Annotated in this window: 104 protein-coding genes, 2 tRNA genes and 3 pseudogenes (1 of these 109 running past the window's edge); 44 read left to right on the forward strand and 65 right to left on the reverse strand. The window is 55.5% G+C overall.

Going from position 1 to position 115343, the window contains the following annotated elements:
- The 5 genes from QN378_RS08925 to rluD all read right to left on the reverse strand — a co-directional run bounded on the left by QN378_RS08925 (nucleotide 1) and on the right by rluD (nucleotide 4990).
- A tRNA-Pro gene (locus tag QN378_RS08925) sits at nucleotides 1–77 on the reverse strand.
- A 22-nt stretch (nucleotides 78–99) separates the two neighbouring features.
- Nucleotides 100–175 (reverse strand) — tRNA-Asn (locus QN378_RS08930).
- 288 nt (nucleotides 176–463) lie between these two features.
- Entirely contained in the window at nucleotides 464–3028 is a 2565-nt protein-coding gene (gene clpB / locus QN378_RS08935; RefSeq protein ID WP_322205419.1) for an ATP-dependent chaperone ClpB, read from the reverse strand.
- Nucleotides 3029–3281: 253 nt separating this feature from the next.
- Nucleotides 3282–4019 carry a peptidoglycan editing factor PgeF gene (gene pgeF / locus QN378_RS08940; protein WP_322206940.1) on the reverse strand — a complete coding sequence of 246 codons (738 nt, stop codon included), beginning with the start codon at nucleotides 4017–4019 and terminating at the stop codon, nucleotides 3282–3284.
- Nucleotides 4020–4027: 8 nt separating this feature from the next.
- Nucleotides 4028–4990 carry a 23S rRNA pseudouridine(1911/1915/1917) synthase RluD gene (gene rluD / locus QN378_RS08945; RefSeq protein ID WP_322205420.1) on the reverse strand — a complete coding sequence of 321 codons (963 nt, stop codon included), beginning with the start codon at nucleotides 4988–4990 and terminating at the stop codon, nucleotides 4028–4030.
- Nucleotides 4991–5140: 150 nt separating this feature from the next.
- On the opposite strand from rluD, the gene QN378_RS08950 reads away from it, so the two are divergent.
- The 4 genes from QN378_RS08950 (at nucleotide 5141) to QN378_RS08965 (ending at nucleotide 9442) form a co-directional block, all read left to right on the forward strand.
- On the forward strand, nucleotides 5141–6157 hold the full coding sequence (locus QN378_RS08950; RefSeq protein ID WP_322205421.1) for an outer membrane protein assembly factor BamD: 1017 nt from the start codon (nucleotides 5141–5143) through the stop codon (nucleotides 6155–6157).
- A 117-nt stretch (nucleotides 6158–6274) separates the two neighbouring features.
- Complete coding sequence (locus QN378_RS08955; RefSeq protein WP_322205422.1) at nucleotides 6275–6514, forward strand: PP0621 family protein; 240 nt, start codon at nucleotides 6275–6277, stop codon at nucleotides 6512–6514.
- Nucleotides 6504–8096 (forward strand): sensor histidine kinase, encoded by a 1593-nt coding sequence (locus QN378_RS08960; RefSeq protein ID WP_322205423.1) that lies wholly within the window; start codon nucleotides 6504–6506, stop codon nucleotides 8094–8096. Before QN378_RS08955 ends, QN378_RS08960 begins: the two co-directional genes overlap by 11 nt.
- A 2-nt stretch (nucleotides 8097–8098) precedes the next feature.
- On the forward strand, nucleotides 8099–9442 hold the full coding sequence (locus QN378_RS08965) for a sigma-54 dependent transcriptional regulator (RefSeq protein WP_322205424.1): 1344 nt from the start codon (nucleotides 8099–8101) through the stop codon (nucleotides 9440–9442).
- A 131-nt stretch (nucleotides 9443–9573) separates the two neighbouring features.
- Here QN378_RS08965 and thiO read toward each other — a convergent pair whose 3' ends face one another.
- The 11 genes from thiO to pilV (QN378_RS09020) form a co-directional block, all read right to left on the reverse strand.
- Entirely contained in the window at nucleotides 9574–10674 is a 1101-nt protein-coding gene (thiO, locus tag QN378_RS08970; protein WP_322205425.1) for a glycine oxidase ThiO, read from the reverse strand.
- Nucleotides 10675–10696: 22 nt separating this feature from the next.
- On the reverse strand, nucleotides 10697–11122 hold the full coding sequence (locus tag QN378_RS08975; protein ID WP_322205426.1) for a type IV pilin protein: 426 nt from the start codon (nucleotides 11120–11122) through the stop codon (nucleotides 10697–10699).
- A 10-nt stretch (nucleotides 11123–11132) separates the two neighbouring features.
- A complete protein-coding gene (locus tag QN378_RS08980) occupies nucleotides 11133–14204 on the reverse strand; it encodes a pilus assembly protein (RefSeq protein WP_322205427.1) in 3072 nt (1023 codons plus the stop codon).
- Complete coding sequence (locus tag QN378_RS08985; RefSeq protein WP_407074070.1) at nucleotides 14191–14682, reverse strand: pilus assembly PilX family protein; 492 nt, start codon at nucleotides 14680–14682, stop codon at nucleotides 14191–14193. Before QN378_RS08985 ends, QN378_RS08980 begins: the two co-directional genes overlap by 14 nt.
- 16 nt (nucleotides 14683–14698) lie before the next feature.
- The gene (locus tag QN378_RS08990; RefSeq protein WP_322205429.1) at nucleotides 14699–15409 is read right to left on the reverse strand and encodes a PilW family protein; all 711 of its coding nucleotides are present in this window, start codon (nucleotides 15407–15409) and stop codon (nucleotides 14699–14701) included.
- Nucleotides 15406–15888: a type IV pilus modification protein PilV gene (pilV, locus tag QN378_RS08995; RefSeq protein WP_322205430.1), complete on the reverse strand. Its 483-nt coding sequence runs from the start codon at nucleotides 15886–15888 to the stop codon at nucleotides 15406–15408. Before pilV (QN378_RS08995) ends, QN378_RS08990 begins: the two co-directional genes overlap by 4 nt.
- A complete protein-coding gene (locus tag QN378_RS09000) occupies nucleotides 15888–16364 on the reverse strand; it encodes a GspH/FimT family pseudopilin (protein ID WP_322205431.1) in 477 nt (158 codons plus the stop codon). Before QN378_RS09000 ends, pilV (QN378_RS08995) begins: the two co-directional genes overlap by 1 nt.
- A 368-nt stretch (nucleotides 16365–16732) precedes the next feature.
- Nucleotides 16733–17161 (reverse strand): type IV pilin protein, encoded by a 429-nt coding sequence (locus QN378_RS09005; RefSeq protein WP_323546681.1) that lies wholly within the window; start codon nucleotides 17159–17161, stop codon nucleotides 16733–16735.
- Nucleotides 17158–17679 (reverse strand): pilus assembly PilX family protein, encoded by a 522-nt coding sequence (locus QN378_RS09010; protein ID WP_323546679.1) that lies wholly within the window; start codon nucleotides 17677–17679, stop codon nucleotides 17158–17160. Before QN378_RS09010 ends, QN378_RS09005 begins: the two co-directional genes overlap by 4 nt.
- Entirely contained in the window at nucleotides 17680–18360 is a 681-nt protein-coding gene (locus QN378_RS09015; RefSeq protein ID WP_323546677.1) for a pilus assembly protein PilW, read from the reverse strand.
- On the reverse strand, nucleotides 18357–18818 hold the full coding sequence (gene pilV, locus QN378_RS09020; RefSeq protein WP_323546675.1) for a type IV pilus modification protein PilV: 462 nt from the start codon (nucleotides 18816–18818) through the stop codon (nucleotides 18357–18359). Before pilV (QN378_RS09020) ends, QN378_RS09015 begins: the two co-directional genes overlap by 4 nt.
- A 206-nt stretch (nucleotides 18819–19024) precedes the next feature.
- On the opposite strand from pilV (QN378_RS09020), the gene QN378_RS09025 reads away from it, so the two are divergent.
- Nucleotides 19025–19519, forward strand: a complete 495-nt coding sequence (locus QN378_RS09025; RefSeq protein ID WP_323546673.1) for a GspH/FimT family pseudopilin — start codon at nucleotides 19025–19027, stop codon at nucleotides 19517–19519.
- A gap of 6 nt (nucleotides 19520–19525) precedes the next feature.
- Here QN378_RS09025 and ispH read toward each other — a convergent pair whose 3' ends face one another.
- From ispH to murJ, 6 genes are all read right to left on the reverse strand, one after another.
- Entirely contained in the window at nucleotides 19526–20473 is a 948-nt protein-coding gene (gene ispH, locus QN378_RS09030) for a 4-hydroxy-3-methylbut-2-enyl diphosphate reductase (protein ID WP_322205436.1), read from the reverse strand.
- A 57-nt stretch (nucleotides 20474–20530) separates the two neighbouring features.
- The gene (locus QN378_RS09035) at nucleotides 20531–20998 is read right to left on the reverse strand and encodes a peptidylprolyl isomerase (protein WP_322205437.1); all 468 of its coding nucleotides are present in this window, start codon (nucleotides 20996–20998) and stop codon (nucleotides 20531–20533) included.
- The gene (lspA, locus tag QN378_RS09040; protein WP_322205438.1) at nucleotides 20991–21491 is read right to left on the reverse strand and encodes a signal peptidase II; all 501 of its coding nucleotides are present in this window, start codon (nucleotides 21489–21491) and stop codon (nucleotides 20991–20993) included. Before lspA ends, QN378_RS09035 begins: the two co-directional genes overlap by 8 nt.
- Nucleotides 21484–24315: an isoleucine--tRNA ligase gene (gene ileS / locus QN378_RS09045; RefSeq protein WP_323546671.1), complete on the reverse strand. Its 2832-nt coding sequence runs from the start codon at nucleotides 24313–24315 to the stop codon at nucleotides 21484–21486. Before ileS ends, lspA begins: the two co-directional genes overlap by 8 nt.
- Before the next feature lie 35 nt (nucleotides 24316–24350).
- Nucleotides 24351–25277, reverse strand: coding sequence for a bifunctional riboflavin kinase/FAD synthetase (gene ribF / locus QN378_RS09050; protein WP_323546669.1), 927 nt, complete (start codon nucleotides 25275–25277; stop codon nucleotides 24351–24353).
- Between the two features lie 120 nt (nucleotides 25278–25397).
- On the reverse strand, nucleotides 25398–26936 hold the full coding sequence (murJ, locus tag QN378_RS09055; protein WP_323546667.1) for a murein biosynthesis integral membrane protein MurJ: 1539 nt from the start codon (nucleotides 26934–26936) through the stop codon (nucleotides 25398–25400).
- A gap of 249 nt (nucleotides 26937–27185) precedes the next feature.
- Between murJ and rpsT the strand changes: the two genes are divergently transcribed.
- Nucleotides 27186–27464, forward strand: a complete 279-nt coding sequence (gene rpsT, locus QN378_RS09060) for a 30S ribosomal protein S20 (protein ID WP_322166129.1) — start codon at nucleotides 27186–27188, stop codon at nucleotides 27462–27464.
- A gap of 73 nt (nucleotides 27465–27537) precedes the next feature.
- Here rpsT and QN378_RS09065 read toward each other — a convergent pair whose 3' ends face one another.
- From QN378_RS09065 to rplU, 5 genes are all read right to left on the reverse strand, one after another.
- Complete coding sequence (locus QN378_RS09065) at nucleotides 27538–28011, reverse strand: CreA family protein (protein WP_322205442.1); 474 nt, start codon at nucleotides 28009–28011, stop codon at nucleotides 27538–27540.
- A gap of 28 nt (nucleotides 28012–28039) precedes the next feature.
- Nucleotides 28040–29158, reverse strand: coding sequence for a glutamate 5-kinase (gene proB / locus QN378_RS09070; RefSeq protein WP_322206942.1), 1119 nt, complete (start codon nucleotides 29156–29158; stop codon nucleotides 28040–28042).
- 88 nt (nucleotides 29159–29246) lie between these two features.
- On the reverse strand, nucleotides 29247–30470 hold the full coding sequence (cgtA, locus tag QN378_RS09075) for an Obg family GTPase CgtA (RefSeq protein WP_322205443.1): 1224 nt from the start codon (nucleotides 30468–30470) through the stop codon (nucleotides 29247–29249).
- Between the two features lie 211 nt (nucleotides 30471–30681).
- Nucleotides 30682–30966, reverse strand: a complete 285-nt coding sequence (rpmA, locus tag QN378_RS09080) for a 50S ribosomal protein L27 (protein ID WP_297836646.1) — start codon at nucleotides 30964–30966, stop codon at nucleotides 30682–30684.
- Between the two features lie 34 nt (nucleotides 30967–31000).
- Nucleotides 31001–31312, reverse strand: coding sequence for a 50S ribosomal protein L21 (gene rplU, locus QN378_RS09085; RefSeq protein WP_322166132.1), 312 nt, complete (start codon nucleotides 31310–31312; stop codon nucleotides 31001–31003).
- 238 nt (nucleotides 31313–31550) lie between these two features.
- On the opposite strand from rplU, the gene QN378_RS09090 reads away from it, so the two are divergent.
- Nucleotides 31551–32519, forward strand: coding sequence for a polyprenyl synthetase family protein (locus tag QN378_RS09090; protein ID WP_322205444.1), 969 nt, complete (start codon nucleotides 31551–31553; stop codon nucleotides 32517–32519).
- Nucleotides 32520–32625: 106 nt separating this feature from the next.
- Nucleotides 32626–32847 (forward strand): annotated as a pseudogene (locus QN378_RS09095) (hypothetical protein); the annotation flags it as partial.
- A 108-nt stretch (nucleotides 32848–32955) separates the two neighbouring features.
- On the opposite strand, the gene QN378_RS09100 reads toward QN378_RS09095, so the two are convergent.
- Both QN378_RS09100 and QN378_RS09105 read right to left on the reverse strand, forming a co-directional pair.
- Nucleotides 32956–33573: an FKBP-type peptidyl-prolyl cis-trans isomerase gene (locus tag QN378_RS09100; protein WP_322205445.1), complete on the reverse strand. Its 618-nt coding sequence runs from the start codon at nucleotides 33571–33573 to the stop codon at nucleotides 32956–32958.
- 91 nt (nucleotides 33574–33664) lie between these two features.
- The gene (locus QN378_RS09105; protein ID WP_322205446.1) at nucleotides 33665–33970 is read right to left on the reverse strand and encodes a DUF6482 family protein; all 306 of its coding nucleotides are present in this window, start codon (nucleotides 33968–33970) and stop codon (nucleotides 33665–33667) included.
- A 234-nt stretch (nucleotides 33971–34204) separates the two neighbouring features.
- Here QN378_RS09105 and QN378_RS09110 point away from each other — a divergent pair, with 234 nt between their 5' ends.
- On the forward strand, nucleotides 34205–36079 hold the full coding sequence (locus tag QN378_RS09110; protein ID WP_323546665.1) for a hypothetical protein: 1875 nt from the start codon (nucleotides 34205–34207) through the stop codon (nucleotides 36077–36079).
- A gap of 17 nt (nucleotides 36080–36096) precedes the next feature.
- Here QN378_RS09110 and QN378_RS09115 read toward each other — a convergent pair whose 3' ends face one another.
- Both QN378_RS09115 and QN378_RS09120 read right to left on the reverse strand, forming a co-directional pair.
- Nucleotides 36097–36426 carry a hypothetical protein gene (locus QN378_RS09115; RefSeq protein ID WP_322205448.1) on the reverse strand — a complete coding sequence of 110 codons (330 nt, stop codon included), beginning with the start codon at nucleotides 36424–36426 and terminating at the stop codon, nucleotides 36097–36099.
- A 167-nt stretch (nucleotides 36427–36593) separates the two neighbouring features.
- The gene (locus QN378_RS09120; protein WP_323546664.1) at nucleotides 36594–39044 is read right to left on the reverse strand and encodes a Lon protease family protein; all 2451 of its coding nucleotides are present in this window, start codon (nucleotides 39042–39044) and stop codon (nucleotides 36594–36596) included.
- Between the two features lie 280 nt (nucleotides 39045–39324).
- On the opposite strand from QN378_RS09120, the gene QN378_RS09125 reads away from it, so the two are divergent.
- From QN378_RS09125 to QN378_RS09135, 3 genes are all read left to right on the forward strand, one after another.
- The gene (locus tag QN378_RS09125) at nucleotides 39325–39813 is read left to right on the forward strand and encodes a DUF3015 domain-containing protein (RefSeq protein ID WP_322205450.1); all 489 of its coding nucleotides are present in this window, start codon (nucleotides 39325–39327) and stop codon (nucleotides 39811–39813) included.
- Between the two features lie 87 nt (nucleotides 39814–39900).
- On the forward strand, nucleotides 39901–41766 hold the full coding sequence (locus QN378_RS09130) for a DUF4105 domain-containing protein (protein ID WP_323546663.1): 1866 nt from the start codon (nucleotides 39901–39903) through the stop codon (nucleotides 41764–41766).
- A 107-nt stretch (nucleotides 41767–41873) separates the two neighbouring features.
- Entirely contained in the window at nucleotides 41874–42371 is a 498-nt protein-coding gene (locus QN378_RS09135; RefSeq protein WP_323546662.1) for a GreA/GreB family elongation factor, read from the forward strand.
- A 54-nt stretch (nucleotides 42372–42425) separates the two neighbouring features.
- Here the strand turns inward: QN378_RS09135 and ettA are convergent, their stop codons facing one another.
- Nucleotides 42426–44090, reverse strand: a complete 1665-nt coding sequence (gene ettA, locus QN378_RS09140) for an energy-dependent translational throttle protein EttA (protein ID WP_322205453.1) — start codon at nucleotides 44088–44090, stop codon at nucleotides 42426–42428.
- Nucleotides 44091–44502: 412 nt separating this feature from the next.
- Here ettA and QN378_RS09145 point away from each other — a divergent pair, with 412 nt between their 5' ends.
- Both QN378_RS09145 and glyA read left to right on the forward strand, forming a co-directional pair.
- On the forward strand, nucleotides 44503–48339 hold the full coding sequence (locus QN378_RS09145; protein WP_322206943.1) for an EAL and GGDEF domain-containing protein: 3837 nt from the start codon (nucleotides 44503–44505) through the stop codon (nucleotides 48337–48339).
- Between the two features lie 159 nt (nucleotides 48340–48498).
- Nucleotides 48499–49752 carry a serine hydroxymethyltransferase gene (gene glyA, locus QN378_RS09150; protein WP_322205454.1) on the forward strand — a complete coding sequence of 418 codons (1254 nt, stop codon included), beginning with the start codon at nucleotides 48499–48501 and terminating at the stop codon, nucleotides 49750–49752.
- A 232-nt stretch (nucleotides 49753–49984) separates the two neighbouring features.
- Here glyA and yjiA read toward each other — a convergent pair whose 3' ends face one another.
- The 3 genes from yjiA to QN378_RS09165 all read right to left on the reverse strand — a co-directional run bounded on the left by yjiA (nucleotide 49985) and on the right by QN378_RS09165 (nucleotide 53332).
- A complete protein-coding gene (gene yjiA, locus QN378_RS09155; RefSeq protein WP_322205455.1) occupies nucleotides 49985–50962 on the reverse strand; it encodes a GTPase in 978 nt (325 codons plus the stop codon).
- 74 nt (nucleotides 50963–51036) lie between these two features.
- Nucleotides 51037–51234, reverse strand: a complete 198-nt coding sequence (locus tag QN378_RS09160) for a YbdD/YjiX family protein (RefSeq protein WP_322205456.1) — start codon at nucleotides 51232–51234, stop codon at nucleotides 51037–51039.
- The gene (locus QN378_RS09165; protein ID WP_322205457.1) at nucleotides 51227–53332 is read right to left on the reverse strand and encodes a carbon starvation CstA family protein; all 2106 of its coding nucleotides are present in this window, start codon (nucleotides 53330–53332) and stop codon (nucleotides 51227–51229) included. Before QN378_RS09165 ends, QN378_RS09160 begins: the two co-directional genes overlap by 8 nt.
- Nucleotides 53333–53538: 206 nt before the next feature.
- On the opposite strand from QN378_RS09165, the gene QN378_RS09170 reads away from it, so the two are divergent.
- Nucleotides 53539–53907 carry a PilZ domain-containing protein gene (locus tag QN378_RS09170; protein ID WP_322205458.1) on the forward strand — a complete coding sequence of 123 codons (369 nt, stop codon included), beginning with the start codon at nucleotides 53539–53541 and terminating at the stop codon, nucleotides 53905–53907.
- Between the two features lie 76 nt (nucleotides 53908–53983).
- Here QN378_RS09170 and radA read toward each other — a convergent pair whose 3' ends face one another.
- Entirely contained in the window at nucleotides 53984–55351 is a 1368-nt protein-coding gene (gene radA, locus QN378_RS09175; RefSeq protein WP_322205459.1) for a DNA repair protein RadA, read from the reverse strand.
- Nucleotides 55352–55544: 193 nt separating this feature from the next.
- Here radA and mscL point away from each other — a divergent pair, with 193 nt between their 5' ends.
- A complete protein-coding gene (mscL, locus tag QN378_RS09180) occupies nucleotides 55545–55994 on the forward strand; it encodes a large-conductance mechanosensitive channel protein MscL (protein ID WP_323546659.1) in 450 nt (149 codons plus the stop codon).
- Nucleotides 55995–56055: 61 nt separating this feature from the next.
- Here mscL and QN378_RS09185 read toward each other — a convergent pair whose 3' ends face one another.
- Nucleotides 56056–56832, reverse strand: a complete 777-nt coding sequence (locus tag QN378_RS09185; RefSeq protein ID WP_322205461.1) for a ferredoxin--NADP reductase — start codon at nucleotides 56830–56832, stop codon at nucleotides 56056–56058.
- Between the two features lie 199 nt (nucleotides 56833–57031).
- Between QN378_RS09185 and QN378_RS09190 the strand changes: the two genes are divergently transcribed.
- A complete protein-coding gene (locus tag QN378_RS09190) occupies nucleotides 57032–57427 on the forward strand; it encodes a helix-turn-helix transcriptional regulator (protein ID WP_323546657.1) in 396 nt (131 codons plus the stop codon).
- 124 nt (nucleotides 57428–57551) lie between these two features.
- The gene (locus QN378_RS09195; RefSeq protein ID WP_322205463.1) at nucleotides 57552–58676 is read left to right on the forward strand and encodes a methyltransferase; all 1125 of its coding nucleotides are present in this window, start codon (nucleotides 57552–57554) and stop codon (nucleotides 58674–58676) included.
- An 85-nt stretch (nucleotides 58677–58761) separates the two neighbouring features.
- Here QN378_RS09195 and QN378_RS09200 read toward each other — a convergent pair whose 3' ends face one another.
- The 3 genes from QN378_RS09200 to QN378_RS09210 are packed head-to-tail and all read right to left on the reverse strand — an operon-like array spanning nucleotide 58762 to nucleotide 61395.
- Nucleotides 58762–58929 carry a DUF2474 domain-containing protein gene (locus tag QN378_RS09200; RefSeq protein ID WP_323546655.1) on the reverse strand — a complete coding sequence of 56 codons (168 nt, stop codon included), beginning with the start codon at nucleotides 58927–58929 and terminating at the stop codon, nucleotides 58762–58764.
- A gap of 12 nt (nucleotides 58930–58941) precedes the next feature.
- Nucleotides 58942–59949 carry a cytochrome d ubiquinol oxidase subunit II gene (cydB, locus tag QN378_RS09205; RefSeq protein WP_322205465.1) on the reverse strand — a complete coding sequence of 336 codons (1008 nt, stop codon included), beginning with the start codon at nucleotides 59947–59949 and terminating at the stop codon, nucleotides 58942–58944.
- Between the two features lie 3 nt (nucleotides 59950–59952).
- A complete protein-coding gene (locus QN378_RS09210; RefSeq protein WP_322205466.1) occupies nucleotides 59953–61395 on the reverse strand; it encodes a cytochrome ubiquinol oxidase subunit I in 1443 nt (480 codons plus the stop codon).
- Between the two features lie 331 nt (nucleotides 61396–61726).
- Between QN378_RS09210 and QN378_RS09215 the strand changes: the two genes are divergently transcribed.
- The gene (locus QN378_RS09215; protein WP_323546730.1) at nucleotides 61727–62974 is read left to right on the forward strand and encodes an MFS transporter; all 1248 of its coding nucleotides are present in this window, start codon (nucleotides 61727–61729) and stop codon (nucleotides 62972–62974) included.
- A 37-nt stretch (nucleotides 62975–63011) separates the two neighbouring features.
- On the opposite strand, the gene QN378_RS09220 is transcribed toward QN378_RS09215, so the two are convergent.
- From QN378_RS09220 to QN378_RS09245, 6 genes are all read right to left on the reverse strand, one after another.
- On the reverse strand, nucleotides 63012–63941 hold the full coding sequence (locus tag QN378_RS09220; RefSeq protein ID WP_323546728.1) for an alpha/beta hydrolase: 930 nt from the start codon (nucleotides 63939–63941) through the stop codon (nucleotides 63012–63014).
- 62 nt (nucleotides 63942–64003) lie between these two features.
- Nucleotides 64004–64945 carry a choline ABC transporter substrate-binding protein gene (locus QN378_RS09225; RefSeq protein ID WP_322205468.1) on the reverse strand — a complete coding sequence of 314 codons (942 nt, stop codon included), beginning with the start codon at nucleotides 64943–64945 and terminating at the stop codon, nucleotides 64004–64006.
- A 237-nt stretch (nucleotides 64946–65182) separates the two neighbouring features.
- Nucleotides 65183–67387, reverse strand: a complete 2205-nt coding sequence (locus QN378_RS09230; RefSeq protein ID WP_322205469.1) for a xanthine dehydrogenase family protein molybdopterin-binding subunit — start codon at nucleotides 67385–67387, stop codon at nucleotides 65183–65185.
- Nucleotides 67387–68373: a xanthine dehydrogenase family protein subunit M gene (locus tag QN378_RS09235; protein WP_322205470.1), complete on the reverse strand. Its 987-nt coding sequence runs from the start codon at nucleotides 68371–68373 to the stop codon at nucleotides 67387–67389. Before QN378_RS09235 ends, QN378_RS09230 begins: the two co-directional genes overlap by 1 nt.
- Complete coding sequence (locus QN378_RS09240) at nucleotides 68370–68903, reverse strand: (2Fe-2S)-binding protein (RefSeq protein ID WP_322205471.1); 534 nt, start codon at nucleotides 68901–68903, stop codon at nucleotides 68370–68372. Before QN378_RS09240 ends, QN378_RS09235 begins: the two co-directional genes overlap by 4 nt.
- Before the next feature lie 160 nt (nucleotides 68904–69063).
- Nucleotides 69064–69612, reverse strand: coding sequence for a DJ-1 family glyoxalase III (locus QN378_RS09245; protein ID WP_323546652.1), 549 nt, complete (start codon nucleotides 69610–69612; stop codon nucleotides 69064–69066).
- A gap of 256 nt (nucleotides 69613–69868) precedes the next feature.
- Here QN378_RS09245 and QN378_RS09250 point away from each other — a divergent pair, with 256 nt between their 5' ends.
- The 4 genes and pseudogenes from QN378_RS09250 to QN378_RS09265 all read left to right on the forward strand — a co-directional run bounded on the left by QN378_RS09250 (nucleotide 69869) and on the right by QN378_RS09265 (nucleotide 73628).
- Nucleotides 69869–71164 carry an NCS2 family permease gene (locus QN378_RS09250; protein ID WP_322205473.1) on the forward strand — a complete coding sequence of 432 codons (1296 nt, stop codon included), beginning with the start codon at nucleotides 69869–69871 and terminating at the stop codon, nucleotides 71162–71164.
- On the forward strand, nucleotides 71161–72249 hold the full coding sequence (gene trmA / locus QN378_RS09255) for a tRNA (uridine(54)-C5)-methyltransferase TrmA (protein WP_322205474.1): 1089 nt from the start codon (nucleotides 71161–71163) through the stop codon (nucleotides 72247–72249). The genes QN378_RS09250 and trmA overlap by 4 nt, the downstream gene beginning before the upstream one ends.
- A 41-nt stretch (nucleotides 72250–72290) precedes the next feature.
- A pseudogene (locus QN378_RS09260) lies at nucleotides 72291–72640 on the forward strand (neutral zinc metallopeptidase); the annotation flags it as partial.
- Nucleotides 72641–72644: 4 nt separating this feature from the next.
- Nucleotides 72645–73628 carry an alpha/beta hydrolase gene (locus QN378_RS09265; RefSeq protein ID WP_322205475.1) on the forward strand — a complete coding sequence of 328 codons (984 nt, stop codon included), beginning with the start codon at nucleotides 72645–72647 and terminating at the stop codon, nucleotides 73626–73628.
- 132 nt (nucleotides 73629–73760) lie between these two features.
- Here the strand turns inward: QN378_RS09265 and QN378_RS09270 are convergent, their stop codons facing one another.
- From QN378_RS09270 to QN378_RS09280, 3 genes are all read right to left on the reverse strand, one after another.
- Entirely contained in the window at nucleotides 73761–74354 is a 594-nt protein-coding gene (locus QN378_RS09270) for an HAD family hydrolase (protein ID WP_322205476.1), read from the reverse strand.
- A complete protein-coding gene (tesB, locus tag QN378_RS09275; protein ID WP_323546649.1) occupies nucleotides 74351–75220 on the reverse strand; it encodes an acyl-CoA thioesterase II in 870 nt (289 codons plus the stop codon). Before tesB ends, QN378_RS09270 begins: the two co-directional genes overlap by 4 nt.
- A 148-nt stretch (nucleotides 75221–75368) precedes the next feature.
- Nucleotides 75369–75938, reverse strand: a complete 570-nt coding sequence (locus tag QN378_RS09280) for a GNAT family N-acetyltransferase (protein WP_322205479.1) — start codon at nucleotides 75936–75938, stop codon at nucleotides 75369–75371.
- Between the two features lie 354 nt (nucleotides 75939–76292).
- Between QN378_RS09280 and QN378_RS09285 the strand changes: the two genes are divergently transcribed.
- Nucleotides 76293–77531 (forward strand): TIGR03862 family flavoprotein, encoded by a 1239-nt coding sequence (locus QN378_RS09285; protein ID WP_322205480.1) that lies wholly within the window; start codon nucleotides 76293–76295, stop codon nucleotides 77529–77531.
- 33 nt (nucleotides 77532–77564) lie between these two features.
- Here QN378_RS09285 and QN378_RS09290 read toward each other — a convergent pair whose 3' ends face one another.
- From QN378_RS09290 to QN378_RS09310, 5 genes are all read right to left on the reverse strand, one after another.
- Nucleotides 77565–78899 (reverse strand): DEAD/DEAH box helicase, encoded by a 1335-nt coding sequence (locus QN378_RS09290; RefSeq protein ID WP_322205481.1) that lies wholly within the window; start codon nucleotides 78897–78899, stop codon nucleotides 77565–77567.
- A 39-nt stretch (nucleotides 78900–78938) separates the two neighbouring features.
- Nucleotides 78939–79883, reverse strand: coding sequence for a drug/metabolite exporter YedA (yedA, locus tag QN378_RS09295; protein ID WP_323546646.1), 945 nt, complete (start codon nucleotides 79881–79883; stop codon nucleotides 78939–78941).
- A 199-nt stretch (nucleotides 79884–80082) separates the two neighbouring features.
- Nucleotides 80083–80694, reverse strand: coding sequence for a 3'-5' exonuclease (locus QN378_RS09300; protein ID WP_322205483.1), 612 nt, complete (start codon nucleotides 80692–80694; stop codon nucleotides 80083–80085).
- A 52-nt stretch (nucleotides 80695–80746) separates the two neighbouring features.
- The gene (locus QN378_RS09305; RefSeq protein ID WP_322205484.1) at nucleotides 80747–81226 is read right to left on the reverse strand and encodes an NYN domain-containing protein; all 480 of its coding nucleotides are present in this window, start codon (nucleotides 81224–81226) and stop codon (nucleotides 80747–80749) included.
- A 167-nt stretch (nucleotides 81227–81393) separates the two neighbouring features.
- Nucleotides 81394–82224, reverse strand: a complete 831-nt coding sequence (locus QN378_RS09310) for a DUF2076 domain-containing protein (RefSeq protein WP_322205485.1) — start codon at nucleotides 82222–82224, stop codon at nucleotides 81394–81396.
- 196 nt (nucleotides 82225–82420) lie between these two features.
- Here QN378_RS09310 and QN378_RS09315 point away from each other — a divergent pair, with 196 nt between their 5' ends.
- Together QN378_RS09315 and QN378_RS09320 are read left to right on the forward strand one after the other, a co-directional pair.
- The gene (locus QN378_RS09315) at nucleotides 82421–83092 is read left to right on the forward strand and encodes a YciC family protein (RefSeq protein WP_323546727.1); all 672 of its coding nucleotides are present in this window, start codon (nucleotides 82421–82423) and stop codon (nucleotides 83090–83092) included.
- Nucleotides 83093–83196: 104 nt separating this feature from the next.
- Complete coding sequence (locus QN378_RS09320) at nucleotides 83197–84267, forward strand: endonuclease/exonuclease/phosphatase family protein (RefSeq protein WP_416350614.1); 1071 nt, start codon at nucleotides 83197–83199, stop codon at nucleotides 84265–84267.
- A gap of 28 nt (nucleotides 84268–84295) precedes the next feature.
- Here the strand turns inward: QN378_RS09320 and hrpB are convergent, their stop codons facing one another.
- The gene (gene hrpB / locus QN378_RS09325; protein ID WP_323546641.1) at nucleotides 84296–86836 is read right to left on the reverse strand and encodes an ATP-dependent helicase HrpB; all 2541 of its coding nucleotides are present in this window, start codon (nucleotides 86834–86836) and stop codon (nucleotides 84296–84298) included.
- Nucleotides 86837–87364: 528 nt separating this feature from the next.
- On the opposite strand from hrpB, the gene QN378_RS09330 reads away from it, so the two are divergent.
- The 3 genes from QN378_RS09330 (at nucleotide 87365) to QN378_RS09340 (ending at nucleotide 89549) form a co-directional block, all read left to right on the forward strand.
- Nucleotides 87365–88042, forward strand: coding sequence for a hypothetical protein (locus QN378_RS09330; protein ID WP_323546639.1), 678 nt, complete (start codon nucleotides 87365–87367; stop codon nucleotides 88040–88042).
- A gap of 176 nt (nucleotides 88043–88218) precedes the next feature.
- Nucleotides 88219–88638 carry a polyribonucleotide nucleotidyltransferase gene (locus QN378_RS09335; RefSeq protein WP_322205489.1) on the forward strand — a complete coding sequence of 140 codons (420 nt, stop codon included), beginning with the start codon at nucleotides 88219–88221 and terminating at the stop codon, nucleotides 88636–88638.
- A 14-nt stretch (nucleotides 88639–88652) separates the two neighbouring features.
- A complete protein-coding gene (locus tag QN378_RS09340; protein ID WP_322205491.1) occupies nucleotides 88653–89549 on the forward strand; it encodes a cation diffusion facilitator family transporter in 897 nt (298 codons plus the stop codon).
- 23 nt (nucleotides 89550–89572) lie between these two features.
- Here QN378_RS09340 and QN378_RS09345 read toward each other — a convergent pair whose 3' ends face one another.
- Nucleotides 89573–90316, reverse strand: coding sequence for a DUF6515 family protein (locus tag QN378_RS09345; protein WP_322205492.1), 744 nt, complete (start codon nucleotides 90314–90316; stop codon nucleotides 89573–89575).
- Here QN378_RS09345 and QN378_RS09350 point away from each other — a divergent pair.
- From QN378_RS09350 to QN378_RS09360, 3 genes are all read left to right on the forward strand, one after another.
- Nucleotides 90281–90775, forward strand: coding sequence for a hypothetical protein (locus QN378_RS09350; protein ID WP_323546635.1), 495 nt, complete (start codon nucleotides 90281–90283; stop codon nucleotides 90773–90775). The genes QN378_RS09345 and QN378_RS09350 overlap by 36 nt on opposite strands.
- Nucleotides 90776–91227: 452 nt before the next feature.
- Nucleotides 91228–91707, forward strand: a complete 480-nt coding sequence (locus tag QN378_RS09355) for an Lrp/AsnC family transcriptional regulator (protein ID WP_322205494.1) — start codon at nucleotides 91228–91230, stop codon at nucleotides 91705–91707.
- Nucleotides 91708–91779: 72 nt separating this feature from the next.
- Nucleotides 91780–91980 (forward strand): DUF2788 domain-containing protein, encoded by a 201-nt coding sequence (locus QN378_RS09360; protein ID WP_322206946.1) that lies wholly within the window; start codon nucleotides 91780–91782, stop codon nucleotides 91978–91980.
- Nucleotides 91981–92027: 47 nt separating this feature from the next.
- Here QN378_RS09360 and QN378_RS09365 read toward each other — a convergent pair whose 3' ends face one another.
- The 4 genes and pseudogenes from QN378_RS09365 to QN378_RS09380 form a co-directional block, all read right to left on the reverse strand.
- Complete coding sequence (locus QN378_RS09365; protein ID WP_322205495.1) at nucleotides 92028–92657, reverse strand: pseudouridine synthase; 630 nt, start codon at nucleotides 92655–92657, stop codon at nucleotides 92028–92030.
- A 74-nt stretch (nucleotides 92658–92731) separates the two neighbouring features.
- Nucleotides 92732–94204, reverse strand: coding sequence for an AMP nucleosidase (gene amn / locus QN378_RS09370; protein ID WP_322205496.1), 1473 nt, complete (start codon nucleotides 94202–94204; stop codon nucleotides 92732–92734).
- Between the two features lie 142 nt (nucleotides 94205–94346).
- Nucleotides 94347–95996, reverse strand: a complete 1650-nt coding sequence (locus QN378_RS09375; RefSeq protein WP_323546632.1) for an acyl-CoA dehydrogenase family protein — start codon at nucleotides 95994–95996, stop codon at nucleotides 94347–94349.
- 227 nt (nucleotides 95997–96223) lie between these two features.
- Nucleotides 96224–98152: pseudogene (locus QN378_RS09380) on the reverse strand (7TM diverse intracellular signaling domain-containing protein); the annotation flags it as partial.
- A 399-nt stretch (nucleotides 98153–98551) separates the two neighbouring features.
- Between QN378_RS09380 and QN378_RS09385 the strand changes: the two are divergent.
- Both QN378_RS09385 and thiE read left to right on the forward strand, forming a co-directional pair.
- On the forward strand, nucleotides 98552–99349 hold the full coding sequence (locus tag QN378_RS09385; RefSeq protein ID WP_322205498.1) for a hydroxymethylpyrimidine/phosphomethylpyrimidine kinase: 798 nt from the start codon (nucleotides 98552–98554) through the stop codon (nucleotides 99347–99349).
- Nucleotides 99350–99386: 37 nt separating this feature from the next.
- Nucleotides 99387–100013: a thiamine phosphate synthase gene (thiE, locus tag QN378_RS09390; protein ID WP_322205499.1), complete on the forward strand. Its 627-nt coding sequence runs from the start codon at nucleotides 99387–99389 to the stop codon at nucleotides 100011–100013.
- Between the two features lie 4 nt (nucleotides 100014–100017).
- Here the strand turns inward: thiE and QN378_RS09395 are convergent, their stop codons facing one another.
- Together QN378_RS09395 and QN378_RS09400 are read right to left on the reverse strand one after the other, a co-directional pair.
- Nucleotides 100018–100545, reverse strand: a complete 528-nt coding sequence (locus QN378_RS09395; protein WP_322205500.1) for a methylated-DNA--[protein]-cysteine S-methyltransferase — start codon at nucleotides 100543–100545, stop codon at nucleotides 100018–100020.
- On the reverse strand, nucleotides 100542–102038 hold the full coding sequence (locus tag QN378_RS09400; RefSeq protein ID WP_323570703.1) for a DNA-3-methyladenine glycosylase 2 family protein: 1497 nt from the start codon (nucleotides 102036–102038) through the stop codon (nucleotides 100542–100544). The genes QN378_RS09395 and QN378_RS09400 overlap by 4 nt, the downstream gene beginning before the upstream one ends.
- A 129-nt stretch (nucleotides 102039–102167) precedes the next feature.
- Between QN378_RS09400 and hemL the strand changes: the two genes are divergently transcribed.
- Both hemL and QN378_RS09410 read left to right on the forward strand, forming a co-directional pair.
- On the forward strand, nucleotides 102168–103451 hold the full coding sequence (hemL, locus tag QN378_RS09405; RefSeq protein WP_322205502.1) for a glutamate-1-semialdehyde 2,1-aminomutase: 1284 nt from the start codon (nucleotides 102168–102170) through the stop codon (nucleotides 103449–103451).
- 251 nt (nucleotides 103452–103702) lie between these two features.
- Nucleotides 103703–104251 carry a tetratricopeptide repeat protein gene (locus QN378_RS09410; protein WP_322205503.1) on the forward strand — a complete coding sequence of 183 codons (549 nt, stop codon included), beginning with the start codon at nucleotides 103703–103705 and terminating at the stop codon, nucleotides 104249–104251.
- 40 nt (nucleotides 104252–104291) lie between these two features.
- Here QN378_RS09410 and QN378_RS09415 read toward each other — a convergent pair whose 3' ends face one another.
- Nucleotides 104292–104618, reverse strand: coding sequence for a DUF1820 family protein (locus QN378_RS09415; protein ID WP_065833723.1), 327 nt, complete (start codon nucleotides 104616–104618; stop codon nucleotides 104292–104294).
- Nucleotides 104619–104748: 130 nt separating this feature from the next.
- On the opposite strand from QN378_RS09415, the gene miaB reads away from it, so the two are divergent.
- The 5 genes from miaB (at nucleotide 104749) to lnt (ending at nucleotide 110165) form a co-directional block, all read left to right on the forward strand.
- On the forward strand, nucleotides 104749–106077 hold the full coding sequence (gene miaB, locus QN378_RS09420) for a tRNA (N6-isopentenyl adenosine(37)-C2)-methylthiotransferase MiaB (RefSeq protein ID WP_322205505.1): 1329 nt from the start codon (nucleotides 104749–104751) through the stop codon (nucleotides 106075–106077).
- A gap of 195 nt (nucleotides 106078–106272) precedes the next feature.
- The gene (locus QN378_RS09425; RefSeq protein WP_322205506.1) at nucleotides 106273–107292 is read left to right on the forward strand and encodes a PhoH family protein; all 1020 of its coding nucleotides are present in this window, start codon (nucleotides 106273–106275) and stop codon (nucleotides 107290–107292) included.
- Nucleotides 107285–107785, forward strand: coding sequence for an rRNA maturation RNase YbeY (gene ybeY, locus QN378_RS09430; RefSeq protein WP_322205507.1), 501 nt, complete (start codon nucleotides 107285–107287; stop codon nucleotides 107783–107785). The genes QN378_RS09425 and ybeY overlap by 8 nt, the downstream gene beginning before the upstream one ends.
- A 5-nt stretch (nucleotides 107786–107790) precedes the next feature.
- Complete coding sequence (locus QN378_RS09435; protein ID WP_322205508.1) at nucleotides 107791–108633, forward strand: HlyC/CorC family transporter; 843 nt, start codon at nucleotides 107791–107793, stop codon at nucleotides 108631–108633.
- A 17-nt stretch (nucleotides 108634–108650) separates the two neighbouring features.
- A complete protein-coding gene (gene lnt, locus QN378_RS09440; RefSeq protein ID WP_322205509.1) occupies nucleotides 108651–110165 on the forward strand; it encodes an apolipoprotein N-acyltransferase in 1515 nt (504 codons plus the stop codon).
- Between the two features lie 61 nt (nucleotides 110166–110226).
- Here the strand turns inward: lnt and QN378_RS09445 are convergent, their stop codons facing one another.
- Nucleotides 110227–110994 (reverse strand): YdcF family protein, encoded by a 768-nt coding sequence (locus QN378_RS09445; RefSeq protein WP_322205510.1) that lies wholly within the window; start codon nucleotides 110992–110994, stop codon nucleotides 110227–110229.
- A 108-nt stretch (nucleotides 110995–111102) separates the two neighbouring features.
- Nucleotides 111103–111471, reverse strand: coding sequence for a hypothetical protein (locus QN378_RS09450; protein WP_323546629.1), 369 nt, complete (start codon nucleotides 111469–111471; stop codon nucleotides 111103–111105).
- 250 nt (nucleotides 111472–111721) lie between these two features.
- On the opposite strand from QN378_RS09450, the gene leuS reads away from it, so the two are divergent.
- From leuS to holA, 3 genes are all read left to right on the forward strand, one after another.
- The gene (leuS, locus tag QN378_RS09455; protein ID WP_322205512.1) at nucleotides 111722–114328 is read left to right on the forward strand and encodes a leucine--tRNA ligase; all 2607 of its coding nucleotides are present in this window, start codon (nucleotides 111722–111724) and stop codon (nucleotides 114326–114328) included.
- A gap of 90 nt (nucleotides 114329–114418) precedes the next feature.
- Nucleotides 114419–115024, forward strand: coding sequence for an LPS assembly lipoprotein LptE (gene lptE / locus QN378_RS09460; RefSeq protein ID WP_322205513.1), 606 nt, complete (start codon nucleotides 114419–114421; stop codon nucleotides 115022–115024).
- Between the two features lie 42 nt (nucleotides 115025–115066).
- On the forward strand, nucleotides 115067–115343 hold the 5' portion of the coding sequence (gene holA / locus QN378_RS09465) for a DNA polymerase III subunit delta (RefSeq protein WP_322205514.1). It continues 761 nt past the right edge of the window; only the first 277 of its 1038 coding nucleotides appear in the window; its start codon is at nucleotides 115067–115069; the stop codon falls past the right edge of the window.

Genomic DNA, 115343 nt, shown 5'->3' on the forward strand with positions numbered 1-115343 from the left:
TGGTCGGGGTAAGGGGATTCGAACTCCTGACATCCTGCTCCCAAAGCAGGCGCGCTACCGGACTGCGCTATACCCCGATGTGGCTACATCTAGAATAAGTGGCTCCACGACCTGGACTCGAACCAGGGACCCAATGATTAACAGTCATTTGCTCTACCAACTGAGCTATCGCGGAACTATCGATTTCAGACGCAACTTTACAACTACATCGCTGAATTAACTACTTATTTCAGCCTCTTCGACTATTTCGCATCGCTGCGTTAGCATCTCTGAGGCGCGCTATTCTACAATTTTAAAAAAGACTGTCAACCCTTAAAACTGCATTTAAGACAATGATTTGCGTTTTTTTCTACTCTCCTATGAGAACGCTCAAAATAGAGGTTTCTCACCGTAAGCTGCTATGCCCATAAAAAAAGACCCTCACCGAGAGGGCCTTAGTTTATAGAGCAAAGCCGTGATCCGATCAGCCAAAAACGATCTCGTTGTTGACCACCGTGCCCGTCACACTAGCGCCTGGCAGGAAGCGTCCAGAAAGGATCAACTGCGCCAGCGGGTTTTCAATCCAGCGCTGTATCGCACGTTTGAGAGGCCGTGCGCCATACACTGGGTCGTAGCCCACCGCGATCAATTTATCTAAAGCTTCGTCGCTTAACTCCAGCTTTAGTTCGCGTTCAGAGAGGCGCCCACGCAGGCGTCCCAACTGAATATTGGCAATACCGGCGATCTGATCACGCGCCAACGGCTCAAACACCACGACTTCATCGATACGGTTAACAAACTCCGGACGGAAGTGCGAACTGACCGCATCCATCACGGCAGCATGTTGAGCCTCGCGGTCACCGACCAAGTCCTGAATCTGTGCCGAGCCCAAGTTCGAGGTCATCACGATTACGGTGTTGCGAAAATCCACTGTCCGCCCATGACTGTCAGTCAAGCGACCGTCCTCAAGCACCTGCAGCAGCACGTTGAAAACATCAGGATGGGCCTTCTCGACCTCGTCCAGCAGAACCACTGAGTAAGGCTTGCGGCGGACAGCTTCAGTCAGGTAGCCGCCTTCCTCATAACCTACGTATCCCGGAGGCGCGCCGATCAGCCGAGCGACGGAGTGTTTCTCCATGAATTCAGACATGTCGATGCGAATCATGGCTTCTTCAGTGTCGAACAAAAATTCTGCCAGCGCCTTGCACAGCTCGGTTTTACCAACGCCGGTCGGGCCGAGGAACATGAATGAGCCGCTCGGGCGGTCCGGGTCGGAGAGACCGGCACGGGATCGACGTACAGCATTTGAAACCGCGATGACCGCTTCGTCTTGGCCGATGACGCGCTGATGCAGCAAACTTTCCATCTTCAACAGCTTGTCGCGCTCGCCCTCAAGCATTTTCGACACTGGAATACCGGTCCACTTGGACACAACCTCGGCAATTTCTTCTTCGGTAACCTTGCTGCGCAACAACTGATTTTCGCTTTTTCCGTGCTGATCGACCATTTGCAGGCTGCGTTCCAAATCCGGAATGACCCCGTACTGCAACTCAGCCATACGATTCAAATCACCCCGACGGCGGGCAGCTTCCAACTCTTGGCGCGACTGCTCGATTTTCTGCTGGATCTGCGCCGAACCTTGGACCTCAGCTTTTTCAGCCGTCCAGATCTCTTCTAGATCAGCGTACTCACGCTCGAGCCGGTTGATTTCTTCCTGAAGCTTTTCAAGACGCTTGATCGCCGCCTCATCGTCTTCTTTTCGTAGCGCCTGGGATTCAACCTTCAGTTGAATCAGACGCCGCTCCAGACGATCGAGCACTTCCGGCTTGGAGTCGATCTCCATACGAATGCGGCTGGCCGCTTCGTCGATCAGGTCGATGGCTTTGTCTGGCAACTGACGATCGGTGATGTAGCGGTGGCTCAGCTTGGCCGCTGCGATGATCGCACCGTCGGTAATCGCCACTTTGTGGTGAACCTCGTAGCGCTCCTTCAAGCCCCGCAAAATTGCAATGGTGTCTTCTTCGCTCGGTTCTTCTACCAATACTTTCTGGAAGCGCCGCTCAAGGGCTGCGTCCTTCTCAATGTATTGACGGTACTCATTGAGCGTGGTCGCGCCGACGCAGTGAAGTTCGCCACGCGCCAGTGCAGGCTTGAGCATATTGCCCGCATCCATTGCACCTTCGCCTTTGCCAGCACCGACCATGGTATGCAGTTCATCAATAAACAAGATGATCTGGCCCTCTTGCTTCGAAAGCTCATTGAGTAACGCCTTCAAACGCTCTTCGAACTCACCACGAAACTTGGCACCCGCAATCAAGGCGCCCATATCTAACGACAGCACACGCTTACCCTTGAGGCCGTCGGGCACTTCGCCATTTATGATGCGTTGAGCCAAACCTTCGACAATTGCGGTTTTACCCACGCCTGGCTCACCGATCAGCACTGGGTTGTTCTTGGTGCGACGCTGCAGCACCTGAATGGTCCGACGAATCTCGTCGTCGCGTCCGATCACCGGATCAAGCTTGCCTTCTTCAGCGCGCTTGGTCAGGTCGACCGTGTATTTGTCCAAGGCCTGACGGGACTCTTCGACGTTGGAGTCATTCACCGCCTCGCCGCCACGCAGATTGGTGATGGCGTTCTCAAGGGCTTTTTTGCTTACCCCTTGGGCAAGCAACAGTTTGCCGAGCTTACTGTTGTCTTCCATCGCAGCCAGTAAAACCAACTCACTGGAAATGAACTGGTCACTTTTCTGCTGTGCCAGGCGATCCGCTTGGTTGAGCAGCCGTGCCAAATCCTGCGACATGTTGACGTCGCCGGTAGGATTCTGAATTTTTGGCAGATGGTCGAGCTCTTTGCTCAATTCTTTGCGGAAGCTGTTGACGTCAAAGCCAACCTGCATCAGCAGCGGCTTGAGTGTGCCGCCTTGCTGTTCAAGTAGGGCCTGCATTAAATGTGCAGGCTCAATGGCAGGGTGATCGAGGCCTACCGCCAACGATTGGGCATCAGATAACGCTAGCTGCAATTTACTGGTTAATCGGTCAATACGCATAATTCACCTTCCTTAGAGCAGGCCGGAGCGATGGACACACCTATAAAGAAAACCTGCGAGATAGCCCATAAGATGTGGTCGATTTTGCAGTATTCAAGCGCAATTTGATTGACGCAGATCAGCTACTAAGGGGTCTGAGCGTAGCAGCTCAGGCACGACCCTGTGGAGCCAACTGGTTGGCGAAAGGTCGTATGCGCTTTTAGCCGTTCAGATAGCTCGCCAGCACGTTAGTCCACAGAGGATAGCGTCGGTATTACAAGGAGTGGGGGCTATCAATCCAGACCAGAGATGCAAACCGCCCGGTACGAGCGCTGCGGCGGTAGGAATAAAAACGCGGGTCATTGACAGTGCAGAATCCACCTCCATAAACCGCAGTCACTCCGCACGCGGCCAAACGCAGGCGCGCCAGAGCGTAGATATCGGCCAAAAAGCGACCGTCGTTCAAGCTGGGTACAAACGCCTCAACGGCTTCAGGATGCGTGCCAACGAACGCATCACGCACTTCGGGCCCGACTTCAAAAGCCTGAGTCCCGATTGCAGGCCCCAGCCAAACCATGATTTGGCTGACGGGCACCGCCATTTGAACAACTGTCGCTTCCAAAATGCCAGCCGCCAACCCCCGCCATCCTCCGTGTGCCGCAGCCACACGGGTTCCCGCACGGTCGCAGAACAGCACCGGCAAACAATCGGCTGTCATTATGGTGCAGGCAACACCGGGGGCGTTGGTCCAACTAGCGTCAGCGGCGACCACACGGAGCGGGTTTGCTTGAACGACGTGAACCCCATGTACTTGGCTCAGCCAAGCAGGCTGAATGCCCAAGTGCGAGGTCAGACGTATCCGATTAGCAGCCACTGCCTCCAGGTCGTCATCAACATGATCACCGAGATTAAAGCTATCGAACGGCGCCAGACTGACGCCGCCCGCACGGGTGGTGACACAGGATTTGATATTCCCTGGCGCAGGCCAGTCAGGTATCAACCACTGCGCCAAGAATTCGCTCACCCGATGAACGCCTCGCGATCTTGCTTCAAGAGCGTCAATAACCAGACAAAGTCGTCTGGAAGGGGCGATTCCCATTTCATGCGCTTACCGGTGATCGGATGATCCAGCTCCAGGAAACGCGCGTGGAGCGCCTGACGCGGAAAATGCTTCAGCGACTCGACCATAGTCACACTGGCCGCCGGTGGAATACGGAACCGACCACCGTAGGCCGGATCTCCGACCAACGGGAAGTTGACGTGTGCCATGTGAACGCGAATCTGGTGAGTGCGACCGGTTTCCAGCTTGACTCGCACATGAGTGTGGGAGCGGAAGCGCTCAAGTACACGGTAATGACTTACCGCCTGCTTCCCGCCTTCCATCACCGCCATACGCTGACGCTGCTGACCGTGACGACCAATCGGTGCGTCAATCTTGCCGCCGGCGGTCACGACACCAATAACGATGCATTCGTAAATCCGGCTGACCGTGCGGCTTTGCAGCTGAGTAACAAGCTGGGTCTGCGCCTGAATGGTTTTGGCCACCACCATCAAACCAGTGGTGTCTTTGTCCAGACGATGAACAATACCGGCTCGCGGCACATTGACTATGTCTGGAAAGTGATGCAACAGAGCATTAAGCAGCGTGCCATCGGCATGACCGGCCGCTGGGTGAACCACCAAACCTGAAGGTTTATTGATCACCATTATTTGATCGTCCTCGTAGACGATATCGAGCTCAATATCCTGCGCCACCCATTCACCTTGGGCTTCCTGCTCTGCGGTCAGGTGCAGAACAGCGCCGCCATGCACGATGTCACGTGGCCGTATAACGGCCCCGTCCACAGTCAGGCAGCCGTCTTTTATCCAGGCGGAAAGGCGCGAGCGCGAGTGCTCAGCGAATAATTGTGCGGCGACTTGATCGAGGCGTTGACCACCCATTTCGGACGGTACCTCTGCGCTAAGTTCTATATTCTCGGACATGGCCAGACTAGGAGGCGGCGTAGCCTTTGGTTTCGGCTGCGCGCTTGTGGTTAAATACGGCGTCTTTTGCCCCGGGGGTTCCGCGGGGCGCCCATCATAACAGGACGGCCACGCCCAAGACAGCGGGCCGTCATAGGGACGCTAGCCGCCATGCAAGTGAAACACCTGCTGCTGATCGCCATCCTCGCACTCACCGCCGCGTGTTCATCGAAAGAAGTAATCGACGAAAACTTGAGCGAAGTCGAGCTGTACCAGCTGGCGCAGGCCGACCTGGACAATAGTAGTTACTCGAGCGCGACCAACAAGCTGAAGGCTTTGGAGTCGCGGTATCCGTTTGGACGCTATGCCGATCAGGCACAGCTCGAGCTGATTTACGCCAACTATAAAAACGGTGAGCCCGAGGCTGCGAAGTCTGCTGCTGAACGCTTTATCCGTTTACACCCGCAACACCCCAACGTCGATTACGCCTATTACCTTAAAGGTCTGACTTCATTCGACCAGGACGTCGGCCTGCTGGCTCGCTTCCTGCCGCTGGATATGACCAAGCGTGACCCCGGCGCCGCTCGTGATTCCTATAACGAGTTTGCGCAGTTGACCGCTCGTTACCCCAACAGCCGTTATTCGCCTGACGCCAAGCAACGCATGATTTATCTGCGCAACTTGCTGGCGGCCTACGAAATCCACGTAGCCGATTATTACTTGACCCGTCAGGCTTACGTTGCAGCCGCCAACCGTGGGCGCTATGTGGTAGAAAACTTCCAGGAAACACCGGCCGTTGGCGACGGCCTTGCAGTGATGGTCGAGTCTTATCAGCGCATGCACCTGGATGCACTGGCGGCCACCAGTTTGGAAGTCCTTAAGCTGAACTACCCCAATCATCCCAGCCTGGTTGATGGTCAGTTCGTGCCGCAGGTCTCAGACGCGGACAACCGCTCGTGGCTGTCCAAAGCGACTTTGGGCTTGATCGAGAACCGTCCACCTCTGCCGCCAGGTGAAACCCGCGCCAACCAGGACGTGATCAAACAATACCAAGACGCTAAAGACGCGATTCCGAAAGACCTGCTTCCTGACAATCAGGATCAGGTAGACGAAGAACAGCATCAGGCGCAAGGCAACACCAATGATCGCTCGTGGTTCAGCTACATGACCTTCGGTGTATTCGACTGATTCCGCCGTAGTGAGAAAAGAGGCCTGCGGGCCTCTTTTTTTATTCGCGATTTCTGTGCTGTGCGCCCGTCATGTCCTTGGCTACACTGCGAATCTTTATTCAGAAAGCTGGTAGCCATGGTTCGCTTACTGTTGTGGGTCATTTTAATTGCGGTGGCGGTGTACTACTTCAAGCGCCTGGGAAAACACTCAGCGGCACGCAAGAGTCCTGCGCCTCCCGAGGGTGTCGCAGCTCCAATGGTTCGCTGCGATCACTGTGGCGTTCATTTGCCGCGTGACCGTGCACTTAGCCAGCAGAACCAATGGTATTGCAGCCAGGCCCATCTTGAACAAGGCCAAGGCTCCCGTGACCGCTGAAGTACTTTCACTTAACGGCATTCAAGGCCAGCGAATCCTGCGGCTTTATCATCTGTATCGCGTGGCCATCGGCATCACGTTAATCCTGCTGATCTCCAGCAACCTCGACACTGACCTGCTCGAACTGGCCAACGCGGACCTGTTCAGAAGCGGTTGTTGGGTTTACTTGATCGTCAACATCATGGCCGGTGTGCTACTGAACAGGCCAGAACACGCGGCTCAGGTCTTCAGCCTGGCGATGGCCGATATCGTAATGCTGTCCGCACTGTTCTATGCAGGCGGTGGCCCACCCAGCGGGATAGGCAACCTGCTGATAGCCTCGGTGGCTATCAGCAATGTGTTACTGCGAGGACGCATCGGCTTGCTGATTGCTGCGGCAGCTGCCATCGGAATTATTTACCTGACGTTCTACCTCAGTTTCAATCGCCCATCGGCTTACAATCATTACCTTCAGGCTGGCTCGCTCGGTGCGTTGAGCTTTGCCGCCGCGTTGTTAGTACAAGCACTCACTCGACGCCTGCATCTGAGTGAAACATTGGCCAATGCACGTGCTGCGGATGTCGACAATCTGGAAGCCCTTAATGCGTTGATTCTGCAACGCATGCGTACCGGCATCTTGGTACTCGATGCTCGGCGCAAGGTATTGCTGGCCAATCAAGGGGCCCTGACATTAATTGGCCATGAGCCATTGACTGGCGAAACCATTGACGAGTACTCACCCCAACTGGTGGATCGTCTACGGCAATGGTTAATCAATCCGATGTTACGCCCGCGTAGCGTCGAGACATCCGTTGCGGGCCCGCTGCTGCAACCGAGCTTTATCGCGCTAAATCACGGGGAGCACCGGCAAACGTTAGTGTTTCTCGAGGATTTGTCATTAATTTCTCAGCAGGCTCAACAACTCAAATTGGCGGCATTGGGGCGCCTGACAGCCGGTATTGCTCACGAAATCCGTAATCCGCTGGGTGCCATCAGCCACGCAGCTCAGTTGCTAAAAGAGTCTAACGAACTGACAACTCCAGATCGTCGTCTGAGCCAGATCATTCACGACCAGACGCGGCGGATGGACCAGGTCATTGAAAATGTCCTGCAGCTATCTCGTCGCCGCCAAGCAGATCCGCAGTTACTTGACCTCAAAGGTTGGCTTGAAGATTTTGTCGACGAGGTCCGTGGCTCAATCCTTACCAATCAACTGTTGCACGTCGACATTGGCACCGGAACGTTAAGCACGCGGATGGACCCCGAACAATTGACACAAGTGGCGATCAACCTGCTGCAGAATGCCTTGCGTTACAGCGCCCAGATCCACGACTTGACGCAGGTTTGGTTTCATCTGTTTCAAGATCCGCTCAGCGACTTATCGGTACTTGAAATACTCGACGACGGTCCTGGTGTTGCCTACGAACAGCTACCAAAGATTTTCGAACCGTTCTTCACCACAGAAAACAAAGGCACCGGTTTGGGCCTATATATTTCCCGTGAGTTGTGCGAAAGCAATCAGGCGCATCTGGATTACAGACCCCGGGAAGGCGGTGGCAGCTGTTTTCGAATAACCTTTGCCCATCCGCTGAAGTTGAGCTGACCATGAGCCCACAGCAAAAAATCCTGATCGTCGACGATGAACCGGACATCCGCGAACTGCTGGAGATCACGCTGGGGCGAATGAAGCTCGACACCCGCAGTGCCCGCAACGTCAAGGAGGCCCGGGATTGGTTACAGCGCGAACCTTTCGATTTATGCCTGACCGATATGCGCTTGCCTGATGGTAATGGCCTGGAACTGGTCCAACACATTCAACAGCGTTATCCCCAAGTGCCGGTGGCCATGATCACCGCCTACGGCAGTCTCGATACCGCGATCAATGCGCTGAAAGCCGGAGCTTTCGACTTCCTGACCAAGCCGGTAGACCTCACTCGCCTTCGCGAGTTAGTCGCTAGCGCGTTGCGCATGCACACCCCCAGCGGCATCGAAAATACATTTGATAGCCGCCTGCTGGGCGATTCGCCGCCGATGCGGGAATTACGCAAGCAGGTCAGTAAGCTGGCTCGCAGCCAGGCTCCGATTTACATAAGTGGCGAATCGGGCAGTGGCAAAGAATTGGTAGCACGTCTGATTCACGAGCAAGGTCCGCGCATCGACCATCCGTTTGTGCCGGTCAATTGCGGGGCAATTCCCTCAGAGCTGATGGAAAGCGAGTTTTTCGGTCACCGCAAAGGCAGTTTTACCGGCGCGACCGAAGACAAGCCCGGGCTATTCCAGGCTGCTAACGGTGGAACACTGTTCCTTGACGAAGTGGCTGACTTACCCTTGGCGATGCAGGTTAAATTGCTCCGGGTAATCCAGGAAAAAGCCGTTCGTAGCATAGGTGGTCAGCAAGAACTGGTCGTCGATGTGCGCATACTGTGCGCCACCCACAAAGATTTGAATGTTGAGGTTACCGCCGGACGCTTCCGTCAGGATTTGTACTACAGGCTAAACGTCATTGAACTGCGTGTCCCTTCGTTGCGCGAACGCCGAGAAGACATCGTGCAGTTGGCTGACAGCATACTCCGGCGATTGGCAGAGAACTCAGGCCAGCCTCCTGCCACGCTCAACGCCCCGGCAATAGAGACCCTGAAAAGTTATCGTTTCCCGGGCAACGTGCGCGAACTGGAGAACATGCTGGAGCGCGCTTACACCTTGTGCGAAAACGACCAGATAGGAGCCAATGACCTGCGCCTGATCGACACCCCCGCCGTCGGCGGCCCGGGCGAACATCACTTGGCCGACATCGACAATCTGGAAGACTACCTGGAAAGCATCGAGCGAACGCTGATCCTCCAAGCCCTCGAAGAAACCCGCTGGAACCGCACCGCTGCCGCCCAACGCCTAAACCTGACATTCCGCTCGCTAAGGTATCGGTTGAAGAAGTTGGGATTGGATGATTGATTCGCGCCCAAGCCGGCAGGTACGTGAAAGCGTACTGCTGCAAAAGCAGACCTGTTCGCGAGGCTGAAGGCATGCCCCCCTTAGCCAACACGTTGGTTTAACGGGTCGAGGCCGCCAATCTCAATCGTGTTTCAGCCTAGCCGTCCTTCAGGCGCATAAGGTGCTGCATTGATCATTGGCTCCTGCCCCATCAGCAAATCAGTGAGCAATCGGCAAGACGCCGGGGCGAGCACCAGACCATTTCGGTAATGCCCGCAGTTCAACCATAAACCATCAAAACCGGGCACCGGACCAATAAACGGGACGCCTTCGGGCGACGCTGGCCGTAGCCCTGCCCAATGCCCTACGACTTCGGCGTCGGTCAGGGCCGGTATCAGCTCTTCGGCCGACACCTTCAGGCTTTCGAGTGCAGTGCTGGTCGGAGTCTTGTCGAAACCTTCATGCTCCAGCGTGCTACCAACCAGAATGTGGCCATCACGTCTGGGAATCGCGTACCGGCCTTTGGCGAGAATCATGCTCGGGAGAAAGTCCGCCGCACATTTGTACAAAATCATTTGCCCCTTGACCGGCTCGACTGGCAATTCAAGGCCCAGGGTTTTCAATAACTCACCGCTCCACGCGCCTGCCGCTAATACCACTCGGTCGCCGAGTATGTCGCCAGAGGCCGTGCTAACGCCCAGAACAGTGCCGCCATCACGGATAAACCCGCTGACTTCACAGTGCTCGTGAAGGGTGACATTGGGCAGCGACAACAAAGCCGCTTTCAGCGACTTAACCAAACGCGGGTTACGTACATTGGCAACGTCAGCCATGTATATCGCACGGGAATAGCCACTGCCCATGACCGGAACCGCTTCATACACGGTGGAAATATCTACTGCACGTAAAGGACGATTAGCGGCCGCTGCCCACTCCAACGCTTCTTTTTCATCTTCAAGATCAAGCCAATAAAGACCGGTCGTATGGACTTCAGGATCAACGCCCGTGATTTCGAACAACCGGTCAGCCAACTGTGGGTAATAATCCTGCGACCAATGCGCCAAGGCCGTCACCGCCGGGCTGTAGCGCCACGGATAAAGCGGCGAAACAATTCCGCCACCCGCCCAAGACGATTCCTGTCCGACGTCGGAGCGGTCCAGCAGGACCACACTTTCAACCTCAGTGGCCAGATTGAACGCGGTCAACAGACCGATCACTCCGCCGCCGACAATAACTACCTGTTGCTTGAACATAGTGAACTCAATGCAAAAAAAGTTAGCGGCCCCAACAGATTTGGGAGGTGGCTCCACCCGTTACGGCGGTATTACTACGCAAGCCGGTGTTGTCGATCACAAAATTGCCGCATTTATCGCCCGCCATCATAGTGCCTGCGATGGGGGTCGCCGTCAGCGTGAATGCAGCGGCGGTTCGAACTGTCGCGGCAAGGGTGTAATAGCCATTTCCGGCCGGGAGGGTCAAAGCGACGGCAGGTGGACCAACCACGTCGGAATACTGCCCATTTCGCGTATAAAATCGCTCCATGCTCTGCGCCGTTGCGGATACCAGTGCTGCAATTTCAGAGCGATGCGTTCGCTTCACATACTCGGTGTAACTGGGATAAGCAACCGCCGCCAGAATACCAATGATCGCTACTACGATCATTAATTCAATTAAGGTGAAGCCCTTGATTCTTTTATGCATGAACAACTTCCTACTGTATCTGGCGCCACATGATTCGGCGATTGATAACACCACCAGGCTCTAAATAGGCAGCTGCCGGGCCTCCCACACCTTGTATTATGACTCGCTGATTAGTGGCAGAGGTGGAAACAATTGAGGTAATAACGGGTATGCCAGTCACGAAATGAAGTCCAGCGGCGACGGCAGTATTACCCAATATTGGAAACGTCAGCATTTTTCCGCTGGTGGCATCCAATTCGATTACGTTTCCCGCGCCTGCACTGGCACAGGGGTCAGTGGTATCCAGGATCGCAGTAGTAAAATATACCCTGCCGAATCGCAATAGCGCTGCGTATATAACCCGTTCTCCGGCGTTGACACCACCCACCGTCAGCGGCATGTAGAAACCTTTCTGGGAAGTGTAGTCGACATTATTTTGGCTCGTCGAAATCAAAGACCCGTTAATGCCAGTTATCGACTGCGCCTGCAGTTGGCTTTCAGTGAAGTTTCCATTGATATCATCATCCAGTACCGCGTAAAACGCCTGACGCGACTTAGTGCTCTTGTCGGCCGTTTCGTTAAGCTTACCGCTGCCGAAATAGATTAGCTTGCGACCGTTGGTGTAGCTACCGATAATCGGCTGAGCAGTAATTGCCTGGGTCGCACCACCAGAGGCCGTAAACAGCGGTTTACCGGAAAACGCCACCTTCCAATTGGCTGGCACCGGATCACTCAAATCAAACTTCCACATTTGTCCTTTGAGGTCTCCCCCATAAGCATATTGAACGACGCTTTGGGCATTGACTCTCAACTTGACCGACGACAAGCCATTCGATCCACTTATATCGGTCACAATCTCTTTAATCAACGAACCGTCGCGAATATCAACAACGTATAACGACGCAACGCCCGTGTAACTGCCATACCCATTAGAGATAAATGCCGCCCATCGCCCATCCGATAGCCGCGCAATTTCCGGTTTTGCATACGCATACCCCAAATCATTGAACACATTGGCCGTAGTTGATACGTCTGGCGCCCGAATCTCCCATAAGGCATTGATGACATTACCTGCTGAGGCGTCGAACAACTGAAGAGCATAAAAGGCTTTGCCACCCGCCCCGGCGCCGCCCACCGCCACGGTTTTCCATGAAGCATCAAACTTCGCATCAACGACGGATATTTGTCCATCGACTAAAAATTTATGTGTCACTCCGTTGATATACGCAGGATCGGCTACATAGTGCAGGTTGGGCAGTACACTCGAAGGCATATAGGCATATAACCGAGTCCCTTTTCCGGCATCAATAACGTTAACCAGGCCATCATTCGCATTGACTACCAAGCTGGCATTCATAGAAGCCTTAGTAGTCAGATACGCTGTATAGCTGGTATCGCCCGCAGAATCCGAAGCGGTGTGGGCCGCCGGGGATGCGTAAGCTAATGGTGAGTTGATCACATCGCCTAACAATACAGAGCGGACTTTGAAGCCGGTCTTGCTAACGCCTTTGCTCCACTCAATGAGATCGTTGCCGGACAAACCCGATGGCAGATTTAAGTTCAGGGTCGCCTGCTGATTGGTTGAGAAGTTAGCGTAAACCAGTGAAACCACCGCATTGGACAACGTATTCCAAGACTGATAAGTCGGTGTTATCCCGGGAACGATGGTCGTATCGGTGACCCAAGTGGGGGTGGTCGTATTGAGCGAACCATCGGTATTAAAGGCGAACGCTTTGACAGTGCCGCGCCAATCCGTGGGATCGTAAAAGGTTTGAAAGTACTTCGTCGTAGAGGACAATGAAGCAGAACTCGTTGAGCCGCCGCCACCCGAGCCCGCCTTAGAGGTGATGTCATTCAAGGCAGCCGAGAGTGCAATGTTCAACCCGGCGCTATTGTTTGCTTGATAATATTGGCCATGTCCGTACCTGGCCGCATCCGAAAGCATCTGGTTCGTCGTAGTAAAACCTACGGTATACGTCAATAAATTCTGTTTCGGGAAATCTGTTGAATCCCAGCTCTTGCCAGCCAAGTCATTCCCGCCAGTTTGCATATCGATGTCATATGCAAATTTCGCCAAGTCATCCAGGTATAAAGTGTCTCCCTCGCCATCGCCATTAAGGTTCGCCCCATCGTTATTTATCCCGTCCCAATTTGGCAAATTTGCGCCGCCCAGTGGGTCATCCGCCGGAAAGGTTCGGTCATAGGTGGGCAAGCCATCGGTAATCACCACACCATAGTTCTTTTGGCAACGGTACTGGATTGGACTAGTGAAGGTAGTGGATGGGATATTTTGAAACGATGTCATACCTCGAAAATAGCGGGTAATTTCATAGTAAGTTTCCGCCAACGGCGTGTTTGCGATCGCTGCTAAACCGTTGATCGACGAGAGCAGATTGTTATAGTTGGTATCCGCCTGAGCCTGAGTCGTGGTGCCAGTGACCGAAAGATCACTGACTGCCCGAGTGATAGTGCCGCCGGGACCATAGTCTTGGTAAGTTGGAGGATTGAAGGAGGCAAGACCTATCCGCAGATTTCGATTACTGGCGACCAAAGCCGATGAGACATTGCGCGCGACATTAACTCTATAATCGTTGGGAATGGAGCCGTCGGTATAATCTTTCGTTGAGGTCGTTGACTGCGCCAGCAAGTAAGAGAGATAGGTAGCGGCATAGCGCGTCTGCCTATTTCCTACCGGATCCGGCAACTTCAAACACGTAATATTTCCGGTTGAGTTTGTTTTACTAAATCCGTAATAACCAGTGCCACATCGCCCATAACCTAAACTACTGAGTTGATAGTTGTCATTGGTCATATCCAAGGCGTTCAAGCCATTGCAGCTGCTGTCCGAGTTGCAGGCATAGACGGATGGACGCCCAGTAGCGGTGGGGTCGTACCCTGTCGCCCAAATGATACTGTTCATGCTGCCGGAGTCATCCACCAACAGCATGACATTGGGCGTTACTGAACCAGCGCTCAACAATGGAGAGTCAGCCGGCGTAAAAGCGTAAACCGGGGCGGCAAGATACAGTCCTAAAAACACACCTAAACCCAAGTTCAAGGTTCGCGTAAGGCTGGCGGCAGACTGCTTTTTATTTTTTGGCATAAATGCTCTCCAGCACGGTGCGTGAATTCCCCTGAATACCCACTCCCGTTATTCGATACAGGATCGTAGAGCCACTACTCATGTTGATGGGGTCCATGGTTGTACCGATCATCTGTACTCCATAAAATCCATTACCAACGGCGACCCATACAACTCCAGAAACGCCACCCAAGCCACTCGATGTGAGAGTGGTAGAGTCCGAAGGAGGACTGCATTTGACGCTGGTGAGGGCGACGTCACAGACCGGAATGCTATAGGCACTCGCCGAAACGGCGTTTTCACCGATCCGAAGCGCTGTTTCCGCTAACTGGAAAGATTGATTACGTAGCGTCACGCTACCCGCCATTTTCTCCTGCAAGGTTGCATTTTGCATGGATGAAATACCCAGCAACGTCAACAGCAGGAGAAATACCAAGCTCACCAAAAGCGCCATGCCACGTTGCGATCTGCCGGCGCGTGTAACTTGAGGTCTATTCATTTTCATACCAATTCCACTACAGCAGCCTATTACGCAACGCTGCCACCACATTAAAAGTCTGATCTTTAACATTGTTGCTTGGGTCGGTCAGCGTAAGTGTCAAACGGATACTGCGAATATCAGCACTGGTCGGCGTAGCCGAATAGCTGCTAACGGCAGTGGCCGATAGGATGCCCGCCATACCGAAGGTAATATTGAATGCTTTTACATTGTTCACGAGCACCGCCGCCGCCGCGCCAGACCCCAAATACAGCTGATTATTCTTAAAGGTGTAAACGACGTTTCGGATGGGGAACGCTACTTGCCCTGAAACGGGAGCCTTAACTCCGTCGTAGGCGGTGGCGGAAGTTACACAGTCAGAAACTATCGTCCAGGTAGGCGCGCCACCGTTGCTGCCAACGTCAGCGGTATTCATCGTCAGGATACTGGCCCCTGAAGCGTCGGTCGTGAAGCTAATTGGTGTATAAAAATTAGGAGTGAAATTGGACGAAGAACTCGCGTCTTTTACTGTCGCAAGACAGCCGAACATACCAACCATGCGTATCTCTTGCACCATCTTACTCAGGGCATATCGAGCATCTTCCTGCATCGTAGCCGATGCATTTTGAGACACGTAGGTACCTCTGGCCGCGATGAATACCTGAATGATGCCCGCGACGACAACCAAGCCGAGCACTAACGCAATCATCATTTCGATTAGACCGAATCCCTTTGCTTGCTTGCTCATGGAATCCCCAAATCAATGGCTACGCGACTAGTGAGGATGAACGATTGCGTTGAAGTGGCGGTACTGGCCGTGTTGTCCGCATTAGCACTGCTGGTAGCACGGGTGTCTAGCCAGGTGATCGCTATAGTCACCTCTCTGCCCACCACCGTAATAGATCGTTTTGAGCCCGCTCCCGCGAAGGCGGCGACATTCGCGGAAAAATCTGCAAGATCCTGATCGTGAGCAACGCTGATATTTGCCGTCGGAGCCGCACCCGAAACGGCGAGGCTATAGTCAACGTCCGGATTTGCCCGAATCCGGTCCATCATGTCGTACGCAACGAAGCTGGCTTGACTGGAGAGGGTAGAACTATCGGTGTATTTCAATGCATTGAGTTGAATGGCCGCTGCACCCAGCAGGCCTATAGCCAGAACAAGTACCGATATCAGCACTTCTACAAGAGTCGTCCCGGCCTGAGCGTGGTTCTTTCGGTCAGCCATCAACAAAGTCCGCCGACAACGATCCGGCCGTTCAAGCATGCCCTCACCGTTTGGGTGATAGTGCCCTGCGTGTAGGTCATATCGAGCTGAGTACTCGGCGCAGCAAGCCCGCCTAGATTATTGAAATCAATGGCAACAACGCCACTGTTTGAGCCACCGAGGACGACGACCGCCCCACTGCTCATAGCTGACACAAGTCGCAAGGGGATATTGGGCGCTGACGCGAGTACAACCTGCAGCTGACCACTCCAAGTGCCACCTACGGCACTGGGCATTACCCTGGTATTGACGCCACGATTGATTGCCTCTAAACGCGCATAGTTTAGCGCTCGCTGCAAGTCGCTGACCTCGGTATCGGCTCTTGAACGCTGTATCGAACTCTGGAAGTTAGGAACTGCGATAGCCGCTGCAATCCCCAGGACTGCCACGGTAATTAACAATTCAACCAGGCTAAACCCTTTGGGGTGTCGGTGCATTATGGGGCTCCTTGACGACCTGACTATAAGGCAGTAATACGCCGCAAAAATCTACCGTTAGATGTACGGTTATTTAACAAGGATGAGTGCCCAGGCGATGCTCGATTGCTAGCGTTCAAACACACAATCTGCGTCAATCGAATAGTGTTTAGTCTTAGTGTGTGTATCCACTTAGTGATTTGAGACCGCGTAATTGGAGCGGCGGACATCTTGCTCGGTCATTGCTTGCGTGCGGACGCCATGTCAGCTCGAGCTTTACACTGATGGATGAGGCTGAACGCCGGGCCTGTAAGGTTAACAACATGATCTCGAATGTCCCCCGGCCAAGCAAAGCCCCTATGTTGAGCGTGGTTTACGCTGTGAAAATATTATCCCCAGCAATCATGGCTTGCCTCTGCCTCTTTGATATTCCGGCGCCGCCCAACGTTATCCACCACATACACACCACACCTGTCTCCATCCATCATCCCCGCCGCAATCGGCGTTGCAGTCAACCTAAAGGCTTGTGCATCACGTTCAGCTATCACCCTGTAAAGCCTATTCCCCGGGGTGATTTCTAGCTCCACCGAAGGCGGTCCAATAATGTCTGCGTACTGCCCATTACGTGAGTAAAACCTCTCCAATTGCTGCGTCGTGTCGCTGAGTAAGCCGACGATATCAGAGCGGTGGGCGCGCTTCAGGGAGTCGGTGTAGCTGGGATAACCGAGGGCGGCGAGTATGCCAATAATGGTCACGACGATTAGCAATTCAATCACCGTAAAGCCCTTTTCACGCATGGCGACAGCGCTCGGGCTCATTGTATTTGCCGCCACATGATGCGGCGATCCAATGCGTAAACGCTCTCTAGTACTGTTCTGGACCTGCCTTGAATACCCACGCCAGTTACTCGATATAACGTCCATATTTTTGGCTCCGTCCCTTCTATTGGCGATGGCACATTTATCGGCTCGGTTGTTTCAGCAAAGTTTTGAACGGCGTAGAAACCTCCTTTAGTCGCTATCCATGTCACGCCGGAGGTTGGGTTCGCGCCCGGCATAGTGACGTCAAACGCCTCTTGCGGAGGCGCGCAGGAGACGATGGCTATGCAGCGGGCCAGCGAGTATCCCGGCTGTTGCACCGCAGATTCGCCGATTCGCAAGGCAGCTTCTGCCGCCTGAAATGACTGATTACGCAGCTTTACGCTACCGGCCATTTTTTCCTGGAGGGTGGCGTTTTTCAGAGATGAAAGGCCGATGAGAGTCATCAGCAGCAGAAACACCAAGCTGATCAATAGGACAGTGCCGCGCTGGCGGTACATGCTCATTAGAGGCTTCATCTACCCCAGCCTGTTGCGCAATGCGGCAACGACCGTGAAGGTTTGGTCTTTAACCCGTTTAGCTGGGTCGCTCAGCGTGAGGTTTAGGCGAACGCTTCGAATCAGCTCAGGATTGACGGGATTGGCGCTGTAGTGTGAAACCGACCTGTCTTCCACAGTATTGGCCACGCCAAACAACACCGAGAACGCGTTGACGTTTTTGATCAACCCGCTGATCTCACTGTTGCGCCGGTTGTAGGTATAGGTAACTTCCCGGATCGGGAATTTCATTTGTCCGAGACCCGGATCATGGTCTCCGGCGTAAGCTGTGGCGGATGACTCACAGTCGGATATAACGACCCAATCGGATTTACCGCCGGTAGTGCCAACATCAGCAGTGATCAGGGTCAACGTTTGCTTAGCGTTGTCCCAACGAATTGGCGTTTGCCTAGCCGCGCTAAAGCCTTTGCCAACATCATCTATGGTTTTCAGGCAACCAAACATGCCGACCATGCGGATTTCCTGAAGCATTTTACTCAGTAGAAATCGTGCATCTTCTTGCATGAACGCCGCGGCGGTTTGGCTGACGTAAGTGTTTTTGGTGCCTATGAACAGCTGAGTCAAACCTAGGGTGATGACCAACCCCAAGGTCATCGCCAGCATAATTTCGACTAGGCCGAAGCCGCTGGATACTAACTTCATGGACGCCCCTGCGAATCAACCGCCACGCGGCTGCTCAAACTGAACGTCTGCATGTCACCGAGAGCATTGGCGGCTCTGGAATCGTTCCAAGTGATGGTGATGTCAATGTTCCGCCCGACGACGGTAATGCTAGCGTCGGCGTCGCTGCCCGCGAGCAGGTTGATGCTATTAGCAAAGTCATAGAGATCCTGGTCACGAGGCATAGCAAGGTTGCCAAAGACGGGAGCAGCCGCCAGTGAAGTCAGGGTGTAGTCGGCATACGGGTTGGCACGCATGCGCTCAATTATGTCGTGCGCGACGAAACTGACGTGACTGTGCAGCATCGCACTATCGGTGTACTTCAACGCATTGAGCTGCGCTGCTGCTGCCCCGAGCAAGCCGATAGCTACAATCAGCAGAGAAACCAGCACTTCGATCAACGTCATTCCGGTTTGAAAATGTCTGTTTCCCTCACGCATAAGCAGGCTCCGTCCAAAAACATTTCGTCCGACCATTGAAGTCGATGAAACGGGAAGTGGGGAGCGGATCTGCGGCCTGATTTGTAACTCTTTAGGTGCTGGCCATTGCGAAATAAAGACTGACAATTCACGCCAGCACAGGGGCTAGGAACCAGCGTGAATGAGGTGTTTGCTAGCTGACCTGACCGCAGGCAAGGACGCAAAGCATGAAGCAAGCAGGTGTTGGGCTTATCCAGTTAATGGCCGGAGTGGCATTGATTGCCGTTGCCGCGCAACTGGCGGTTCCGGGGTTTGGGCAATTGGTTGAGTCTCAGCGGCGAACGGAGGTCGCTAACCAGCTAGCCAGCGCGCTTCGATCTGCGCGCACCGAGGCGATCTTGCGCAACACGCCGGTTTTGGTTCATGCGATAGACGACAACTGGAGCCTTGGATGGCGAATTATGCTCGAGCACAAAGCCGCAGGAGGAGAGTATGGCGAGGTATTGCAGGAGCACATCAGCAGCGGAAAAACACCGATTACTGGCAACTTTCGAGGAAAACCTTACGTGCGGTTCAACGGCTTGGGTTCCGCTTTGACCAGCAACGGAACACTGCTGGTCTGCGAAATCCAAAAGCCCATCAGCCATTACCAGATAGTGGTTGCGGCCAGCGGAAGGGTTCGGTTAGAGAGCAACAAAGCCCGTCAGCAAACCTGTCGCTAACCAACCTCACAATAACGACTTGACTCGCAACTCTTTGGGCATCGAAAAGGTGATGTTCTCTGCACGTCCTGCCAACTCGTCAGCGCCGGTCGCGCCCCAGGCTTGCAGTTGCTCAATCACGCCGCGCACCAGCACTTCGGGTGCCGAGGCACCTGCGGTAATACCGATGCGCTCTACCCCATCGAACCAGCTGCGTTGCATGTCTTCGGCACCGTCGATCAAGTAGGCCGGTGTCGACAAGCGTTCTGCCAACTCGCGCAAACGGTTGGAGTTTGAACTGTTTGGGCTGCCGACAACTAACACCACGTCGCACTCGCTCGCCAATTGTTTGACTGCATCCTGGCGATTTTGCGTGGCGTAACAGATGTCGTCTTTACGCGGGCCGCCGATGCTCGGGAAGCGTTTGCGCAAGGCATCAATCACCCGGCCAGTGTCGTCCATAGACAACGTCGTTTGGGTGACAAACGCGAGACTCTCAGGATTATTCACTTGAAGATTGGCGACATCGTCTTCGTCTTCCACCAGATAAATTGCGCCACCATTGGTGCCATCGTACTGGCCCATGGTGCCTTCAACTTCTGGATGGCCTTCGTGACCGATAAGAATACACTCTCGGCCGTCACGGCTATACCGCGCAACCTCAATATGGACCTTGGTTACCAGCGGGCATGTGGCGTCGAATACTTTCAAGCCCCGACCGGAGGCTTCGGTGCGTACAGCTTGAGACACCCCATGGGCACTGAAAATGACAATGACGTCGTCAGGCACCTGATTGAGCTCTTCGACGAAAATCGCGCCACGGGCACGGAGGTCTTCGACGACAAATTTGTTGTGAACCACTTCGTGGCGCACGTAGATCGGCGGGCCAAAGACTTCCAGGGCACGATTGACGATCTCAATCGCCCGGTCTACTCCAGCACAGAAGCCACGGGGGTTAGCGAGTTTGATTTGCATAAGGGGCCTCGTTTCTACGCGCTGGAAAGATAGGGCATCTGATCGAACTTGATTCACTCAGAGCGCCTTGACCTCAAAAATTTCCACTTCGAAGGTCAGTGTCTTGCCGGCCAGCGGGTGGTTAAAGTCGATGGTCACTTGAGCATCATCAAAAGCTTGAACGATACCCGGAAGCTCAGTGTTGGCGGCATCGTTGAAAATGACCAATAAGCCATCAGACAGCTCCATGCCCTGAAACTGCGAACGCGCAATAATTTGCACATTTTGCGGGTTCGGCTGCCCGAAAGCATTTTCTGGCAGCACTTCAACGGTGCGTTTGTCACCGGCTTTGAAGCCAAATATCGCCAGTTCAAAGCCCGGCAGTAAACTGCCGTCACCGACCTTGAACGTCGCCGGTGCTTTATCAAACGTGCTGTCTACGGTATCGCCGTTTTCCAGGCGCAGGGCGAAATGCAGGGTAACTTCCGTGTTCTGGCCGATACGTTGCTCGTTCGGCGAGCCTTGAGCCAAAGACTGTTCAGTCATGAACGGGTTCTCCAGATTTTTTACTTTTGAACATGTCCAGCGCCAACATGACAGCACCGACGGTAATCGCGCTATCTGCAAGGTTGAACGCAGGGAAATACCAGCGGTTCTGCCAATGCACCAAAATAAAATCGATGACATGACCTAACACAATACGATCATAAAGATTACCCAAGGCGCCACCCAAAACCAGCGCCAACGCCACTGCCAACCAGGTTTCACCTTGGCCAAGTCGTTTTAGCCAAACTACTAGCACAGCACTGACGACCACTGCGATCATTGCGAACAACCAACGCTGCCAGCCGGAACCGTCAGCGAGAAAACTGAACGCAGCTCCGGTGTTGTAGGCCAGGGTCCAACTGAAATAGTCAGGAATGACAATAATTTGCTGATAAAGGGTTAATCCGTGCGCGAAGTAGAACTTGCTGACTTGGTCAATGACCAACACCAGCACGCTCAACCAGAGCCAGCTCAAGCGGCCTGAGTTAGGCATAGTGACGCACCTCGCCATTACCGCTGATGTTGTCGACACAGCGACCACAGATTTTCGGGTGCTCAGGATCAATCCCGACGTCCTCGCGATGGTGCCAGCAACGAGCGCACTTCGGATGCCCGGACTTGACCACTTTCAGTTTCAGCCCGGCGACTTCGGTAACCACCGCATCGGCTGGTGCATCGATGAACGGCGCAACGGCAGCGGTGGACGTAATAAGCACGAAACGCAGCTCATTGCTCAGCTTCGACAGGTCGGCGACCAGCGAATCTTCAGCGTACAAGGTCACTTCCGCTTGCAGGTTGCCGCCAATGGCTTTGGCTGCGCGCAGGTTTTCCATCTCTTTGTTGACTGCCACTTTCACTGCCATGATCCGCTCCCAGTAAGCGCGATCGAGCTCAAAGCTTTCCGGCAATTCGCTCAAGCCTTCGTACCACGTGTTGAGCATCACCGATTCGTTGCGCTCGCCCGGCAGGTACTGCCACAGTTCGTCGGCGGTGAAGGCCAGGATTGGAGCGATCCAACGCACCAGCGCTTCTGAAATGTGGAACAGCGCGGTCTGACATGAGCGACGCGCGGTGCTGTCGGCGGCGGTGGTGTACTGACGGTCCTTGATGATATCGAGGTAAAAACCACCCAGTTCCTGCACGCAAAAATTGTGCACCTTGGAATATACGTTCCAGAAGCGGTATTCGCCGTAATGCTCTTGCAGCTCCCGTTGCAGCAGCAACGCACGATCCACCGCCCAACGGTCCAGCGCCAACATTTCTTCGGCAGGCAGAATGTCGGTGGCCGGGTTGAAACCGGTCAAATTTGAAAGAAGAAAGCGCGCTGTATTGCGAATCCGCCGATAGGCGTCTGCGCTGCGTTGGAGAATCTGGTCGGAGACCGCCATTTCGCCTGAGTAATCGGTAGCCGATACCCAAAGACGCATGATATCGGCGCCCAGAGAATCGTTGACCTTCTGCGGTGCGACGACGTTATTCAGCGACTTTGACATCTTGCGGCCGTTCTCGTCGACAACAAACCCATGGGTCAGCAGTTCGCGATACGGGGCGTGATTGTCGAGCATGCAACCCGTTAGCAACGAGGAGTGGAACCAGCCACGGTGCTGGTCTGAACCTTCCAAATACAGATCAGCACGCGGGCCGCTCTCGTGGCCCATCGGGTGAGAGCCACGCAGGACGTGCCAGTGCGTGGTGCCCGAGTCGAACCAGACGTCCAGCGTGTCGGAAATTTTGTCGTACTTGGGCGCCTCATCACCCAGCAACTCAGAGGCGTCCATCTTGAACCAGGCCTCAATGCCTTCCTGTTCAACACGTAGCGCCACTTCTTCCATCAACTCGACGGTGCGCGGGTGCAGCTCGCCACTTTCCTTGTGCAGGAAGAACGGAATCGGCACGCCCCAGTTGCGCTGACGGGAAATACACCAGTCTGGACGGTTGACGATCATCGAATGCAAACGCGCCTGACCCCAGGCCGGAACGAAGGCGGTGTCTTCGATGGCTTTGATTGCGCGTTTGCGCAAGGTGTCGCCCGTGGTCGGCTGTTTGTCCATACCCACAAACCACTGCGCTGTGGCGCGGTAGATCAGCGGGGTTTTGTGGCGCCAGCAGTGCATGTAGCTGTGGGTGATGACTGCGGTGTCCAACAGGGCGCCGACTTCAGCCAACTTGTCGATGATGTTCTGGTTGGCCTTGAAGATGAACTGGCCACCGAAGAATTCCAGCGAATCGACATACACTCCGTTGCTTTGCACTGGGCTGAGGATGTCGTCGTTGGTCAGGCCGTAACTTTTACTGATGACAAAGTCATCGACGCCATAGGCCGGTGAGCAGTGAACCACACCGGTACCAGCGCTCAATTCGACGTAGTCAGCCAGGTACACCGGCGACAGGCGGTCATAGAACGGATGGCGGAAATTAATCAGTTCCAGCTGTGCGCCGGTGGTGGTAGCGACCACCGAACCTTGCAGGTTGTAACGGGCAAGGCAGGCCTCGACCAGCTCTTCAGCCAGCACCAGGTATTTGTCACCCACATCAACCAACGCGTAGGTGAACTCTGGATGGACGTTCAGCGCCTGGTTGGCCGGAATGGTCCACGGGGTAGTGGTCCAGATCACGATGGAGGTCGGCTTGGCCAGCGTTGGCAGACCGAACGCAGCGGCAAGCTTGGCTTCATCAGCGATGGGGAACGCGACGTCGATAGTGGAAGACTTTTTGTCCTGATATTCGACTTCTGCTTCAGCCAGGGCCGAACCGCAGTCGAAGCACCAGTTCACAGGCTTGAGGCCCTTGAACACAAAACCGCCCTTGACCATTTCAGCCAAGGCGCGGATTTCTCCGGCTTCATTGGCGAAATCCATGGTGCGGTAAGGGTTGTTCCAGTCGCCCAAGACACCCAAACGGATGAATTCCGCTTTCTGGCCTTCAATCTGCTCGGCAGCGTAGGCACGGCTCAGTTCACGAGTCTTGTCCGCAGGCAGGTTCTTGCCGTAGGTGACTTCGATTTTGTGCTCAATCGGCAGACCGTGGCAGTCCCAGCCTGGAACATAAGGTGCGTCGAAACCCGAAAGAGTTTTCGAACGGATGATCATGTCCTTGAGAATCTTGTTAACCGCGTGACCGATGTGAATATTGCCGTTGGCGTAAGGAGGCCCGTCGTGCAGCACGAACTTTGGACGGTCTTTGCCAATCTCACGCAGCTTCTGGTACAGGCCAATACTGTCCCAGCGCTGCAGAATTTGCGGCTCGCGCTGTGGCAGGCCGGCCTTCATTGGGAAGGCGGTGTCCGGAAGGTTTAGCGTGGCTTTATAGTCGGTCATTTAAGGCTCTTAATTAGCGATTAGCGCTACTAATGTTACTTGCGCCAATGGGCACGGGCGGTGGCGACATCCGCATTGATCGCCGTCTTGAGCGCCTCCAGAGAGGCAAACCGCTGCTCATCACGCAGCTTTTGGTGGAAAGCCACCGTCAAACGCCGGTCATAAAGATCGCCGGTAAAGTCCAGAATGTGTATTTCCAGGTGAGCATTGCCGTCACCCGCAACGGTCGGACGGACGCCAATATTGGCGACTCCCGGCCAAGTCTTTCCGTCGATCTCCGTACTGACCAAATACACCCCGGTAAACGGCACGCGACGACGCTTGAGTTGTACGTTGGCGGTGGGCGTACCCAACTGCCGAGCCAGTTTCTGGCCATGCAAAACGCGTCCGGTAATCCGAAACGGTCGGCCTAGCAAACGCTCAGCCAACGCAAAATCTGCGGTGGCTAATGCGTCACGAACCTTGGTACTGCTAACCCGAACCCCATCAATTTCGACCGTTTGTGCCGCTTCCACAGTAAAACCCTGGGTCGCGCCTGCTTGCTGCAGAAAGTCGAAATCACCCAGCCGGTCGCAACCGAAACGAAAATCGTCACCCACTTCCAGATGCTTCACGCCAAGGCCGTCAACCAGAATGGTGTTGACGAATTCGGCGGCACTGAGCTTTCTCAAGCGTTGATTGAAGGCGAGGCATAGCACCAGGTCAACACCCTCCTGCGCCAGTAATTCAAGCTTGTCACGCAGCCGAGCCAAACGCGCCGGTGCTGTATCGGGGGCGAAGAACTCACGTGGCTGTGGTTCAAAAATTACTACGCAGCTGGGCAGGCCCAACTCGATGGCGCGCTCACGCAATCGCGCCAGGATAGCCTGGTGGCCACGGTGAACACCGTCAAAGTTGCCAATAGTGGCGACACAGCCCCGATGCTGGGGGCGCAGATTTTGGAGGCCTCGAACCAGCTGCATAACACGCTTCTTGCTCATAAAGTGGCCGATTATAACCACACCCGGCCCGCTACAACAGGCAACAGTCCCAGGCAAACCGCATGCAGTTGCCTTAGGACGCGAAAAACCAACGAATCTTGCTTACATAATTACCTTGCGAGCAAAGTCCTTCAGACGAAAGCCCAACAGCAGCAGCACACCGAAATACGTCACCACGCCCGCCCCCACCAACGCGCCGAGTCGAAGCAGCCGCTCCAGCATGCCGCCCTGGTCCCACGCAGGCATGAAATGCATCAGACTCAGCAACACACCGGACATGACCAACACCGCGACGATCAATTTAGATAAAAATGCCGTCCATCCGGGTTGTGGCTGAAACAAACCCTGCCTACGTAGTTGGAAAAAAAGCAGCCCTGCGTTGATGCAAGCACCAACGCTGATCGCCAACGCCAGACCCGCATGTTGCAGTGGACCAATGAAGGCCAAGTTGAGCAATTGGGTAACAATAAGCGTGAAAATGGCGATTTTCACCGGGGTGCGAATATTTTGTTGTGCATAAAACCCGGGCGCCAGCACCTTGATCACGATGATGCCCAGCAATCCTACCGAGTATGCGACCAACGCGCGCTGGGTCATTACCGCGTCGAACGCATCAAACCTACCGTACTGAAACAGCGAAACCGTTAGCGGCTCAGCCAGCAATCCCAACGCCAAAGTGCATGGCAGTACGAGCACGAAGCACAGGCGCAGCCCCCAATCGAGAATATGCGAATACTCCTGGCGGTCTTTGCTGGCATAGGTTTTCGACAAGACCGGCAGCAGAATCGTACCCAACGCTACTCCGAGCACCCCGGAAGGCAGCTCCATCAAGCGGTCGGCGTAATACATCCAAGAGACCGAACCCACGGCCAGAAAAGAAGCGAAGATCGTGTTAATGATCAACGAAATCTGACTGACTGAAACCCCGAGAATCGCTGGCAACATCTGCTTCATGACTCGCCAAACGCCGCTGTCCCGCAGATTAAGGCGCGGCAAGACCAACATGCCGATCTTCTTCAGGTGCGGCAGTTGATACAGCAATTGCAATAGTCCACCCGCCAATACTGACCAGCCGAGCACCATGACCGGCGGGTGGAAATACGGCGTCAGGAACACCGCAAACACGATCATGCTGAGGTTAAGCAACGTCGGCACAAACGCCGGGACCGAGAAACGGTTCCACGTATTAAGGATCGCTCCGGCCAGCGAAGACAAGGAAATGAGCAATATATAAGGAAAGGTCACCCGGAGAAGGTCAGTGGTTAACGCAAATTTTTCCGGTGTATCTGCAAAACCGGGGGCTGTTATCCAAATGACCCACGGTGCGGCTACGATTCCCACTAACGTGACCAGCGCCAACACTAACGTGAGCAAACCGCTGACATAGGCAATGAGGGTGCGCGCTGCCTCCTCGCCCTTTTGATTTTTATATTCAGCCAGAATCGGCACGAACGCCTGCGAGAACGCGCCCTCGGCAAATATCCGACGCAGCAGATTGGGCAGTTTAAACGCGATAAAAAACGCGTCTGTTGCCATACCTGCGCCAAAAGTGCGCGCGATTATGGTGTCCCTCACAAAACCCAAAACGCGGGAAATCATTGTAATAGAGCTGACGGCAGCTAGTGATCTGAGTAGGTTCATTGAAAGAGTTTTGCGCCTTGGCCAAAGGACACGCCATCGGGCCGTCCATTTATGCGATACTCCGCGCCGCAGCAGCACAGAGCCAAAGCCCGCGAGTTTACAGGTCGCACGCCGGAAATAAATAACCCGGCGTTGCATTAGCACCACTCAGCGGAACGCATCATCTGCCCTTGACAAGACATCAACTCGTCGGCATGATTCGCGGCCTATTTTGTTTGCTAATTTCCAAGTCTTTCGAGGAGCTCGACGGTGGCCAACACACCTTCCGCCAAAAAACGTGCAAAACAGGCTGAGAAGCGTCGCAGCCACAACGCCAGCCTGCGTTCCATGGTTCGTACTTACATCAAGAATGTAATTAAGGCCATTGACGCAAAAGACGCTGAAAAAGCGCAAGCTGCTTATGTTCTGGCTGTGCCAATCATCGACCGTATGGCCGATAAAGGCATCATCCACAAGAACAAAGCTGCTCGCCATAAGAGCCGCCTGAATGGTCACGTCAAGGCTTTGAACCTTGCCGTTGCCGCTTAAGCGATAAGCTTTTTAAAAAACCGACCTCCGGGTCGGTTTTTTATTGCCTGCGATTTGACCAGAATACTCCGCCTTACTGCGCCGGCGGAGCGGGCACCCAAGGCAGGATCGGAATCGCGGTCACAGCGTTCTGCGGGCTACCCTCGATGACACGGTCGCTGTAGACCAGATACACAAGCGTGTTGCGCTTCTTGTCGAGAAAACGAACAACTTGCATGGTTTTGAACACCAGGGATGTGCGCTGTTTAAAGACCTCATCTCCGTCCTTCAACTGCTCCGTAAACTTGATCGGACCCACCTGGCGACAGGCGATGGACGCCTCGGCGCGATCTTCAGCCAAACCTAGACCGCCTTTCACTCCGCCCGTTTTCGCTCGGGAAAGATAGCAAGTCACGCCTTCGACCTTGGGATCATCGAACGCCTCGATCACGATCCGGTCGTTCGGGCCGACAAACTTGAATACTGTCGACACTGAACCAATCTCCTCCGCCGAAGCCAGCAGCGGAACAGCCAACAGAACACCCAGTAACCCACATACGATTCGCATAGCATCTTCCTTAATGAGGCGTCGCCACTTAGACCAGAATCAAATTATCGCGATGTATCAGCTCAGGCTCGGCCATATAGCCCAACACGTGAACGATGGCATCAGAGGACTGGCCAATTATTTTTTGTGCTTCAAGTGCACTGTAGTTGCTCAAGCCGCGAGCGACCTCACGACCATCCGGCGCAACACACACCACCATTTCGCCACGTCGAAAGCTGCCCTGAACCAGCTTGACCCCCACTGGCAACAAGCTTCGGTGACCTTCCGCCAGCGCCACCACGGCACCCGCATCGAGTACCAGCGTGCCACGGGTCTGCAAATGCCCGGCAAGCCACTGCTTACGCGCCGCGAGCATTTCGCGCTCTGGGGACAACAAAGTGCCCAGTTGCTCACCTTCTTTAAGCCGCGCCAGCACACGATCAAGCAGCCCACCGACGATCACGGTGTGCGCACCGGAGCGCGCTGCCAGCCGAGCTGCGCGCAATTTGGTCTGCATGCCGCCGCGACCCAGCGCACCACTGGTACCGCCTGCAACAGCGTCTAGCGCCGGATCATCGGCACGCGCCTCGTGAATCAACTTGGCATTGGGGTTATTGCGAGGGTCCGCATCGAACATACCGTCGCGATCAGTGAGAATCACCAGCAGATCAGCTTCGACCAAATTGGCGACCAGCGCTGCAAGCGTGTCGTTGTCGCCGAAACGGATCTCGTCAGTGACCACGGTGTCGTTTTCGTTGATCACCGGAACTACGCCCAGGTCGACCAGCGTGCGCAAGGTGCTACGAGCGTTCAAGTAGCGCTTGCGGTCGGAAAGATCGTCGTGGGTCAGCAGGATCTGCGCGGTATGGCGGCCATGCTCGGCAAAGCTGGACTCCCAAGCCTGTACCAGCCCCATCTGACCGATGGCGGCCGCAGCCTGCAGCTCATGCATGGCACTGGGTCGAACGGTCCAACCCAAACGACTCATGCCAGCGGCGACAGCGCCGGAGGAGACTAGAATCAATTCGACGCCCGCTTCCTGCAGCGCCACCATCTGCTTGACCCAGACCGCCATTGCCGCCCGATCCAGCCCTTTGCCGTCAGCCGTCAGCAGCGCACTGCCGATTTTCACGACCCAGCGCTGGGCACCTGTCACTTTGCTGCGCATCATCTTCCAACCTTAGCCAGAGAATTTTGATTAATTCGAGATACAAAAACGCCGCTAATAATAGCGGCGTTCAGTTTACTGCACCCGATCAGTCACGGACGTAAATGATTTCCGGACCGTCTTCATCGTCATCATCGTCATCGCCCCACACATCTTCGTCGGCGTCATGCACGCTCTTCACGCCAGTGCGGCGCAAGGTGCGCGCATCATCCAGCGCTTGCAACTGAGCGCGCGCCTCGTCTTCGATGTTCTGATCCAGCTCGGCCAGTTCACGGGCGAAGACAGGGTCTTCAACGATACGCAGGTTACGCTCTTCGAGGTAACGCATGATGTCACGGCTAAGCTGCTCGGTGCCCTGCTTGGAGATAGCCGAGATCACATAGACCGGGCCAGTCCACTCCAAACGGTCAACGATTTCCTTGACCCGCTCTTCATGCTCTTCTTCGAGGATCTGATCGCACTTGTTCAGCACCAACCAGCGATCACGATCAGCCAGTGACGGGCTGAACTTGACCAACTCGTTTACGATAACTTCGGCAGCATCAGGCGCACTGGTTTCATCCAGCGGCGCCATATCAACAAGGTGCAACAATAAACGCGTGCGAGCCAAGTGCTTGAGGAAACGGATGCCGAGGCCTGCACCGTCGGAAGCGCCTTCGATCAAGCCAGGAATGTCGGCAACAACGAAGCTTTTCCAGCGGTCGACACTGACGACACCCAGGTTCGGGATCAAGGTCGTGAACGGATAGTCCGCCACTTTCGGCTTGGCGGCTGAAACCGAGCGAATAAATGTACTTTTGCCGGCATTCGGCAAGCCCAGCAAACCGACGTCCGCCAGCACTTTCAATTCAAGCTTGAGGTCGCGCTGATCACCGAACTTGCCTGGGGAGGTTTGGCGTGGCGCACGGTTGGTACTGGATTTAAAACGGGTGTTACCCAGACCATGCCAGCCGCCGCTCGCCACCAGCAAACGCTGGCCAGCCTTGGTCAAGTCGCCGATGATCTCCTGGGTCGCGGCATCAATCACGGTGGTACCTACCGGTACGCGCAACACCATCTCTTCGCCTTTCTTCCCAGTGCAGTCTGCGCTGCCGCCGTTCGAACCACGCTCAGCATCGAAGTGACGGGTGTAGCGATAGTCGACCAGCGTGTTGAGGTTTTCGTCGGCGATCATGTAGATCGAGCCGCCGTCACCGCCATCACCGCCGTTAGGACCACCGTTTTCAATAAATTTTTCGCGACGGAAACTCATGCAACCGTTGCCGCCATCGCCCGCCTTTACTCGAATCGAAACTTCATCAACAAACTTCATTTAAAGCACGCCTCTCGCCACAGGGACGAGCTGAATAGTACAAAAATATAAGACTCTTGCCAAAAATGAGCGTTGCGATACCGATCAGAAACCAGCGACCCCAGAGGTCCGCATCACAACAGCCCGCACAAACAGTTTTGCAAGAGACTCACCTACGCCTAAAAACAAAAAAGCCCCGTCGCGAGACAGGGCTTTTCCAGCAACTACGTAATTATGCAGCGACGACTACTGCAGCTGCAGTCTTCGGAACGATGCTTACGTAACGACGACCGAAGGCGCCTTTAACCTGGAACTTGATCACGCCTTCCACTTTCGCGAACAGGGTGTGATCTTTACCCATACCAACGCCGTAGCCAGCGTGGAATTGGGTACCGCGCTGACGCACGATGATGTTGCCCGGAATGATTGCCTGGCCGCCATACATCTTGACGCCAAGGCGTTTGGCCTCTGAGTCACGACCGTTACGGGTACTACCACCAGCTTTTTTGTGTGCCATGAGTTCAATACTCCAAATAGAGGATTAGGCTGAATTAAGCCTGAATACCGGTGATTTTGATCTCGGTGTACCACTGGCGGTGGCCCATACGCTTCATGTGGTGCTTACGACGACGGAACTTGATGATGCGGATCTTATCGTGGCGACCTTGGGAGATCACTTCAGCAACGACGGTTGCGCCGACAACGACAGGAGCACCGATGTTGACTTCTTCGCCGTCACCAATCAACAGAACACGATCAAAAGTCACGGATTCGCCGGTAGCGATTTCGAGCTTCTCGATCTTCAGGTATTCGCCCGGGGCGACTTTGTACTGCTTGCCGCCGGTAACAATTACTGCGTACATGGTATTTCTCCGTTAATCCTGCTCACCCAGCTCTTTATAAGTAGAGTATTGGCTGGCATGGCTGCGTTGGGCTGGAGGGCCCGTTGCAATTGCGTAAGGCAGGTGCTGCCCAGGAAAGTTAGGGTGCGCGATTGTACGCAAGGCACAAACGTGATGCAAGTACCTAAACGTCATACCTTGACAGGTCCCGGCCCTGCACCTAGCATGCCGCGCAACCCTTCTGGAGCACCTGTCGCTGATGCAACCCCAAGCTTTCTACCGCGCGGTGGCGGACGACTTTAGTGCCGTTGACGTCATCATCAAGAAGCAACTGGCTTCGCGCGTGCCGCTGGTGTCCAAAATCGGAGACTACATTACCTCAGCCGGCGGTAAGCGTCTGCGTCCTTTATTAGTTTTGCTGTGTGGCAAGGCACTGGGTCGTGAGGGCGACGATTTGCGTCTGCTGGCGGCGACCATCGAGTTCCTGCACACCGCGACTTTATTGCACGACGATGTTGTGGATATGTCAGGCATGCGCCGTGGCCGCTCCACCGCTAACGCCCTTTGGGGCAACGCTCCTAGCGTTTTAGTCGGCGACTTCCTATATTCACGCTCGTTCGAAATGATGGTCGAACTGGGCTCCATGCCCGTAATGAAGATTCTGTCCAAGGCTACCCGAGTGATTGCCGAGGGCGAAGTGCTGCAGTTGTCGAAGATTCGTGACGCCAGCACTACTGAAGAAATCTACATGGAAGTTATTCGCGGCAAGACAGCCATGTTGTTCGAAGCCTCGACCCACAGCGCTGCGGCGCTGTGTGGCGCGCCGCTTGAGCAAAGCGAAGCCCTGCGCACTTTTGGAGATCATCTGGGTGTAGCTTTCCAACTGGTCGACGATTTGTTGGATTATCTCGGAGACGCCGAAACCCTAGGTAAAAACGTCGGTGACGACTTGGCCGAGGGCAAGCCTACCTTACCGCTGATCTACACCATGCGCGAGGGTACGCCGGAACAGGCTGCGTTAGTACGTCAAGCTATTCAGAAAGGCGGTCTCGAAGACCTCGAAAGCATCCGCGAAGCCGTCGAAAGCGCAGGTGCTTTGGACTACACCGCGCAGTTGGCGCGTGACTACGTAGCCCGCGCCATTGCATGCCTTGACGTATTGCCGCCGAGCGAATACCGCAACGCCTTGGTCGAACTGAGTGAATTTGCGGTCGCCCGAACTCACTGATCTCACCGATGATGTTTGCAGCTAGCGCTCCGGACAAAATCACCAATAGTCTCTTGCTATTATTCAAATAAGAATTATTCTCATCAATCCACCAAGGAGATGAGACATGACTTATTTGATTGATGCGTGGCTTGACCGCCCACGTCCTTATCTGCGAATTCTTCATCGAGAAACCGGGGCCGTGTGTGCGGTACTGAGAGAAGACGCGCTGGACGAGTTATGGGATCAAGGGGATTTGGATATCACTGACCTTAGTTCCAATGCACCCGGCGTGCTTAAGGAAACGGTGCGTAACTTATTTCTTTTCTGCTATGCCCGTGCATTGCGACCTGCGGGAGAATGCGCTGAGCATGGGGCTTTAAAACAGCATGCTCAGCCCGGATTGCTGAACGAACCTGCAAGATCCCTTCAGCAATCATCAGCGCGAATGCGCTACTTACAAAACGTCCAGCAGCTCCACGTCAAATACTAGGACTGTGTGCGGAGCAATGCTGCCAGCACCTTGAGCGCCGTAAGCCAATTCGCTCGGAACATGTAGACGCCATTTACTGCCGGCTTTCATCAGTTGCAACGCTTCAGTCCAGCCAGCAATGACGCCGCCAACCGGAAACTCAGCTGGCTCGCCACGATCATACGAGCTGTCGAAGACGGTACCGTCGATCAGCGTGCCATGGTAGTGAGTACGAACCTGATCATCAATAGACGGCTGAGTGCCCTCTCCTGCGGTCAGCACTTCGAATTGCAGGCCAGATGGCAATGTGGTTACGCCGTCGCGCTTACCATTCTCCGCCAGGTATGCCAAACCAGCGCCGGCAGCCTGTTCAGCCTTGGCCGCTGCCTGGGCTTGCATGATTTCGCGAATAACTTTAAAGCTGGCGGCCATTTGTGCTTGGTCAACACGGCTATCCTTGCCATGAAATGCGTCATTCAAGCCAGCCAGAATCGCGTCCAGGTCGATGCCCGGCGGCGGATTATCACGTAACTGATCGCCTAACTGACGGCCAATACCGTAGCTGACGCGGGTTTCGTCGGTGGACAGATTAACTTCGGACATAACGCTGCTCCGCTAAGGAGCGCCAAAAGACGCCCCGAACTAAAAGGCCGAGCAGCCTAGCACAATCGCAACTAACTCCCGCCCTCCAGTGCTACCACACAGAGCGGTAGGAAATCGGCACTCGCAGCACTTGCTCGTCGACATTGCGTAGACCACACATCTCATCGTGGACCACCGAATGCACCAGATTGAACGGAACTGCAGGCATCGCACGCAACACCTCTCGCGCATGCTCAACCGAGCGCAAGCTCATGGTTTTGCCGCTCATGTCATAGAGGGGATGCGCCATCCCTTGCATACGGGCTTCCAATAAGTAAATTCCACCTTCCATCGAGATTAAATTCAACTCATCAACGCGCCCGGCGTGAGCGTAAGCGTTCAATTCCTGAAGATTCATGGGTAGTCCTGTCGCAACAATACAAGTTCTGAGAGCTGAGTTTCGTACAGCACAGGGAAATCACAACCCTGAGGCAGGCCGTCGGTCTGTTCATCGAGATATCGATAGGCACGCGTATGCCGTCAGCCCCCCTTGCATAAGCCTTTGATCAATCTATGGACTGAAAATATCGCCTCGTATTTTGCCGCGTGCCTTACACTTCTCAGTTGCGACCACCCGACAGGAACACCGTGAATGGCATTAAGACTTCCGCTTACCGGCTTCGCGCTGACCTGTTCTTTGCTGCTAAGTGGCTGTTTCGACAAGACCCATGAACAACAGCTTGCTGCGCTTAAGGTAAAAACTGAACAGTTCGAGGCAAAAGTCGAGGCTATTCAAGACCTGCGGCTGAAAGAAGCCGTTACTACTCTGGGCAGTTCGCTACTTATGCTTGAGCGAATTTCCCTAGAAATGCAGGCGAAGCCGGTTGAAACGGAATACGGCGAGGACGGCTTGGCGCTGCTTAAGGATTACCCTAGCGGCCAAGCAGTAACGGATACTTATATAAACGGCCTGTTCATACAACGCAGAACACCTGACTCCGACTTTTTGACTGCTCTAGAACCGATATTCCCGTTCTCGTTTAGTGGCGCCGATGAATTCCCTTTTCCACACAATGTGGACTGGCACTCGGTCACACTGGACAACCAAACGGTTATTCCTTTCTCCAAAGACCGTGAAGAAGACGCTGCCAATATCCAGTTAGCACCGGCGGCTGATAGCGAAACCCCGACAGCCAACTTGGAGTTAATCTACCCTTACCAGGATGGCGCTTTACCACCGACCAAGAAGAACAAGCCGATTCCTATTACCCTGAACGGCGAACTCCAGGTAGTGACGCCGCGTAAAGTGAGTCGCTTCGAGCTTACAAAAAAAGATGTTGGCGCAAAGCGAACTGACGACAACATCACAGTCACGCTACTAAGCCAAGGCAAGAGTTTCGCAGAAGTCGAAATCCAAAATAGCGCCGACCTTCCAGATGAGCTAGTCGACGAAGAGCTCAATCCACTCGTCGTTCAAGCGCAAGACAAAACCGGGCGGTTCCTCACGCGCGCGGGCGGTATTGCGCAAGACGCCAGCCAAATCGCGTTCTACGAGAAGAAACTCGACGCGCTTATGCGCCAGAAACAATTCAGCCCCGAGCTTCAAACTGAACTGAATGCCGACATGCACGCCTTCCATCTCCAGCATAAGACTCACTATGCAAAGGTGTATTTCAATGGAACAGTTGATAAGGTCGACGTCAGCGTTTTGGATTATTCGCACACCAAGATAAGCAAGACTCAGTTGAGCGTTCCGGTGCGTCAGTTCGATGAATATACCTTTGGCCTGGAAGTTCAGCCATTGCTGTTGCCCGTGGTGGTGCACGACGTCCAGGCGGAAAACTTCCTTAAAACCTACGACATGAACGAGGGGCAACTAAGGAAATCTATCGTTATACGTCAGGACGTAGAAAATCTGGAAGATGCGAGAATCGAGTTCAGCCATCCCCCGACATTCAATAACGAGTTTAATGGTTCACCGTTGAGCACAGACGACAGTTTGATCTCGTTCTACGCAGAGGGTACTGACGACAAGCTTGGAAGCAAAATTGACTTGCCACTCAATTCCTACGAGTTCGACGTGACGCAGGGCGATATCAGCTACGATTTAACCCAATTCCCCCAATTGCCAGCCTATGCGAAAGGCACCATGCCGCTGTTGCTGGCAAACATTGAAAAAATCTTTATGGATGTCGCCGCTTTGCCTAAGGGCTTGTCGTTGAAGAGCAACGCACTGGTGATTGATCAGACGTTATTCCCCAATGACGCTTGGCGTTTCTACGCAAAAGACAATACCGGCAAATACCTCAAGGAAATTCTTGAAGTGAGCCACCAAGCTTCGCAATACAGCGAAAACGTTTTCGACGTGCACTACTTTTATGGTCAACCGACGAGCCTGGAGGCCTACCAGCGCACCAACCTGAAGCAAGTCAATTACGATTTCAAGATAAGACTGGACAAGCCGAGTACCGCCAACCTTGAACAGCTGAATCAAAATCCGTCGATCACCCCTGATGACGAACAGTAGACCTTAACGCTACCAACCTAAAACGGTGATGAGCGCTGACAGCGCGAGCTGTCGCCGTTGATACGGCGCAACTCGCCTTGCAGATGCAGTTGCCAAATGGCAACGTCTTTAGCAACCTCATACCCATGTAGCGCAAGGCTTTCAGCGATGGCCAGCATTACAGATTCTGCGGCCAATGGGCCATGAAACGGACCTTGAGCCTTCAGTGCTGAGGGTTGCTCGCCAGACATACCGGCGGCAAACAGTAACGTCCACATGCCGTTGTCTCCCGAGAGAGGGCGAATCACACATTCGATACGAGTGGTCAAGCCTAGGCATTGGCGGGTAAGACAGAGGCTGCGCGACATGGCGAGCTCCTCGTTGGCTACAGTATTCACGCTTCAGTCAGCAGAGGCGCGCGTCAATCCTTTTGACAACTGTGTGTTTCTCCAGAATAGAAGAAAAGCCAGATTCTAAAAGTCTGTAGAACAACGGGGCGCCGAATGGTCATTCCTTCCCATCAGCGCCCTTCCGGTCATTTCTTCTTGGCCAGCACTTTCAGCTCTGGCAGCAACTGAACCGGTTCCTTTTCCAGCTCCTCTTTGAAGTCTTCATCGCTGAGCATTTCGGCGATGTCGCGCAAACGCTCCACAACGCGAGCATTGACGCTGCCCACAGGAAACTGGCCCTTTTCGTTAGGTGCGCCCGCAGGCTCACCGACCAACAAGCTCAATGCTTCGTCAGCCTGGCGCACGGCATAAATATGGAATTGTCCGTTGCGCACAGCCTGGAGCACCCGCTCATCAAGCATCAGGGTAGTGACGTTAGCTTGAGGAATAATCGCGCCTTGTTCGCCCGTAAGCCCTCGCGCTTCGCAGAGTCGGAAAAAACCTTCGATTTTCTCGTTGACCCCTCCAACCGCTTGAACTTCACCGAATTGGTTGATCGAACCGGTGATAGCGAAACACTGCTTGAGCGGTGTTTTCGACAACGCCGAGATCAGGGTGCAGGCTTCGCCTAGCGACGCACTGTCACCGTCCACATATCCGTAAGACTGTTCCAGCGCGATGCTTGCGGAGATCGCCAGCGGAAATTCCTGTGCGTAACGGCTGCCCAAGTAACCGGTGAGGATCATGACGCCCTTGGAGTGAATCGGCTGCCCAAGATTTACTTCCCGCTCAATATCAACGATGCCGCTGCCACCGGGGTAGACCGTTGCTGAAATCCGCGCCGGCACTCCAAAAGCCGAATCGCCGACTTCCAGAACCGTTAGCCCATTGCACTTACCCACGGCAGCGCCATCGGTATCGATGAGGATGATTCCGGCTAGCATGTCATCGAGAATTCGTGCCGATACTCGACCGGTGCGAGTGGCTTTCGCCTTGAGGGCCCGCTCGATATGCCCAGCATCGGTTTTGTCATCATTAGCCAGTTGGCGAATGAAATCCGCCTCGCTGACCAACTGAAACAAGTCGCCGATACGCGCAGACAAGCGCCCTTGATGCTCGGCCAGTCGAGCGCTGTATGTAGCCAAACGCGCCACGGCATCAGCGGTTAACGGGGCCATGCCCTCTTCAGAAGTTCGAGTTTTGAGCAACTGGGCGAATTGCTCCAGGCTTTCGTCGACCATCGGGATGTCTTCATCAAAATCCACCAATACCCGGAACATTTCCTGAAAGTCCGGATCCAGGTCTTGCAGCGTGTAATACAGCGAACGCGCTCCGATAATAATGACCTTGACCTGCAGCGGAATAACTTGCGGGGTCAGCGTCACGGTCGCCAAGCGACCCAGCTCACCCAGAGGCGACTCCATTTTCAATTTTCGCGACTGCAGGGCGCGCTTCAGAGCGTCCCACACAAACGGTTCGCTGAGCATTTTTTCCGCTTCAAGCACTAAAAATCCGCCGTTTGCGCGGTGCAATGCACCCGGACGCAGTTGACGGTAAGTAGTGTAGAGCGCGCCTTGATCAGTGCTGTATTCAATACGGCCGAATAAATTGTCGTAGGTAGGGTGCGGCTCGAACACGATTGGCGCACCGGCGTTCATCGGGTGCCCCACTACCAAGCTCGGACAGTACTGCTCCTCGAGCAGTTTGCGCGCCTCGGCATCGGGTTTGCTATCGTCGACCAATTGCTCGACCACGGTCTTTAGCAAGTACACCTGCATGCCCTGCAAGTAGGCGCAGACGCTGGCGTTTTCAGCGTACTTCTGCGAAAGAGGCGCCAATAGAGGCTGCAAAGCCAGGGTGATGGTTTCTTCGTTCAGTTGGCGCATCAAGTTACTGGACTCACGCTTCCATTGCGGCAAGCTGGCCAACTCTTCGTTGAGACGCTCTTCAAGACTGGAAATATCGTCGTGAAAGCGATCGCGGTCAATTTCCGGCAGTTGCGAAAACTCCGCTTCGTCCAGCGCCTTTCCATCGCTCATCGGCGTGAATGCAATGTTGGTGCTGTCACGGTAAAGGGCAATGTCCTTTTCCAGGGCCAGGCGTTCGATCACGTCCAGCGCTTTGTCGTAACGCTGATTGAACGCCCGGTCGATTGCGCTTTTTTTCTGCTGATACGAAGGATGTTCAAACACCGCCGGAAAGGTTGCCAGCAGGTTATCGATCAAACCGTTGATGTCGGCGATGAAGGCGCCAGCGCTGCCAGACGGCAATTCCAGTGCTCGCGGCTCGCGAGGTTCGTCGAAGTTATTGACGTATACCCAATCCGGCGGGGTTTGCATGCGCTTGCCCTCGGCCTTGAGGTAGCGCTTTACGAAGGAGAATCGCCCCGTGCCGGGTTCGCCCATAACAAATACGTTATAACCGGGACGCGGCATGGCTACGCCAAACTGCAGAGCTTCTACTGCACGCTCCTGGCCGAGCACACCGCGAAAAGGTTCCAGATCATTGGTCGTCGTGAAGCTGAACTGTTCGGCAGAAAAAGGACGTGTCAACGCTTCAGGCGCAAGACGCAGGCTAGCAGCAACAGTATCGGGCATCGGACATCCTTACATCAGGCAGGGCAGATGGGGGGCATTCTGGCGCTCCGCGCACCCAGCTGGCAAGGCGCGCCGAATCTGAATATTTTCCGACGTGTCGCGGCTTCGGCAGCGTGTCGTACTAGCCACTTGATAGATAACAATTTGTAATAAATCACGGAACCCTCGGAGAGTGCCTAAACTCCAAATTGCGCAGCTGGATAATAAAACTGGCTAGCCCTGGTGCGGTTATATGCCAGGAAACCCGACCCTTGGTTTAAACATAAAAGAGAATAAAGCTATGAAACGGATTCTTCTCGGTACTCTTTTCACCGTGGTATCTCTCAACGCCATGGCCCAAGCCCCAGGCGGCCCGGACTGCGGTTGGGGCAACATGCTGTTTGAAGGCCAGCGCGGTACGCCTGCGCATTTTCTGGCGTCAACAACCAACGGTACCTCAGGCAATGCTACGTTTGGTATGACGTCTGGAACTAACGGGTGCGCAACTAACGCAGCATTAACCTACGGCGGCAGATCCTGGATCTCTATGAACGGGATGATGGACGAGCTTTCCAAGGACATGGCCATGGGTCAAGGCGAGGCACTGACCACCTACGCGGTTGTAATGGGCGTTGCACCGCAAGACCGTGCGCATTTCGCCGCAGTCACCCACGCGCATTTCCAACAAATTTTCAGTAAGGCCGACGTAACAGCGGACGACGTGCACACCAACACTCTTGCGGTGTTGAAAAACGATCCGGTTCTGGCTAAATACGCGACCCAGGCTTAATGTTCGTTTGCCTGCCCCTTGGTTTAAGGGGCAGGCCGTCGATACAGCGCAATATGCGTAATTTTTAATCCGGACTAGTTGCCGTCTATGTTCAAACGCACTGTGTTGATGGCGCTCTTTGTCTGCGCCCCGCTGTATGCCGCTCCCCGTGTCGACAACAATCGCTTGCAGCAATTAGCGAACGCCCCTCTTTGGATTTCCTTGGGTCATTACGTCACCGCGAAACTGGGCGGGTGGCGCAGCTATGTAGACGATCCTAAATTCTTTCTTGCTGCCCAAGGTGCCCACGACCCCGTAGCCGAGTTAAGCGCGACCCTTGAAGCGATTTACAAACCCGTTGGCGACGATGCGGCTGCGCAAAACGCTCATGCGCAATGCGTTTACCCGGCGCGCACGCATTATCTTCGCGATCAATTGCACCTGACCGACTTACCCGCAGTGGACTGCAAAAATTTCAAGGAGTGGTACAACGACGTGGCCCCGGACAGCACCGTGTTAATTTTTCCGGCGGCGTACCTGAACAGTCCCTCCTCCATGTTCGGACATACGTTGCTGCGGATAGATCAGCCCGATGTACAGAAAGACCATACAGCCCTACTGAGTCATGCAATCAACTTCGGGGCCTACATCGAAGGGATGGACAACAGTATTCTTTACGCGTGGAAAGGCTTGATGGGTGGTTATCCCGGCTTGTTCGCGCTTGTGCCATATCAAGAAAAACTCTCTGAATACCGAAGCTTGGAAAACCGCGATTTATGGGAATACCGGCTCAACCTGACGCCTGAAGAAACTGGGCGAATGGTGGAGCATCTCTGGGAACTCAGGCAGATACGCTTCGGTTATTTTTTCTTCGACGAAAACTGCTCCTACCGCTTGCTGGAACTGCTCCAGGTCGCACGTCCGAGCCTTGAGCTGACCAAACTGTTCCCGCTAACCGCTATTCCGACTGACACCGTGCGTGCGGTAAAACAGGCCGGTCTGGTCGAAAAAATCGACTATCGCCCTTCCCGTGAGCGTGAGCTGCTTAACCGTGCAGCCCCACTGGATAGCGAGGACCAACAATGGGTGTTGAACATCAGTGCCGACCAGAAACAGCTGCACAATAGTGATTACCTGCTTGTGCCCAAAGAGCGCCGGGCGTTGATTCAGGACGCGGCCTACCGCCTTGAACGTTACCGCGCCAATGGACAGGAACGTGACACCGAACGCTCACAACGCAGTTTCGACCTGCTGCGGGCAATCAGCCAGAACCCGCCACCACCACTGGACATTGCCCGCCCTGGACTGCCGGAAGAAGGCCACGAATCCCGCACCTGGCAAGTGGGTGCGGGGAGCCGTGACGACAAAGCCTATGCCGAATATGGTCTGCGCATGGCGTACCACGACCTCAACGACAACGCGTATGGTTTTCCGCTGGGGGCGCAGATCGAGATTCTGCAACTCAAGTTGCGCCAATACGAAGGAAACCATTGGCACGTGCAACAGTTCGACGTCGCCACCATCCGCTCCCTTACGCCGCGCACCGAATTGCTCAAGCCCTGGTCTTGGCAAGTCACGGGGGGGCTCGAACGGGTACTGGGCAAGCATGATTCAGAAAGATTGGTCAGCCACGTCAATGGGGGCGCGGGCGGCACTTGGCAAATAGGCAACGACCTGCTCGGTTTTACGCTGGGAACAATACGGGTTGAACACAACACCGACTTTTCAGCGCTGGTGTCCCCGGCAGCCGGTTTTGACACTGGCCTGCTCTGGCGCAACCCACTGGGCACCCTGAGCCTCGAAGCCAAAAGTGATTACTTCACCAACGGCGAAGTGCGCCGCAACCTGAGCCTGAACCAGCAATGGGAGCTGTCACGCAACCTCGGCTTGCGCCTCACCGCCCAACGAGAATTCAGTCAACTGGCGTCACCGGTTAACGAAGTGATGCTGGAAGTGAAGTGGTATCACTATTGATTTTCTGAGACAACTTGTTGGCGAGGCGTCGGGCCTGACAACCGGCATCAAACCTTTCGCCAACAAGTTGGCTCATACAGAGGTCCAACAAAAAAGGAGAAATCGCCATGAGCCGCGCTTTCGTCAACGAAGATAACGCTGCCGCCCAAGCCAACCAACCGGTGGAGCGGCGGGTCAGTGAACAACCCAACTACGTGACCCGCCTTGGCCTAGAGCAGCTTCAGGCGCGAGTTGTCGAATTGCAGGCGCAATACAGTGAGCAATCTTCTCGGGGAGATCATGCCGACAAACAACGTCAAGCCGATATCGAACGCGACCTGCGTTACTTCAATCAACGCCTGCAAAGCGCTCAGGTCGTTGTTCCCGCCCACTCGACCGACAAGGTGCAGATTGGTAGTTGGGTAACGTTCGCGGATGAAAACAACACCGAACAGCGGGTGCAACTGGTTGGCGAAGACCAAGCTGACGCTGGCAGTGGGTTGATCAATTGGGGCTCGCCATTGGGCCGCGCACTAGTCGGCACAGCAGCAGGCGACGAGGTGCTGTGGAAACGCCCGGCCGGGGATCAGTTAATTGAGGTGGTGCGGATTGAGGCAGATATTTGAAGGGCAAAAGCTCGCCAACACGTAGGCGCCTACGTGTTGGCGAAGCAGTCTAAATCAGGCCAGCTTCTTGTGACGTACTCTGTGCGGCTGGGACGCTGAATCACCCAGGCGCTTTTTGCGGTCGGCTTCGTACTCTGAGTAGTTACCTTCAAAGAAGATCGCTTGCGAGTCATCTTCGTAAGCGAGAATATGAGTCGCAACACGGTCCAGGAACCACCGATCGTGAGAGATCACAATGGCAGCGCCTGGGAAATCGAGCAGTGCTTCTTCAAGCGAACGCAAGGTTTCCACGTCAAGGTCGTTAGACGGTTCATCGAGCAACAATACGTTGGCGCCCTCTTTCAGGGTCAATGCCAAGTGCAGACGACCGCGCTCTCCGCCGGACAAGTCTTTCACGAACTTCTGCTGATCGCCGCCCTTGAAGTTAAAGCGTCCTACGTAGGTACGTGACGGGATTTCATAGTTGCCGATGCGGATCTGATCGGAACCGTCAGAGACCATTTCCCACACGGTTTTCTTGCCGTCCAGATCGTCGCGGCTCTGATCCACGCACGCCAACTGCACGGTATCGCCAACCTCGATGGTGCCCGAGTCCGGGACTTCCTTGCCCATCAACATGCGAAACAAGGTTGATTTACCCGCGCCGTTGCCGCCGATCACGCCGACAATGGCGCCTTTGGGCATTGCAAAGGATAAGTTGTCGATCAACACTCGATCGCCGTAGCCCTTGCTGACGTTTTTGAACTCGATGACCTTGTCGCCCAGGCGTGGGCCAGCCGGGATATAAATCTCGTTGGTCTCGCTGCGCTTCTGGAATTCCTGAGACTGCATTTCTTCGAAGCGCTGCAGGCGCGCCTTGGATTTCGACTGACGAGCCTTGGCACCTTTGCGGACCCATTCCAGCTCGTCTTTCATAGCCTTTTCATGGGCGGACTGCTGCTTGGATTCCTGCGCCAAACGGTCCGACTTGGCTTCAAGCCAACCCGAATAATTGCCCTCGTAAGGAATGCCCGCGCCGCGGTCGAGCTCTAGAATCCAGCCAGCCACGTTGTCGAGGAAATACCGGTCGTGCGTGATCGCAACCACGGTGCCTGGGAAATCGTGCAGAAAGTGCTCCAACCACGCCACGGAGTCTGCGTCCAAGTGGTTGGTTGGTTCGTCGAGCAATAACATGTCCGGGGCAGACAGCAGCAAACGGCAAAGCGCCACGCGGCGCTTCTCACCCCCGGACAGGAACTCGATTTTCGCGTCCCAAGCCGGCAGGCGCAGCGCATCGGCAGCGACTTCTAACTGGCGCTCAAGGTTGTGACCATCGCTGGCCTGCAAAATGGCTTCAAGCTTGGCCTGTTCTGCCGCCAGCTTGTCGAAATCGGCATCAGGGTCGGCGTATTCGGCGTAAACCTCATCCAGACGCGACTGCGCGTTTTTGATCACGCTGACGGCCTCTTCGACCACTTCACGCACTGTTTTGGTCGGGTCCAGCTGAGGCTCTTGCGGCAAATAACCGATATTGAGCTCAGGCATTGGACGCGCTTCACCGTCGAACTCAGTGTCGACGCCGGCCATGATTTTCAACAGCGTGGACTTACCCGATCCGTTTAAACCCAGCACGCCAATTTTGGCGCCGGGGAAAAATGACAGGGAGATATTTTTTAGAATTTCCCGCTTCGGCGGCACAACTTTGCTCAGCCGATGCATGGTGAAAACGTATTGAGCCATGGAAAGAAAACCCGATGTGTGACGATGAATAGAGTGCGAGCTTAGCGCGAGCCTGGACAAAAGCGATTGAAGTTTATTTATCTAAGGCAGTTGCCGCCAGACACAATGCAGCCCTGAACGAAACAGATCCCCAAACGAGGCCGATTGCCGACCTGATTACTAGTGGATCTGGATCAGTATTTGCTAACAGCGGACTCGCTATTGTAGGAACTAGGCTATACACCACGTCAGGCAAAGTTACGCGAATGCGTACGACAGGGCAAACAACCCGGCCTAATGAGACTGGCACTTAGCCACGCTTCAGAGCATGCTATGCGCCCTTCGGGCGTGCAGCTTATAGTGCATTTCGCATTCGCTGCTTCAGGCCAGTCGTCAGGATTAACGTTTGTCCACACCAATAACCACTTCGTCAATGCGCCCTCCTCTCGGCGCGCCCACGGCACCCTTGCGCGGCTCACTCAAAGGTGCCCTTGCAGGCTTGTCGCTACTGATGCTCCTGTTGCTGTTTTGGCAATTGCTGGACCAATTTCAGCAAAATCAAGACCACCAGCGACAGCGCAGCCTGGACTACAGTGCTTTATTGGCTGACCGTTTGAGTTTGAACATGGCGCTCACTGCGCAAGTCGCGCTGAACATTCTGGATAACCAGCCACCTCAAACACCGCGCGCCAAACAACAAACGCAACTGCTCGACGATCTGCATTCGACCTTGCCCTCTATGCACAGCGCAGTGTGGCTAAGTGCCGCCGGAGAGGTAATAAAGGACAGCCGAACCAACGCGTCGTCAGATGATGCTATGTTTCTTGCACAACTGAGCCAGCGTATTAAAGAACAACCTTATTATTTTTCGTCCGCAGCCGACGGCTCTCAGGTTTATCTACTAGTACGCCAGCCGGGTGACATGGGCTATTGGGCGCTGCGCCTTTCACCGGATATTTTATCTACCCTGACCCAACAAGCGGCTCAAGACTTTCAGCCTAAGTGGCGGCTGGAAACAATCTCGACACACCAGGTCGTCTATCGCGACGAAGCGAGCATGGCCGCCGCGGCCAGCGGCCAGCCTGACGTCGACAACCAAATCGGTGTTCAGACCGTTTTGGTGTCGCCGCTGACCTATAGTGATTGGGCGTTACGCGGTCTATTCGACGCCGACAGCGCACGCAGAGCCTTGATCCTTCCCTTGATAATCAAATGCCTGATCGGATTGTTGTGCTCATTGATACCGTTATTTGCACTGGTCAGCTTGCGCCGCCGACAACGCCAGCTATACGAAAATCAACGCCGCTATCACGACATATTCGACGGTGCGGATGTCGCGCTGTGTGTGCTTAATTTATCCGGCCTTATGGTCCAGATTGAACAGTTGCAATTGAAAAGCGCTGACGACTTGGACCGTTTGTTAACCAACGACCCACAGCGACGCCTTGGGTTGCTGCAACAACTGCTGATCACTGAAGTCAATGAAGTGGCATTGGACCTGTTGAACGTGGAGTCCAGTTCACAGGTGTGGGGGCAACTGTTCAAAGATGAAACCGACAGCCTGCCGGGTATTGGCCTGCAATTGATTCGCGCAGTACTCAGCAAGCAGAGCAGGTTGGAATTGGAGATCTGCGTCACCCATCCCCAGGGGCACGATCAGCATCTATGGTTGACAATGCGTCTACCGGCGGAACCGGCCGACTATCTATCGGTAATCATCAGCATTAGCGACATAAGTAGCCGCAAACGTACCGAGTTGTCGCTGATCGAACGCGAGCGATTTTGGTCGGACGTCGTGCGCACGGTTCCAGATCATTTGTACGTGCAAGAGCGGCCGAGCCAGCGAATGATTTACAGCAACCATCATTTGGGGCAAACGCTGGGGTACAGCAAGGCCGATCTGCAACAAATGGGCGAGTATTTCTGGGAAATCCTGCTACATCCGGACGACGCAACGTATTACCACAACGTGCGCACCCAGCAGCGGCAAATCGGAAATGTTGAACTATTGCACTGCCAATTGCGCTTTCGTGACGTCAACAACCAATGGCGCCGCTTTGATGTACGTGAGCAAGCGCTCGCGTGGGACAAGGACAATAACGTAACGCGGATCATTGGCGTAGCCAAAGACATCACCGAGCAACTCGAAGCCAGTGAGTCCTTACGCGACAGCGAACAACGCTATCGTATGCTCGCCGAAAGCATCAGTGACGTGATTTTTTCCACGGACAGTGCTTTGAATCCCAACTATGTCAGCCCGTCAGTGCAGACAGTATTGGGTTACAGCGCCGAATGGATTCTCGGTAACGGCTGGCAGTCGATCATTGCTAATCCCAAGCAACTGACCGGCATATACTCGTTGCTTGAACAACTGGCCAAATCCCTTGGCAACCCTCAAGAACTCGAGGCCTTGCGCACAGACCTGCCAACTCAGCTATTTCTCTTTGATTGTCTGCGCGGCGATGGACGCAAGGTTCCCATCGAGCTGCGCTTGGTGCTGGTATGGGGTGAGCATGGTCTGTTCGAAGGTATTCTTGGGGTAGGCCGAGATATCAGCCAACAACGCCGTGCGGAAAAAGACCTGCGCATGGCGGCTACTGTATTTGAACACTCTACATCGGCCATCCTGATCACCGACCCTGCCGGCTATATCGTACAGGCCAATGACGCTTTTAGTCGGGTCAGCGGCTACGCCGTGGCGCAGGTGCTTGATCAATTGCCTACCATGCTGACCGTCGATAACCAGCAGGAGGCGCACCTGCGCTACATCCTCAAGCAACTGCATCAACGCGGCAGTTGGGAAGGTGAAGTTTGGCTCAAGCGCCGCAGTGGCGAGCATTATCCGGCATGGGTCGGTATCACCGCTGTGTTCGACGATGAAGGCGATCTGGCCAGCTATGTTTGCTTCTTCAGCGACATCAGCGAGCGCAAAGCCAGCGAGCAGCGCATTCATCGTCTGGCCTATTACGACGCGCTGACTCATCTGCCCAATCGAACGCTGTTTCAGGACCGCTTGCACACCGCCCTGCAACAGGCCGAGCGTCAGCAAGCGTGGGTTGTATTGATGTTTCTCGACCTTGACCGGTTTAAGCCAATCAATGACTCGTTGGGTCATGCTGCTGGCGACCGCATGCTTAAAGAGATGGCAACGCGCCTGCTGGCCTGCGTAGCGGACGATGATACCGTGGCTCGTATGGGCGGCGATGAATTCACTTTACTGTTGCAACAAGGCGCTACCCGGCAGATAGCTCTGAATCGAGCGATTCATGTCGCAGAGCAAATTCTTGGCAGCTTGGTGAGGCCCTTTGTACTGGAAGGCCGCGAGTTTTTCGTCACCGCCAGTATCGGGATCGCCCTCAGTCCACAGGACGGCAATGAATTGAGTCAGCTGATGAAAAACGCTGACACTGCGATGTACCACGCCAAAGAACGGGGCAAAAACAACTTCCAGTTCTACCAGGCGGACATGAACGCCAGTGCCCTTGAGCGTCTGGAACTTGAAAGCGACCTGCGACATGCCCTCGAACAGCAAGAGTTCACGCTTTATTACCAGCCTCAGTTCAGTGGCGACGGCAAGCACCTGACCGGTGCTGAAGCGCTGCTGCGTTGGCGCCACCCACGCCGTGGGCTGGTGTCGCCGAATGAATTCATTCCGGTGCTTGAAGAGTTGGGGTTGGTGGTGGAAGTGGGCGATTGGGTGCTGACCGAAGCCTGCCGTCAGCTCAAAGAATGGCATCAAGCTAACGTTCGGGTACCCAAGGTGTCGGTCAACATTTCCGCCCGGCAATTCGGCGACGGCCAGTTGGGCACCCGCATTGCGGCAATCCTCACCGACAGCGGCCTGTCGCCTGCTTGCCTGGAACTGGAGCTGACGGAAAGTATCCTCATGCGCGAAGTCAACGAGGCCATGATTATCCTTGATGGCCTGAAGCAACTGGGCCTGAGCATCGCGATCGATGACTTCGGCACCGGTTACTCATCGCTGAACTACCTCAAGCAGTTCCCCATCGACGTGCTGAAAATCGATCGTTCCTTCGTGGATGGTTTACCTTCGGGCCAGCAGGACGCGCAAATTGCCCGCGCAATCATTGCCATGGCCCACAGCCTGAACCTGGCGGTGATCGCCGAGGGTGTAGAAACCCACGAGCAGCTCGAGTTCTTGCGCGAGCATGGGTGTGACGAAGTTCAGGGCTACCTGTTCGGGCGCCCAATGCCACCAGCCCGCTTCGAAGCGCAATTCAGCAACGATGCGTTGTTTATGTTGGATTGAACCAGTTGCAAGCGGTATTCGTGAAGCTTGTGGCTTGTGGCTTGTGGCTCGAACTCCAAGCCCCGTTCATCTTCCACATGATTCCCTTTCATATGCCAGATAAAACCCTATGGGTTAGAATGCGGCCTCTTTTCTACTGCCCGATCCATGAGGACCGCCATGTTCAGCCGTGATTTGACTCTCGCCAAGTACGACTCCGATCTCTTCGCCGCAATGGAGCAAGAAGCTCAGCGCCAGGAAGAGCACATCGAGCTGATCGCCTCGGAAAATTACACCAGCCCTGCGGTGATGGAAGCCCAAGGTTCAGTACTGACCAACAAGTACGCCGAAGGCTATCCAGGCAAGCGCTACTATGGCGGTTGTGAGTTCGTCGATGTGGTTGAACAACTCGCTATCGACCGCGCCAAAGAGCTGTTCGGCGCCGATTACGCCAACGTTCAGCCCCACGCAGGATCACAGGCAAACAGCGCGGTTTACTTGGCATTATTGCAAGCCGGCGACACCATCTTGGGCATGAGCCTGGCCCATGGCGGTCACCTGACCCACGGCGCCAGCGTCAGCTCGTCGGGCAAGCTGTATAACGCGGTTCAGTACGGCATCGACGGCAATGGCCTGATTGATTACGACGAAGTCGAGCGCCTGGCCGTTGAGCACAAGCCAAAAATGATCGTAGCGGGCTTCTCTGCTTACTCGCAGATTCTGGATTTCCCACGCTTCCGAGAAATTGCCGACAAAGTGGGCGCGTACCTGTTCGTCGACATGGCTCACGTAGCCGGTCTGGTGGCCGCGGGCGTTTACCCGAATCCGGTTCCTTACGCTGATGTGGTGACTACCACTACCCACAAGACCCTGCGCGGTCCACGTGGCGGCCTGATTCTGGCTAAAGCCAACGCCGACATCGAGAAAAAGCTGAACTCAGCCGTATTCCCAGGTGCCCAGGGCGGTCCACTGGAACACGTGATCGCGGCCAAAGCAGTCTGCTTCAAAGAAGCCCTGCAGCCTGAGTTCAAGACTTACCAACAACAAGTGGTGAAGAACGCCAAGGCCATGGCTGGCGTGTTTATTGAGCGCGGCTTCGACGTGGTGTCCGGTGGTACCGAAAACCACTTGTTCCTGCTGTCCCTGATCAAGCAGGACATCTCCGGCAAAGACGCCGACGCCGCATTGGGTCGCGCCTTCATCACCGTCAACAAGAACTCGGTGCCGAATGACCCACGCTCCCCGTTCGTCACCTCCGGCCTGCGCTTCGGCACTCCAGCGGTGACCACTCGTGGCTTCAAGCAAGCAGAGTGCATCGAACTGGCTGGATGGATCTGCGACATCCTGGCAGACCTGAACAATGAAGCTGTGATTGAAGCAGTACGCGAAAAAGTGAAAACCATCTGCGCGAAGCTGCCGGTGTACGGCGCTTAATACACCCGTTACTCGCTGCATGAAAAAGCCCGGTTCCTAAGCCCGGCTTTTTTATGCTTGGTGTCCCAGCAACCTCCCAGCGAGAGATTCCGCGCTGTCGCGCAGAAATATCGGCCAACTGTTGGAGCTGCCGAAGGCTGCGAAGAAGTCAGCAATGGTGTTGCTGACGTAAAACACCCTAAAGCAGATGGGCATTCAACTTTGGGGGGTCGGATCATAAGCATCAATCCTCTTAACTCCCGAGCTTGGCAAACCCGTCCCGAATCTTCGCTTCCGGCAAGTCATCAGCAATAAACACGATGACGCTTTCGCGCTTTTCGTCTTGCGCCCATTCAGTGTCCCAATCAAAGCCGTACAACTTCAGTACGCCTTGGAACACCATGCGCCGGGGTTCGTTGGCGATATTGAGTACGCCTTTGTAGCGCAGCAATTGATTGCCGTGTTCTTCCAGCAACGCGTTCATGAACTCGCTGAGTTTCTCGATATCCAGTGGGGCGTCGCTGCGCAGGACGAGGCTGGTGATGCGATCTATTGAGTTGCCCGCTGGTATCACCGGGCGCAGGTTAATACCGCCGCCAAGGTCAGCGTTGAGGTTGAAACCGCGCACGTCCAGCAATTCGGCGAGGTCGATGTTGCCGTGTTCGACGATACGAATCGGTGCGCGACGGTTGATGCGAGTCAAGCGCTGGGTCAAGGCGTCGAATGCCGCATCGTCCACCAAATCACGCTTGCTCACCAACAACCGATCCGCAAACCCGATTTGCGCCTGGGCGATGGTCTGAGTCAGGTGCTGCTCGGCATGGGCTGCGTCCACCAAGGTGATAATGCCGTCAAGGATGTAACGCTCGCGCAATTCTTCGTCAATGAAGAAGGTTTGCGCCACAGGCGCCGGATCGGCGAGGCCAGTGCATTCGATGACCAAGCGGTCGAAGGCAATTTCGCCGTTGTCGAGCCGCTCAAGCAGCAGGAACAGCGCTTTGGTCAAATCGGTGTGAATGGTGCAGCACACGCAGCCGTTGGACAGGGTCATGACTTGTACGGGCTCGGTGCCGAGCAATTGGGTGTCGATCCCGGCATCGCTGAATTCATTTTCGATGACTGCGATTTTCAGACCGTGTTCAGCCTTGAGCAGATGACGCAGCAATGTCGTCTTGCCCGCTCCGAGAAAGCCACTCAGAACGGTTACCGGAATAGGGGTTGTAACGGTCATCGGTACTCCTACACATAAAAACGCGCCACGACTGGCGTGGCGCGCTAAATCAAACCCTACTGCGAATCAAGGCCTCAACAGCACTTGGGTCCGCCCTTCCCGCCGTAACGGGCTTCCTGACGCTCCCGAAAGAACGCCTCGTAGGTCATCATCGGTTTGTCTGGGTGCGTCAGTTGCATGTGCGCGACGTAGTTGTCGTAGTCGGGCATGCCTACCATCAGGCGTGCGGCCTGACCGAGGTATTTTCCCAGTCGGCTCAAGTCATTAAACATGGGTTGCACCTCCAATAAATCCCGCTTTGCCGGTGTTCAATGGCATGGCCTGGAAAGGCGCTTCTTTATCGGTGCGTTCTTTACTGCCCCATGCCGCTACGCCGACCTTGATCGCGTAGAACAGGATGGCGAACACCACGAACAGAAACAGCGCGGTCAACGTGGCATTGGTATATGCGTTGAAGATCACGTGCTGCATCTGGTCGATGCTTGTAGCCGGAGCCAGTACCTGACCTGCGTCCAATGCCGTTTTGTATTTGCTCGCCAACGCGAGGAAACCCAGGGCTGGGCTTGGGTCGAACAGCTTTATGTAGCCTGCGGTTGTGGTGCAGATTAGCAACCAAACCGCTGGCAGCAGTGGCACCCAAATGTAGCGCTGGCGTTTCATTTTGATCAGGACCACGGTGGCGAGCATCAGCGCGATGCCGGCCAGCATCTGGTTCGAGATACCAAACAACGGCCACAGGGTATTGATCCCGCCCAATGGATCAATCACGCCTTGGTACAACAGATAGCCCCACATCGCGACGCAACCGCCGGTGGCGATCAGGTTGGCTGGCCAGGAATCGGTGCGTTTAAGCGCCGGAACAAAGGTGCCGAGCAAATCCTGAAGCATGAAACGACCCGCTCGGGTGCCAGCATCGACTGCCGTCAAAATGAACAGCGCTTCAAACAGAATCGCGAAGTGGTACCAGAACGCCATGGTGTCTTTGCCTGGCAGCACTTGGTGCAGGATCTGTGCAATACCCACCGCCAGGGTCGGCGCACCGCCCGCTCGGGACAGGACGGTGGTTTCACCGATGTCTTTCGCCACGGCTATCAACGCGTCCGGGGTAATCGCAAAGCCCCAACTGCTGACGGTGTGCGCAACAGTTACTACGTCACCGCCGACAATCGCTGCCGGGCTGTTCATGGCGAAGTACACACCAGGGTCGATGACCGAAGCGGCGACCATGGCCATGATGGCGACGAACGACTCCATGAGCATGGCGCCGTAACCGATGTAACGGGAATTGGCTTCACTATCGAGCAGCTTCGGCGTAGTCCCTGACGCGATCAGCGCGTGGAAACCCGACACCGCACCGCAAGCAATGGTGATAAACAGGAACGGGAACAAGGCACCTTTCCACACCGGACCGGTGCCGTCAGTGAACTGAGTCAATGCCGGCATTTTCAGCTCGGGCGAAATAATCAGAATGCCCACTGCCAACGCGAGAATGGTGCCGATTTTCAGGAACGTCGACAGGTAATCCCGTGGCGCCAGCAATAGCCAGACCGGCAATACTGCGGCGACGAAGCCATAACCCACCAGCATCCAAGTGATCTGCACACCAGTAAAGCTAAACGCTTTGGCCCAGATTGGATCTGCAGCCACTTGACCACCCATCCAGATTGACGCCAGCAGCAGAACCACACCGATCACCGAGATCTCACCAATTCGGCCTGGGCGGATGTAGCGCATATAAATGCCCATAAACATCGCAATCGGAATCGTTGCCAGTACAGTGAACATGCCCCAAGGACTGCCCGCCAAAGCTTTCACCACGATCAGCGCAAGCACCGCGAGAATGATGATCATGATCAGAAAGCAACCAAACAGCGCGATGGACCCTGGGATAGGGCCCATCTCTTCGCGCACCATCTCGCCCAAAGATCGACCGTTGCGGCGGGTGGACAGAAACAGAATCATGAAGTCCTGCACAGCACCGGCCAGTACGACACCGGCAATTAGCCAAAGCGTACCGGGCAAATAACCCATTTGCGCGGCCAGCACTGGGCCGACCAAGGGGCCAGCGCCTGCGATGGCAGCAAAGTGGTGACCAAACAGGATGTGCTTGTTGGTCGGCACATAGTCCAGACCATCGTTATTGAGGACTGCCGGAGTGGCGCGACTGGGGTCCAGTTGCATCACCTTAGTGGCGATGAACAAGCTGTAGTAACGGTAAGCGACCAGATAAATCGCGATAGACGCGACCACAATCCACAACGCACTTATGGGCTCGCCACGGCGCAAGGCCACAACTCCCAGAGCACATGCACCGATGACCGCTAGGATTAGCCAGGGCACATGACGCAGCAGGCTATTATTGGTTTTCATTTTTTTTATTTTCCAGCTGAGTGGACTAGAAGAAGAGCCCTCGGAGTTTAGCCCCACCAGCGCGAAAGGCCATCCCCCACAATCGTCTTGAGCGGTAAATCGCCGACGAAACGCGAACTAAACGCCTTAACGAACCGCCTAAAAAATGTTCCACACGTGCAGCGCAGCTTATGACGCTATAGTCCAGCCCACTAGAGGATGAAATCATGACCAAATCCCACGAAGACCGTCGACGCTTTAAACGCTTCGCTTTCGATGCCAAAACTGAACTCAGTCAAGGCCATAATCGCTGGTCTGTACAACTTGCCGACCTGTCCCTTAAAGGCTTACTCATCCAGCGCCCGACACCTTGGCTCGGAGACCCGCAGCGCCCTTTCAACGTCACGATTCACTTGGGCGAAGACGTGGATGTTCACATGGACATAGAGCTAAGCCATGAAGCGAACGAACAGCTGGGATTTGTTTGCCTGCATATTGGACTGGAATCGATCAGCCATTTGCGCAGACTGATCGAGTTGAATCTTGGCGACCCCCTGGAGCTAGACCGTGAGTTGGCCGCCTTAGTTGACGTTTAGGTAGCCTATCCACCTCAGAAGCACCAGCAGGGTCTGAAAAAGACATCATCGAAGACGAGCACTTAAAGCGTTTTAATCACTCGAACAACGCATCCAGCGCCTGCTCAAGTCGAGTGACCGCAATCACTTGCAGCCCTGGCGGTGCTTCTTTGGGGGCATTGCCTTTGGGTACAATGGCCCGTTTAAAGCCATGTTTGGCCGCCTCTTTCAGGCGTTCCTGACCGCTCGGCACCGGTCGCACTTCGCCAGACAAGCCGATTTCACCGAACACCAGCAAATCGTGGGGCAGCGGTCGGTTGCGCAGACTGGAGATCACGGCCGCCATCAGCGCCAAATCCGAAGCCGTCTCCAACACTTTCACGCCGCCCACCACGTTCAGAAATACATCCTGATCATGGGTAGGAATACCGCCATGACGATGCAGGACCGCAAGCAACATGGCCAAACGATTTTGATCCAGGCCAAGGGTGACCCGACGAGGATTGGCCAAATGGCTATCATCCACCAACGCTTGAACTTCCACCAACATCGGCCGGGTGCCTTCCCACGTCGCCATCACCACACTGCCGGGCACTTCTTCTTGCGCTCGGGTAAGGAAGATTGCCGAGGGGTTGGAGACTTCTTTGAGGCCCTTATCGGTCATGCCGAACACGCCCAATTCGTTGACTGCGCCAAAACGGTTCTTCACCGCCCGCAGTAGGCGTAGACGGCCGTCCGACTCGCCCTCGAAATACAACACCGTGTCGACCATGTGCTCAAGAACCCGTGGCCCCGCCAGTGCGCCTTCCTTGGTCACGTGCCCGACCAGAAAAATCGCCGTGCCGCTTTGTTTGGCGTAGCGCACCAGCAAGGCCGCGCTTTCACGCACTTGCGACACACCGCCGGGCGCAGATTGGAGTTGTTCGGTGTAAATGGTCTGGATCGAGTCGATGACCATGACCTTAGGCTGTTCGATGCGCGCCGTGGCAATGATGGTTTCGATACAGGTTTCGGTCATGACGCGAAGCTTGTCTTGCGCCAGCCCCAATCGACGGGCGCGCATAGCAACTTGTTGCTGCGACTCTTCACCCGTCACGTACAGCGCAGGCATCTGCTCGGCCAAGGCGCAAAGGGTTTGCAACAGAATAGTGGATTTGCCAATGCCCGGATCGCCTCCGATCAGTACTACTGAACCGTCCACCAAACCACCCCCGAGCACGCGGTCCAGTTCAGCGGAGTTAGTCGTGAATCGCGGCATTTCCTCGACGCTGACTTCAGCCAAGGTTCTGATCTGTGCTTTTTGCCCCGTCCAGCCGGTGCGGCCGCTAGGTGGCGTGGCAGCACCGTTTTCAAGCATTGTCTCGACCAAGGTGTTCCAGGCACCGCATTCGCCGCACTGGCCAGCCCATTTCGGAAAAGTCGCACCGCACTCAGTGCAGCCGAACATGCGCTTAGCCTTGGCCATAAACACCCCAGTCATAAAAAGGGAACAATCATAACGCAGGTTTGCGAATCTGCGGATCACCGGCCAGCCCAGACAACGATACCGCGCGGATAAAACTTACCGGTAAAACCCCTGTCGATTGCTACGTCGCAAAGCACGATACGCAGAGCTGACTTACACTTTCAAATCACTCATCTGTAAAAGGAACAAGCTCATGAGCGTACTTAGCGAATTCAAGGCCTTCGCCGTTAAAGGCAATGTGGTCGACATGGCCGTCGGGATCATTATTGGCGCAGCCTTCGGCAAAATCGTTTCGTCGTTCGTCGGCGATGTTGTCATGCCACCCCTTGGGCTGCTGATTGGCGGGGTGGATTTCAGTGATTTGGCGGTAACGTTGCGTCCTGCCGAGGGAACACTCCCGGCTGTGGTTCTGGCGTACGGAAAGTTCATCCAGTCGGTTATCGACTTCTTGATTGTAGCGTTCGCGATCTTTATGGGAGTCAAAGCTATCAACCGCCTTAAGCGCGAAGAGGCTGTCACTCCGACGCTGCCAGCTGCTCCGAGTACTGAAGAAGTGCTGCTGGGTGAAATTCGCGACTTGCTGAAGGTACAAAACGGGCGGCCCCTGGAAAGCGTTCTTGTCGACCCGGCGCGTCTGGGTTGACTGACACCAAACGGCAAGCGCGCTTTTCTAAAGGGCGCCTGCTTTCACCGCACCTTGCGGTTTACCAATAGGTCTCGACGGCCACTTGCCCCGGTCGTCGGCTCAGGCTGAGCTGCATGTCACGCTGTTTAAGCAGGGTACGCGTGTCTTCGATCATCTGCGGGTTACCGCACAACATAACGCGCGAGTGCTCTGGGGTCAGCGCCACGCCAGCGGCTTGCTCCAGCTGACCCTCTTCAATCAGTCGCGTGATGCGCCCGGTTAAAGCCCCCGGATGCAGCTCGCGAGTCACTGTCGGCAAAAACAGCAATTTCCCGGCATATTCAGCGAGATAGTCTCGCTGATTCAGCCCGGCGATCAGTTGTTGGTACGCCAATTCGCACGCTTGGCGCACGCTATACACCAAAACGATGCGCTCGAATTTCTCCCACACTTCAAAGTCTTGAAGAATAGAAAGAAACGGAGCAACACCTGTGCCGGTGGACAACATCCACAGATCACGCCCATCGGCAAACCGGTCAAGGGTCAGGTATCCGAACGCTTGGCGATCAATCAGTAGCGTATCGCCTTCGCGCAAATGGCTGAGCTCGCTGGTGAACTCCCCGTCCGGAACGACGATAGAGAAGAACTCCAGAAACTCATCATGGGGCGAAGACGCCATGGAATAGGCCCGCCACACCACGCTGCCGTCAGCCTTGGTAACCCCTAAGCGCGCAAATTGGCCTGCACGAAATCGAAAGCCTGGATCGCGAGTAGTGCGCAACGTGAACAGGCTCGGGGTCAGCGGTGTGACGTTGAGCAGCGTCTGACGGGTGAATTTTTCTGCGCTGGCATTCATGTGCGCTTCTGGCTCCTGTGGCTGGAAGTAGTTTCCTCAGTGTCCCGCAAAGTCCGGCTGATAAACACCGCCGGTTTGTAGTGGCTTTTAAAAGGAAAGGACTCAACCTCTATAGGCAAATCTTCTAACTGGCATCTCTATTTTTAACGTTTTGTTTCTACACTTAGAAATGCCTACAACGAGTATGGATGCTCAAAAAATGGAAACCTGGAATGCAGACGAAGTAAAAGGATTGATCTGCGCCGTTGATGAAACAGTCCGCGAATATGTCCCGATACGCAGACACGACGCTATTCCATCGGTAAATCAGTGGGGAAAAGCTGAACAAATCGTGTGGCTGAGCAACTTGCTCTACGCCATCATGAACCAGCGTAATTTAACCTCGAACCCCAACCTTATTCACCCGATGCTATCGCCCAGGGAGACTGATGTGCTCAGATGGTCTGCTGCCGGTAAGACAGCTGCGAACATAGGCGTCATTCTCAATTTGAAAGAGCGCACAGTGCGCTTTCATATCGCTAATGCGATAAAAAAAATGGGCACCACCAACAAAACCGCGGCCGTTGCGCAAGCGTTGAAGTACGGCATTCTCTAGGCATTTCAGGGCATAGCGGAAAACCAGAGGCCATTGAGCGAAAAATCCGTAAAATCGACCACTTCTGCGGGTACCTCTACATCTAGGACCCGTGCAATAACGTCGAACCAGAGTTTTTCTTCTCATGCCCCTGCTTAACAGCCGCTTTGCCCAGCTCGACCTCATTCGCCAGCCTGACCAGCCGAATGAGCCCTTGCAGGCATTCGATGCCGCTGATGAATACCTGCTCAGCTATGTCGCGGAAAAAGGGCTGACAGCAGACAGCCGCGTACTGGTGCTCAACGACAGTTTTGGCGCGCTAGCCACCAGCTTGGCCACTCATGCGGCGGTGGTCAGCAGCAGCGATTCATACTTAGCACTGCAAGGTTTAGAAAAGAACCTGATACGCAATGGTCATGCCTTTGACGCCGTGCCCACAATCCCGGCGAACGAATCATTTACCGGATCGTTCGACTGGGTGCTGATCCGAGTGCCGAAGACTTTGGCTTTGCTCGAAGAACAGCTTATTCGCTTGCAAGGCCATTTGGCGCCGGGTGCCCAGGTGGTGGCTGCGGGGATGGTGAAGCATCTACCCCATGCAGCGGGTGAATTGCTTGAGCAATACGTCGGACCGGTAAACGCCTCACTGGCGGTAAAAAAAGCGCGTTTATTGTTCGCCACGCCCGCCCTCAAGGGCGTACAGCCGTCGCCCTACCCCACCCGCTACACGCTTGATGAGCCGGTCATCGAACTGCTTAACCACGCCAACGTGTTCTGCCGCGAAGGCCTGGACATTGGCACTCGCGCGTTTCTGCCTCATCTGCCGACCAACCTTGGCTACGCACGCGTTGCCGATTTAGGCTGCGGCAACGGAGTGCTGGCGATTGCCAACGCACTGAGCAACCCGCAGGCGCATTACACATTGGTTGATGAATCATTCATGGCCGTGCAATCCGCGCATGAAAACTGGCAGGTAGCCTTGGGTGAGCGAGAGGTCATCGTGCGAGCGGCTGACGGGCTGGCCGGCCAAGAGGGGGGTTCGTTGGACGTGGTGCTGTGCAACCCGCCGTTCCACCAACAACAAGTCGTCGGCGACTTTCTGGCATGGCGCATGTTCCAACAAGCCCGTGACGCGCTAGTGGTTGGCGGCGCACTGTATATCGTCGGCAATCGACACTTGGGCTATCACAGTAAATTGGCGAAGTTGTTTCGAGGTGTCGAACAGGTCGCGACTACGCCAAAGTTCGTGGTGCTTAAAGCGCGCAAGTGAATAGTTCTATGAGGCCAAATTGAATTTCCAGTGTGAGCGAATTTATTCGCTCACACTGGAACCTATCTATGTGTCGTCCCCAACCTTAATGGCTGGTCAGCCCCGCCGCGTTCATGAACAAACGCATGCCATAGGCGACGATACCCAGCGCCGTGACGCTGCCGATATAAATCACAATCAACCACCCGACCCGCTGCCACATCGGCTTCTTCAGGGCCGGGTCTAGCCCGTGAACAGACTCTTTACTGGCCATCAGCGCTTCCCCCTAGTGATAACCGTCTTCGTGAGTAACCTTGCCGCGAAACACGTAGTAGCTCCAGAACGTGTAGCCCAGGATGAAAGGAATGATAAATAGCGTGCCTACCAACATAAAGCCCTGGCTCTGCGGCGGCGCGGCGGCGTCCCAGATAGTGATCGAAGGCGGCACGATATGCGGCCACAGGCTAATCCCCAACCCGCTGTAACCCAGAAAGATCAACACCAACGTTAGCAGGAACGGCGTGTAATGCGCGTTGCGGGCCACCGCTTTAAACAAGCCGAACATCGTGACCAGCACCAGGACTGGCACCGGCAAGAACCAGAAAAGGTTCGGCAGACTAAACCAACGGTGGGCAATATCGGCATGGGCCAGCGGCGTCCAAATGCTGACTACCCCGGTCACGGCCAACACCACCAACGCCAAAGGTCGCGCCAGATCATGCATCTGCTTTTGCAGCTTGCCTTCGGTCTTCATGATCAACCACGTGCAGCCAAGCAACGCATACGCAACGATCAGCGCCAAGCCACAAAACAGCGTAAACGGCGTGAACCAATCCAATGAGCCACCGGAGAACTGCCGATTGACCACCGGGATGCCGTCAATAAAGGCCCCCAGCGCAACCCCTTGGAAGAACGTGGCCGTCAGCGACCCGCCGATAAACGCCATGTCCCACAGATGACGTTTTTCAGCCTTGGCCTTAAAACGAAACTCGAAGGCGACGCCGCGAAAAATTAAACCGATCAGCATCAAAATCAGCGGCAAATAAAGAGCCGACAATACGACTGCATAGGCCAGCGGGAAAGCGCCGAAGAGCGCCGCGCCACCCAATACCAGCCAAGTTTCATTACCGTCCCAAACCGGCGCGACGGTGTTCATCATGACGTCACGCTCGGAATCGTCCTTGATGAAAGGGAAAAGAATCCCGATCCCTAAGTCGAAGCCGTCCATAACCACGTACATCATGATGCCGAAGATAATGATTACGGCCCAGATCAGCGGAAGATCAATACCCATGACTCAGTTCCCCTTGCTCAGGCTGTCGGGTGCGTCGCCGTCTTCGGAGCCTTCAAGGGCAGCGGAGAGTGGGCGCGAAGGCGTGCGTTTCTGGCCAGGACCGCCGTGTTTCAGTTCCTTGCCTTCGTTGTTGATCGGACCTTTGCGCACCAGACGCATCATGTAACCCAAACCCACACCGAATAGCGTGAAATAGACCACCACGAATAGACCCAGCGTCAGGCTCATCTGCCCGAAGCTATGCCCAGAAGACGCATCTGCGGTACGCAGCAAGCCGTAAACGACCCAAGGCTGACGCCCGATTTCAGTGGTAAACCAACCGGCCAACATTGCAATCAGCCCTGATGGCCCCATCCACAATGCCATGTACAAGAACGCCCGGGACTGGTAGAGCTTGCCCCGCATCCGCAGCCAGAGACTCCAGAGACCCGTGAAAATCATCAGGAAACCCAAACCCACCATGACCCTGAACGACCAGAAAACAATAGTCGAATTAGGCCGATCTTCAGGTTTGAAACTCTTCAAAGCGGGCACTTGCTCGGTCAACGTGTGGGTCAGAATCAAGCTGCCCAAATAGGGAATTTCTACAGCGTATTTGGTTTTCTCGGCTTTCATGTCCGGCAGACCGAACAGGATCAACGGGGTCGGTTTGTCGCCGTCGTTTTCCCAGTGACCTTCGATTGCGGCAATTTTGGCGGGTTGATACTTCAATGTATTAAGGCCGTGGAAGTCTCCGATTACCGCCTGTATCGGCGCAACCAATAGCGCCATCCACATGGCCATTGAGAGCATTGTGCGGATTTGCGGCGTATCACGACCACGCAGCAAGTGCCAAGCGGCTGAGGAACCGACAAAAAAAGCGGTGGCGACAAATGCTGCAGTAGCCATGTGCGCTAGGCGGTAAGGAAAGGAGGGGTTGAAAATTACGGCCAGCCAATCCACCGGAATAACTCGGCCGTCGACTATTTCAAAACCTTGGGGTGTTTGCATCCAGCTGTTGGAAGCCAAAATCCAGAATGTCGAAATCAGGGTGCCGACAGCGACCATAACGGTGGAAAAAAAGTGTAACTTACGGCCGACCTTGTTCCACCCGAATAACATTACCCCAAGGAAACCGGCTTCCAAGAAGAACGCAGTCAACACCTCATAGGTCAGCAGCGGACCAGTGACGGCACCGGCGAAGTCGGAGAACCGGCTCCAGTTGGTACCGAACTGATAGGCCATCACAAGCCCGGAGACCACACCCATACCAAAGTTGACCGCAAAAACCTTCGACCAGAAGTGGTACAGATCCCGGTATACATCGTTTTTGGTTTTCAGCCACAGGCCTTCGAGTACCGCCAGATAACTTGCCAGACCGATGGTGATGGCAGGAAACAGGATGTGAAACGAAATGGTGAATGCGAACTGAATTCGGGCGAGATCAATTGCCTCCAAACCGAACATAGGTCTTCCTCTAATCAGGTGATTGTGACGACAGACCGAAGTCATCACCAGCTGCCCCCAAGGATAGGAGTGCTGGGTGTTGGCATTGTTCTGTAATCATTTCGCAACGCGGGGATTTCAGTAGATCAGGTCTATAGCACCGCATGGCACCTTGATCCAGATCAACCATGGATCAAAGAGTAGACCTATTTGAGGCATGAACTGTGCGGTTGATTGTCGCGTGGCGAGTTGTCTCACTCTGTTACAAGAGGTACGACAACCTTAACCGCCGCAAACAAATGTTACAGAACACATGCTAGTCTCGCCGTTCACCGTCGAGGCCGCGTTACTAATGCCCAACCAAGAACCGAAGTTATTGCGTCAACATCGTCCGTTTTTGGCGTTTTGGTTTGCACGGATTTTCACCGCCAGCGGCTTTCAGATGCTCAGCGTCGCCATCGGCTGGAATATTTATCAATTGACCGACAACGTACTGGATCTGGGGCTTGTGGGCCTGGTTCAGTTCATTCCACGGGTTATTTTCATGCTGCACACCGGGCATGTGGCAGACCGTTATGACCGACGCAAGGTTGCATCGATGTGTCAGGCGGCTCAAGCGTTGATCGCACTGGCGCTGTTCATCGGCAGCAGCACCAGCACCATCACCCCGACAATAATCTTCATTCTGTCGTTTTTGCTCGGCGCAGCCCGTTCGTTTGAAATGCCAACGACCCAAGCGCTGCTGCCCTCCATTGTGCCCAATACGCTGTTCCCGCGAGCGGTGGCCGCTGCGCAGTCGGCTCAACAATCGGCGACCATCGTTGCGCCCGCCCTCGGCGGTTTTTTGTACGCCTTCGGCAGTTCTTGGGTCTACGGACCGACCGTGGGGCTGTACATCATTGCCTGCGTACTGATGTTTAACCTGCCTGCGCGTCAAACGCCGTTGAATACCGGCAAAGCAACGCTGGATTCATTGCTGGCAGGCATTCGTTTTATCCGCAGCCGTCCGGACATTCTCGGTGCGATTTCTCTGGATTTGTTCGCGGTGCTGCTGGGTGGTGCTACTGCGCTACTGCCGGTATTTGCCAAAGACATTCTGCTGACCGGGCCGTGGGGCCTCGGCCTGCTGCGTTCGGCGCCAGCAGTGGGTGCTTTGCTGATGTCATTCTGGCTGGCGCGATTCTCGGTAGACCGCAACGTGGGTCGAGTGATGTTCACTGCGGTGGGCGTGTTCGGCGTGGCTACCATCGCCTTCGGCTTGTCGACGTCGTTCTGGTTTTCCTTGGCGGTGCTGGCAGTACTCGGCGCGGCGGACATGATCAGCATGGTGATTCGCGCCTCGTTCGTTCAGCTGGAAACCCCCGACGAAATGCGCGGCCGGGTCAGCGCAGTGAATGGCTTGTTCATTGGCGCATCCAACCAGTTGGGCGAATTTGAATCAGGCCTCACCGCACACTGGTTCGGCACTGTGCCCGCCGTTGTATTGGGCGGACTCGGTACGCTAGTGGTCACCGGGACGTGGATCAAATTGTTCCCGACATTGGCCAAGCGTGATCGGATGCGGGACATCGTGGTGGAGCAGGAGAAAGAGGCCGTTTAGGTTTTTTTGAGTTTCGGGGAGTGCTTTTGGGAATGTCTTAGGCCAAAAACTTTCTTAGGGCGACCAAAAGCTCTTCATATAACGTGTCTACCTCTGCAGCTTTGCCTTTGGCGCGTAAGCAGCCATGGACCAAGCCTGTGCCCAGATAAAACTCACTCGACACCTGCGCATCCTTGAGTGCTTGGTGATAGCAAACGCCATCGTCCCGCAACGGATCGTATTGAGCCGAAGCTATGAATGCCGGGGCCAATCCGCTGAAATCGCTGGCCATCAACGGCATCGCGTAGGGCAGTTTTTCCTGATGACGATGGGTCAAGTACAGCGCTCGATAACATTCCAGATCGTTATTGCTCAGCAGCGGCGCATCCGCACACTCGGTGCGTGACGGTAGGTCCGACGCCCCGCCCAACCCCGGATACAGCAATGCTTGTCCTTTGGGCTGAGGTTCACCGCTATCACGCAACGCTAAACAGAGCGCCGCTGCCAGGTTACCGCCTGCGCTGTCCCCGGCAATAGCCAGCCTCTGAACGTCTACGCCCAAGCTGCTGGCCTGTTGCTGAATGGCTCGCCAGACTGCCAAACAATCATCGAACGCCGCCGGGAATGGAAACTCCGGAGCCAAACGGTAATCCACCGCGATAACTACTGCGCCCAAATCTGACGCCAATGCGCTGGTCAAAAAATCGTGGGATTGAAGGTCGCCCACTACCCAGCCGCCCCCGTGCAGATACACCACGCATGCCCAGCCATTTGCAGGCGCTGCCCCCCCAGGTTGATAACAACGCACGGGCACTTCGGCGAGGCAAAAATCAGTAACATTCAGACCCGCTGGTCGTTCAGGAGTAAAGGCACGGCACATGCGCGAATAGGCTTCACGCATGCCGTCGATGTCGGGGGTTGTGGCGGTAAAACTGAGGGTCTGCGCGACAAATTCGGCCATCGCGGCAGACAAAACATAAGAAGAGATCATGCGGACTCCAGCCCCGCCCAACAACAGGGCGGGGCCGGGCAACTGCGAGGGCGTTGGCGTTATTGGCTGAGGCTAAGTTGCAGGTTTTTGGCTGCGTCCTTGCCATCGAAAGTAGTGACACCGGCCAGCCAGCGTTGCACGTCTTCCGGATGATCACGCAACCATTGCTTGGCCACGTCGTTTGGCGCCTTGCGGTCCATGATCGGCACCATTAACTGGCTTTCCTGTGCAGCGTTGAACGTAAGATTACTCAGCAAGCGGCTGACGTTAGGGCACCGCTGAGCGTAATCCGGTGCCGTAACGACCGATACGGTAGCGGCACCTTCGTTCGGACCGAACACATCTTCACTGCCACTCAAGTAAGCAATTTTCATGTTGATGTTCATGGGATGCGGGGTCCAGCCGACGAACACGACCCATTCATTGCGCTTGATCGCCCGCGATACGGCAGCAAGCATTCCGGCTTCACCCGACTCGACCAGCTGGAAACCTCCGAGGCCGAACTGGTTGCTATCGATCATGGCTTTGATGGTTGAGTTGGCCCCGGTGCCCGGCTCGATGCCGTAAATCTTACCCCCGAGCTTGTCTTTGAATTTTGCGATATCGGCGAAGGTTTTGAGGCCGCCAGCAGCTACGTAGTCAGGCACAGCAAGGGTCGCTTGTGCATCACTCATGCTAGGTTTTTCAAGCACCTTCACCTGATTGGCCGCGATAAACGGTGCGATATTTTTATCCATGGCCGGTTTCCAGTAGCCAAGGAACACGTCCAGTCGCCCGTCCCGCATCCCACCAAATACAATTTGCTGCGCCGCACTGGTCTGTTTGACCTGATACCCCATGTTCTGGAGCAACACTTCAGCCACCGCACTCGTGGCAATTACATCCGTCCAGTTGACCACGCCCATGCGCACATTTTGGCAAGCCGCAGGCTCGGCCGCCATCAACGCCGTACTGCTCAATATCAACACACCACAACTGATATGACGGATAAATTTTTTCATGCATGCTCCCTCGGGCTGGCTGATTTTTTTATGTGCAGCGCGGCGATCGAACGTCGCCGTGATGGACCAAATTACCCAGCAGCCCGGGGAACAAAACGCCTCTATGCGACCTGCATTTGCACCCTAGCGACATTAAGCAACACACAAGCGCTGCAAAAACCCACTGGTTAGTGAAGGGGTCGAGGCGGCGGCCTGAACATGCCGCCTCGCGAACAACTTCTCTCCTGCAAAGGGTGCCTACATAAGCTTATCCAAGGTAATCGGGAAGTCGCGAATCCGCTTGCCCGTGGCATGGTAGATGGCGTTCGCAACTGCGGCGGCTACGCCACAGATCCCGATTTCACCGACCCCTTTGGAACCTAGCGCATTTACAATGTCGTCATTTTCCTCAACGAATATCACCTCGATCTGACCAATATCCGCGTTCACTGGAATGTGATATTCAGCCAGGCTGTGGTTCATGGTTCGCCCCAGGGTGTGGTCGGTCTGCGCTTCCTCGTGCAATGCCATGCCGATGCCCCAGACTACACCGCCGAGAATCTGACTACGCGCCAGCTTCAGATTGATTACCCGCCCAGCCGCAATGGCACTGACCACTCGACTGACATGCACCGTGCCCAAATCTTCATCTACCTGCACCTCGACGAACACTGCCGAATGCGTCGCAGTGGCATAGGGTTCGCGCTTGTTTTCGTCAGGTTTGGCGTCGACCTGAACCTCCAGCTGTTGTCCAGGAAGGCTGCACACGACTTGCGCCAATGAAAGCCGATGCTCACCCCAGTGAAGATAGCCTTCGGCTACCGTCACCTGATCAGCAGCAACCGAATCTAACGCCGGGTTTACCCTGCGAGCCGCTTCCAACAGTTTTTCTCGAAGTGACTCACACGCTTGCTGCACCGCCGTGCCTACTGATGAGACGGTGAATGAGCCACCTTGCAGAGGCGCCGTGGGCAGCGATGAATCACCTAGTACAAACGTAACGTTTTCCAGCGCCACCCCGGCGCTGGCCGCCGCGATTTGAGTCATGACGGTGTAGGTGCCAGTACCGATGTCAGTGGTTGCGCTGCTAACGGTCAATCTGCCGTCAGCGTCAATCTGCGCCTTGGCACTGGCCTTCATTTGCAGTGACTCCCAGACGCCGCCGGCCATTCCCCAACCGATCAGTTGCCGACCATTGCGCATGCTGCGGGGTTCAGGATTGCGCTGGTCCCAACCGAAGCGCTCCGCGCCCTGGGCATAACAGGCTCGCAGTTCTTTACTGGAATAGGGTTTGTCTTCGTTGCCGTTGCGCTCGGCGAAGTTGACCAGGCGCAACTGCACCGGGTCGATAGCCAGGGCGCATGCCAGCTCGTCCATGGCGCATTCAAGGCCGTTGACGCCTAACGCAGCACCAGGGGCACGCATATCCAGCGGGGTGTAGACGTCCAGTGGTGCCAGCTTGTAGGTCAACTCAACGTTGTCGCAGGCGTAGAGCATGCCGCTCCATTCCACAACGTGCTCGGTGAAATCTTCGAACCGCGAGGTCTGGCCGATTGCATCGTGTCCCACCGCTACCAACCGGCCATTGGCAGCAGCGCCCAGACGCAGGCGCTGCAAAGTGCGCGGGCGATAGCCGAACGTAAACATCTGCTGGCGAGTCAGGGTCACTCGCACGGAACGCTTGAGCTCCAACGCCGCCATCACCGCCAACGGCAGCTGATATTGCGGGCGCAACCCCGAGCCAAAGGCGCCTCCGACAAACGCCGCCAAAATCCGTACCTTGTCCTTTTCCAGCCCAAAGACTTTTTGCACGTAGCTCTGGCAGTTTTGCAGGCCTTGGGTTTTGTCGTGAATCTGCAAGCTGCCATCAGCTTGGTAAAGCACCGTCGAGGCGTGGGGCTCCATTGGGTTGTGGTACTCGTTCGGCGTGCTGTAGTGAACATCGACGCTGAGTGCTGCACCGGCCAGCTCTGCCTTGAAACTGCCGCGTGGTTTGGGCGTTTCGGCGGGCGCGGTGTATGCCTCATCTTGCGCGGCCAACAAATCAGTTTCGTGCGGTTCGCGGGCGTATTCGATGCGAATCAAAGAACCCGCATAGCGCGCCAGTTCCAAGGTATCGGCGATCACCAACGCTAATGGCTGACCGCTATAAAGGACACGGTCGTTATATAGCGGGCGAAACGGAGCACCCTCGGCGGCGTCAGCATCGTCATAGTCTTTGTCGTAACTGGCGAGCTTGGGTCGATTGCGATGGTCAAGCACCTTCACCACGCCCGGGACCTCCAGCGCTGCCGAGGCGTCAATGTTCAACACCCGACCTTTTGCGATGGTGCTTGATACCACGCTGCCGTGTAGCAGGCCGACTTCTGAATACTCACCTGCATAACGCGCTTGGCCCGTGACTTTCAATACGCCATCGACGCGGTCCAGCGCTTGATCCATTGGGGACGAAGTAGTGTTCATCAGGCGTGCCCTCCTGCAGCGGCATTTTCAAGGGCACGAATGATTGCGCGGCGTGCCAATTCAATTTTGAATCCGTTATGTTCCAGCGGCTGCGCATGCTTTAGCAGGGCGTCGGCGAGTGCAGTGAAATGCTCTGCCGTCGCGGTTTCACCAATCACCAACGCCTCGGCCTCTTGATCGCGCCACGGTTTATGCGCCACACCGCCTAACGCCACCCGTGCATCGAGAATCACGTCGCCGTCCATCTCCAGCGCCGCTGCAACAGACACCAACGCAAAGGCGTAAGAGGCTCGGTCTCGAATTTTCAAATAACTACTGTGGGCAGCGAAGCTTTCAGCGGGAAGCTCGACAGCAGTAATCAATTCATCACCGGCCAACTGGTTGTCGCGCTCGGGCGTGTCGCCTGGCAGCCGGTGGAAGTCGGCAAAATCCAAGGTGCGCTCGCCATCCCGGCCTTGTACATGCACAACCGCTTCCAGCGCCGTTAGTGCTACACACATGTCTGACGGATGAGTGGCAACGCATTCGTCGCTGGCGCCCAGGATCGCGTGAATGCGGTTTAAGCCCTTTCTTGCGGAGCAACCGCTGCCCGGCTCGCGCTTGTTGCAAGGCACCGTTGCGTCATAAAAATAGTAACAGCGGGTGCGTTGTAACAAATTGCCACCGGTAGTGGCCATGTTGCGTAACTGCGGCGATGCCCCGGCGAGCAGCGCTTGAGAGAGCAAGGGATAGCGCTGCTCAATCTGCGGGTGCCACGCCAGATCGGCATTACTTACCAGTGCGCCAATCAATAGGCCGCCGCCAGGGATGTCATGGACTTCCCGCAGGGGCAACCCAGTTATATCGATCAAATGCTCCGGGCGTGAGACGTTTTCTTTCATCAAGTCCAGCAGGTTGGTACCGCCCGCAATAAATCGCGTGGCCGGACCTGCCAAATTGATCGCTTGAGCCACGTCGAGCGGCTTGCTGTAGTTAAACGGATTCATTCGTCAGCCCCTCTGTGCGGGACGATGGGCTGCTGCGGGCGCAACTGCGGCAAGGCTTCTTCGACAGCTGCAAGAATGTTGCTGTATGCACCACACCGGCACAGATTGCCGCTCATCATTTCCTGAATCTCGGCCGAGCTGTGAGCGCGACCTTCATTGGCCAGCCCTACAGCGGAGCAGATTTGCCCAGGCGTGCAATAACCGCACTGAAACGCATCGTGTTTGATGAAGGCTCGCTGCATCGGATGCAATGTATCGCCTTGGGCTAGCCCCTCGATGGTGGTCAGCTCGGCGCCATCGCACATGATTGCCAGCGTCAGGCACGCATTAATGCGTTTGCCATCGCGCAACACCGTACACGCACCACATTGACCATGGTCACAACCCTTTTTGGTGCCGACCAGGTCCAAGCGGTCGCGCAGCAAGTCAAGCAACGTAGTCCAAGGTTGCACATCAAGCTGTCGTATTTGGCCATTGAGAATCAGACGGATCGCGTGGCCAGCGAAATCCGTTTGGGGTGTCACGCTCATGGGAACCTCACGATGGGTAGCTGCAGCGCAGTTTGTCCGCGTCTTGGTTTTACGACTTCGTGAGATTGGCAACGTTCAGGCGGGAGTGATGGGCGTCAGAATCAGAAGTGGGTATTTGTAGGAGTTGGCTTGCCAACGAAAGGGTAAAGCGAACTACGTATCAACCCAGCATTTTCAAAACCGCCGCCCGCCTTCCCTTCCCGCAGAGAAGTTCAACCAGCACCAAAGCAAACTCCAGCGCCGCCGTAGAACCCTGGGCGGTGATGCAATTACCATCTACCACCACCGGCTGGTCAATAAACACACAACCCGATAGCCGACTGCTCACGTCGGGGTGGCAAGTCATACGTCTTTGTTTAAGCACTCCGTAGCCTTGCAACGCAACCGCAGGCGCTTCACCGATAGCAGCAAACAAAAAACCGGCTTTCATCTGTTCGACCAGTCGTTGGGCTAGCGGCTGATAAGCAGCCAGGTGCTCAGCGCCAGGCATACCGCCGGGCAGGACTATCAAATCAAAGGGTTGCGCCAAGACATCGACTAACATGGCATCGGCGGTTATACGCGTTCCGCGTGCGGCGGTCAGCATCCGCCGCGACTCGATACTGGCGACAACCACTTCAACTTCGGCACGGCGCAATACGTCAATCACGTTCACGCTCTGCAGGTCATCAATGCCGTCCGCGACGACTATCAAGGCACGTTGAGTCATCTAAAACTCCTTTGTGGTAGTGCTGTGAGAGTAGTCAGCTTTTGTGACCGGGTCGCTATTAAGTGTCGATAGTGCGCATGGCCGGCTTCCTGCATGTTTTACGCTGAACATCTGCCGGCAGCCATCCACTCGGGCGGCTGGTATGATGCGCGGCTTTTTCCGACACGCAGAAAATGTACGGGCACATTCAACAGCCTGTGCTTTGCTGCATTAGTCGATTCATTTACGGCGCAGGATGCGTCATGGGGAGCTAGACATGCTGGAAAGGCTGTTCCAACTCAACGCACACAATACGAATGTGCGTACCGAAATTCTTGCGGGCGTCACCACCTTCCTGGCCATGGCCTACATCCTGTTCGTCAACCCGAGCATCCTCGGCGAAACCGGCATGGACAAAGGCGCAGTCTTCGTCGCAACCTGCCTCGCCGCAGCCATTGGCTCGGCCATCATGGGCTTTATTGCCAACTACCCGATCGCCCTTGCACCGGGCATGGGCCTAAACGCTTTCTTCACCTACACCGTGGTCCTGCATATGGGCCACACCTGGCAAGTGGCGCTGGGCGCGGTGTTTATCTCGGCAGTGATGTTTTTCATCCTGTCGATCTTCAAGATTCGCGAATGGATCATCAACAGCATCCCGCTGCCGTTACGTTCGGCAATTGCGGCGGGCATCGGCTTGTTCCTGGCACTGATCGCCTTGCACAACGCCGACATCGTGGTGTCCAACCCGGCAACCATGGTCGGCATGGGGGATCTCGCGAAACCGGCACCCATTTTCGCGACGCTGGGCTTTTTCCTGATCGTGGCGCTGGAAGCCCTGCGGGTGAAAGGCGCGGTGTTGATCGGAATCCTGGCGGTGACCATTGTTTCCATCGCATTCCACTTCTCACCGTTTGGTGGCGTGATGTCGATGCCGCCTTCGCTGGCCCCGACCTTCCTGCAACTGGACATCAAGGGCGCGCTGGACATCGGTCTGTTCAGCGTGATCTTTTCCTTTTTGTTCGTCGATCTGTTCGACAACTCCGGCACCCTGATCGGCGTCGCCAAGCGCGCCGGTTTGATGGGCAAAGACGGCTACATGCCGAAAATGGGTCGCGCGTTGGTGGCTGACAGCACCGCTGCCATGGCCGGTTCGCTGCTGGGCACCTCGACCACCACCAGTTACATCGAGTCAGCCGCAGGCGTCAGTGCCGGGGGCCGTACCGGTCTGACCGCCATCGTCGTCGCGATTCTGTTCCTGCTGGCGCTGTTCTTCGCTCCGCTGGCCGGCAGCGTTCCGGCTTACGCCACCGCCCCGGCGCTGATGTTTGTCGGGGTATTGATGATGTCCGGCCTGGCCGAAATCGAATGGGATGACATCACCGTTGCCGCTCCAGTGGCGATCACCGCACTGGCGATGCCGTTTACTTTCTCGATTGCTAACGGTATCGCTCTAGGCTTTATCTCTTGGACTGCGATCAAGTTGCTGTCTGGCAGGGCGCGTGAGCTGAACTCGGCGCTGGTAGTGCTTTCGATTTTGTTTGTGATCAAGTTGGGCTGGTTTAACGCATGAGTGTTTCTTTCGACCCCGCGAGCTATAACCATCAGTTCGCAGAAAAAGCTACGCGCTTGCGTGAACTACTGGCGCCGTTCGATGCGCCAGAGCCTCAATTGTTCGAATCACCGCACGAGCACTATCGGCTACGTGCGGAGTTCCGTCTGTGGCGCGAAAACCAGCAGCGCTTTTATGCGATGTTCGCGCCGGGAAACAACCACACGCCGATTCTGATTGACGATTTCCCCATCGCCAGCCAGCGTATCAACGACTTGATGCCCTTGCTACGCGAACGCTGGGAGGCTAGCGCAACGCTGAACTTCAAGCTATTTCAGGTGGACTTTCTGACCACCCTGGCAGGCGACGCGATCATTACGCTGTGCTATCACCGCCCGCTGGATGAGGTCTGGCAGGTAGCAGCGGAGACGCTCGCCGCCGACCTTAACGTCAGCGTGATTGGCCGATCGAAAGGCAAGCGCATTGTGATCGGTCGCGATTATGCGATCGAAACGTTGGAAGTGGCCGGTCGCACTTTTACCTATCAGCAGCCAGAAGGCTCGTTCACCCAACCCAACGGCGCAGTTAACCAGAAAATGCTCGGCTGGGCTTACGACGCCCTAGGGCAACGTGATGACGATTTGCTTGAGCTGTATTGCGGCAATGGAAATTTCACTCTGCCGCTGGCGACTCGGGTCCGTCATGTATTGGCGACCGAGATCAGCAAAACCTCCGTCGCAGCTGCATTGAGTAATCTTGATGATAACGGCGTGACGAACGTCAAGTTGGTGCGATTGTCCGCTGAAGAGCTGACGGAGGCTCTGAACGACGTACGTCCTTTCCGGCGTTTGGCGGGCATCGACCTGAAAAGCTATGCGTTCGGCAGCATTTTCGTCGACCCGCCCCGCGCGGGCATGGACACCGACACGTGTGAACTGGCACGCCGTTTTGAACGCATTTTGTACATCTCCTGCAACCCGCAAACCCTCGCCGCCAACATTACGCAGCTGCACGACACCCACCGCATTGAGCGCTGTGCATTGTTCGATCAGTTTCCGTATACGCCGCATATGGAATCGGGCGTGCTATTGGTCCGCAGAACTTAATCTCTGATTGTTGCCTCATTGCCCTATCACTGCAGGACGTTCATGTGCAGACATTGCTCGAAATTTCAGCGAAGATTCAAATCGTGCGGCGACGCGGTGTTGCATTGAGGCAGCAACGGCTATTAGTGCGTTCGGATCTGCAACTAGACTGTCTTGAAGGTCTCTGGGCCTAAAACAGACAAAAGCGTTTGAATTGGTTGAAGCCGGGTGATATTGAAGAAGTCTTGAATGCCAGCCCATGGCGATGACTGATTGCAACAACAGAGTCAGTGCCTGTCGTGCCCGACTCTTTCACTCACACACCTCGGCACAGCGCGTGCGCTGGTTCAAGTCCGGTTTTGCCCAGGGACAAATCAATCAGTGCGAAACCTTCTCCGCAAAGAGCCTTTAATCACATGATAAAACCGTTATTGGTCCTGTTGTTGAGCACCCTTCTGAGCCTTACGGCGAACGCAGCGGATCAGGCGGTGAGAGCCTTAAGCCCCGAAAGGCTGGCCATCAATGGCAGCTTGGCAACCATCGGCCTGAGCAAACAATGGAAACAACCGCAGCCCGGCACGCGGCGGGCGGTGATTATCATCCACGGCCGGTTGCGCAATGCTCAAACGTATTTGCGCAGCGCCGAGAAAGCGTCCTATCGCTCCGGGCTGCGTAGCTCAACCCTGCTGATTGCACCGCAGTTTCTGGACCACAAAGATATTGTCAGTCACCACCTACCGGACGTGATTCTACGATGGCACAAGGATGACTGGATGGACGGCAGCGCCGCCACCGGTCCTGCGCCAGTGAGCTCGTTTACGGTTATCGATGAAATCTTGCTGAAACTCAGCGACCGAAAACTGTTCCCGAACTTGCAAGAAGTCGTGATTGCCGGTCACTCCGGCGGCGCTCAGGTGGTGCAACGTTATGCGATGGTCGGCAAAGGCGGCGTAGAACTGGAAAAAGTCGGTATCAAGTTGCGTTATGTCATCGCAAACCCTTCGTCCTACGCTTATTTCAGCCCGCAGCGGCCTGAACCGGTAAACGCGACGACATGTCCCGGGTTCGATACCTGGAAGTTCGGCATGAACAAGCTACCGCCGTATGCTGGCAAACAAACCGCCGAGCAGCTCGAAGCCACCTATGTTAGCCGTGACGTTACCTACCTGCTCGGGGAACTGGACACCGATGTCAACCACCCGGCCTTGGATAAAACCTGCGCCGCTGAAGCTCAGGGCACACAGCGTTTGATTCGCGGACACAACTTCTTCAGCTACCTGCAAAAGCGCCATCCCGAAGGACTGAAGCAGCAAATGATTGAAGTCCCAGGCGTAGGCCACGACGGCGACCTGATGTTCACCTCGCCCGAAGGTCAGGCCGCCTTGTTCAGACAGCTCTGAGGACCAAGACGCGACCATCGGTCAAACCTTTGTAAGAACCAACTTGTAGGCCAAGCGGGATGCCACGCATACCGCATCAGGGCCAAGGCCAACAAGTTGGCTCGTACACATCGCCTCATTTGATAGTCACGGTTAAATCGCCAACATCCCACGCAATGCGATGCAATCAACCGCGTACCAATCGGTTAATTCTGGCCACGGGTTTTCCGGCAGATTGACCAATACGGTCTGTGCGCCCGCCGCGCGGCCGCAGTCGAGGTCGAAGCGGTAATCGCCGACCATGACCATCTTCGACGGTTCGACATTCCAGCCTTGTGCCAGCTTCAGCAGTCCACCGGGATCTGGTTTCGGTGGCGCTTCGTCACGGCCAAGTACGTCGTCAACGGCAAAACAGTCGGCCAAGCCAATTGCCTCAAGCGTTACGTGGGCCAATTCACGGGCATTGCGAGTGAGGATGCCAAGACGGTATCCGCGCGCCGCTAACTCACGCACCAGTGCTACCGCGCCGGGCGCGGGTTGCGAGGCCAGCGCCAATTCACGCTCGTGCTCCAGCAGCCACGCATGCTTGGCGGCAGACACATCAGACGGCAGGGCAGCAAGGTGGCTGAGAATGTCGTCTTGCAGCGGAATGTCCAGCGCACGCTTGATTGCCAGAAAGTCATGCACGGCGAGGGTCAGGGTGCCGTCCATATCGAACACCCAGTGCCGAACCTGTTGAAGACTCATGCCCAGTCCTTGCGATGACGAATCAAGCCTTCCTGACATACAGATGCCACCAACTGCCCGGCGCGATTGTAAACACTGCCACGACTGAATCCGCGAGAATTGCCAGCCCAAGGGCTGTCCATGGCGTACAGCAGCCAATCGTCAGCACGCAGGTCTGCGTGGAACCATAGGGAATGATCGAGGCTGGCGATCTGCATGTCTTTCTGAAACACCGACTTGCCATGGGGTTGCAGGGAAGTCGTCAGCAGGTTGAAGTCCGAGGCGTATGCCATCAAGTATTTATGCAGCGCAGGTATGTCGAGCAAGCTGCCGTCAGCGCGGAACCAGACATACTTCACAGCTTCGGTCGGGGCGGGGTTATAGGGGTCAATGTCCGTCACCGGTCGAAATTCGATAGGTTTGGGGCACAGCAGTTTTTCACGCAACTTTTCAGAAATCAGGGGCGCGCGCTGCTGGGTCAACTCCAGTTCGGAAGGCAAGTTCTCAGGCCCGACGACGTCCGGCATCTGAGTTTGATGCTCGAAACCCTTTTCGTCGTACTGAAAAGAAGCGCTGCACGTAAATATAGGTTGGCCCTTCTGAATCGCCGTGACCCGACGGGTGCTGAAACTGCCGCCATCACGCACGCGATCCACCTGATACACCACCGGCAGCGCTACGTCGCCGGGGCGCAAAAAATAACCATGCAGCGAATGCACATGGCGTTCGTCTTCCACTGTCTGGCTCGCCGCCGACAACGATTGGCCCAGCACTTGACCGCCGAACAATTGACGAAAACCAAGGTCTTGGCTGCGCCCGCGAAAGAGGTTTTCTTCAATCGGCTCCAGGGTCAGTAGCGCAACCAGATCATCCAACACTTGGCTCATTTGGGAATTCCTCACACAAAAACAATGCTGCGCCTTCAGGGCGGCGGCGAACGGTTCCATCAGCGGCAACGGGCAGTGAACTCAGAGCTCATCCCAGACTGCGGGGTCAAGCCGCAAATGATACAGAAATTGTCAGCGTGAACCGTATTCATCCTTGCAACGTTTGCAGCCACTGTTGCCGGGTTATTCGGTAGAGCACGTGGGGCTTCAACGGATTGCCACGAACCAATGTCGGGTGATCAAAGTCGTCAGCTGAATTACGCTGCATGCCAATGGCTTGCATGACTTTTTGTGAAGGCAGATTGAGTTCGGCGGTAAACGACACGATTTCGTCCAATCCAAGGCGATCAAAACCGCATCCCAGCGCGGTCCAAGCGGCTTCGCTGGCATAACCCAACCCCCAGTGTTCACGCGCCAGGCGCCAGCCAATTTCCACCGCAGGGGTGAAATGTGCTTCAAACCCCACCACGCACAATCCGGTAAAACCAATAAACGCTCCGGTATCCTTGCGTTCAAGCGCCCATAGGCCAAACCCCAACTCCGCGAAATGGCCACGCACACGACCGATTAGCGCCGCGCTTTCCAGACGGCTCATAGGTTCCGGAAAATAGCGCATTACCTGGGGATCGGCGCACATCGCTGCGAATTCGGGCAAATCATCATCGCGCCAGCGACGCATTAGCAGTCGCGGGCTGTTGAGTTCGAAAATCGGCTCCATCGGCTTACCCCCCCTGACTCACCCAAGTCCCGCCGTATTGTTCTCTCGCTCAACCGCCCTCATCTCCGACAATGCAGGCAACATCAGGTCTTCGACCTCGAATAAGCTACAAAATGTCCATGCCGCTCATCTACCGTGCCGATTACGTAAAATAGCGCCTATGACGACGGCGCAACTGCCCACATTGGCGGTGATAACGGAGCGAATTCTTGCAGGGCCTTATGACATTGGAGCTAGTGTTGCCTGATTTAGGTCAATCACAGGTGACGCCCAGGATCGTTCATTGCGAGGCGCTTAAAAGCGTGGACGTCCTCGGGTAGAATGCGCGGCTACTTCGCTGATCCACAGTGCACCATGACCTCTACCCATTCAGCAGTCCCCCTTACAGTCGCGATCATCGGTGGCGGCCCTGCTGGACTGATGGCGGCTGAAGTTTTGAGCCAAGCGGGAATCAAGGTCGATCTGTACGACGCTATGCCGTCGGTGGGTAGAAAATTTCTGCTGGCAGGCGTCGGCGGCATGAACATAACCCATTCAGAGCCTTACCCGGCGTTTCTCGCTCGATACGCTGAACGTTCGCCATTTATTGCACCACTGCTGCAAAGTTTTGGCGCTGACACGTTGCGCGACTGGATTCATCAGTTGGGCATCGAGACCTTTGTTGGCAGCTCCGGTCGTGTATTCCCCGCCGACATGAAAGCCGCGCCGCTTTTGCGCGCCTGGCTCAAGCGCTTGCGCGACGCGGGCGTGGTGATCCACACCCGCCACCGCTGGCTGGGCTGGAACGCCGATGGCAGTCTGCGAATCGCCAATGCTGAGAAGGAGCAGAAGATCAAACCGGACGCGCTGCTCCTCGCCTTGGGCGGCGCTAGTTGGGCGCGTCTGGGTTCCGATGGCGCATGGTTGCCCTTGCTCGAACAACAAGGCATCGCTATGAAGGCTTTGCAACCCAGCAACTGCGGGTTTGAAGTGACGGGATGGAGCGAGTTACTGCGCAGCAAATTTTCAGGCGCACCGCTGAAGAACATTGCTATCGGATTACGCGGGCAAATACCGCGCTTGGGCGAATGCGTTGTGACCGCGACGGGCGTCGAGGGCAGCTTGATTTACGCGCTGTCAGCGCAGATTCGGGAGCAGATCAATCAGCAGGGATTTTCCACCGTGGAGATTGACCTGCTGCCAGGAAAAAACATCGACAACATCCAGGCCGCGCTGACGAAACCGCGTGGTTCGCGTTCGATGTCCAAACACTTGCACGGCCAGCTAGGGATTGATGGCGTGAAGGCGGCTTTGCTGCGCGAATTGGCGCCAGCTGAGGTCTTTGCAGACCCACTGCTGTTGAGCCAAACACTGAAAACCCTGCCGCTGAAACTGGTTAAACCGCGCCCCCTCGATGAAGCCATCAGCACCGCAGGCGGTGTTCCTTTTGAGGCGCTGACCCAAGAACTGATGCTCAAACACTTGCCAGGTGTGTTCTGCGCGGGCGAAATGCTCGACTGGGAAGCACCCACCGGTGGCTACTTGTTGACCGCGTGCTTCTCCAGCGGCCAAGCGGCCGGGCTGGGAATAGCCCGCTGGCTAAAGCGCTTGTAGGGGTTCTCGGCAGCTACTCTGTCACCAGCGAAATTAAGGCTTTTTCTTGCGCGGGCCGGTGTTGAACACGGGCACTTTGCGCACGGCTTTGACTGCAGGGATGTCGGCCGCCTTCTCGTTGCTGTCGACCCATTTACCCAGGTTGCGCTTGGCGCCACCCGGTACTTTGGGTTTTTTGGGCTTCTTGGGTTTTTTCAGGATCTGGCCGCTGGCGTCAGTGGCTGGCACCCGATGTTCCGGCTCAAAGTCCTGCTCTTCGTGGCGATCCAGCGTCTGACGAGTCAGAGTTTCGATGGCAGAAAGCAATTCAACTTCATCGGCGCAAACGAACGAAATGGCTTCGCCGGTAAGCCCGGCACGACCGGTGCGGCCGATACGGTGGATGTAATCTTCGGCCACGATGGGCAGGTCGAAGTTGACCACCGTTGGCAGGTCTTCGATGTCCAGACCACGAGCAGCGACGTCGGTGGCCACCAGAATCTTGACCTCGCTGGCCTTGAAACGGTCCAGCGCACGCTGGCGGGTGGCTTGGGGTTTGTCGCCGTGAATACCGTCGGCATTGATACCGAGACCTTGCAAACGCTCGACCAATTGATCAACGCCAATGCGGGTCTTGGCGAACACCAATACCTGACCCCAATGCTGCTTTTTCAGCAAATGAATAAACAGCTCGGTCTTACGTTTCTTGTCGACCGGCACCACCCACTGCTTCACTGAGCTGGCGGCGACGTTACGCGGGCTGACTTCAATGGTCAGCGGGTCGTCGAGCATCTGACCTGCCAACTGACGAATCGCATCAGAGAAGGTCGCCGAAAACAACAGCGTCTGGCGGCGTTTCGGCAGCGCGGCATAGATGTCGCGCAGCTCTTCGGAGAAACCGAGGTCGAGCATGCGGTCGGCCTCATCCAGAACCAGAATTTGCAGTTGGTTGAATTTCAGCGCTTTCTGCCGATAAAGATCAAGCAGACGACCCGGTGTAGCCACCAATACATCCACGCCGCTGCGCAGCTTCATCATTTGCGGATTGATGCTGACGCCGCCATACGCCGCGTAGGTTTTCAGCGGCAGGTTTTCGTTGTACTGCTCAATGTTTGCGTGAACCTGCTCGGCCAATTCGCGAGTTGGCACCAACACCAGCGCCCGTACCGAGTTGGCGGCTACTTTCGGGCCTTCCATCGTCAAGCGCTGCAGCAAAGGCAAGGCGAAACCGGCGGTCTTGCCGGTTCCGGTTTGAGCGGCGGCCATCAAGTCGCGGCCAGCCAGCACCGGCGGAATCGCCTGAGCCTGAACAGGCGTCGGAGTCTGGTAGCCGAGGGCCGTAACGGCACGCAACAGGGGTTCGATCAGGCCGAGAGTGGCGAATGTCATGGGGATACCGTAGAGGAAATTCAGCGCAAGGCGCGCAGTTTACCCTGTCCGCACCGATCCAGCCTGCTCCTGTTCCGTTTCCAGCGGCACGGGCTGTGGCTGCGATCGCTTGCGCCACTGAGGTAAGCCGATCAACACGACAGCGCTAATGATCACCGCCATGGCCAAACACTCTTCGATACCGATATGTTCACCGGCAAAGAGCATACCCAACAGCACCGCCACCGCCGGATTGACATAGCAATAACTAGTCGCGGCCGCCGGACGGACGTTTTTCAGCAGGTACATGTAAGCACTGAACGCGACGATGGAACCGAACACCACCAGATACGCCAAAGCGCCCCAGCCTGCAGCGGGCGGCATCTGTTCCAGGCGCTCACCGCGCAAGGCACTGGCTAGCAATAACGCGCCCCCGGCCACAATCATCTCTGCCGCGCTGGCCATGGGGCCGGGTGGCAAAGGCAGGCTTTTGCTCCACACCGAGCCGAACGCCCACGAGGCCGCCGCGAAGATCACTAATGCGGCACCATAAGGGCTGGATTGCAGGTTAGAACCCATGTTGAGCAAACCGATGCCGATCAATCCAAGAAAGATGCCCGCCCATTCCAAACGCGTGTTGCTGTGCCCCCACAGCAAGCCAAACAGGAGTGTGAACAACGGCACCACAGCAACAGACAGCGCCGCAACGCCTGACGCTACGCCTGCGTGCTCGGCCAGTGTAATACCGCCGTTGCCGCAGCCCAGCAGCAGAAAGCCGATCACTCCCGCCGCTCGCCATTGCTTCCACGTAGGCGCAGGAGCGCCGCGAAAACGCAGGAAGGCATAAAACAGACCGCCCGCGATCGTGAACCGAATCCCGGCCAGCATCAGCGGCGGCCACGACGCGACACCAATGCGGATCACCAAATAGGTCGATCCCCAAATCACGTAGAGGGCAAAGAAGGCTCCGATTAAAATCAGAGGAAAACGGCGAGAAGTCGGCATGGCGTGCTTTTAAGTCCTTTTTAGAGTGACTTATCTTATGAAAGCAACACATCAAATATAAGGAACAAAACCTGTTTATCTAGGCCATACAGTTTTCAAAGCACGGATCATTGGCTTATAAACTGTGTTTTCGAAAGATGCAGGCAGGCGCATGCCGCTGGGCCATCTGGACGTGAATGGCAAAGCGATAAGCCTGTGCTCAGAACCCGCGTTGGCGTTTGAGGGCTTCGCTGATCTTTGCAGCCGGAACTTTCTGCAGCGTACACAAAAACTGATGGGAAACCCCGGAAATACCGTGGGTCTGACGCAATTCGTTGGCCAAGTGCACGGTCAAGTTGGCGGCCATTTCGGCATCGGCCATGGCCCGGTGAGCCTTGCCGGTGTGGGGCAGTTTGGCCCAGGTCGTCAGGGTGCCAAGCTTGTGATTCGGCGCGCTTGGCATCAAGCGCCGCGCCAGCAGCATGGAGCAGGCAAAACTCTGCTCGCGATTACGCTGAATCCGCGACAACTCGTAATCCCAGAACTTCTGGTCGAACGAAGCGTTGTGCGCCACCAACGGTGTGCTGCCGACGAATTCTGCCACCTCCTGCATGACCTCAGTCGCAGGGGGCGCCGTGCGCAGCATGCTATTGCTGATCCCGGTCAGCGCTTCGATAAACGCCGGAATACGCACACCAGCATTCATCAGGCTTTGGTAACGCTCGACAATGCGCCCTTGCTCCATGATGACCACCGCAATTTCAGTCGCCCGACAGCTGTGGCTCGGGGAAATCCCGGTGGTTTCAAAGTCGATGACTGCAATACGTTCCAAACCTGGCCCAACCCTTCAGAAATCCAATAACAAAAAAACGGCTTTCAGACGCTTAGCTTCTTAAAAGAAACGCGCCTTCAATCGGCACATAACGGCTGGCGGCGCGAATCAGCGAATTGGCAGTCAACCCCGGCACGCCATAGGCAATTGCCTCGACCCCATGCTTGCTGATGATGCGCTCTAGCAGCAGATCAAAGTCGCCATCACCGGAAGCCAATACCACTTCATCGACGTGAGGCGCGACGTCCATGATGTCGATAGTGATGCCCACATCCCAATCACCCTTGGCCGAACCATCGCTGCGCTGAATGTACGGTTTGAGTTTTACCGTGAAGCCAAGGTTGCGCAAAATTTGCTGGAATTGCTGCTGCTTGCTGTCGCCACGGTCGATGGCGTACGCATAGGCTTCGACGATCTGCCCGCGCTGGCTGATATCGGCCCACAGGGCGGCATAGTTGAAATGGCAACCATGGGCCTGGCGTACGGTGTAGTAGAGGTTCTGTACATCGGCGAACACAGCAATTCTTTTCACCGGATATCCTCTATGGCGCAAGCGCGCGAGCTGGCAGCAGCGACCCAGAAATTGAATCGGCGCTCAGTATGCCAGTTTGAGGACGGTTTTGAAGCGCTGAGGGAAGTCAATAAGCGATCAGCTACCCAAGCTGGGGGCAGCTGATCTTTAGCAATCAGACAGCCGGATCAGACGTAGGAATCGTCGTCATCGGAAAAACCACCACCGTCGTCGCCGTAGCTATTGTCGGCAAACCCACCGTTTGGATCGTTATTACCAAAAGAGTCGTTACCGCTCACGCGCTGGTTATCGTTGCCCCAACCGTTGTCGCCGCCATTGGAGTTGTTGTCATTGCTGCGGTTCGGCTCCTGAATGACTTCAACAATTTCCTGCGGCTGCTGGTTGTGATGGAACATGCTACTGATGCCTTCCGCCAGCATCACACCACCCGCTACGCCGGCGGCGGTTTTCAATGCGCCACCGAGAAACCCGCTGCCAATCGGCGCGGCAGCCGCTGCTTGCGGCTGGTATTGACCCTGAGGCGGACCGTTGTAGTTGCCTTGCGGGGCGTTGTTGTACGGAGGCGGGCTCTGAGAAGGCCCGGACTCACGCCAGCCGCCAGACGATTGCTGAGGCGATGCCGGCCGCGGCTGCGAGAACGACGACTGTTGGGCTTGTGGCGCAGGATCACGGGAGCTGCCGAAAATACTCGACAGGAAACCACCGCTGCTTGGCGCTGGCGCCGACTGAGCCTGTTGCAGCTGGGCTTGGGTCTGCTGCAGTTGGTTTTGCAGTTGAGCCACTTGCTCGGCAAGCTGCTTGCTTTGTGCATCGAGCTGCTTGATCGCGGCTTCTTGCACCAGAATCGTCTGCGTCATGTAGTACGGCAGAGCCGGCTGCTGAGTCAGATGTTCCTTGATCCGTGCTTCAGCCTGGGTGTCACGGGGGGCTGAATCCGCTTCGGCTTGTCTCAATTTCGAGAAAAGACCATCGATCAGGGTTTGCTCTTCGCTGTTCATGGCGACCTCGTTAGATTGCCGTTAAAAAACATCGTCTGGCCAAAATGGGACAGGCGTATCCAAGGTTATGGGGCTGAACTGCACCGTTTCAATAGATCGCTCAAAATGTTACCGCCTCCACACTGAACGGAGGCTGTTGGCCGCTCAGTGGCCATACGCTAAAGTGTCGGACCGCTTTTATCTTGCGATCTAAATGATGAACCCGCTGACCGTTCTACAAGACTCGTTATATTTTTTCCGGCGCAATCTGAGCAGCATCGTCATGCTGTGCCTGCCACTGGTGGTGCTTGAAGCACTGAGCAAACAAGCACTAAGCAACGCGCTGGAGGCCCACGCTTCGCAGGTGTACGAGTTGCTGATCGGATTGCTTTTTTATCCGCTGTATACCGGCGCGCTGATCTTGTTTCTAGACGCCCGCAGCCGAAGCGAGCAGCCACGCAAACGCGACTTGATGGCGATGACTCTGCGTCTATGGCCTACGTTCGCAGTGCTGTCGGCACTGAGTACTTTGTTGATCATGTTCGGTTTGTCGATGTTTCTCGTTCCCGGCATCTGGGTCATGGTCAAACTGGCGTTTTCTGAATATCTGCTGGTGCTGCGCGGCATGACGCCCCTAGCGGCTATGCGTGAAAGCATCAAGATGACCCAAGGCCATTTTTTGCGGATTCTGGCCTGCGTTTTGTGCGTCTATATTCCGCTGTCGGTGCTTGAAGGGGTCAGCTTATTCATTCTGCCTGCGCCGCTGAGCGCACCTGTTTCGTTGTTAATCGACAGTGCCAGCAGTTTCTTGCAGCTGTTCACCAGCGTCGTGATTTTCCGACTGTTCATGCTGATCAACCAACCACCGGAAAAAAGTCTGATCCTTTAGCGCCCTGCCTCTTTGGCAACCAAGCGGTTATGCTCGGACGCATCTTGCAACGCGATTCAGTCATTGAACGCTCTGCGTTCTAAGTCGAGCCGATGACCCGATTAATGCGCTACACCGCGATTGGCCTGATATCGATCGGGCTGTTGTGCTCCCTGCTCTATAGCTTGGCTTGGCATCCCTCAGCCAATGAAACTCTGACGCCAATCTGTAAAGGCAGCGCTCCGGTGCTCGCCCCCGGCCAGGCGCTGAAAGTCATGACGTGGAACATCCAATACTTAGCCGGTAAACGCTATGTGTTCTGGTATGACATGGCCGACGGTAGCGGTACAGACGAACGGCCAACGCCGGAAGACATCGCCTACAACCTCGGTGAAGTCGCTCGGGTAATCCGCGACGAACAACCAGACATCGTTTTACTGCAAGAGGTGAACGACGGCGCCAAGAACACCGACTACGACAACCAACTGGCGCTGCTTCAGGAACGGGTTGCTGATTTATACCCGTGCAGCTCAGAAGCGTTCGACTGGAAGGCCGACTTCGTCCCTAACCGGCATATTTTCGGCAGCGTCGGGATGAAACTGGCGACGTTGTCTCGCTATGAAATCGAACACGCTGAACGCATTCAATTGCCGCGACCTGCGGGCAACTTCATTCATCGCCAGTTCCAGGCAAAACGCGCCTTGCTGGTGAGTTATTTGCCGTTACGTGATGGCGGGCAAATTGCGGTGATCAATACGCACCTGGATGCTCCGCAAGCCAATGACGACACCGTACAGCGCCAAGTGCAGGCCGTCAGTAAATGGCTGGACACTCTAGAAAGTCGGGGTACGCCGTGGCTGATCGGCGGCGATTTCAATTTATTGCCACTGGGCCAGTATCAACGGCTCGCCCCCGTGTTGCGCGGCGAATACGCGCAGGACAGCGAGTTGCATGAGTTGTGGGACAAATACCCGATGATCCCCACCAATGCCGAATCCGGCGGTATAGATCGCAGGCAGTGGCTGACCCATTTCCCCAACGACCCACGGATCGATGGACCGGACAGGACTGTCGATTACTTCTTCTACAGCCCGCGAATTAAAAGGGTTGAGGCGCAAGTGAGAGGAGAAGACACGTTGTTGATTTCGAATCACTTGCCCGTGATTGCCAGGTTCTTGTTGCCGGTGTTGCCCTGATCCCTCCTACAGATAAGTGTCATTATCTTTACTTGCGCGGCTTTATCCGCGCTGTCGGCTCCGCTACCAGTGGATCATCCGGCCAGTAATGTTTCGGATAACGCCCTTTTAAATCCTTCTTCACCTCGGCATAGGTACTGCGCCAGAAGTTCGCCAGATCTTGCGTCACTTGCACCGGGCGGCGGGCCGGGGACAGCAGGTGCAGTTTGATGATCTGCCGGCCACCGGCAATGCGCGGGGTGTCGGCCAAACCGAACAATTCTTGCAGACGCACGGCCAAAATCGGCGGGTGCTCACTGTAATCCAAGCGCACTGATGACCCTGACGGCACGCTCAAATGGTGCGGCGCCAGTTCGTCCAAACGTTGCGGCAATGGCCACGGCAAGACGTTATGCAGAATCGACGACAGGTCCAGAGTGCCAAAATGAGCAAGCCGCGACACTTTGCCTAAATAAGGCATCAACCAGGTTTCCAGACTCGCCAGCAATGCCGCATCACGCACGTCGGGCCATTCGCTGTCGGGCTGTTTTTCCAGATCAAGTTGACGTAACAACGCGACCCGCGCCTGCCACTGGCGCAGTTCGGGTGTCCAGGGCAACAGTTCCAAACCCTTGCGCCGGACCAAGGCCAACAACGCTTGGCTGCGTGCAGACTCATCCAGACCGGTAAGCGGTTCACGACTGAGTATCAACTCGCCAACCTTGCGTTGACGCTCAGCACGAAACACGCCTTCACGCTCGTCCCACTCAAGATGATCGACCGCCGCGACTTGCTCGGCCAATACCGAATCAAACAGCGCCGGGTCAAACTCGGCGGCCATGTAGATGCGCTCTTCCCGCTGCCCTTGGCGACTGCCCAAATCAGCGACCACCAGCCACGGTTGCTTCATCAAGGCATCGGCTTCGGAGAACAGCGCTGCACGGCCGTTGGCCAGTCGGTACTCCGCCCCACCAGCACGCCGCTGTTGCGCAACGCGATCGGGGTAAGCAAACGCCAGCAGCGCACCGGGCCAGCGTGGGTGATCAGGATCATTGACCAAGGTGCTGGTCACGCCACGCTGTTTTTGTAGGAGACCTTGGTATTGCCGCGACAGTTGCTTCGCACGCTGCACGCCGCCTTGCGCGCCTCGGGCTGCGCGCTCAGTACCCGCTAACAAGGTCAGACGACTGTGCAGATCGGCGCCAGCGCCACGCAAAATATCGCGTTCGCCTAACAACGCCGCCACGTCACACGCCAGCTCACCAAGGCCCAGCGCCTGACCGCGCAACACCAAATGCGCAATCCGGGGATGTGCCGGAAGTTCGGCCATGGCTTGACCGTGGCTTGTAAGTTTCCAGTCTTCGCCCGGTTTCTGGCTCAGGCCACCTAACCGACCGAGCAAATCCTGGGCTTGGGAATACGCGGCGGCAGGCGGCAGATCAAGCCACACCAATTGAGCCGGGGTCACACCCCAGCGCGACAGTTGCAGCGCGAGTCCGGCCAAATCCGCCTGCAGAATTTCCGCCGTGCCATACGCCGCCAATTGATCATGCTGGGCCTCAGACCACAGCCGATAACACACACCCGGTTCCAATCGCCCGGCCCGACCGGCACGCTGGGTGGCACTGGCGCGTGAGATACGCTGAGTATCGAGACGGGTCATGCCGCTGCCGGGATCAAAGCGCGGCACTCGCGCCAACCCGGCATCAATCACCACTCGCACACCATCGATGGTCAAACTGGTCTCGGCGATGTTGGTCGCCAGCACCACTTTGCGCATACCCTTCGGCGCAGGCTCGATGGCCGCACGCTGGGCATTCAGGTCCAACTCGCCGTGCAGCGGGCAGAGCATGATGCCGTGACGCTCACCCAAGGCTTCGGCCAACTGTTGGTTAACCCGACGAATCTCGGCTTGCCCCGGCAGAAACACCAGAACGCTGCCAGACTCATTTCCGAGGGCATCCAGCACGGCCTGCACCACCCGTGGCTCGATGAACTCACCAGGTTGAAACGCCCGCCCCCAATTCATCGCCACCGGAAACATACGCCCATCGCTGCGAATCACCGGCGCGTCGTCGAGCAGGCTGGACAAGCGTTCGCCCTCCAGCGTGGCCGACATTAACAGGATCTTCAGCGGCTGCTCATCTCGAAATAATCCGCGACCATTGAGGCTAAGCGCCAAGGCCAAGTCGGCATCGAGACTGCGCTCGTGGAATTCATCGAAAATCAACAGACCCACACCTTCCAGCGCCGGGTCGTCCTGCAAGCGACGAGTGAGAATGCCTTCGGTGACTACTTCAATCCGGGTAGTCGGGCCGACCCTACTTTCCAAGCGGATGCGATAACCGACGGTTTCCCCGACCTTCTCGCCCAACTCGCTCGCCAACCGTTCAGCCGCCGCCCGCGCTGCCAACCGACGCGGTTCGAGCATCAAAATGGTTTGCCCGGCGAGCCACGGTTCGTTCAGCAATGCCAACGGCACACGAGTGGTTTTACCGGCGCCGGGCGGCGCTTCAAGTACCGCTTCATGGCGTATGGACAAAGCTTCGCGCAGGGCGGGCAGGACGGCATCAATGGGCAGGGAAATCATGGCGGCTCCGGGGCAGGCCGGGGAGTATAGCGGTGAACGTTATAGGCCCAAAGCGCCGCTCTTCTACGACTCGAGGGCACCACGGCAGCGTAAATCCGAGGGAGAATGTCTGGTCGAAAACAGGTTTGAGAAAAAGATTGGCACGTTGCGCGCCGTTACCTTTCCTCCAGAAACGAGGAGGCCCCGCAAGCGGGGCCACAACTTAACCTAGTCTCATCACCGTTTCTGTAGCCCGGGAGTGGAGTCGCTAGGGCAGCGGAATGAATTTACCACAGAAACCAAGAGCGTCAACTTCAAAAACGGGATTCGAACCCTTTAGACGAGTTTTTTGCTAAGCCTTTAGCCGCCCCGTGAGTCGAAATACTATGATGCTTTGCTCCCGTATTTCAAAACCCACAGTGATGCATCTCTACATGGTTGGCAAATATGGCGCGTCGACTTCAGCGAATAGTTTTTGCCGTGTACCATGCGTTTTTTGGCCGAAAGGACGTCACCGGCCAACTCAACACCTAGGAGTTATGGTTCGATATGGTTTGGCAAACGCTGGAGGCGAAGCTCTCCACACCAAGGATGTCTCGGTACCTGCAGGGCAATAAGAACAAGCAAGCCCGAGCCGCCGAAGCCTATGTGCACAACATGAAGATTGCTGAATCGCTCGTTTCGGTTTTCCATGTGTTTGAGGTCGCTTTACGCAACGGCATCCAGAAGGAGATGGCTCTGGAGTACGACCGCGATGATTGGTATGAAGAGTGGAAAAACTCTCGCGATACTGGTTTGCAGCGACTTTATAACAAAGTTGCGGAGGCGAAGAATGAGCTGAATAATCGCAGAATCTCTATTACGCCCGACAACATCGTAGCCGAGCTGAGCTTTGGCTTCTGGACGTCCTTGTTCAATCGAGCAACCATCATCTGCCTGTCAAAGCCACTGATGAGGGTGTTCTATTCTTGCCCCAAGAGCATGCGTCAGCCTGACACCATTCGAACTCGCTTGAATAAAGGGCGAGATTTGCGCAACCGCTGCTTCCATCACGAACCTCTTTTATGGCAGCCACTTTTTGAGCTGCATCGGGACATCTCGGAAGTCATCAAATGGATTGATCCATCCCTGCATGCCTGGCTCAAGAGTCACGACAGAGTGCCTGACACGCTGTCCGACTGGGGGAAATGGAAAGCAGCACCCGAGCCCACGCAGCCTGTCGAATGATCTAATAGATAAAGAAAGCAGTTGGCACACTACGTCGCCATCGTTGCTCTAAAGGCCGATGACTGCCGCTGATACAGCCACACCCCCATCACCCAATCGCACGAAGCACCACACCAATAGTCTTAGCTACGAAGCATTTGCCTTGTATAGTTGCGCCTTTCTTTCAGGAGATCCTCATGCGCATACCCTCCCGTTTCATCGGCGGCGTCTTGGTCGCCGCACTGCTGACTCAAATGACCGCTTGCGGCAGTATTTTTTACCCTGATCGTCGCGGGCAGATTGACGGTAAGGTCGACCCCTTGATTATCGGTCTCGACGCCATCGGTCTGTTGTTCTACATCATTCCTGGAATAATCGCGTTTGCGGTGGACTTCACCACGGGCGCGATTTACCTCCCCGCTGGCAAGACTGCTCAGATCAATCCGGAAAAACTGCGCCCGGCGATCAAGGCTGACGGTACTGTCGATAACAGCAAGTTGCAGGCCATCCTCGAAACCGAACTAGGCCGCAGCCTGCCGCTTGATGATCCCCGCCTGATCCAGCACCGAGGCAGCGCGCAACAACTGGCCATGCTTGGCTTGAAGCCCGCCGCCTGATTATGGAAACCGTTATGACCGTCAGCACAGAACACGAACGCCTGTTGCGTCTGGCAACACGAGCGTCGCTGGCGGTGGCCGCCATTTTGATCGTTGCCAAAGGTATAGCCTGGTGGTTTAGCGGTTCGGTCAGTCTGCTTGCAGGCTTGACCGACTCGGCGCTGGACGGTGCCGCGTCGTTCCTTAACTTGCTCGCGGTGCATTACGCACTGCGCCCCGCCGATGATGATCACCGTTATGGGCATGGCAAAGCTGAGGCGCTGTCTGGCATCGCGCAGTCGTTGTTTATCGGCGTAAGTGCGGTATTGATTGCATATCAGGCCATTGAGCGCATGTTGCACCCGAGCCCATTGGGCGCGCCGGGGTTGGGCATCGCGGTGATGGTGTTGTCGATTGCGCTCACCGTGGCGCTGTTGATGCTGCAGCACAAAGTCATTCGCGAAACCGGCTCGACCGCTATTCGCGCCGACTCGCTGCATTACCGATCCGATCTGTTACTCAACGCCAGTATTTTGGTCGCGCTGATCCTCGCGTTAGTCGGCTTCCAGCAACTGGACGCGTATTTTGGTTTGGCGATTGCGGTGTACATCCTTTGGAGTTCGGTCCAGATCGCGCGAGAAACTGTTTCCGTGCTAATGGATGAAGAACTGCCGCCAGAGATTAGCCTGCACATGCTGAGCTTGGCGCGCGGTGTGCCTGGTGTACTCGGAGCGCATGATTTGCGCACACGGATATCAGGCAACCACTGGTTCGTTCAGTTGCATCTGGAACTACCGGGGCATTTGACGCTGTCGGTTGCTCACACTTTATGTGATCACGTGGCCGATGCTATCGAGGGCGAGTACCCAAAAGCGGAAGTACTGGTACACGCCGACCCTCGAGACGTCTTACTACAACCAGCCGTCATTTAACAGCTGGTTTGTTCACGCTACAGCTAGTTGACGCTATAGCCACGTCCTGCCAAACAGCCTGCCATTGCTCGTCGGTAAACATCAACGACCTGAGGCGAGGGTGCATAGGTCGCAACTTGCGGATCAAAGCCGCTCTGGTTGACGCCAAACAGGTGGCAGTCATACATATCTTGCTGTTGCTGCTCCTGGCTCTGACCGTTGACCGGGTAAGCGACCGGGTCATAGCTGTACGTAGACGCCTCTCGTGGCGGTTGAGCGTCCGGGGTGTAGATTGGCTCAACATTTTGTGGCGGCTCGGAAACCACATAGTCTTGAGTGTCAGGTTGGTACAAGTAATAAGTGCCTGCGGCAACGAAAAAAAGCGTACTGCCCAGCCAGACTTCCTGCGAATACGACGGCAAGTCGTGGACACGAACGCCCCGTGGGGGCTCAACAATCACGTAGCGTGGGCCTTGCGGGCGATACCAGTAGCCGCCGGAATAGAAGTAGTCCTGACCGTGCCAGCCAATCCGTGAATGGTCATCTGGCATCCTATTGATCACATAACCTGGGCGATACTGCGGGCCTGGGCCCCAGCCATCACCATGTCCGTCCGGCCGACCATGCCAATGATCATTGCCCGGACGACCGTCGCCACCACCGAGCCGCGGAGGAGATCCGCCGCCCTGCCAGTGTTCATTTGAGTTGCTCTCACGATGGTCCTGGAAGTCCCCACGGCGAGAGGACTGAGATTGGCGCGCTTCTTCGGGACGACCCTGGATTGGCAAACGTACCGGCTCAGGCTGACGTTGCTGCTGGCGCTGTTGCTGTTGTACCTGCTGCTGACGTTGCTGATCCTGCTGCTGGCGCTGTTGCTGTTGCACCTGCTGCTGACGTTGCTGATCCTGCTGCTGGCGCTGTTGCTGTTGCACCTGCTGCTGGCGTTGCTGATCCTGCTGCTGGCGCTGTTGCTGTTGCACCTGCTGCTGACGTTGCTGGTCTTGTTGCTGATGCTGCAACTGCTCTTGGTGCTGTTGTTGCTGTTGCTGCACTTGATGTTGCTGTTGCTGCATCTGCTGTTGCTGTTGCTGTTGCTGCACCTGCTGATGTTGTTGCTCTTGCTGATGCTGCTGGCCACTCTGAGGACGGCCAGCGGAATGCTCATGATTATCACCTTGACCATCATTCGGACTCTCTGCCAGCGCCGGAGTGCTAGTACCCAAACACATCAAAACAACACCTGCTAAATGCCAGATGCACGATTTCATGCTTTCCTCACAGTGGTGCAAATGCCCATTAATAAAACTGCCTTGTGGATGCTCCATGGGGCAGCACTCTAACAGCCCATTGGACAGCATGCGGGCGCTTTTAGTGGAACGGCGCGCACAATTAAAAGGGAGCCTGATGGCTCCCTTTCGGAATGGGTCCGTGCTCAACGCTTATGGCATTGGCTCACCTCACGCCGTCTTCTAAACGGTGTGTAGCCCGGTGGCCTGACAACCTTGTAGGGTTGGCGGCCGCAGCTAACCTGATTCGGAGAGCCGCGCTGGACGCTATATCCGGGCAGTGATTCTGTTAATAAGAATAGGCCCGAGCCACCAGCAGCGGATTGCGAATATCGCCTTCAAAAACATAACTTGCGCAATTTTTTACTTCATATCCATAATATCGCGCAATAGATCTTGTAAAGGTGCGAACAGTGAGCAAGCTCGATAGATATGACCTAAGTATTTTGGCGGAACTTCAACGGGACGCGCGCATTTCCAATCAAGAGCTGGCTGAGCGCATAGGCTTGTCACCCTCCCCCTGCTCTCGACGGGTAAAGCAGCTGGAAGATGATGGCTATATCTCCCGTCAGGTCGCTTTGCTAGACCGTAAAAAACTAGGCTTGAGCCTGACTGCCTATGTGCTGATAGGCATGGACCGACACACCCCGGAGCGCTTCGAGCACTTTGAGCAACAGATTCGCGGCCTGCCACAGGTGCTGGAGTGCAGCTTGGTCACTGGGATGGATGCCGATTATCAACTCAAGGTAGTAGTGCCCGACATGGACCATTATCAGAAATTGCTACTGGGCCATTTGACCCGCATTGAAGGCGTCACCAGCGTCCGATCAAGTTTTGTCCTGAATCAAGTACTCGCTAGCACCGAATTACCGTTGACGCACCTGCGACCTTAAGTGCAAGCGCAGTACCTCGGACGTTGCGTATAATCGTGGCGCATCGCCGACTGGATGGAGAGATTGATGAACGTGGACCCCGCAGTATTTGAAGAGTGGATGATGACAATTCTGGTCACTATCCTCGTCGGTTTCATGGGTTTTATCGTTTGGGACTTGGCTAAAAAATCCAAAGCCGGCAAGTTTGGCACCATGATCCTGTTCTTCGTACTAGGATTGGGAATTCTCGCGTTTGTGATCAAAAGTGTTGTGATTGCGTTTATTGAAGCGTAATTCCGAAGACATTGAAGGATTTACTATCCCTGTTGAAGCGAATTTATTTAAAGCTTCGCAGGCACTTCTCGCCACTGCCCCTGATCCAGCCCTTCGATCGTCCAGTCACCAATCCGTACCCGCACCAGACGCAAAGTCGGCAACCCCACAGCAGCAGTCATACGTCGAACTTGGCGGTTGCGGCCTTCCTTAATGATCAACTCTAACCAACTGGTCGGCAGGTGCTGGCGAAACCGTACCGGCGGAGTGCGCGGCCAGAGTTGCGGTTCGGCCAACTGACGCACCTGTGCTGGCAACGTCGGGCCGTCGTTAAGTTCAACGCCATCGCGCAGACGTTGCAATTGCTCTTGCGTCGGTTCACCGTCAACCTGAACCCAATAGGTTTTGGCCAATTTGTGTTTAGGATCGGCAATTCTGGCCTGCAATTGACCGTCATTGGTTAGCAGCAATAAACCTTCGCTATCACGGTCCAGACGCCCCGCTGGATAGATGCCGGGAATATCAATGAAATTTTTGAGCGTTGGTCTTCCGTCTGCGTCGCTAAATTGCGTCAGCACATCGAACGGCTTGTTGAACAGAATCAACTTGGGTTCGGCAGGCGGGGCTTTGGCAACGCGACGCGTATTGCTTGGCGGGCTAGTGGTATGGCGAGACGCAGGACGTTGAATGCGTGGCATGACAGTTCAGAATTCGAAAACAGAAAGGGCCACTTTAGTGGCCCTTTCTGTAAATACCTAACCGAGCCGCTCAATTAACGGAACGGCGGCTCATCGAAGCTGCGCAGTTTGCGTGAGTGCAGCGAGTTAAGCTGCGTGCGTAACAGGTCAACCGCCGCGATACCAATTTTCAAATGCTGACTGACTGCACGTTCGTAGAAAGCGTTGGCCGAGCCGGGCAGCTTGATTTCGCTGTGCAGCGGTTTATCCGACACACAAAGCAACGTGCCGTAGGGCACCCGCAGGCGATAACCTTGAGCAGCAATGGTGCCGCTTTCCATGTCCACAGCGACTGCGCGGGACAAGTTGATCAGCGGACGCTCCTGGGCCCAACGCAATTCCCAGTTTCGGTCGTCGTACGTCAAGACCGTGCCAGTGCGAAGGCGCTTTTTGAGGTCATCGCCGCGCTCGCCAGTGACTTGTGCAGCCGCTTCCTGCAACGCGAGCTGTACTTCAGCCAATGCCGGAATTGGAATGTTCGGCGGCACGACCCGGTCGAGAATGCCATCGCGGCGCATATAGGCGTGGGCCAGCACGTAATCACCAATGGTCTGCGATTGGCGCAGGCCGCCGCAGTGACCGATCATCAGCCAGCAATGCGGACGCAGTACCGCCAAGTGATCGGTGATATTTTTGGCGTTGGACGGCCCGACACCAATGTTTACCAGTGTTACACCGTGACCGTCAGAGGCGATCAAGTGATACGCCGGCATCTGATAGCGATGCCATACCACACCGGCAACCACCGCCTGTGCCTCATCATGGTTCATGTTTTTGTCGACAACCACGTTGCCCGGCAAAACCATGCGCAGAAAACGTGGGTTGTCTCGCAGTTGCTCCAGACCATGAGCGATGAACTGGTCAACATAACGGTGATAGTTGGTCAGCAAAATCCAAGGCTGCACATGGCGCCAGTCGCTTCCGGTGTAATGCACCAGACGGCGCAGAGAAAAATCCACCCGCGCCGCGTCGAACAGCGCTAAAGGCAGAGGGTCGGTGTTAGCCCAGTCGTACAAGCCATCAGCTATGCCATCAGTGGCGGCCGACAGGTCGGTGCTCGGAAAAACCCGGGCCAGCGCAGCGGCGGTAACGCCGGAACCGGCCAATTCGTCGCCCTGTTCGACCACATAAGGGTAAGGAATGTTTTGCTCGCTGACACCCACCGTTACCGTGACGGTAAAGTCGTTCATCAAGGGCACCAGTTGCTCAAGCAAATAGGCGCGAAACGACGACGGATGGGTAACGGTGACGCTGTAAGTGCCAGGCAGTTGAACTTTGGCATAGGCCCGAGTCGTCAACGGCACTTCACCCTGGCACGAATAAACAAGGCGCAACTCTGGGTAGCGAAACAGTTCACGCTCTGCCGCCGTCGGTTCCACACGGTCTTTGAGATACCGCTTGAGCGCTTGGCTCAATGCGCTGGTAGCGCGTTCATGCAACACAGCGAGGCGGTCTACAGCTTGCTCGGCAGTTTCAACGACAATAAAAGCTTCGGTCACGTTACACATCCTGTCTGATCTTGCAGGCTTGTATCTTGCCTGCATCTCCCTGCGGGAGCCAACTTGTTGGCGAAACGTTGCGTCAGACATACGGTGTCAAACTCTCCGCCAGCCAGTTGGCTCCCACAAAAGGCGTCAAAGACCGCAGCCATCACTCCACTTGCGGCGACGACCTGGCTACCAGCGCAGTGACGTCAACGCCTCTGGGAAGTGCACCATACACCCGGCCTGCCGAACTCAATCGGCTGCTGATGAAGCCGTCACTGACGCTGGCATTACCGGCTTGAAGCAGCAGTTTTGCTTGCAGGGCTAAGGCGATGTCTTCGGTCAGCTGCCGCGCGCGATATTGAATGTCAGTGGTGTCCTTGAACGCGTTTTTCAGCTGATCGATGTGGCCAGCCAATCGCCGGTCGCCATGACCGTCGCCCAATTCGTCGAACAACGCGTCCAGTACGCCCGGCTCTTTCGACAGCGCGCGCAACACGTCAAGGCATTGCACGTTGCCGGAACCTTCCCACGTCGAGTTCACCGGGGCCTCACGGTACAGACGCGGCAAAATACTGTCTTCGACGTAACCGGCGCCTCCCATGCATTCAGCCGCCTCGTTGATCATCGCGGGAGCGCGCTTGCAGATCCAATACTTGCCCACCGCCGTGACCAACCGAGCGAAGCGGCCTTCCTGCGAATCTTGCAGATTATCCAGCGCTCGGCCCATGCGCAGGGTCAACGCGAGTGCTGCCTCGCTCTCCAACGCCAAATCGGCCAGTACGTTTTGCATCAGCGGTTGTTCGCTTAGCATTCGGCCACCGACACTACGATGCGCACAATGATGAGCAGCCTGGGTCAAGGCCTGACGCATCAAGGCGCTGGAGCCAACCATGCAATCAAAACGGGTCATGGCGACCATCTCAATAATCGTCGGTACGCCACGGCCTTCTTCGCCGATCATCCAGGCCAGTGCGCCGCGAAACTCAACCTCACTAGACGCGTTCGAGCAGTTTCCCAGTTTGTTTTTGAGGCGTTGAATATAGAACTCATTACGGCTGTCGTCCGGCCGATGGCGCGGCAATAGAAAACAGGACAGGCCTTTTTCGGTTTGCGCCAACGTCAGAAATGCATCACACATCGGAGCAGAGCAAAACCATTTATGTCCGACCAACTCATAAGCTTGTCCCGGTCCAACGGTACTCACCGGATAGGCCTTGGTGGTATTGGCGCGCACATCGGTGCCACCCTGTTTTTCGGTCATTGCCATGCCGATGGTCGCACCCGCTTTATGGCCAATACCTACATTGCGCGGGTCATATTCAGTGGACAGAATTTTCGGCAGCCAAATGTTGGCCAGATCAGGCTGGATTTTCATCGCCGGCACACTGGCAAAGGTCATGGTTAACGGGCAACCGCTTCCCGCTTCGGCTTGGCTGTGCAAGTAGCTCATCGCCGCACGCGCAACATGGGCGCCGGGTTGCGGATCGGTCCAGGGGAGCGACGGCAACCCATGTTCAACGGCGGCGCGCATCAGTTCGTGGTAAGCAGGGTGGAACTCGACAAGATCAATCCGATGCCCGTAACGGTCGTGACTGACAAACACCGGTTTGTTTTCATTGGCCAGAAAACCGGCAATCATCAACGGGCCGCCAGCGAGGGAGCCGTAGGCGTCAATTCGCGACTGCGCCCAGCCAGCCCCAAAACGCAGAGACCATTCCTGCAAAGGTAAATCAATGCGGTACAGGTTAACGCCGTCCAATGAAGGAGGCTGATTAGTCACTTCATGGGTTTCGGCGAACTGGTGCAGGTTCATGGGCCGCTCCTGTCTCGAACGCGCCGAAAGGGCACGCCCGTAAAAAGAAGTGAATCACGCGCGACAAGGCTTTACAAAGCGCCATATCGGACTTAGATACCGGTGTTTTCACCTTAAAACCATATGAAAACTCGCTCCAACGGTGTCTCTCCAGCACGCCAAATCGCCGGTCAGATCGTGTGAATCACCGACGTGCAACGCTGCGATTCAACCTCGGAACGGCACAGTTCGAGGCGCAGAGTGAAGCAACTGCCCCGTCCAGGCTCGGATTGGTGGCTCAACGTTCCGCCCACTAATTCAATCAGTTGTCGACAGATAGCGAGGCCAATACCCAATCCGCCATATTCGCGGGTCATTGAGCTGTCCACCTGGAAAAACGTCTGATATAGCGCGGCTTCGTCCAAACGACTAAAGCCTATTCCACTGTCGATCACGTCAATCCGTACAGAGTATTTTTGCTGATTATCGGACTTCCCGGTAATTTTCAAAATCACGCTGCCAGCCTTGGTGAATTTAATCGCGTTATCCAACAAGCAACCCATGCACTGTTGCAATTTGCTCACGTCGCCCAGCAGGCTGTCGGGAAGCGAATCATCCAGCTCGATGACAAAACTCAAATGCTTGACCTGAGCCGCACCGACGTATTGCCTACGTAGATCCGCCATCAACCGACGCAGGCTGAACGGCTCATTGACTGCATACAACTTGCCCGCCTGCAATTGGGTAAGGGTCAAAATACCATTGACCATGCCCATCATGTCCTGAGCAGAATCGGCGGCGGTTTGTTGGTAGAGGCTGAGTTCGCTGTCCATCGGTAGCATCTGCATCAACTCCAATGAGCCAATCACACCGTTCATGGGTGTGCGCAATTCATGGGTCAATGTGGCCAGAAACTCATCCTTTAGCCGGTTACTGGTTGCCAACTGTTGATTCACGCGCTCAAGGTTTTGACCGGCTTCTAACACAATCTGCGCCTGCTGCTCGCGCATCATATTGATGCGATCAGCCAGCGCCAGCGACAGCAGCGCCACTTCCAATACTGACCCTATCTGGCTGGAATACATGGTGAAAAAGTTGTTAGGTAGATAACCCATCAGCATGAACGCGTTAATTAGCCCGCCTGTCAGGAATAGCGACCAAGCAACGATGTAATACCGTGCCACGCGCAGCCCACGAATCTTGGCGGTAATCCCCGTGGCGACGATCACCAATGTGAACAGCAATACCAAACCGGTTGCCAGTCGCAGCGCGACACCGTAATCCACGGTTATCGACAAGACCATGACCGCAGCCGCAAAGGCCATGAGCAGCAGCAGCGAACGATCAAGCCAGCGGTTAAGCGAGGGTGTCTGGAGGAAGTGTCGAGAAAACTGACTGGCAAAAAATACTGCCGAACCCACCAGAAACGGGGTGGAAGCATTAGCCCACCATGGATTTTCTGGCCAGAAAAACTCAATGCCAGCGCCATTTACCGAGATCTGATATAGACCAAATGACGAAATATAGAGGATGTAATACAGGTAGCTGGTATCGCGTACACCGACGTAGATAAACAGGTTGTAAACCAACATCCCCATCAACATACCGTAGATCAGCCCGAGCACATAAATGCGCGCTGGCTGCGCTTCGATGTAGGCGTGGCTCGACCAAAGCGCAAGCGGAGCCTGAATTGAACCATGCCCGGCGACCCGCACGTAAAGCGTCTTAACCTCATCGGGAGGCAAGTTCAGGTCGAAAAGGAAGTTGTTCTGCTTAATCTGACGGCTGGAGAAGGGCAACATGTCCCCGGTCTGCCACGCCAATCGAAAGCGCCCTGAGGCATCGGCAGTGTATAGATCGACGTGATCCATCGGGGGATAGGCCATTTCTAATAACCAATCCGGCCGAGCATCTAATTGTTTCGGGCGAAATTGCAGTTCGACTTTCAACCAATAAGCCGAGCGCGAGTAACCCGCGTTAAGCGCGTCTGCATTTTGATCACGAAACCGAACCTGCAGGGCCGGGTCGCTTACCTCTTCAATCGTCGCCTCACCCGTAACATCTTCAAACACCTGAACTGCTCGCCCTAGGGGCAAGTTGCGAGTGTTTTCGTCGAACTCGACGGCATCGGCCAGCAACGGCAACCAAGCAACCAGCATAATCAGCAAATAGCGCATACAGCCCCAGAGTGGCCCGTCCGACTGGTCGCAAAGCCTCTTTTCCCTTTGAGACAACGTCAGCCCACAGATCCTGTTGTTGATATGGAAATGAGTCCGCACGGTGTGAGACTAACTTTATAATGTGTCAGCATGTTTCATCAACAAGTCAGCATCCCGTCATTCGAAGCTGAAACTGGCGTATACCGTTCGTCAGAAGCTGCGAGCATAACGGCGAAACGTAAGTCGACACCACACTTTTAAATGGAAAGAAGGCTCTAGAACGGGCATTACAGCAGTTTATGCGTCTATTAAATGACGCAGCCAAGCTAACAAGCCCGATATTACCGTTTGCGCAAACAAAAAAAATCCTACGCCCGCGAGCGGCCGCAGAAAAGTTTGGTGGTAAGCTCGCGCACCATGACTATCTATAGCTCCCGCCCCGTTGTCCTTTGTCTCTCCGGCCACGACCCTAGTGGCGGCGCCGGCATGCAGGCCGATATTGAAGCCCTTCTCGCTCAAGGCTGCCACGCTGCACCGGCAATCACCGCCCTGACCGTACAAGACACCGTTAACGTGACCGATTTCCGGGTGCTGGACCGGGATTGGGTATTGGCGCAAGCCAATGCAGTGCTTAACGACTCCACGGTGGCCGCGGTCAAGTTGGGCATGCTCGGTTCGCTGGAAATGGTCGACACTGTCGTTGGCCTGCTGGAAGTTCATCCGCATCTGCCGTTGGTGTGCGATCCGGTTCTGCGGGCTGGTGGTGGGGGTCGCTTGGGCAAGGATGAAGTCGGTTATGCCATGCGAGAGCGTCTTCTGCCATTGGCAACCATTGCAACCCCTAATCTGCCCGAAGCACGCATCCTCGCCGAGCTGCCCGAAGGTACTGCGGACGAATGCGCTGAAAAGCTGCTGCCGTTCTGCAAGCATTTGCTGATTACCGGCGGCCACGGTGACGAAGACCTTATTCACAATCGCTTGTACATTCGTGGTGGCCGGACGCTTACGTTTACCTGCCAGCGTTTGCCTGGCAGTTATCACGGCTCTGGCTGCACGTTGGCCAGCGCTCTGGCTGGACGCTTGGCACTGGGGGAAAATTTGATCAGTGCGGTGCAATCGGCGCTCAACTACACGTGGCGTACGCTGCGAGACGCTGAACAGTTGGGTAAAGGGCAATTTGTTCCGCGCCGTTTACCACTGGATTTTTGCTCGTGATACGACGTTTTGGGGCCCGCCCGATGAAGCTACAACAATGAAATTACGTGGCTTGTATGCCGTTACTGATAGCCAACTGTTGGCTGGCAAGTTTTTGTCTTACGTCGAAGCCGCTCTCGAGGGTGGCGTAACCCTGCTGCAATACCGTGACAAAAGCGGTGACGAAACTCGCCGCCTGCGTGAAGCGGATACGCTTCTGCGTCTGTGCGAACGCTATAAGACTCAATTGATTATTAACGACGACGCAGAATTGGCGGCGCGTCTCGGCGTCGGCGTGCACCTTGGGCAGACCGATGGCTCGCTGCACACGGCTCGCGCACTGCTGCGGCATAAAGCGATCATCGGCGCGACGTGCCATGGCCAACTGGAACTGGCCGCTCAAGCCAAGGCCGATGGTGCGAGCTATGTCGCATTTGGACGCTTTTTCAACTCAAATACCAAGCCGGGTGCGCCGGTCGCCGATCTCGATTTGTTGGATCAGGCGCGTGCTCGCATTCACTTGCCGATTGCAGTGATTGGCGGCATCACGCTGGAAAATGCTGCGCCTCTGGTGGAGCATGGCGCCGATTTACTGGCCGTGGTTCACGGTTTATTCGGAGCTGACAGCACCCAAGAAGTCACCCGCCGCGCCAAGGCCTTTAACGCCTTGTTCAAACACAGCTAGTTAGCTACTCGTTCGAACTGACCAGCTCGAACTCAAATCCGACGAGCCTGCCGCTCATGTTTTCCAGTGACAGCAACGCCTGTTTGCGATCAACCCCGCCCGCGTAGCCTGTAAGGCCACCGCCGCCTCCGATGACCCGGTGGCAGGGAATAATGATCGATATCGGATTTCGGCCATTGGCAGTGCCTACTGCTCGCGAATGTCCGCTGCTCAACCCCATGCTCTTTGCCAGGGTGCCGTAAGACACAATCTCGCCATACGGAATCAACGACAGTTGCTGCCAGACCAGGCGTTGGAACGGCGTGCCGCGCATTACCAGCGGTAAATTGAACACCCGCCGTTCGCCTTTGAAAAACTCATCCAGTTGCTCGCGCGCCAAGCTTACGACCTTTGGAACTGAGAGCTCGTCAGGCGTGAATACCAAATCGGGATAGTATTTTTGACCCACGAAAAAAACTCCGGTCAATGCGTCATCTTCCACACGCAGGGCGATATCGCCGAGCGGACTCGCTGCTATATAGCCCTGACTCATGATTTCGCTGCCTCGTGTTGTCGCCACAGGTGCACGGTGGCATAAGCGCGCCACGGTGCCCACTGACTGGCGTGTTCATTCAAGAGTGCCGCCGCTGAATAGCCCAAGTGTTTTTTCAGTACCGCATCCCCTTCCGGGAACGCGTTGGGCCAACCGAGCGCGCGCATGGCGATATATTGCACGGTCCACTCGCCGACGCCGCGTATAGCGCGCAATGCAGTCAGTGTTTCTTCCAGCGGAACCAGTGGTTCGAGGATTATTCGACCGGACGCCACTGCCTGTGCGACAGCAATGATGGCCTCAGCGCGGATACGAATCAGCCCGGTGGCGATCAAATCCTCGGCCGACAGTTGAGCAATGTCGCCTGCCGCTGGGAATGCACTGAACAGACCAAACGGCGCATCCGGCACTTTTGCGCCGAACCGCTCGGCGATTCGACCCAATACCACTCGGGCGTTCGCCACCGATATTTGCTGCCCGACAATCGCGCGCACCGCAATTTCAAATCCGTCGACTGCACCCGGAACGCGCATACCCGGCAGATCCGCCGCCAACGCACCTAGGTGAGCGTCGATAAGATCGGGCCGACAATCGGTATCGAATATACGGCGCACACGCCCCAGAAGCGGCGCAATCCCATATTGCAAAGACGCCGAAGCAGTCACCAACAAACCATGCCGCAACGGCGCATGCTCAATACTGATCCATCCCATTAGTGGCCGTCCCGCGTGCTCAAACGCGATGATCCGCGTGTAGCGGTCTTCACCTACCTGCTCGACACCACGAATCTGACGATGAGCAAGAAAGTCGAGCACCCCACGCCAGGCAAACGGAGGCCGATAGGACAGCTCAAATTTCATCACGTGTGAATCCGGCGCACGACTCATCTTTCTCAGCCGTAACGGACTCAACCCGTATTGCGACTGAAATAACGCATTGAAACGTCTGACGCTGCCAAAACCTGCGGCTAACGCCACTTCAGTCACTGACATCTGAGTATCCGTCAGCAGCCGCTTGGCAATTAACAAACGCTGGGTGCGCGTGTACGCGGTCATCGACACGCCGAACTCAGCTTCAAAAATCCGACGCAGGTGTCGGGTTGTAATACCCACACGGCCGGCCAGTGCTGAAAGGTTTTTGCCGCTAAGGAAACCTTCTTCAATCAATCGTGCGGCGGCTTGCGCCAATCCAGTGGAGAGGTCGAGCACTCCATGACCGGGCGCGAGTTCCGGGCGGCAGCGCAAGCACGGACGATAGCCTGCATGTTCTGCCGCGGCCGCGCTGGAGTAGAAGCTGCAGTTTTTGGCATGAGGCGCTCGCGCTGGGCATATGGGACGGCAATAGATGCCCGTCGAAGTTACCCCCATGAAAAACCAACCATCAAAGCGGCGGTCTCGGGCGACGAAGGCGGCATAGCAAACCCGCGGATCAAGAGTGTTCATGGGCAGGACTGTAATTGAGGCGCCTGGAAAAGTCTGGCCAAATTCGGACATGTATAGCCCTGACGGACGTAGGTATAATCCGTCCCCTGCACATTCTGGACAACCGCCTACGCTGACCAGCAAGCGCCGCCGCTGTGATCCGCGCAGAACATATTTCTGGTTAAAAAGCTGAGACCCATCATGTCCCGTTCTGAAATCCTGTTTGCCAACGCTCAAAAACACATCCCTGGCGGCGTCAATTCGCCAGTTCGGGCTTTCAAAAGCGTGGGTGGCACGCCGCTGTTCTTTAAGCACGCGGCAGGTGCTTACGTCACTGATGAAGACGACAAGCGTTACGTGGATTACGTCGGTTCATGGGGACCGATGATTCTCGGCCACAGCCACCCGGAAGTCCTCGACGCCGTGCGTAAGCAGCTGGAACATGGTCTGTCGTATGGCGCGCCGACTGCGCTGGAAACCGAAATGGCCGACTTGGTCTGTACCCTTGTGCCATCGATGGAGATGGTGCGGATGGTCAGCTCCGGCACCGAAGCGACCATGAGTGCAATTCGCCTGGCCCGAGGCTTCACCGGCCGCGACAGCATTATTAAATTCGAAGGCTGCTACCACGGCCACTCCGACAGCCTGTTGGTAAAAGCCGGCTCCGGTGCGTTGACTCAAGGCGTGCCAAGTTCGGCAGGCGTCCCTGCCGCGTTTGCCAAACACACCTTGACCACCGCGTTCAACGACATTGATGCAGTCGCAAAAATGCTCGATGAAGTGGGAAACGAAGTGGCGTGCATCATTGTTGAGCCGGTTGCCGGCAACATGAACTGCGTGCCGCCAGCACCCGGTTTCCTGGAAGGCTTGCGCACGTTGTGTGACCACCACGGCGTGGTGTTGATTTTCGACGAAGTGATGACCGGTTTCCGTGTCGCATTGGGCGGCGCCCAGGCGCATTACGGTGTCACGCCAGATTTGAGCACGTTCGGCAAGATCATCGGCGGTGGTATGCCGGTCGGCTGTTTCGGCGGCAAACGCGAAATCATGTCGCACATCGCACCGCTAGGTCCGGTTTATCAGGCCGGTACATTATCAGGTAACCCATTGGCCATGGCCGCTGGCCTGGCTACTCTTCGCCTGATAAGCCGCCCCGGCTTTCATGCCGAGCTCAGCGCATTCACCACCCGCCTGCTCGTGGGCTTGCAACAATGCGCCGATGCTGCGGGCATTCCTTTCGTGACCACACAGGCCGGTGGCATGTTTGGCCTATATTTCAGCGGCCTTCCGGAGATCGTGACCTTCAACGACGTAATGACCAGCGACGCGGATCGCTTCAAGCGTTTCTTCCACGCGATGTTGGACGGTGGTGTGTACTTGGCACCGAGTGCTTTCGAGGCGGGCTTCACCTCAATCGCGCATGGCGAAACCGAACTGCAACTGACCCTCGATGCTGCGGCAAAGGCATTTGCCGCGCTGAAATAAGCCTTTTTCAGGAGCCCACTTATTGGCGGAAGGCTTGATGCGGCGGGACAGTTACGCCGCTTCACCAACAAGTGGGCGCCTACAGAGGGTTATGGATTACGGGAATCCCTCGCAAAATCAGGCACATCAAGCCCGTGTAGCAGAAATTCCGTAAAGACTTTGTAAGGTTGGCCCCGCTTATTTCATAATGTGCCGCCAGCGCGTTCTGCTGGACGGGTACGCCCGCACCTTTTAGAGGTAAGTCGATTCCCATGAACCGCACCGGCCGCACCCTTGCTTTGGGCTGCCTGATGCTTCTTCATCCCCTGCTGGTGAATGCAGGTGGCAACTCGTTGTTAATACCAGCGGTGGGTCGCTGCACCCTCAATACTCAGCCAGACAACCTGCCTGATGCATTGGCAGCCTGCCAAAAAGCTGCGCAAGCTGGGGACGCACAAGCACAATTCGAGTTGGGGCAGTTTTACTACAACGGTAAAAATGCGCCTCGCGACCTTGCCCAAGCGTTAAATTATTTCGAAAAGGCTTCGCTGCAAGGCCATGCTGAGGCTCAGTATCGTCTCGGCTTAATGTTTTTTCACGGCGAAGGCGTTCAAGCCAACAACATTCAGGCGTATATCGTGCTGAAGATGGCGGCCGTCAATGGCTCAGAAGACGCGCTGGACAGTGCAGATGAAGTGTCCGCGAAGATGAAGCGCGATGAGCTGGAAGTGGCGACCCAAGTGCTTGGGCAGATCTTCCGCAATTACCTGCAAGAGCTGCAAACGGCTGAAGGTCGTACCCCGTTCGCCCCGCTGCCTTAAATCACTAAGCCGGTCAGCCACACAGTCCTGATTCAATCGTTTATTTATCCGGCATCGGCATCGGGAATGGCATTACATTGCTGGTGCCCCGGGCCTCGCTGATCTTCGGCGTACCGACGCGCTCTACTTCATCAATGCGCACTATCGAATGCATTGGCACAAAACTACGTACTACGCCTTCGAATTGAGCCTTTAGTTTTTCTTCGCTGGGGTCCACTACCACGGTTGTACGCTCACCGAAGACAAATTCTTCCACTTCGAGAAAACCCCACAAATCGCTTTGATAGATCTGCTTGGCGTACATTTCGAACACCTGGCCCTGGTTGAGAAAAATCACCTTATAAATTGGAGCTTCGCGTTTGGTCATGGCGGGCGGGTAGAAATCGGGGGCTTAAAGAGGGCGCGTACTATAGCACGTCCATCGGACAGTCAGTGCTAGGAACCAGAGACCGCCCCCTCTATAATGCGCGGTTCTTCGAATCACCTGATGATTACGCATGGCCAAGAAGCTTTATATCGAAACCCACGGTTGCCAAATGAACGAGTACGACAGCTCGCGCATGGTCGATCTGCTGGGCGAACATCAAGCCCTGGAAGTCACTGCTCGCGCAGAAGATGCCGACGTCATCCTGCTCAATACTTGCTCGATCCGCGAACGCGCCCAAGACCGGGTGTACTCTCAGCTGGGTCGCTGGCGTGAGCTGAAACTGGCGAACCCTCAGATGGTGATCGCCGTGGGCGGGTGCGTGGCAAGCCAGGAAGGTGCCGCGATTCGTGATCGTGCACCTTACGTCGACGTTGTCTTTGGCCCGCAAACCCTGCACCGCCTGCCAGATATGATTAACGCTGCGCGCCTCACTGGCCTACCGCAGGTCGATGTGTCGTTCCCGGAAATCGAGAAGTTCGACCACTTGCCTGAGCCTCGCGTCGATGGGCCGAGCGCTTTTGTGTCGGTGATGGAAGGTTGCAGCAAATACTGCACGTTTTGCGTTGTACCTTACACCCGCGGCGAAGAAGTCAGCCGACCGTTCGATGACGTCGTGAGCGAAGTCATGCACTTGGCAGAAAACGGCGTGCGTGAAGTGACGCTGCTGGGGCAGAACGTCAACGGCTATCGCGGTACAACTCATGACGGACGCTTGGCCGATCTGGCCGAGCTTATCCGCGTCGTAGCGGCCATCGACGGTATCGACCGCATTCGTTACACCACCTCGCACCCACTGGAGTTCTCCGACAGCCTGATCCTGGCCCATGCCGAAGTGCCACAGCTGGTGAAACACCTACACTTGCCAGTGCAATCAGGTTCCGACCGAATCCTCTCGGCCATGAAGCGCAACCATACCGCGCTCGAATATAAATCCAAGCTGCGCAAGTTGAGGGCCGCAGTTCCCGGCATCAGCATCAGCTCTGACTTCATCGTCGGCTTCCCTGGCGAGACTGAAAAAGACTTCGAACAGACCATGAAGCTGATCGAAGACGTCAATTTCGACTTCTCGTTCTCCTTCGTCTATAGCCCGCGCCCCGGCACGCCCGCGGCTGATATCAAAGACGAAACCCCTGAAGCCTTGAAAAAAGAGCGTCTAGCCGCCTTGCAGCATCGCTTGAATCAACAGGGCTATGAGATCAGTAGGCAGATGGTCGGCAGCACCCAGCGAATTCTGGTCACCGATTACTCGAAAAAAGACCCCGGCGAACTGCAAGGGCGCACCGAGAACAATCGCATCGTTAACTTTCGCTGCGATAATCCTAAGCTGATCGGCCAGTTCGCCGACGTACACATTGACGACGCTCAACCGCACTCGCTGCGCGGGTCTTTGCTGCAGTAATGCTGCACTTAAATAGGAGCCAACTTTTTGGCGAAGCATCATGCCTGACACACCGCGTCAGAGCCCTCGCCAATAAGTTAGCTCCTACAGATTGAACGTCCTGTATCACCATTAGTAAGTGAAGGCTTTCGTCCACCGACCACTAGGGGTTATTCTCCAGTCATCTTAATTGCCGTAGGGCGGCTAAAAACGACCTTGAACGCTCCCATCGAACCACATCGTTTTATCCTCGAACCTTTTGAGGCTCATCGATTCGCAAATCTGTGCGGGCAATTTGACGAGCATTTACGCTTGATTGAACAACGTCTGGACATCGAAATCCGCAACCGCGGTAATCAATTCGAACTGATTGGCGAACCCCGGCACACCACTTCGGCTGAAAATCTGCTACGACGCCTGTACCGGGAAACCAAGGGTACGGAGCTTTCACCTGACATGGTTCACCTGTTCCTTCAGGAATCGGGCGTCGAAGAACTGGACAACCACCCTGCTGCCGAAGTCGGCGTAGCGTTGCGCACCAAAAAGGGCATGATTCGCCCGCGCGGCCTGAATCAGCAGCGGTACGTCAAAGAAATCCTCGCCAACGACATCAACTTCGGTATTGGCCCTGCGGGCACCGGCAAGACCTACCTTGCGGTGGCCTGTGCGGTGGACGCGCTTGAGCGTGAACAGATTCGCCACATCCTGCTGGTACGTCCGGCGGTAGAAGCGGGCGAAAAGCTCGGTTTCCTGCCCGGCGATCTGGCTCAGAAAATCGACCCGTATTTGCGCCCGCTGTACGACGCGCTGTACGAAATGCTCGGCTTCGAATACGTCGCAAAACTGATGGAGCGTCAAGTGATCGAGGTAGCCCCGCTGGCCTACATGCGCGGTCGGACCCTTAATAACAGCTTCATCATTCTTGACGAAAGCCAGAACACCACCGTCGAACAGATGAAGATGTTCCTGACCCGCATCGGCTTCGGCTCCACGGCCGTCATCACCGGTGACATCACCCAGGTCGATCTGCCCAAGGGCACCAAGTCTGGCCTGAACCATGTGATGGAAGTCCTCAAAGACGTGCCCGGCATTAGCTTCACGCACTTCAAGCCTAAGGACGTAGTGCGTCACCCGCTGGTGCAACGTATTGTCGAAGCCTACGAGCGGTACGAGAATCGCGCCAACGATGAAACCATCAGTTCGTCTTCCAGCAGGGATAACCGCCGCGATGGTTGAGCTGGACTTGCAACTGGCGACCGAAGCGACAGTCCCTACCGAAGCCCAGTTCCGCCAATGGTGTGAACTGGCGCTGCGTCAACGTACTGCGGATTCGGAGCTGACCATTCGCCTGGTCGACGACGCTGAAGCCCGTGAACTTAATAACACGTGGCGGCACAAGGACTACGCGACCAACGTATTGTCCTTCCCCGCTGACGTGCCTGATGAGTTTCTCGATATTCCGCTGCTCGGCGACCTGGTGATTTGCGTTGACGTTGTAGCCCGCGAGGCCACGGAGCAAGGGAAGATTTTGGATGCGCATTGGGCGCATCTTGTTATTCACGGCTGCCTGCACTTGCTCGGTTACGACCATATCGATGATGCCGAAGCGGAAGAAATGGAAGCACTGGAACGCACGTTGCTTGATGAGCTGGGCTATCCCGACCCTTACGCCGACGACGAAACCGCTGACCATCATTTTTTAGAGACCACTAGCAAGGACCACGAGTAAGGGCTATGAGCGAAGACCGATCGAGCAACGGGCAAAAGTCATGGCTGGGGAAACTCACCCAGGCCTTTGCCCACGAGCCGAAAAACCGCCAGGAGCTGCTTGAGCTGCTGCGCGAGGCCCATCAAAACAAGCTACTGGACAGCGAAGCGCTAGCCATCGTCGAGGGTGCCATTCAGGTGGCTGACCTCCAGGTACGGGACATCATGGTTCCGCGCTCGCAGATGATTAGCATCAAGGCCACACAAAACCCTCGCGAGTTCCTGCCTGCCGTCATCGACTCCGCGCATTCGCGCTATCCGGTGATTGGCGAGAGCCATGACGATGTTCTCGGCGTATTGCTGGCCAAGGATCTGCTACCGCTGATCCTCAAGGAAGACGGTGACAAGGGCAGCATCAAGAATCTGCTGCGTCCTGCCACCTTCGTACCTGAATCCAAGCGGTTAAACGTACTACTACGCGAGTTTCGCGCCAACCATAACCACATGGCCATCGTTATTGACGAATACGGCGGCGTGGCGGGTCTGGTGACTATCGAGGACGTGCTGGAACAGATCGTCGGCGATATCGAGGACGAGCATGACGTAGAGGAAGACAGCTACATCAAGCCGTTGCCCAGCGGCGACTTCCTGGTCAAAGCGCTGACCCCGATCGACAGTTTCAATGAGTTTTTCGACAGCGAGTTTTCAGATGATGAGTTCGATACCGTTGGCGGCCTGGTAATGAGTGCATTTGGGCACCTGCCCAAGCGCAACGAAACGACAGAAATTGGCGCGTACCGTTTCCGCATTCTTAATGCCGACAGCCGTCGCATTCACTTACTGCGCTTGAGCCCGATCTCGCGGGCCTAAGCCCCTAAGGAATACCCATGCACTGGAACACCCGACCCGGCTGGCCCGGCAACCTGCTGGCCATGCTGGCTGGCGCGCTGACCACTCTGGCATTGGCGCCGTTTGATATTTGGCCATTGGCGATCCTATCGTTAATCGTTCTCTATCTTGGTTTGCGTGAACTTAACCCTCGCCAGGCTTTAGGTCGTGGCTGGTGCTATGGTTTCGGTCTGTTCGGCGCGGGTACCAGCTGGATTTACGTCAGCATCCATACCTACGGAGGCGCTTCGGTGCTGCTGGCGGGTCTGTTAATGCTGGGTTTCATCGCGGCGATTGCCTGGTTCTTTGCCCTGCCCACCTGGATCTGGGCGCGCTGGATTCGACGCAACGACGCACCGCTGACCGATGCCTTGGCCTTTGCAGCTGTGTGGCTGGCGCAAGAGGCTTTTCGCGGTTGGTTTTTGACCGGGTTTCCTTGGCTTTATTCCGGCTACAGCCAGCTCGACGGCCCTTTGTCCGGGCTGGCGCCCATTGGTGGCATGTGGCTGATCTCGTTTACCCTGGCCCTGACCGCCGCTTTGCTGTGCAATCTGCCACAGCTTCGAGCGAATAAGTCCGCGCTGAGTATTGGCGTTCTGCTGTTGGTCGCACCTTGGGTGCTGAGTCTGTCGCTTAAAACCTACGAATGGACGTCTCCGGCAGGCCCACCGCTTAGCGTCGCCGCGATTCAGGGCAACGTTGAACAAAGCATGAAATGGGACCCTAAGCAGCTCAATGCGCAATTGGCGCTTTACCGCGACATGACCTTCACCAGTAAACGCGCTGATTTGATCGTCTGGCCAGAAACCGCGATTCCGATCCTCAAGGAGTCGGCAGAAGGCTATTTGGCCATGCTCGGCAAGTTTGCCGCTGATCGCAATTCGGCACTGATTACCGGTGTACCGATTCGTCAGCAAGGTGGCCGTGGCGAGTATCGGTACTACAACGGCATCACCGTCGTCGGTGAAGGCGACGGCACTTACCTCAAGCAGAAACTGGTACCGTTTGGTGAATATGTTCCACTGCAAGACCTGCTTCGGGGACTGATCTCCTTCTTCAACCTGCCAATGTCGGACTTTGCCCGCGGACCAAGCGATCAAGCGTTGTTGCAAGCCAAGGGCTATCAAATCGCGTCCTTCATTTGCTACGAAGTCGTCTACCCAGAGTTTGCCGCCAGCCTCGCCGCGAAAAGTGAATTACTGCTGACGGTGAGCAACGACACGTGGTTCGGCACCTCTATTGGCCCGTTGCAGCATTTGCAAATGGCGAAAATGCGCGCACTTGAAGCGGGTCGCTGGATGATCCGCGCCACTAACAACGGCGTGAGTGGCCTGATCAACCCGTTCGGCAAGATGACCGCGACCATCCCGCAATTCCAGAAAGGGGTGCTTTACGGCGAAGTCGTGCCGATGCAAGACCTTACCCCTTACCTGCGCTGGCGTTCATGGCCGTTGACGATTCTGTCGATTGTGCTGGTAGGCTGGGCGTTACTGGCGCGGCGTATTAAACGCTAAGCAAGGATTCTAGATTTTGGTGGGGGCGAACGTCTTCTCTCCCACACAAACTCACCGCTACCTACAGCGCCCGATAAAACAATGGATACGCCAGCAACCCCACCGCTTCATTCAGCAACTGTCCGCTCTGCCATACGGATTTGCTCTCCGGTAGCCAGCCGTTGAATGGCCGGGCATTGTCGACGCCGAGAAACCCCACAGGCGCCGCAATGACAGTGAATCCGGCCTTTTCAAAGCTCCAGCGGGCACGCTGCATGTGCCAGGCTTGAGTCACTAGCACCACACGCTTGACGCCTTGAGGCTGCAATACCGCAGCGGTCATCGTGGCATTTTCCCAAGTGGTCCGGCTGAGCCCCTCTTGCCAACGCACGGTCACCCCGAAATCGCTTTTCAGCGAATCGGCCATAATCGCCGCCTCGCTAGGTGGCAGGTCGTAATGCAGCCCACCCGTGGTCAAAATCGGCAAACCCGAATCTTTGGATAAGCGCGCCGCAAAGCGCATGCGTTCCAAGGCAACGCCGGTGGGTATGTCTGTGCCCCATGTCGGATCTTTGCGCTCGCGGCCAGATCCCAAAACCACTATCGCATCAGCTTGCTGGCCCAAGGTTGCCCATTGGCTATGCGCCAAGGGTGGATCGCGCTCGATACCTCTCGCGGCCCATTCCACCGCAATCGGTAGACTCATGATCCACAGCCCGCCAAACCCAATGGCAAAACAGGCGCCAGCGAGCCGCGGCCGTGAGCGGCGAAACCACCAGGCAAGCACCAGCAGTAGCAAAAGAATGCCGGGAGGCAAAAGCAATTGTTTGATCAAATAACGGATAGGCATCGAGCATCTCCAAAGATGCTCGAAGCCTAGAAGGATTGACGCTAAGCAACAATGCTTATCAGTAGACCGAAGCCTGTTTGTTTCACCTAAGCCGTTTATAACAGCGTCTTATTTGAAATATAACGACTTGCCCCGCGCTGAAGCTTTACTGCGCTTATGATCGTCAAGCCAAATGATCTTGGCTGAACGTTTCGGCACGGTAGCAAGTCCATCAAGCACCTGCGTAGCGCAAGCGTCCTTAGTCATACCCTCAGCCTTGATACCAAAAGCATCCCCTTTGAAATACAAAGCGCCCTTGTCCAAATACGCCTCAATCAATTCGAATTCCGCCGGGCTCAACCCTCGCAACTCCAGTTCGGTAGGTGCTTCATGGCGAAGTCGAACTGCAGTTTTCGCCACCTCCAAGGCAAGCCCGATACGATTGATCAAGCGTTCGTAAAGCTCAGGTTTTACAGCGGGTCGTTGCGACTCTGCCATCCGTTCACCTCATCGAAGTTAAAACACGCCCCCCCGTTGATTAGCTTAGCGTTGCTGTCTGAAACAGCCGGATGCCGCGACCAACGGCCTGTGACGGCCCCTAACAAGCAATCAGGGTTTCCCTCGATAGTGAGCGCTCATGTATGCTACGGCGCTTCCTTTAATTCCACTTCCCGCTCGACTGAGCACTACCTGACTCAGCGATGCAATGAAGAGGATGAGGTCACCACTTCTTTAGTCAAAAGTAGCCATGCACGAACTCTATCAGCCCCGCGAAATCGAAGCCGCCGCCCAAACGTTCTGGGACGAGCAAAAATCCTTTGAAGTCAGTGAGCAGCCAGGCAAAGAGACGTTCTATTGCCTGTCAATGTTCCCTTACCCCAGCGGCAAGCTGCACATGGGTCATGTGCGCAACTACACCATCGGCGACGTCATCGCCCGCTACCAGCGCATGCAGGGCAAAAACGTCCTGCAACCCATGGGTTGGGATGCGTTCGGCATGCCGGCAGAAAATGCCGCCATGAAAAACAACGTCGCTCCGGCCAAGTGGACCTACGAAAACATCGCCTACATGAAAACCCAGCTGCGCAGCCTGGGTCTTGGCGTTGACTGGTCCCGTGAGATCACCACCTGCAAACCCGATTACTATCGCTGGGAACAGTGGCTATTCTCTCGCCTGTTCGAAAAAGGCGTGATCTACCGCAAAAACGGTACGGTGAACTGGGACCCGGTTGACCAGACTGTATTGGCCAACGAACAAGTGATCGACGGTCGCGGCTGGCGTTCCGGCGCGGTGATCGAAAAACGCGAAATACCGATGTATTACTTCAAAATCACGGCGTATGCAGATGAACTGTTGTCGGGCCTTGACGAATTACCAGGCTGGCCTGAACAAGTCAAAACCATGCAACGCAACTGGATTGGTAAATCCCGTGGCATGGAAGTGCAGTTTCCGTACGACCGGGCTTCCATTGGTGAAGCGGGCGCACTGAAAGTATTCACGACCCGTCCAGACACCTTGATGGGCGCGACCTATGTTGCAGTTGCGGCGGAACACCCGCTGGCAACATTGGCAGCCCAAGGCAACCCCGATCTGCAAGCCTTTATCCTCGAATGCAAAAGCGGCAGCGTTGCCGAAGCAGACATCGCCACCCAAGCGAAAAAGGGCCTGCCAACGCCATTTTTCGTTGAGCATCCACTGACCGGTGAAAAGTTACCGGTGTGGGTCGCTAACTATGTACTGATGCATTACGGCGACGGCGCCGTGATGGCAGTCCCGGCTCACGACGAGCGCGATTTCGAATTTGCTACCCAATACAACCTGCCTATCAAGGCCGTTGTACTCACCAGCGTCGGCGACGAACTGCTTACGCAGTGGCAAGCCGCTTACGGAGAACACGGCACGCTGATCAACTCCGGCATTTACGACGGACTGGAATTTCAAGCCGCCTTCGATGCCATCGAAGCCGATCTGCTCAAAAAGCAATTGGGTCAGTCACGCACACAGTTCCGCCTGCGCGACTGGGGTATAAGCCGCCAGCGTTATTGGGGCTGTCCGATTCCGATCGTGCATTGCGACACCTGCGGTGACGTGCCGGTCCCGGAAGACCAATTGCCGGTTGTGTTACCTGAAAATGTAGTCCCCGATGGCGCAGGTTCGCCTTTGGCTCGCATGCCGTCGTTCTACGAGTGCAACTGCCCGTCATGCGGAGCTCCGGCTAAGCGCGAAACCGACACCATGGACACCTTCGTCGAGTCCTCATGGTACTTTGCGCGCTACGCCTCGCCTCACTACGAAGGCGGCATGGTTGATCCCAAAGCAGCCAACCACTGGTTGCCGGTAGACCAATACATCGGCGGCATCGAACATGCGATTCTGCACCTGCTCTACGCGCGCTTCTTCCACAAACTGATGCGTGACGAAGGCCTGGTCAGCTCCAACGAGCCGTTCAAGAATCTTCTGACCCAAGGCATGGTCATCGCCGATACGTATTACCGCCTTGAGGCCAATGGCAGCAAGACGTGGTACAACCCGGCCGACGTCGAGCTCGAACGCGACGGTAAAGCCAAAGTTATCGGTGCCAAATTGATCAGCGATGGCCTGCCGGTCGAGATCGGCGGCATCGAGAAAATGGCCAAGTCGAAGAACAATGGCGTTGACCCGCAGTCGATGATCGACCAGTACGGTGCTGATACTTGTCGTCTGTTTATGATGTTTGCATCACCACCAGACATGAGCCTGGAGTGGTCGGATTCAGGCGTAGAAGGCTCACATCGTTTTCTGCGTCGCGTCTGGAGGCTGTCCCATGCTCACGTCACATTAGGTCTGACCGCCAAGCTTAATGTCGCAGGCTTGAACGACGAACAAAAAGCCGTCCGCCGTGCGATTCATTTGGCGATCAGAAACGCTAGTCAAGACGTCGGTCAGCACCACAAATTCAACACCGCCATCGCACACGTCATGACGTTGATGAACGTATTGGAAAAAGCCGCGCAGGTAACACCGCAGGACCGTGCGCTACTTCAGGAAGGTCTGGAAACTGTTGCGCTGCTGCTGGCACCTATCACGCCGCACATCAGCCATGAACTGTGGAACCGGCTAGGACACAGCGACGCCATCATCAATGCGGGGTGGCCGGTATTGGACAAGACTGCGCTGGTGCAAGACAGCCTAATACTGGTGATTCAGGTTAACGGTAAGCTGCGTGGCCAGATCGAAATGCCGGCTAACGCAACCCGTGAAGAAGTCGAAGCCGTGGCCCGAATCAATGAGAACGTGCTGCGTTTCACCGATGGCCTGACGATCCGCAAAGTAATCGTAGTCCCGGGCAAGCTGGTTAACATCGTCGCAAGCTAATTGGATCAAACGCCCGGTATTGACCCGGCGTCGAACAGTATTTCCAAGGGACGCAACGTCGGCCCAAACGGATTCAAGGGGAGCATCAATATGATCAAACGCAATTTGCTGGTGATGGGTCTCGCCGTATTGCTGAGCGCCTGTGGTTTCCAGCTGCGTGGCACTGGCACCACTGAACTGACGATCAAGGAACTGGATGTCAGCGCCCGTGACGCCTATGGCCCAACGGTTGTTCAACTGACCCAAATGCTGAAAAACAGCGGGGTCAACGTACACCAGGGCGCCGAGTACAAGCTGGTTTTGGTCAGTGAAGGAGAAGTTTCACGCGCCGCCAGCTACAACGGCTCGTCTCGTTCGGCCGAGTACGAGCTGACCGACACCGTCAACTACGAAATCCGTGGCTCGCGCAGCCTGTTATTGCTCGAAGACAAGGTACAGGTTCAGAAAATCTACGTTCAGGACAGCAACAACCTGATGGGTTCCGATCAGGAAGCTGCGCAAGTTCGCAAAGAAATGCGCGCTCAATTGGTCCAGAATTTGGTTATGCGCCTGCAACTGCTGACTCCAACGCAACTGGATAAACTGCAATCGACCGCAGAAGCCAAAGCCAAAGCCGAAGCGGACGCTCTGGAAGAAGCACAGCGGATCGAGAACGACACGCCTCGCCAGTCTCCGATCGAAATACCCACCAAGTAAGTGATCAGGGGCTAGCCTGCTGGCCCTTGTATTCCCTGACCTATGAAACTGATACCAGCCCAACTCGGTAAACACCTCCAGAGCGCTCTGGCGCCCGTGTACGTTGTCAGCGGTGATGATCCTTTGCTGTGTCAGGAAGCAGCGGACGCTATTCGTACTACCGCGCGCCAGCAAGGCTTTGACGAACGCCAAGTTTTCAGCGCGGATGCCAATTTCGACTGGGGCACGCTGTTACAGGCCGGCGCCAGCATGTCGCTGTTCGCGCAAAAGCGTCTGCTGGAACTGCGCTTGCCCTCGGGAAAACCCGGCGACAAGGGAG

It is taken from the genome of Pseudomonas sp. 10S5, from assembly GCF_035019745.1.
In the GTDB taxonomy this organism is placed as follows: domain Bacteria; phylum Pseudomonadota; class Gammaproteobacteria; order Pseudomonadales; family Pseudomonadaceae; genus Aquipseudomonas.

Bases quoted from the DNA above. Each gene is read 5' to 3' on its own strand.
- QN378_RS09315 (WP_323546727.1), top strand. From the start codon at position 82,421: ATGAACCCGCTGACCGTTCTACAAGACTCGTTATATTTTTTCCGGCGC.
- pilV (WP_322205430.1), bottom strand. From the start codon at position 15,888: ATGGCTGACCGAAAGAACCACGCTCAGGCCGGGACGACTCTTGTAGAA.
- QN378_RS09025 (WP_323546673.1), top strand. From the start codon at position 19,025: ATGAAGCAAGCAGGTGTTGGGCTTATCCAGTTAATGGCCGGAGTGGCA.
- QN378_RS09250 (WP_322205473.1), top strand. From the start codon at position 69,869: ATGCTGGAAAGGCTGTTCCAACTCAACGCACACAATACGAATGTGCGT.
- QN378_RS09400 (WP_323570703.1), bottom strand. From the start codon at position 102,038: ATGTCCGAATTTGGCCAGACTTTTCCAGGCGCCTCAATTACAGTCCTG.
- QN378_RS09290 (WP_322205481.1), bottom strand. From the start codon at position 78,899: ATGACATTCGCCACTCTCGGCCTGATCGAACCCCTGTTGCGTGCCGTT.
- QN378_RS09090 (WP_322205444.1), top strand. From the start codon at position 31,551: ATGCAACCCCAAGCTTTCTACCGCGCGGTGGCGGACGACTTTAGTGCC.
- QN378_RS08985 (WP_407074070.1), bottom strand. From the start codon at position 14,682: ATGAATAGACCTCAAGTTACACGCGCCGGCAGATCGCAACGTGGCATG.
- QN378_RS09210 (WP_322205466.1), bottom strand. From the start codon at position 61,395: ATGTTCGGTTTGGAGGCAATTGATCTCGCCCGAATTCAGTTCGCATTC.
- QN378_RS09215 (WP_323546730.1), top strand. From the start codon at position 61,727: ATGCCCAACCAAGAACCGAAGTTATTGCGTCAACATCGTCCGTTTTTG.
- QN378_RS09195 (WP_322205463.1), top strand. From the start codon at position 57,552: ATGCCCCTGCTTAACAGCCGCTTTGCCCAGCTCGACCTCATTCGCCAG.
- hrpB (WP_323546641.1), bottom strand. From the start codon at position 86,836: ATGATTTCCCTGCCCATTGATGCCGTCCTGCCCGCCCTGCGCGAAGCT.
- QN378_RS09230 (WP_322205469.1), bottom strand. From the start codon at position 67,387: ATGAACACTACTTCGTCCCCAATGGATCAAGCGCTGGACCGCGTCGAT.
- QN378_RS09015 (WP_323546677.1), bottom strand. From the start codon at position 18,360: ATGAAGTTAGTATCCAGCGGCTTCGGCCTAGTCGAAATTATGCTGGCG.
- murJ (WP_323546667.1), bottom strand. From the start codon at position 26,936: ATGAACCTACTCAGATCACTAGCTGCCGTCAGCTCTATTACAATGATT.
- QN378_RS09170 (WP_322205458.1), top strand. From the start codon at position 53,539: ATGACCAAATCCCACGAAGACCGTCGACGCTTTAAACGCTTCGCTTTC.
- miaB (WP_322205505.1), top strand. From the start codon at position 104,749: ATGGCCAAGAAGCTTTATATCGAAACCCACGGTTGCCAAATGAACGAG.
- QN378_RS09450 (WP_323546629.1), bottom strand. From the start codon at position 111,471: ATGGCAGAGTCGCAACGACCCGCTGTAAAACCTGAGCTTTACGAACGC.
- QN378_RS09265 (WP_322205475.1), top strand. From the start codon at position 72,645: ATGATAAAACCGTTATTGGTCCTGTTGTTGAGCACCCTTCTGAGCCTT.
- clpB (WP_322205419.1), bottom strand. From the start codon at position 3,028: ATGCGTATTGACCGATTAACCAGTAAATTGCAGCTAGCGTTATCTGAT.
- QN378_RS09120 (WP_323546664.1), bottom strand. From the start codon at position 39,044: ATGCCCGATACTGTTGCTGCTAGCCTGCGTCTTGCGCCTGAAGCGTTG.
- radA (WP_322205459.1), bottom strand. From the start codon at position 55,351: ATGGCCAAGGCTAAGCGCATGTTCGGCTGCACTGAGTGCGGTGCGACT.
- ybeY (WP_322205507.1), top strand. From the start codon at position 107,285: ATGGTTGAGCTGGACTTGCAACTGGCGACCGAAGCGACAGTCCCTACC.
- QN378_RS09270 (WP_322205476.1), bottom strand. From the start codon at position 74,354: ATGAGTCTTCAACAGGTTCGGCACTGGGTGTTCGATATGGACGGCACC.
- QN378_RS08990 (WP_322205429.1), bottom strand. From the start codon at position 15,409: ATGAGCAAGCAAGCAAAGGGATTCGGTCTAATCGAAATGATGATTGCG.
- lspA (WP_322205438.1), bottom strand. From the start codon at position 21,491: ATGCCTAACTCAGGCCGCTTGAGCTGGCTCTGGTTGAGCGTGCTGGTG.
- QN378_RS09280 (WP_322205479.1), bottom strand. From the start codon at position 75,938: ATGGAGCCGATTTTCGAACTCAACAGCCCGCGACTGCTAATGCGTCGC.
- QN378_RS09365 (WP_322205495.1), bottom strand. From the start codon at position 92,657: ATGCCACGCATTCAACGTCCTGCGTCTCGCCATACCACTAGCCCGCCA.
- ileS (WP_323546671.1), bottom strand. From the start codon at position 24,315: ATGACCGACTATAAAGCCACGCTAAACCTTCCGGACACCGCCTTCCCA.
- QN378_RS09185 (WP_322205461.1), bottom strand. From the start codon at position 56,832: ATGAATGCCAGCGCAGAAAAATTCACCCGTCAGACGCTGCTCAACGTC.
- QN378_RS09200 (WP_323546655.1), bottom strand. From the start codon at position 58,929: ATGGCCAGTAAAGAGTCTGTTCACGGGCTAGACCCGGCCCTGAAGAAG.
- trmA (WP_322205474.1), top strand. From the start codon at position 71,161: ATGAGTGTTTCTTTCGACCCCGCGAGCTATAACCATCAGTTCGCAGAA.
- QN378_RS09065 (WP_322205442.1), bottom strand. From the start codon at position 28,011: ATGCGAATCGTATGTGGGTTACTGGGTGTTCTGTTGGCTGTTCCGCTG.
- QN378_RS09125 (WP_322205450.1), top strand. From the start codon at position 39,325: ATGAAACGGATTCTTCTCGGTACTCTTTTCACCGTGGTATCTCTCAAC.
- QN378_RS09395 (WP_322205500.1), bottom strand. From the start codon at position 100,545: ATGAGTCAGGGCTATATAGCAGCGAGTCCGCTCGGCGATATCGCCCTG.
- QN378_RS09010 (WP_323546679.1), bottom strand. From the start codon at position 17,679: ATGAAGCCTCTAATGAGCATGTACCGCCAGCGCGGCACTGTCCTATTG.
- lptE (WP_322205513.1), top strand. From the start codon at position 114,419: ATGATCAAACGCAATTTGCTGGTGATGGGTCTCGCCGTATTGCTGAGC.
- QN378_RS09445 (WP_322205510.1), bottom strand. From the start codon at position 110,994: ATGCCTATCCGTTATTTGATCAAACAATTGCTTTTGCCTCCCGGCATT.
- QN378_RS09100 (WP_322205445.1), bottom strand. From the start codon at position 33,573: ATGTCCGAAGTTAATCTGTCCACCGACGAAACCCGCGTCAGCTACGGT.
- ispH (WP_322205436.1), bottom strand. From the start codon at position 20,473: ATGCAAATCAAACTCGCTAACCCCCGTGGCTTCTGTGCTGGAGTAGAC.
- amn (WP_322205496.1), bottom strand. From the start codon at position 94,204: ATGTGTAACGTGACCGAAGCTTTTATTGTCGTTGAAACTGCCGAGCAA.
- QN378_RS09115 (WP_322205448.1), bottom strand. From the start codon at position 36,426: ATGTCGCGCAGCCTCTGTCTTACCCGCCAATGCCTAGGCTTGACCACT.
- rluD (WP_322205420.1), bottom strand. From the start codon at position 4,990: ATGTCCGAGAATATAGAACTTAGCGCAGAGGTACCGTCCGAAATGGGT.
- QN378_RS09335 (WP_322205489.1), top strand. From the start codon at position 88,219: ATGCGCATACCCTCCCGTTTCATCGGCGGCGTCTTGGTCGCCGCACTG.
- QN378_RS09435 (WP_322205508.1), top strand. From the start codon at position 107,791: ATGAGCGAAGACCGATCGAGCAACGGGCAAAAGTCATGGCTGGGGAAA.
- mscL (WP_323546659.1), top strand. From the start codon at position 55,545: ATGAGCGTACTTAGCGAATTCAAGGCCTTCGCCGTTAAAGGCAATGTG.
- QN378_RS09160 (WP_322205456.1), bottom strand. From the start codon at position 51,234: ATGTTTAATGACTTGAGCCGACTGGGAAAATACCTCGGTCAGGCCGCA.
- yedA (WP_323546646.1), bottom strand. From the start codon at position 79,883: ATGCCGACTTCTCGCCGTTTTCCTCTGATTTTAATCGGAGCCTTCTTT.
- QN378_RS09110 (WP_323546665.1), top strand. From the start codon at position 34,205: ATGGCATTAAGACTTCCGCTTACCGGCTTCGCGCTGACCTGTTCTTTG.
- rplU (WP_322166132.1), bottom strand. From the start codon at position 31,312: ATGTACGCAGTAATTGTTACCGGCGGCAAGCAGTACAAAGTCGCCCCG.
- QN378_RS09410 (WP_322205503.1), top strand. From the start codon at position 103,703: ATGAACCGCACCGGCCGCACCCTTGCTTTGGGCTGCCTGATGCTTCTT.
- QN378_RS09330 (WP_323546639.1), top strand. From the start codon at position 87,365: ATGGTTTGGCAAACGCTGGAGGCGAAGCTCTCCACACCAAGGATGTCT.
- QN378_RS09005 (WP_323546681.1), bottom strand. From the start codon at position 17,161: ATGAGCCCGAGCGCTGTCGCCATGCGTGAAAAGGGCTTTACGGTGATT.
- glyA (WP_322205454.1), top strand. From the start codon at position 48,499: ATGTTCAGCCGTGATTTGACTCTCGCCAAGTACGACTCCGATCTCTTC.
- QN378_RS09375 (WP_323546632.1), bottom strand. From the start codon at position 95,996: ATGAACCTGCACCAGTTCGCCGAAACCCATGAAGTGACTAATCAGCCT.
- QN378_RS09415 (WP_065833723.1), bottom strand. From the start codon at position 104,618: ATGACCAAACGCGAAGCTCCAATTTATAAGGTGATTTTTCTCAACCAG.
- QN378_RS09145 (WP_322206943.1), top strand. From the start codon at position 44,503: ATGCGCCCTCCTCTCGGCGCGCCCACGGCACCCTTGCGCGGCTCACTC.
- QN378_RS09225 (WP_322205468.1), bottom strand. From the start codon at position 64,945: ATGAAAAAATTTATCCGTCATATCAGTTGTGGTGTGTTGATATTGAGC.
- QN378_RS09105 (WP_322205446.1), bottom strand. From the start codon at position 33,970: ATGAATCTTCAGGAATTGAACGCTTACGCTCACGCCGGGCGCGTTGAT.
- QN378_RS09130 (WP_323546663.1), top strand. From the start codon at position 39,901: ATGTTCAAACGCACTGTGTTGATGGCGCTCTTTGTCTGCGCCCCGCTG.
- QN378_RS08955 (WP_322205422.1), top strand. From the start codon at position 6,275: ATGGTTCGCTTACTGTTGTGGGTCATTTTAATTGCGGTGGCGGTGTAC.
- QN378_RS08950 (WP_322205421.1), top strand. From the start codon at position 5,141: ATGCAAGTGAAACACCTGCTGCTGATCGCCATCCTCGCACTCACCGCC.
- lnt (WP_322205509.1), top strand. From the start codon at position 108,651: ATGCACTGGAACACCCGACCCGGCTGGCCCGGCAACCTGCTGGCCATG.
- QN378_RS09240 (WP_322205471.1), bottom strand. From the start codon at position 68,903: ATGAGCGTGACACCCCAAACGGATTTCGCTGGCCACGCGATCCGTCTG.
- QN378_RS09235 (WP_322205470.1), bottom strand. From the start codon at position 68,373: ATGAATCCGTTTAACTACAGCAAGCCGCTCGACGTGGCTCAAGCGATC.
- QN378_RS08965 (WP_322205424.1), top strand. From the start codon at position 8,099: ATGAGCCCACAGCAAAAAATCCTGATCGTCGACGATGAACCGGACATC.
- thiE (WP_322205499.1), top strand. From the start codon at position 99,387: ATGAAATTACGTGGCTTGTATGCCGTTACTGATAGCCAACTGTTGGCT.
- ribF (WP_323546669.1), bottom strand. From the start codon at position 25,277: ATGCAGCTGGTTCGAGGCCTCCAAAATCTGCGCCCCCAGCATCGGGGC.
- QN378_RS09340 (WP_322205491.1), top strand. From the start codon at position 88,653: ATGACCGTCAGCACAGAACACGAACGCCTGTTGCGTCTGGCAACACGA.
- QN378_RS08980 (WP_322205427.1), bottom strand. From the start codon at position 14,204: ATGCCAAAAAATAAAAAGCAGTCTGCCGCCAGCCTTACGCGAACCTTG.
- QN378_RS09190 (WP_323546657.1), top strand. From the start codon at position 57,032: ATGGAAACCTGGAATGCAGACGAAGTAAAAGGATTGATCTGCGCCGTT.
- tesB (WP_323546649.1), bottom strand. From the start codon at position 75,220: ATGAGCCAAGTGTTGGATGATCTGGTTGCGCTACTGACCCTGGAGCCG.
- cgtA (WP_322205443.1), bottom strand. From the start codon at position 30,470: ATGAAGTTTGTTGATGAAGTTTCGATTCGAGTAAAGGCGGGCGATGGC.
- QN378_RS09245 (WP_323546652.1), bottom strand. From the start codon at position 69,612: ATGACTCAACGTGCCTTGATAGTCGTCGCGGACGGCATTGATGACCTG.
- QN378_RS09285 (WP_322205480.1), top strand. From the start codon at position 76,293: ATGACCTCTACCCATTCAGCAGTCCCCCTTACAGTCGCGATCATCGGT.
- leuS (WP_322205512.1), top strand. From the start codon at position 111,722: ATGCACGAACTCTATCAGCCCCGCGAAATCGAAGCCGCCGCCCAAACG.
- cydB (WP_322205465.1), bottom strand. From the start codon at position 59,949: ATGGGTATTGATCTTCCGCTGATCTGGGCCGTAATCATTATCTTCGGC.
- QN378_RS09310 (WP_322205485.1), bottom strand. From the start codon at position 82,224: ATGAACAGCGAAGAGCAAACCCTGATCGATGGTCTTTTCTCGAAATTG.
- hemL (WP_322205502.1), top strand. From the start codon at position 102,168: ATGTCCCGTTCTGAAATCCTGTTTGCCAACGCTCAAAAACACATCCCT.
- QN378_RS09320 (WP_416350614.1), top strand. From the start codon at position 83,197: ATGCGCTACACCGCGATTGGCCTGATATCGATCGGGCTGTTGTGCTCC.
- ettA (WP_322205453.1), bottom strand. From the start codon at position 44,090: ATGGCTCAATACGTTTTCACCATGCATCGGCTGAGCAAAGTTGTGCCG.
- QN378_RS09035 (WP_322205437.1), bottom strand. From the start codon at position 20,998: ATGACTGAACAGTCTTTGGCTCAAGGCTCGCCGAACGAGCAACGTATC.
- proB (WP_322206942.1), bottom strand. From the start codon at position 29,158: ATGCGCAGCAAAGTGACAGGTGCCCAGCGCTGGGTCGTGAAAATCGGC.
- pilV (WP_323546675.1), bottom strand. From the start codon at position 18,818: ATGCGTGAGGGAAACAGACATTTTCAAACCGGAATGACGTTGATCGAA.
- QN378_RS08975 (WP_322205426.1), bottom strand. From the start codon at position 11,122: ATGCATAAAAGAATCAAGGGCTTCACCTTAATTGAATTAATGATCGTA.
- thiO (WP_322205425.1), bottom strand. From the start codon at position 10,674: ATGTTCAAGCAACAGGTAGTTATTGTCGGCGGCGGAGTGATCGGTCTG.
- QN378_RS09385 (WP_322205498.1), top strand. From the start codon at position 98,552: ATGACTATCTATAGCTCCCGCCCCGTTGTCCTTTGTCTCTCCGGCCAC.
- rpmA (WP_297836646.1), bottom strand. From the start codon at position 30,966: ATGGCACACAAAAAAGCTGGTGGTAGTACCCGTAACGGTCGTGACTCA.
- QN378_RS09135 (WP_323546662.1), top strand. From the start codon at position 41,874: ATGAGCCGCGCTTTCGTCAACGAAGATAACGCTGCCGCCCAAGCCAAC.
- yjiA (WP_322205455.1), bottom strand. From the start codon at position 50,962: ATGACCGTTACAACCCCTATTCCGGTAACCGTTCTGAGTGGCTTTCTC.
- QN378_RS09165 (WP_322205457.1), bottom strand. From the start codon at position 53,332: ATGAAAACCAATAATAGCCTGCTGCGTCATGTGCCCTGGCTAATCCTA.
- QN378_RS09000 (WP_322205431.1), bottom strand. From the start codon at position 16,364: ATGCACCGACACCCCAAAGGGTTTAGCCTGGTTGAATTGTTAATTACC.